The organism is Paludisphaera soli (genome assembly GCF_011064595.1).
Taxonomy (GTDB): domain Bacteria; phylum Planctomycetota; class Planctomycetia; order Isosphaerales; family Isosphaeraceae; genus Paludisphaera; species Paludisphaera soli.
Genome location: NZ_JAALJI010000013.1, coordinates 1 through 115343, shown reverse-complemented (window position 1 = coordinate 115343; position 115343 = coordinate 1). Strand labels below are relative to the sequence as shown.

The window sequence follows — 115343 nt, the reverse complement described above, 5'->3', positions numbered from 1 at the left end:
GCCGTCCTTCTCCACGCAGGTGCCGGTCACCTTCACCTTGACCGGCTTGTCCTTCTTGGCCGTGCAGAGGCCCAGGCCCGTGTGCGCGTCCTTGAAGTACTCGTTCTTCTCGAGATAGTAGGAGGTCTTCTTGCCGTCCTTCTCGACGAGGACGACGTTCTGGCACTCCTTGGTCTCACCGAGGGCGCACTTGCCGCAGAGGCCGTCGCCTTCGATGGTGATCTTCTTGCCGTCGTCGGCCAGGGCGGCGCCCAGGCCCATCGTCAGCATCCCGCAGACCGCCAGCATCAGAAGCTTGCGCATCGTTCTTCTCCGTCGTTGAAGTATCGACCGGACCAGCCGCGCAATGGACTTCGAGGAACGAACCCTCGATGGGGACCGAACGCGACTGCTCGACAAGTATTCAACCACCTTACGCGATCGGAAACAACCGCGATCCGTGGTTTCCGGCCGACGTCGGGGGGGGTTGCCGGGCGGTGGGCCGCCGTCTATCATGCGTGTCTCACTCGCGCGCCCCATGTCAGAGGCCCGCGAAGTCCGGACGCGCGCGGCGGCCTCTCCACAGTATCCCCGCGCGGCAATTTTCCAGGGAGTGCGAACGAGATGGCCGGCGAAATCCTCATGAACATCGGCGAAGCCCTCGTGGGCGAAGGCAACGAGATCGCCCACATCGACCTGCTGATCGGCAAGAAGGACGGCCCGGTCGGCGTCGCCTTCGCCAACGCGCTCGCGAACCAGTCGGCCGGTCACACCAACCTGCTGGCCGTGCTCACGCCGAACCTGATCGCCAAGCCGGCGACCGTCATGATCACCAAGGTGACGATCAAGGGCATGAAGCAGGCCGTGCAGATGTTCGGCCCGGCCCAGTCGGCCGTCGCCAAGGCCGTGGCCGACAGCGTCGCCGAGGGCGTGATCCCCGCCGCGGCGGCCGACGACCTGGTCATCGTCTGCGGTGTGTTCATCCACCCGGAGGCCGAGGACAACGCCAAGATCCTCAAGTTCAACTACGAGGCCACCAAGCTCGCCATCGCCTCCGCGATGAAGAACTCGCCCTCGATCTCCGAGATCACCGCCAAGAAGGACTCGGTCGAGCACCCCTTCGCCAAGTGACGAAACGAGACGCGACGCCGGCCGCGACAACCGCGCCGGCGTCGCCTCGTCCTCACTCCGTCCCCTCCTTCCGCCCACGCGCCGGGGCCGCCATGCCTGACGACAAAGCCTCGATCCTCATCCAGCTCGACGTCGACCCTCAGCCCAGCGTGTTCGACGCCGTGGTCGCCGTCGACGCCAAGGTGGACCACCTCTTCCGCCACGGCGACGCGACGCCCGAGAACGTCCAGGACCTCGTCTACGGGGCCCTCTTCACCCGAGGACCGGCCGACCTCCACCGCACCGCGCTCTTCGTCGGCGGCTCCGACGTGGCGAAGGCCGAGGCCGTGCTCGAGAAGATCAAGAAGACGTTCTTCGGCCCGTTCCGCGTCTCGGTCCTCTTCGACGCCAACGGCTCCAATACGACCGCCGCCGCCGCCGTGCTCGCCGCCGCCTCCAGCCTGGGCGGGTCGATCGAAGGCGCCCGCGCCGTGGTCCTCGCCGCGACCGGGCCGGTGGGCCAGCGGGTCGCCCGACTGCTCGGCCGACGTGGCGCTTCGGTGGCCGTCGGCTCGCGCGACGCGGGCCGGGCGGGCAAGCTCGCCGAACGCCTCGCCGAGAAGACGGGCGCCCCCTACGACGCCTTCAGCAACGCCGACGCCGACGACCTGGCCCGCACGCTCGAATCGGCCTCCGTGATCGTCAGCGCCGGGCCCGAAGGGGCCCAGCTCCTCGCCGCCCACCAGTGGCAGGGCCGGAGCGGGCTCCGCGTCGTGGTCGACCTCAACGCCGTGCCCCCCGCGGGCGTCGAGGGGGTCGAGCCGAACGACAAGGACAAGGACCGCGGCGGCGTCCGAGCCTGGGGCGCCCTCGGGGTTGGCGGCCTGAAGATGAAGATCCACAGGCGGGCGATCCAGGAACTCTTCCGGTCCAACGACAAGATCCTCGACGCCGAGGAAGTCCTGGAGCTGGGGCGCGACCTGGCCTGACGGCCGCGCCCCCCTCCTCGCGCGGTCAGGGCCGGGCCACGCCCGGCATCGCGCCCCTGGTCGCGGTCTGGATGCGACCGAGGTACATATCCGAGGCGATGTACAGGACGGTGCCGTCCTCGCCCCAGGCGCAGTTGCCGCAGGCCTCGCCCGTGGCGAGCGTCCCCAGGTGCTTGCCGTCCGGGGCGAAGACCAGCACGCCCCCCGGGCCGGTCGCGAAGACGTTCCCGGCCAAGTCGACCTTCAGGCCGTCAGGCAGGCCCTTGCGGCCCGGCACCGACGCCGTCACGTCCGCGAAGATCCTCCCCTTCCCGAGCGTGCCGTCCTCCTCAACATCGTAGGCCATCCAGACGGCATGCTTGGGGTCCGAGACGGCCACGTAGAGGGTCTTCTCATCGGGCGAGAACGCCAGGCCGTTGGGGAACGTCAGCTCCCGCGTCAGCAGCGTGAGGGTCCCGTCCGGCTTCAATCGATACACCCCGTTGAAGGCCAGTTCCTTGCCCTGGTCGCGACCCTCGCCGAGCAGGCCGTAGGGCGGGTCGGTGAAATAGAAGTCGCCGTTGGATTTGTACACGCCGTCGTTCGGGCTGTTCAGCCGCTTGCCCTCGTAACGGTCGGCAAGCGTGACGAACTTGCCGTCGGCCTCCAGCCGCGCGATGCGGCGGTCCCCGTGCTGGCACAGCACGAGCCGGCCCTGCTCGTCGAAGGTCAGCCCGTTCGACCCAGGCTCGCCGCCGCGAGCTGTCGCCCCGGTGTAGCCGCTGGGCTTGAGGGAGACGCTCGTCCCCCCCGCCTTGGTCCACTGGAAGACGACGTTCTCCGGCACGTCGGAGAACAGGAGCCGATCGCCCGCGAGGTCCCAGATGGTCCCCTCCGACCAGTTGAAGCCCTCGGCCACCCGCTCCACCCGGGCCTCGGGCGGGACGAGGCGGTCGAAGGCCGGATCGAGGCGTTCGATCGTCCCCAAGGTCGCCGGCTCGTCCGACCGTACGGCCGCCGGACCGCCCAGCGCGGCCGATCCGACCAGGATCGCGGCCCACGCCCGGAACATCCCGGCGAACGCGGTTTGATTGTTGCTCATATGTAAAATTCTCCCTGAAGTCGCGGCTGGCGCGTCGCGGATCGTCCCATCGAGACCGAGGGTATCCGATCCCAGGGGCCCTCGCAACGCGCCGGGGCCGGCCGCCGACGGCGGTCAGGCCTCCTGCGGGGGCCGTCGGAGGACGTACCGCCGCCGCAGCTTGCGTCGGTGGTAGAGCACCGCCACGAGCCAGTTCTCCAGGACGAGAAACGCGATCAGGCCGGCGACGATCCCGACGAGCTTGGCCTTGTTCCAGGGGTTCAGGCCCGGAGGCGCCGGGACTTCACGGTCTTCCCAGGGCTCGGCGAGATAGGGGAAGGTCGGCAGGAACGGCTTGTCGTTCGAGGTGGCTCGCGGCCAGCCGCCGACGTGGTGCGACAGCTCCAGCAAGAGGGTGTCGCCGTGTTGCGCCAGCAACGCCGCCACGTCGTCGGTCAGCAGCCGCCCGTTCGGGAAGCCGACCGGGAACCGCGTCGTGAAGACCATCACGTCGGGGACCTGATCCCAGCGGCGATAAGCGAACATTGATTGGAAGTTGAATCGCAGCGCCAGATCCCTCAGCAGGCCGGGGTGCTCGTGTTCCTCGTGGACGGCCTCGGCGTGCTCACGCGGAGGCAGCGTGTTCAGGAACTCGAATCGCGGGTTCTGGGTGCGGAGCGACCGGCCGACGTGATCGATCTGCCGCGAGCCCAGGTGGGAGGTCCCCCAGATCAACCAGTCCCTCGTCCCTTCCTGAAAGGCGGAGACCGGGATGCTCATCACCATGGCGACGACGTTGGTCTGGAAGAACGCGGGGAAGATGAACGGGTCGTCGCGGACCCCGGCCCAGGCGGTGATCCGTTCCGGATCGACTCGCAGGTCCTTGAGGTCCTCGACGATGCGGACGTCCTCGGCCCCGGACCTCGCGAGGCCCCTCGCCACGACGAGTTCGCGGAGCGAGGCGTCGTTCTTCAGCTTGAACTCGATCAGCACGTCGTCCTCGATGGTGCTCGGCACGGGGATCCTCCCGCCGTAGCGCACGCGCGACTCGGCGCCGGTCGGCCGCTTCACCTTCGCCTGCGGGTTCGTATCCGAGAACATGTAACCCTCGCCCGCGGGGGCCGGGGCGGACGCGTCGCCGGGCGTGTCGTCGAAGTCGACGGTCGTGTGCGTGTCCATGTGCACGCGATAGGAGTAAGGCTCCAATCGGAGCGTGCCCGACTCGGTCAACGCCCGCCGGACGCACAGGACGACGATCAGGTTCTTGATCTTCGAGCGTTCGTCCTCGCTCAGCGGCCGTCGCGGCTTGACATCGGGACTCGCCAGGGAAACGCCGTCGGTTCGTTCGAACGGGAAGGCCGGCGAGCCGTCGGCCAGCACGGGGAAGACGAAAAGGTCGGTGATCCCTCCTTCGAGCCGCTCCTTGTTGAACGGGTCGATCGGGTCGGCGTGATCGGAGGCCGTCGCGGTCGGAGCGAGGCCGACCGTCCCGGCGAGCGCGAGTGCGAGCGCGAGGATGGGCCGTCGTCCGGATGGGCGTCGAGTCGCGTCGGGGATCATGGCTACCTCGGGGACGACAGGGTGCCGTGGGAATGCGGTGAGCGGGGGGGTCATGGGTCCACCCTCCAGAACCAATCGGGATCGGCGAACAGCCCGGAGACGGCGTGATCGCCGAGTCTCCGATAGCTCTCCCATTGGGCCTCGTCGAAGAACTGGTCGCTGGTGCTCTCGTGCGGGAAGTCGCCGTGGAGCGAGCGATACTGCAGGACGTCCACGCTCTCGTCCCCGGTGATCGAGGCTTTCACGTAGAGCAACAGCGAGGTCGCGGGGGCGTCCATCCCGTGGCGCACCCGGTAGAGCGCCGCGTGCTTGCGCGAGGGCGATCCGGCGGCGGGCCGCAGTTCGTCGAGCGTCCCGAGCCGGCCTCGGACCTCCGGCGTGATCTCGTTCCGAGCGGCAAGCTCGTCGAGTTCGGCGGCAGTGAACGGCTCGACATGGGCGTCGAAGTCGATGCGGACCTTGCGGATCAGGTCGCCCAGGCCTTCCATCGTGAAATCGGGGTCGGCGCTCGCGTCGCAGACGATGATGCGGGGGACGCGGCGGCGGATCAGCTCGTACCCGCCCAGGTTCTCGAAGAAGCCGCCGTCGGAGACGTGCCAGTACTTCCCCCACGGTCCCGGGTAGAGCGCCAGCCACTCCGAGAGCAACAGCGTGTGGGTCAGGAAGGTCCGAGGCGCGATGTAGGAGAACCGTCGCAGGGCGCTCATGTCGGGGAAGCCCAGTCGGTCCGCCAGGGAGATGCCGCTGTCCCACCAGCGGCCCGTGCGGATGTTCGCCAGGCCGAACAGGAGCGCCGTGCCCAGCTTCGTCGACTGCCCGCGCCCCGGCCCCAGCGCCGCGCCGGATAGGGCCACCCACTCCCGAAGCGAGAGCATCTCCACCCTCCCCGTCGGCCGGCCCAGGACGTCGAGCGCCGGGTGGTCCGAGCCGGGGGGGACTCCCAGGGGGACCAGCCGCACCCTCGCCTCGCGGTCGGACGGCGTGCCCGCGTCGTCGCCCCAGGCGGCGTGCCAGCGCGTCCCCACGGTCATCCCCACCGGGCTCACGGCCAGGCTCTCCCCCTTGCGGTCGCGATTGCCCCGGAGGGAGGAGAAGTCGATCGTCTGGTTGACCGTGAGGTTGATGAGGTGGATCGGCCCCCCCATCTCGTGGGGCCGATAGTCCTTCAGCGTGCCTACGTCGTCGCCGGGGATCACCTCGGTGACGTCGGCCGACCCGGGCCTCCGCCGTTCGGGGTTCGAGGCCCCGAGATAGGCCCTCGCCAGCCTCGCCGCGTACATCTCGGAGAACGACGAGCGGTTCACGAACGTGAGGGCCGACGGATGCGCGAGCGCCAGCGAGTACAGGATCGCGCAGGCCGTGGCGATCATCCCCCTCAAGGGGGCGGCTCCGCCGTCATACGCCGCGTGGGCCGCGAACGAGTAGAGGATCAGCGGGACGGCGAAGAGGACGACGGCCAGCAGCCCCGCACCGACCTGGGCGCGGAGGTCGCGGGCCGACGAGGATTCGGAGCCCGTCCCGGCGTCCCCCTTGTGCACGAAGGCCCCGGCGAGGGCCCGGCCCACCGGGATCAGGCCGGCGATCGTCACGAAGAAGCTCGCGAAGGCCCCGACGTACAGGTCGTTCCTGGCCACGTACTGCTGGAGCGCGAACCCGATCGAGTCCACGACCGCCAGCAGGAGGGCGCCGGCCGTGAGCACCAGGGCGAAGCCCAGGTCGTAGGTCAGGATGTTCTTCGTGCGCAGCCTCTGCGTTCGCGTGTCGCCCGCCCCCACGGCCGCCTCGCGGATCCGCCCCCGTCGCCAGGCCATCTCGACGTGGAAGAACGACAGCAGCACCGAGACCGCCGCCAGCAGCGCCTCGATTCGCAGTCCGTAGTAGAGGCCGAGCACCACGAGCCCCGAGGCCACGAAGATCAGGATCGCCAGCATCAGCCCGTGGAATCGCTCCTGACGATGCTGGCAGACCAGCCAGAAGCCGATCCCCAGCGGGATCACCAGGAACAGCAAGAGGCCCTCGGCCACCAGGAGCCAGGGGCTGTAGAAGGGGCCGAGTAGGCCGTGGATCAGGTCGCCGACGGGCGTGCCGCCCCCCCCCGCCATGATCAGGTTGAGCAGCGCGAGGCTGGGCACGAAGAGCGCGTATCGCAACAACTCCATGATCCCGAAGACAGCGAAGAACATCACCCCCACGACCAGATGGACGCTGAGCAGGTTCCGGAAGTAGTTGGCGGCGTTGACGCGGCCGTCGCCCGACCCGCCGGGCGCCAGGTAATTGCTCTGCCGCCGCAGCCAGGCGATCGCGTGCGAGCCCGGGTCGATCAGCTCGCCCTCGACGTGGCTGGGGCCGGGCGGGAACGAACGTCCTCCGACCCCCAGGACCGGGGCCTCGCGGAGCCGATCGAAGCAGCGCCCGAGGAACGAGCCGATGTAGCCGCCGCCGGAGACGGTCGAGAGGAAGTCCACCCGACGCAGCCGCTTCGCCCGCGCCAGCGCCTGGAGCACGCCCAGATTGAACGTCGCGCTGCGGACCCCGCCGCCGGAGAGGGCCAGGCCGGTCACGTCGTCGGGCCAGGCGGAGACCCCGCCGTCGATCGGGTCGAGCGGCATGTCGGCCTTGCCGCCGTCGTCATTCACCCGGTCGCGCCTCGTCCGCAGGGCGGCGGCTTCCCGATCGCGAAGCTCCGAGGGATATTCCGGCGAGTCGGCGACCCCTTGCTGGGCGTCCTCGATCAGGACGTCGGCGGCCTTCTCGCTCGCCATGTAGATGTTCGTGACCAGGAAGTAGCCGGGGATCTGGGGGAAGATCGAGGCGTCGACCACGCGAAGCCCGTCGACGCCCCGGACGCCGAACCGCGAGTCGAGCACCGCGGAGGGGTCGCCGTCGGGGCCCATCCGGCAGGTCCCGCAGGCGTGGTGGCCCCACGCCTCGCGCAGGATCCATTCCTTGATCCGCGCGTCATCATCGGTCGGCACCGCGGCCGCTCCGGGGTGGCTCTCGCGCTTGACGTGAAGGCCCGCGAACTGCGAGATCCCCCGCACGAACCGGACGCCGTGGACGAGGGCGTCCAGGTCGGGGTCGCTCAGCGCCCGGCCCGGGCGATCGGCTTCGTTGAAGTAGTGGAAGTTGATCTCGGGCGTGTCGCGGGGGTCGGTCGAGCGGAGGCAGACCGTGCCCCCGTTGTTCCTCGTCTTCCCCTTGAGGATCACCCACGAGAACATGTCGTGAATGTGGCCGACGTTCGAGTAGCCGACCTCGTATCCCTTGAACGGCAAGGGGGCGCCGAAGATGAACAGGTCGGGCTGCGTCAAGTTGGGCGACGACCGCTTGAAGAGGCCCATCACGGCGCCGTTGGACGCGTACAGGCCGGTACCCTCCTTCCGCCATTCCTGGAGGTTCGGATCGGCCGACGGATCGGCCGGGTCGGGCTTCACGGCCGCGCCGGCGAGGAGCCGAAAGTCGGCGTTCATCTGGCTGATGAGCGAGACCTCGTACCGGTCCTGGAGATTCCGGCCCACGCCGGGGAGGTGGACCCGATCGGGCTGCTCGTTGGCGTCGCGGATCAGCTGGCCGTGCTCGTCGCGGAGGGCGCAGAGCGTCTCGTCGCCGGCCGCCCGGGCGACTTCCGCGAGCCGAACCGACTCGCCGATCCCCGAGAGCATCAGAAGCTGGGGCGTGTTGAACGAGCCGCCGCACAGGATGACCTCGCCCGTCGCTTTGACGAACGCCCGTTCCAGGACGCCATCCTCGCCGCTCGGCGTGACGTGGGCCCAGTAGAGCTTCGCCCCCCGGCGGAACTCCACGCCCACGGCTCGCCGCAAGGCCGAGCGATCAAAGAGCACGCGGGTCGCCAGGCAGTCGGTCCAGATGTGGAGCCTGTCTGGGTGGGCCTGGCGGACCTCCAGGAGCAGCTCGCGGGGGCCCGACCTTCGGCCGCGCCGGACGTTGGGCACCGAGTCGTCCTCTTCGATCGAGGTCCCCTCCCCGCAGACGGCCAGCGGGATGAGGACCACGCCCTCCGGGCTCTTGGCCTGCGTGATCGCGTGGTTGGGGTCCAGGGCCTCCGACGCCCGGCCCAGGAGGATCGTCCGGGCCAGGGTCCAGGCTCGGTCGAGCCCCGCGGCCTTGGCCTGCTTGAGCGCCGCCTTGATCATCCCGATGAGCTGACGATCGCCGAGGCCGAGCTTCAGGTCGAGGACGCTGGTGCGCAGCCAGCCGTGGAAGCCGTGCCGGCCCCCGGTATGGTCTACTTCCTTTCCGAACAGCCATCGGACGCCGTCTCGGATCCGGCCGAAAGCCCCTGTCGGGATCGGCGTGGGCTTGGGGAGATACTCGTTGCGCTCCAGCTTCTGGAAGTAGGTCCGCATGGCGGTCGAGCGCCACGAGTCGTCGTCCAGGTAGACCGCCATCTCGTCCCAGTCCGAGTCCGGGCCGGCGATGGTGATCATGGCGTTGTGGACGGTGCACCCCCCCAGCGCCGCGGCCCTCGGGTAGAAGATGCCGGCGTGGGTCGCGTCCTCGCCCTTCGTCGCGTCCGGTTCGTGCCACTTCGGGTCCGGGCCGGCGGGGGGATCGTCGTAATGCTTCACGAAGAACCGCCAGCTCAGCTCCGGGTCCTCGGTCGACGCCGCGTGCAGGCCGGGGACGAGGCTGACCTCGGGCGAACTCCCGGGATCGCCGTGCCCTCCCGCCTCCAGCACGAGGACGCGGTAGCCCGCCAGGGCCAGCCGGGCCGCCAGGGGCCCGCCCCCGGCCCCGGAACCGACGAGGATGTAGTCGAAGCCCTCGTGCCGCGGGACGTTCGTCTCGGCCGTCGTCATGTGTCGCCTCGGTGTTCGCGCCTCTCGGGCCGGGACGCCGCTCGGTCGCGGCGGCCGCTCAGAACGTCTTCAGCAGCTCGATCAGGGCGTCCTTGTCGTCGTCGGACATCGTCTTGAACCAGGGGAAGTCGTGCCCCCGGTCCATCACGAAATCGGGGCACTTGCTCACTTCGAGCAAGGCGGGGGCGACCTCTCGCCGCAGTTCCTCCTGGGCCGCCTCACCCTCCAAGCCCCTGGCTTCGAGGTCGCCGAGCGCCTTGCCGACCTCCGCCAGCGTCTTCGCCAGCTTCTTGGGCTCGGCCTCGGGGTTGATGTTCGCCAGCAGGCTGACCGGCGTGCCCGCCGGGATCGGGCCGATACGGACCTCGCCCACCCGCCCCAGCAGGAACGACGAGACGATCGCCAGCGCGAACGCCAGGATCATCGGGACGTAGCCCAGCAGGACCCGGCCCCTCAGCGTCTTCACCTTCAGGAGCGCGACCAGCGCGATCAGGGCCAGCCCGGCCGGGATCAGCAACGCCTTCCAGCTCCGCAGCCAGGGGTGACGGTCGAGAGTTTTCATCAAGACGTCCAGATTCGTCACCGCGAGATACGGGACGTGCCTTGCGGGCACGGACAGATACGACTCGACCGGCGTCCGCCAGATGAGCCCCCGGTCCTTCTTCAATCGCTGGGGCGTCGCCTCGTTGTAGCTGGAGCTTTCCAGCCGCCTCTCGGGCCAGAGCAGCTTGCGGATCGCGTCGTCGAACGCCAGCAGCCGGCCGTCGACGGAGGGGTCGTTGTTGAACAGGCCCAGGCTGTTGTTGTGCAGGAGGGGCGCCCCGGCCCAGATCGAGATCAGGGTCGGCACCCGGTAGAAGCCCGGCCCGCCGCCCCCGTCCGGGGCGCCCGCCGGCGCCTGGTGGCGGGGGGTGTAGAAATCCAGCTCCCCGGCCGTCCCCTTATAGGGGTTGAAGTACGAGATCGCCCCGACCGAGGGGAGCGCCCGGTAGTCTTCCGAGCTGAAGTCCTGCCACATCCGCCCGGTCATGGCGTTGGTCGCCATCGCCCGCGCCGAGTTGGTGCCGACGTAGTCGACGGGGATCCGGTAATCGGTGGAGAGGAAGTTGTCGAGCCAGAACGACGGCTTCTCCACGACCTTCTCCGCCCACTCCCGATACTTTGGATCGGCCAGCCAGCGGCCGGGATCGTGGTCCCAGAACTCGCCGCGCTCGGCGAACTCCGCCATCTCGGCGTGCCGCTCCTCGGGCTGGATGCTCGAATGGCAGACGATGCAATTCCGCGCGAAGACCTTCCGGCCCCGGCCCAGCTTGCTCGGGTCGATGTGCTTGGCTCGCGCCTCGGCGACGAGCTTCGAGAGGTCGAGCTTGTCCCGCTCGGCCTTGGCGCCGAGGGCCGCCTCGTCGATCGGCGCGGCGCGGTTTCGGTCGCGGTCGCCGAGCACGTCGAGGAGTCGCATCGGCGGGGTGATGCGCAGGAAGTAGTCGCGCATCGGCGCGACCCGCGCCTGGGTGGCGAGCCAGTAGACCGAATGGGCCTCGCAATCGTCGATCCGGAACGGCTCCTGCGGCTGGAAGCCCACGATCAGGCGGTTGATCCTGATCCACTGCTCCCAGTACGAGCCGATATTCAGATAGACCCGCGCCAGCGCGCCGTAGCCGCCGATCGAGTCGGAGCCGTCCAGCAGGATGCGCGGGACGCGTCGCGGGTCGTCGTTCGACTTCTCCAGCTCGGGCAGGTCGCGCTCCCGGTTCGGGTCCGCGGGCGTGGGATGCTTCAGGTAATCCGCGACGGCGTTGTAGGTCTCCGACTTGCCGATCTCCGAGTCGGCCCAAAGCGAGGGGAACGAGGCGGAGGTCGGCGCGAGCTGCTCCTTCGGGTTCCGCAGCGAGAGAGCGACGCGCTGCTTGAGCCCGAAGATCGAGTTCATCGTGTTCGTGTTGTTGATGCTGTCGGTCGGGAGCAGCGAGGTGTCGATCGTCCCCGGCGGTTGGCTGTCCAGCAGGTGGTAGACGAAGCTCTCCGGGGTCAGCAGGTTGCCGAACACGCCGCGGATCCGCAGGTATTGCGCTCCGGTGTTGCCCGACAGGTTCGCCCAGCTCGGGTCGGCGATGTCCTTCGGCGGGTTCAGGGGGCTGAACGAGGTGTGGCAGAAGGCGCAGCTCATCCCCACGCGGAACGGGCGGACCAGCTCCGGATTGCTGTAATAGTCCGGGTCGTTATAGAACTTCTCGGGGTCCCAGTAGGCTCGGGCCTTCGCGTCGAAGTTGGGGTTCGGGAAGAGTCGCAGGCCGATGACGCCGCTGGAGAGGCCGTAGATCTCCGGCGGGAGTTCCTTGTAGCCGTCGCCGTAGCCCTCGGCCTTGTCCTCCTCGTAGGCTTTCGCCGCGTAGCCCGGTTTTGGGTATCCTCCCGGACGGTCGGTCGCGAAAGCCCGCTTCAGGAAAGCCTCCCGCGCCGCGCGCCGGCGGGGGTCCGAGGGGACGCTGAGCCGGACGCCGAAATCGGTCGCCTGGGGCGTGCCCGGGTCGGTCATCTCGGGCTCATTGATGAGTCCCGCGTCGCGAAAGAGGGTCGAGCGGTTGCGGCCGTCCAGGATCTTCAGCAGGTCGCTGCCGCCGAAGCTGTTGTTCGCCAGCCAGTCCCAGAAGCCCTCGTTGCCGGCGCACCAGGCCATCCAGGTATTCCGGCCGATCGCCTCCGAGGTGGTCAGTTCGAGAGTTCCAACCTTGCGTTCCGGGCGCCGCTCGATCCCCGCACAGGACTCTCCCTCGGGCTTCTTCCCCGACTCCGGATCGAGGTCCAGGAGCTGATCGGGCCACTCCTTGGCCCCCTCGGCGGGACGGCCGACCACGTCCATGTCGGGGAAGTAGTCGACCTTCGGCGGGGCGTAGTCTCGGGCCGCCTCCTCGGGCGTCCGCCCCGCGAGCCGGGCCCGCACCATCGCCTCGTCGTCCGGCGGGACGCCGCCGGACGACGAACACCCCAGGCCGATCGCCGTCCCCGCGAGAAGGAACCAGGCGATGCCGTGACGTCGAATCCTCAGGCGTCCCGGCCCACCCTCGATCGGGATCGGCGCCCCGGCCGTCGCCGCGACCGCCGTCGGCTTGCTTTCGAGCATCATGGCGAGGATTCCCAGGGGTGATCGTCGAAGATGAGGCGCGAGAAGACTCCCCCGGCGCGGCGCGTACCGCGATCGAGCACCTCGACCCGGCCATCCTTTTGCGTGGTCAGGCCGGAAGGACCGGGACAGGTTCGATGACGCGATTGGGACGGCGAACCGGGACTGACGAGGGCCCGACGAAGCGGACTAATACCAACCAAACAAGTCGAAGTGAGCCGATTTCCGACCATACTATACGGCCGAAGCGGCAGCTTGCTTTCAGGAATTTTCAATAAAGCGCGAGATTCCCAATCCCCCGGGTGAGGCCCGCGCGCGAGATCGCCCGTCCGACGCCGAGGCGCCGGACGGGCGATGGGATCGCATCGAAAATCGTCGCAGAAGCCGGCGCCGGGTCAGGCCACGGCCTTGGTTTCCTCATCGGCGTCGTAGAGGAGGAGGTTCGCGCGATGGAACTCCTCGTGCGTCACCTCGAACGGGGAGCCGGCGATGGCCCACATCCCCTCGATGACCTCTTCGATCGACCCTTCGGGCTCGTCCCAGGTGGCGACCATCGTCTCCTCGCCCCGAACCAGGACTTCGAGCCCCTGGTCCAGGAGATAGGTCTCGATCTCGCCGCGATGGGCGGGGTCGACGGCGAAGGTCCAGCGGATCATCTCGATGGTCAGCGTTTCGTCGGCGGAGCTCATGGTTCGTCCTCCCTCCGTGGAATTCGATTGCCAGGCGTCCCCCTTCCCATCGGCCCCGGAGACCGCCCGGCTTGAAACCCGGGGCGTCCTCCGACGATGATCGGGGGACGTCGATACGACGAGGCGACCCCGCGCGGTCGCGCAATTTGTCAGGAGTAGCCAGGTCATGACGATCGTCCAGAAGATGCGGAGCCAGCTCGCCCCGGCCATGAAGGCCCGCGACGCGGCCAAGACGGCCTTCTTGCGATACTGGATCGCCCAGCTCACGCTGGGCACGGGGGCCGAGATGGCCGACGCCGAGGCCGTGAAGAAGATGCGGAGCGTCCTCAAGGAAGCGAAGTCCGGCGTCACCACCTTCACGGCCGAGGAGCTGGAACTCCTCCGCGAATGGGTCCCCGCCAGCCTCACGCCCGAGCGGATCCTGGAACTCCTCGCGCCGGCGGCCGATCCGATCCGCGCCGCGGCCAAGGAAGGCCAGGCCCTGGGCGTCGCCATGAAGGCCCTCGCCGGGCAGGCCGTGGAGACCGAGGACGTGAAGGCCGCCGTCGCCGCCCTGAGGAGCCAGCCTTGACCCCTCGGAAACGAATTGTTTAACCTGGGTTCAGCGACCGATATCCGAAAATCCAGCGGCCCGCTGACCCCCGGGGCGAAAAGCATGATGGTTCGCTCCCTCGCCTGGCTCCCCGCCCTCGTCCTCGCGATCGCCTCGACTCGCCCGGACGCGAGGGCCGAGGAGCCTCCCGCGCCCGCCGACCCCGCCAAGGCCGAGCTGTTCACGACCCGAATCGAGCCCCTGCTCACCGCCCGCTGCCTCAAGTGCCACGGCGGCGAGAAGACGCGCGGGGGCCTTCGCGTGGACGACCGGGCGGCCCTCTTGAAGGGGGGAGACCTGGGGCCGGCCGTCGACCTGGACGAGCCGGGCGAGAGCCTGCTCCTCAAGGCGGTACGCTACGAGGAAGGGCTGGAGATGCCCCCCTCGGGACGCATCCCGGAGGACGAGGTCAAGGCGATCACCGATTGGCTCGCGGCCGGCGCCCCCTGGAAAGACGGCGACTCCTCGAAGCCGGCCCCGGCCGGGCCCGAGGAGTCGACCGCGCCGGCGGCCGGTTCGTGGCCCTACCGCGAGGTCGCACGCCCCGCCGTGCCGGCCGTCCGCGACCCGTCCTGGGCCCGCAACCCGGTCGACACCTTCCTGCTCGCCGGGATGGAGGCCGACGACCTCGCACCGGCGCCGGAAGCCGATCGCCGGACCCTGATCCGGCGCGCGACCTACGACCTTACCGGCCTGCCGCCGACCCCCGCGGACGTCGAGGAGTTCGAGGCCGACCCCGCGCCCGACGCCTTCGAGCGGCTGGTCGACCGCCTGCTCGCCTCGCCCCAGTACGGGGAGGCCTGGGGCCGCCACTGGCTCGACCTCGTCCGCTACGCCGAGACCAACGGCTACGAGCGCGACGCCGCCAAGCCCTTTATCTGGCGCTATCGCGACTACGTCGTGGACGCCTTCAACGCCGACAAGCCGTTCGACCGCTTCCTGACCGAACAGCTCGCGGGCGACGAGGTCGCCCCCGACTCGGTCGAGGCGCAGGTGGCCACCGGCTTCTACCGACTGGGCGTCTGGGACGACGAGCCGGCCGACAAGCCGCTCGCCCGCTACGACATGCTCGACGGCATCGTCTCCACCGTCGGCCAGGTCTTCCTGGGCATGACGATCAACTGCGCCCGCTGCCACGACCACAAGAAGGACCCCATCCCCCAGACCGACTACTATCGGCTGATGGCCTTCTTCATCGACATGGGGGGCCAGACCGGCCTGCAAACCCGCAAGGTCGGCCCGGACCGCGTCGAGGTCATGGCGGCCGCCGAGCGGGGCCGCGCCGAGCCGCACGTCCTGCTGCGGGGCAACCCGAATCTTGAGGGCCCCAAGGTCGAGCCGGGCGTGCCCGCGGTGCTGGATCCCGGCCAGGCGACCTTCGGCCCCGGGGTGGGGAAGCGTCGAGCCCTGGCGGAGTGGCTGGCCGACCGCCGCAACCCGATGACGGCCCGGGTCTTCGCCAACCGACTCTGGCAGTACCACTTCGGCCGCGGCCTGGTCCCCTCGCCCAACGACTTCGGCACCCTGGGCGAGCCGGCGACCCACCCCGAGCTGCTCGACTGGCTGGCCGTCGAGCTGATGGACGGCGGCTGGAAGGTCAAGCGGATGCACCGTCTCCTCATGCTGTCCTCCGCCTATCGCATGTCCTCGCGGCCGTCCGAGCAGGCGCTCGCCCGCGACCCGGCGAACCGGAAATTCCAACGGTTCCCGATGCGACGGCTCACGGCCGAGGAGGTCCGCGACGCCATCCTGAACGTCGCCGGCGTCCTCAACCCGAAGGCCAAAGGGCCCTGGGTCTGCCCGCCGATCCCGGACGAGGTGCTCGCCGGCCAGTCGGTCCCGGGCCAGGGCTGGAGCGTCTCGTCGCCCGAAGATGCGGCGCGACGCAGCCTCTACGTCCACGTCAAGCGGTCGCTGGCCGTCCCGATCCTGGCGACCCACGACGCCGCCGACACCGACACGAGCTGCCCGGTCCGCTACACGACGACGGTCCCCACCCAGGCGCTCGGGATGCTCAACGGGGCCTTCGCCAACGAGCTCGCCGAGAAGCTCGCCGACCGCCTGGCGGCCGGCCGCGAGGGGGACGACGCCGCCCAGGTCCGCGAGGCCGTCCGGCTGACGACCGGCAGGGAGCCGACCGCCGACGAGTCCGCCCGCGACGTGGCCTTCCTCCGCTCCCTACGCGAGGAGGCCGGGCTCTCGGAGCGCGCGGCCCTCGTCCAGTACGCCCTGCTCGCGATCAACGCCAACGCTTTCCTTTATCTGGACTGACCGAGGGAGAGGATCCCATGCACCCCGACGCCGACCCTCGCACCCCCGGCACGCCCCACGGCCAGTTCTGCGGCCGCACGCGCCGGGAGTTTTTGTGGGAGGCCGGCGGCGGCTTCACCGCGGCGGCCCTCGCCGGGCTCCTCTCGCAGGACGGATTCCTCGCCAAACAGGCCCGCGCGGCCGACGGCCTCACCCCGTTCGTCAACCCGCTCGCGCCCAAGACGCCGCCGAAGCCTGGCAAGGCCAAGAGCGTCATCTTCCTGTTCATGTACGGCGGCCCGAGCCACGTCGACACATTCGACCACAAGCCCCGGCTCTACCCGCTGGACGGCAAGACGATCGAGGTCAAGACGTTCGGCCGCGGCGGCAAGCGCAACGAGGGCCGCGTCGTCGGCCCCAAGTGGGCGTTCCGCCCCTACGGCGAGTGCGGCAAGATGGTCTCCGACCTGTTCCCGCACCTCGGGACGTGCGTCGACGACATGGCGTTCGTCCACTCGATGTACGCCGAGTCGCCGATCCACGGCTCGGCCATGCTGATGATGAACTCGGGCCGGATCCTCAGCGGCAACCCCTGCCTAGGCTCCTGGGTGACCTACGGCCTGGGGAGCGAGAACCAGAACCTGCCGGGCTTCGTCGTGATGCTCGACAAGACCGGCGGGCCGATCAGCGGCCCCAAGAACTGGTCGAGCGGCTACATGCCGGCCGTCTACCAGGGGACCGTCATCCGCGCCGACGGCGTGCCGATCCACGACTTGGCCGCCCCCGCCGGCACCGACCGCGCCCTCCAGCGCCGGCTGCTGGACCGCCTCCGCGAGAAGAACGAGGACCACCGCGCCCCCCGCGCCGACAACTCCGAACTGGCCGCGCGGATCGCCAGCTACGAGCTGGCCTTCCAGATGCAGCAGCACGCCCCCGAGGCCGTCGACTACGGCCAGGAGAGCGAGGAGACCCAGGCCCTCTACGGCATCGACCGGCCCGAGACCGCCGACTTCGGCCGCAAGTGCCTGCTCGCCCGCCGCCTGGTCGAGCGCGGGGTGCGGTTCATCCAGGTCTACTCCGGCGGGGCCCACAACGACGACAACTGGGACGCCCACGGCGACATCGTCTCCAACCACACGAAGCACGCCGGGCGGACCGACAGGCCCATCGCCGGCCTGATCCAGGACCTCAAGCGACGCGGCCTGCTCGACGAGACCCTGATCGTCTGGGGCGGCGAGTTCGGCCGCCAGCCGACCGCCGAGTTCGCCGAGGGGACCGGCCGCGACCACAACTCCTACGGCTTCACCGTCTGGATGGCCGGCGGCGGCGTCAAGGGGGGCGTGAGCGTCGGAACGACCGACGAGCTGGGCGCCGCCGCGGTCGACGACCGCTTCCACGTCAAGAACCTCCACGCCACGATCCTCGACCGCCTCGGCTTCGACCCCAACGCCCTCGCCTACTTCTACGGCGGGCTCGACCAGAAGCTCGTCGGCGTCGAGGGTGCCGAGCCGATTCATCAGCTGATCTGAACCCGTTGGGATCGCGATGCGGTCTCGCCAGGAGCCTTCGCCATGCGGTCGCGATCGTCGCAGGTCGTCCTGATGGCCCTCGTCGCGAGCCTCGCACCATCCCGGGACGACGCCCGCGCGGAGCCGCCGGTCACGCGCAAGGCCGCCTGCGTCTGGGCGGTCGAGGCGCCGAAGCTCGACGGCCGGCTCGACGACGCCTGCTGGAAACGGGCGCGGCCGATCACCGATTTCGCCGCCCTCTGGCTCGGCGAGTCGCGCCCCGGCACACGAGCCATGCTCGCCTGGGACGACCGCTACCTCTACTACGCGGCCGAGATGGACGACGCCGAGCTGCGGGCGTTCGGCCGCGAGCGGAACGACCACCTCTGGGAGGGAGACGTCTTCGAGATGTTCTTCAAGCCCGGCGAGGACCGGCCCGAGTACTACGAGTTCCAGGTCAACCCGCTGGCGACGGTCTTCGAAGTCGCCTTCCCGAAGCGTGGTCCGCTGGGCCGCGCCTTCCGCGACGAGCCCCCGCTCGGCCACGAGGCGGCGGTCGCCCTGCGCGGCACGCTCGACCGGCCCGGCGACGCCGACGAGGGCTGGACGGTCGAAGGCCGCATCCCCTGGTCGGCGTTCGCCGCCACCGGCGGCAAGCCGAAGCCCGGAGACGCCTGGCGCTTCGCCCTCTGCCGGTACGACCACGGCCCGGAGGGGACGAAGCCCGCCCTCATGAGTTCGGCTCCGCTCACGAAGGCCAGCTTCCACCGCTACGAGGACTACGGCGTCCTGACCTTCGAAGGCCGGCCGGAAGCCGCACGCTGATCGCCTGCACCCTCGCGGTCACTCCACGCGACGCCGGGGAAGGAGCGGCCGCTCCAGGACCGGCCCTAACGCGCAAGGTGATCTCGATTCGATCGCCCCTCGCTCGACGCGTCCTCTCGGCCCTGCTCCAATCGCGAGACATCCCCCGGTCGACGGACGCCGCTCCGATCAAGCAAGCGTCGGATCCTCACAAGCGAGGGCTGAATCGATGCCCCGGTTTCGCAGGGCGTCCGTAAGAAAGCGATTTCGACTTCCAGGCGGTAGCCCGATTCCAACACCCGAACTTCGTCGCGATGTACGATGTCGGCACGACCGGGGACTGGGGCTATGTCGTCCTGGAATTCCTGGATGGAGGGACGCTCAACGAGCAGTGGGCGACGGCCCCGCCGACTCCGCGTGAGGCTGCGGCCCTGATGAAAGTCGTCGCCGTCGCGATCAGCGAGCTTCACTCTCGTCACGCGCTCCACCACGACCTGAAGCTCGATCACATCCTGCTGGATTCCGAAGGGATCCCGCGGATCGCTATGCCACAGCCGGCGAGTTGGCCGACGACCTGGATCGGTTCCTGAAGGGGGAGCGAGTCCTAATCCGCCCCATCGGCCGGTGGGGCCGATCCGTCCGATGGTTCCGGCGGTTGCAAGGCGTCTCGCCGGGGATCCCGCGACGGGGCTGATCGGCCCCGGGCCGGCTCGATCGCAGAGCGGGGAGCGGTCGGTACGAGGGGGCCAGGGCCGAGAAGCCTCCGACCGCCCCGACGCCGGCTCTCCGGCCGCCGCGGCGCATCGTGGTCGCGCGGCGGCCGATCGCGGGCGGAGGGCGCGTCACTCCTCGCTTCGTTCGCGGCGGACGATGACGCTGCGGCCCTTGATGCGGCTGCCGCGGAGCGCGTCGATGACGGAGTCGGCCAGCTCGGAGGGGACCTCGACGAGCGAGAAGCGGTCGGCGATGTCGATGTCGCCCACCTGGCGGCCGGTCAAGCCGGCCTCGCCCGTGATGGCGCCGACGAGATCCTGCGGCCGCACCCCCGCGGCGCGGCCGGCGCCGACGAAAAGGCGGGTCATGTTCGCGCCACGGCTGCTGTCGCCGTCCGGACGACGGCGGTCGCCGCGCGGGTCGCGGCCGTCTCGAGAATTCCGAACGGGCCCCCGCCCTCCCGCGCCGCGGGCGTCGCGGAACGGCCGATCGCGCTGCATCTCGACGTCGGGGATGTCCTCCTCCTCCTGCTGGGAGTCGGCCCCGATCGACAGGTGCAGGAGCTTGGCGGCGGCCATCGCCACGTCCATCATGTCGAATTCGCCGGCCAGCGATTCGACGATCACGCGGTAACGCTCGAGCTCGCCGCCGACCACGGCCTCGCGGATCGACGCACGCGTCAGCTCGAGTCGGCGGGCCCGGAGGTCGGCCACCGTCGGGATCTTCTCGATGGTGATCTTCTGGCCCGTCGCGTGCTCGATCATCCGGAGTTGTCGGTGCTCGCGGGGCTCGGCCAGGGTGATCGCCACGCCCTCACGCCCGGCGCGGCCGACGCGGCCGATCCGGTGGACGTACGACTCGGCCTCGACCGGCACGTCGAAGTTGATGACGTGCGAAAGCTGCTGGATGTCCAGGCCGCGGGCGGCGACGTCGGTGGCGATCAGCAGCTCGGCCGTCTCGCTCCGGAACTTCTTCATGACCCGATTGCGCTGCTCCTGGGTCATGCCGCCGTGCAGCCCCTCGACGCGGCAGCCGCGGGCGCTCAGCGTCTCCACCAGGTCGTCGACCTCGTTGCGGCGGCGGCAGAAGACGATCGCCGAGGTCGGATTCTCGATGTCGAGCACCCGGCCGAGGGTCGCCAGCTTGTGGCCCCGGGGGACGATGTACGCGGTCTGCTTGACCAGGGGGACCGTGCCGGCGGCCGACGGCTCGGCCTGGATCTGGATCTTCTGAGGATCGGTCAGGTGCTTCTTGGCGATCGACGCGATCCGGGGGGGGAGCGTCGCCGAGAAGAGCACCGTCTGCCGCTCCTTGGGCGTGTCCGACAGGATCGACTCGATGTCCTCGGCGAAACCCATGTCCAGCATCTCGTCGGCCTCGTCGAGCACGACGATGCGGACGCCGTCCAGGCGGAGGGTCTTCCGCTTGATGAGGTCGAGCGCGCGGCCGGGCGTGGCGATGACGATGTCGGTCCCGCGCTCCAGCGCGCGGATCTGGGGCCCGTAGGCCTGTCCGCCGTACACCGGCAGTACCGAGGCACCCAGCGGCCTTCCATATTTGTGGACGGCCTCGGCGACCTGCATCGCAAGCTCGCGAGTCGGCACCAGCACCAGCGCGAACGGCCGGGCGTGCTTCTTGTCCGCCTCGGACAGCCGATGCAGCATCGGGAGGGCGAAGGCCGCCGTCTTGCCCGTACCGGTCGCCGCCTGTCCGACCAGATCCTTCCCCGTGAGCAACACGGGGATCGCCGCACGCTGAATCGGGGACGGCTCCTCATAGCCGAGCACCGTCAGGGCGTCCACTAGTCGCGGATCCAGCCCCAAGGTGGTGAACCCTGGCTCGACCGCCTTCTTCGACGCCTTCTCCAACTTCTCCGGTTTTTCTACCTTTTCAGCCTTCTCAGCCTTCTCAGCCATCCGCGGAACCTCACCCTTTCCCTCGCCCGCCCGCCGCCTTCGAAACAAGCCAATAGGGTAACAAATTCTCAATCCCTCGTCCATAACGAACGTGGGTGCGCCGATGCGGGGGCTGCTTCCGATCCTGGACGTCCGGCGGAAAGTCGCTCTTGGCGACGGTCCGCCGGGGAAGCCGTCGACGGCGACCAGAGCGGGTAGGACGTCGACTTGGCGGGCGAGGCCGTCTCGATGGAGCAGAATGGGCCCAGGGCCGCCTCGTCCTCGACCAGGCGTCGATCAGGGTGCCGGTATGCCTCGGCATCGCGTCGCCGATCGTCAAGCCGTCGTCGCCACGGTCGATCACCGCCCGGAAGTCGCGACTCGACGTCGCCTCTCCCGGCGACGGCCGGCCCATCAGGTCAGTATAGGTTCCGCGACCGCGGCCAGCCGCGATCAGAGAAGGCTCCAGCACGGTCTGAGAGGCTGTCAACGCCTACTGACGTCCCAGCCTATCGAACGGGAGGGTCTTCACGACTGCTGATACCCCGTCGCCGTCACGCCGCAACGCCCGCAGGCGAAGAGGTAGTAGATCCCCTCGCCGAATTCCTGGCAGTCTTCGTTGGAGATCTGTCCGACGAAGGGCATCGTTTGGTGACAGTCCGGACACTCGGGATACTCGGCGTCCTGGATCCAGGTCGGATGCCCCCCGAGTTGCGAGAAACTCACGCCGGGCACCAGCCAGTCGGCCGACTCGACCGGATCGCGAGGTCGCGGTCCTGGCGCGAGGCCGTGCCGAGGCAGCGTCTCCCATTCCTCGTCCGGTTCGGGCAGGTCGTCCGGCCTCTCGTTCGATCCATGCCACGCGAACGACCCCTTCATGTCGACCTTTGTGAACACCGTGCCGTAACACGAGCAGACCTCGCAAGCGGCGATCCGCAGACGGCCCTGGAATGGCGTGACGTGGACCATCGGGTAGGTTTCGAGGTCGATATCGAGGAGGGTGGTCAGGGGTCGCCCGCACCACCCGCACGCGCCCTCGTGACCCTCCAGGAACCGGACGCCCGTCACTTCGCCGGGGACTTCGTGCGGCGGCACGAGCGGGCGACATGTCGGCGTCGTCAAGTCACGACGATGCCCCTCCCGATCCAATTCCCAGCCCGCCTGATGAGCATATCGCTCGGGAGGGAGGTCGAGTTCCTTCGCCCACGCTGGGGGCTGTTCCCGCCAGGAGCGGAGCGCAGCCTCGAAGTCCTCACCGCCGACCCACGCTAGGGCGCAGAGAACGTGGTTCATGGGCTCGCCGGGCAGCCGATCGAGCAATCGCCTGGCGATGTCCGGACCCGCTCGGTGGTAGATCACGGGCGGATAGAACAGGCCACGGTGGATCAACGCCTCGTGATGCCCGGTGAGCGAGCCGGGGCGCAGGCAGCCGAGGCAGCGGAGAATCATGTCGGACTCGGCCATCGCCGTGGGTTCCGTGCCTTCGACAGCAAGGCGGGCGAGGGCCGCCGCCTCTTCCGGCTCAAGGGACCGGTAGAGGTGGGCGACCCTCTCCCCCTGCCGGACGAGGTTCTCCCTGGACCCGAACGACCTGGTCGCGTGGTAGACGAGGATGTCGGCGACCCGTCCGTTCATAACGATTCCCAACGTCCTTGGCAGAGGCCTCTTCCTTGGCTCATCCCTCCCACTCTTGCATGGAATCTACTCCGTGGCCGCGGTTGGCCGGCGGGCCGACGGACGCGGTCGTGGCGTGAACCAATCCCGCCCCCGGCGGGCGCCGGCGCCGGCCGGGGGAAGCGGGTCGGTCGGGCGTCAGACGTCGCAGAGGGTCACGGCCTGCTTCAGCCCTTCGAGCGGGTCGCGGGTGGGGATGAACTCGTGGCCGACGTAGCCGTCGTAGCCGATGTCCAGCAGCGCGTGCATCAGGGGCGGGAAGTAGATCTCCTGCTTCTCGTCCAGCTCGGCGCGGCCCGGGTTGCCGGCCGTGTGGATGTGGCCGACCAGCTCCTTCAGCTCGTGGAGGCGGCGGATGAGGTCGCCGTCCATGATCTGGACGTGGTAGAAGTCGAACAGGAGCTTCAGGTTGGGCGAGCCGACCCGCTTGATGATGTCGACGCAGTAGTCGGTGTGGTCCCCCTGGTAGCCGGGGTGGCCCTTCATGGGGTGGTCGGCGGCCCGCGTGTTGAGCATCTCCAGGCAGATCGTCACGCCCTTCTGCTCGGCGTAGCCGACCACCTTCTTGAAGCCCTCGACGCAGTTGTCGGCCCCCTGCTCGGGCGTGAGCCCTTCGGAGTAGCCGGTGAAGCCGATGACCCGCTTGAAGCCGTACTCGGCGCAGGCGTCGATCGCGGTCTTCGTGGCGGCGATGACCTTGTCCCAGTCCTTGGGATTGTTGAACCCGCGGAGGAACGGCGGGTCCGGGCTCATGTCGATCTGGGCGATGGCGTTGTCGAGGCCGGCGGCCTTGAGCTTGGGGTACATCGCCGGCGGCGCCAGCTCGACGCTGGTGCAGCCCAGGTCCTTGGCGACCTGGATGAACGCGTCGTAATCCTTCCAGTAGGGCTCGTAGCACCAGTGGACGAGCGACTGCTTGATCCGGCCGTTCTTGATGAGGGGCATGGTCCTCGCCTTCGCAATTCGGGTCGCGCCCCCGAGGCCCGCGGCGACCGCGCCGGCGGCCTTCAGGAGGTCGCGACGACTGGTCCCGTCCGGTCTCGCGTCGCGGGGGCTGGGTTCTCGATTCATGGCGGGAGGGTCCTTCCGCGTATCGGCCCGCGGCGGTGAATCCGACGCGGTCGGCCGATCCCCGACACCATACGGCAGCGCCGATCGCAATGCGAGGCGCGACCCCCGCGGACCGGCCGGAACCCCCCGCCGGGGCCTTGCCCGGCCCCCGGGCCTGACTTAGAGTAGCCCCCGTCCCTCCACCTTCCCGAACGGCCTGGGTCGGGCCGAACTCATGAGGTTGAATCGATGCGAGGCGTCTGGAGCTTCCTGATCGCGGGGGCGTCGTTGATCGCCGCCGCGCCCCCCACGTCGCGGGCCGCCGAGCCGGAGCCCGTCGGCGTGATCTTCGACACCGACATCTGCGGCGACGTCGACGACGTCCTCGCCCTGGGGATGATCCACTCCCTGGAGTCGCGCGGGGCGTGCAAGCTGCTCGCCGTCACTGTCAGCGTCGACAACCCCAAGGCCGCCCTCTTCGTCGACCTGGTCAACACCTTCTACGGCCGGGGCCGGGTCCCCGTCGGCGTCGTCGGCGAGGGAGGCGGCGCGAAGGAGGACGGCAAGTACCTGCCGATGGTCGATCAGAAGGACGACGGCAAGCCCCGCTATCCCCACGACCTGGTCGACGCCCCGCCCGCGACCGCCGTGATCCGCAAGGCCCTCGCCGCCCGGCCCGACCAGTCGGTCGTCATAGCGCAGGTGGGCTTCTCCACCAACCTCGCCCGGCTGCTCGACACCCCCGGCGACGAGTTCTCGCCGCTGACCGGCGTCGAGCTGGTCCGGGCCAAGGTCAAGTTCCTGTCGCTCATGGCCGGCTCGTTCCAGCCCATCGACGGCAACGCCCACTACATCGAATACAACGTGGTGAAGGACATCCCGAGCTGCGCGAAGCTGGCCGAGAAGTGGCCGACCGAGATGATCTGGAGCGGCTTCGAGATCGGCATCGCCGTCCCCTACCCCGCCACGAGCATCGAGCGCGATTACGGATACGTCGAGCATCACCCTCTGGCCGAGGCCTACATCCTGTACAACCCGCCGCCGCACAACCGACCCACCTGGGACCTGACCAGCGTCCTCTACGCCGTCCAGCCCGACCGGGGCTACTTCGACGTCTCCGGCCCGGTTGCGGTGACGATCGAGAAGGACGGCCACTCGAAGTTCGTCGAGGATCCGAATGGCCGCAGCCGCTACCTGATCCTCCGCGACGACTCGCAGAAGGCCCGCGTCGTCGAGGCGCTCGTCCAGCTCTCCAGTCAGCCCCCCGACCATCGCGAAGGAGCCCGGCCTTGAGGACCTCCCGAACCTCCTCGCTCCCGATCCTCGGGCTGGCCGCGGCCTTCCTCGTCGCCCTCGGCGGCTGCGGCCAGCCCGCCGACGCTCCCGGCGGCCCCGCCGGCTCGACCGCGCCGGCGTCGCCCGGCAAGCCGCGCATCGCGCTCATCATGAAGTCGCTGGCGAACGAGTTCTTCGCGGTCATGGCCGAGGGCGCGAAGGCCTATCAGAAGGAGCACGCCGACCAGTTCGACCTGATCGTCAACGGCATCAAGGACGAGCGCGACATCCAACGCCAGGTGTCGCTGGTGGAGGAGATGGTCGGCCAGAACGTCGCCGCCATCGTCATCGCCCCGGCGGACTCCAAGGCCCTCGTCTCGGCCTGCCGTCACGCGCAGGAGGCCGGGATCGTCGTCGTCAACATCGACAACAAGCTGGACGACGCCGTGCTCGCGGAACAGGGGATCAAGGTCCCGTTCGTGGGGCCGAACAACCGCGCCGGGGCGAAGCTCGCCGGGGACTACCTGGCCGCGAAGCTCAAGCCCGGCGACCCCGTGGCGATCGTCGAGGGGCTCAAGACGGCGTTCAACGGCCAGCAGCGACTGCTGGGCTTCCAGGACTCCGCGAAGGCCGCCGACCTCAAGATCGTCGACTCGCAGAGCGCCCAGTGGGAGATCGCGCAGGCGAACCGCGTGGCCTCGGCCATGCTCAGCGAGCATCCCGAGATCAAGGCCCTGATGTGCTGCAACGACAGCATGGCCCTGGGCGCCCTCGCGGCGGTCAAGGCGGCCGGCCGCTCGGGGCAGGTGGAGATCATCGGCTACGACGGCATCGCCGCCGTGCGCACCGCCATCGACGAGGGCGCGATCCTCGCCACGATCGACCAGCACGCCGACCAGCTCGCCGTCTTCGGTCTCCAGTGCGCGCTCGACGTCATCGCCAAGAAGGAGACCCCGGCCGACCGCACGACCCCCGTGGACCTCGTGGTCAAGAAGTAACGTGACGCAACCCGACGCGAACGCCCCGCTGCTCGCCGTCCGCGGGCTCTGCAAGAGCTACGCCGCGCCCGTGCTCCGCGCCGTGGACCTCGACCTCTTCCCGGGGGAGGTCCACGCGCTCATGGGGGCGAACGGGGCCGGCAAGAGCACCCTTGCGCGGATCCTCGCCGGACTCGGCCCGCCCGACTCGGGCGAAATGACCCTGCAAGCCGCCACCTACCGGCCCGCCGCCAAGCACCAGGCCGAGGCCGCCGGCGTGCAGATCGTCCAGCAGGAGCTGACGCTGCTCCCGACGCTGACCGTGGCCGAGAACCTGTTCCTCGACCGCTTACCGACCCGGTTCGGCGTCGTCCGCTTCGGCGCCCTCCGCCGCGACGCGGCCCGGGCCCTGTCGCGGGTGGGCCTGGACGGTCTCGACCCGGAGACGCCGACCTCGCGGCTGGGCGTCGGCGAGCAGCAGCTCGTCGAGATCGCCCGCAGCCTCGAACGCCCCTGCCGGGTCCTGATCCTCGACGAGCCGACCGCCGCTCTGACCGCCCCTCAGGTCGACCGCCTGTTCGCCAACATCGCCCGGCTGAAGCAGCAAGGCGCGGCGATCGTTTATATCAGCCACCGCCTCGACGAGGTCCGCCGGATCGCCGACCGCATCAGCGTGCTCCGCGACGGAAAGCTCGTCGCCACCCGGCCGGCGGCCGAACTCGACCTGAACGAGGCCGTCCGCTTGATGGTCGGCTCGAACCCCTCGCGCGAGGAACTTCGCCACGCGCGAGCGACGGGCGAAGTCGTCCTGCGCGTCCGAAGCCTCTCGCGCGGCGACCGCGTGCGCGACGTGAGCTTCGACGTGCACGCCGGCGAGGTGCTCGGGATCTCGGGCCTCGTCGGATCGGGCCGGACCGAGCTGCTGCGGGCGATCTTCGGGGCCGACCCCGCCGACTCGGGGACCGTGTCCGTCGCCGGTGCGACGCCGACCCGGTTCCGGCAGCCTCGGCAGGCGGTCGCGGCGGGGCTGGGGCTCGTCCCGGAGGACCGCAAGACCGAGGGTCTCTTGCTGCCGAGGTCGATCCGCATGAACCTGACGCTCGGCCGGCGGAAGGCCTATCGCGGCCCCCTAGGGTTCCTCAAGGCGCGTCGGGAGCGCGAGGACGCGGCCTCCACGGCCCGGAGGGTCCAGCTCGCTTGCCATTCGCTGGAGCAGCCGGCGGAGCAGCTCAGCGGCGGGAATCAGCAGAAGGTCGTCGTCGGCCGATGGCTCCTGCGCGAGCCCCGCGTCATGATGTTCGACGAGCCGACGCGCGGGGTCGACGTGGCGGCCAAATTCGAGATCTACCGCCTGATCGACGAGACCGCCGCCCGGGGCGCGGGGGTCGTCGTCGTGTCGAGCGAGGTCGAGGAGCTGCTCCTGATCTGCGACCGGATCGCGGTGATCTCGGCCGGGCGGCTCGTCGCGACCTTCGCGCGGGGCGAGTGGACCGAGGAGAAGCTGCTCGCCGCGGCGTTCCAGGGCTACACGAATCGAGCGGGGGCGGAAGTCTGACATGAGCGACGCGGCGACCCGGACCGAGACCGATTCCGAGAAATGGGCCGAGCCCTCGGGCCTGGCCCGATGGCGGGGCGTGGGCGACGTGGTCGGCATGCTGGTCGTCCTGGCGGCGCTCGTCGTGCTGTTCGGGACGAGGAGCAACCACTTCTGGTCGGCCCAGACGGTCAAGACGATCGTGAATCAGTTCGCCGACCTGACCGTGCTGGCCGTCGGCATGACGCTCGTCCTGGTGATCGGCGGCATCGACCTCTCGGTCGGCTCGGTGATGGCCCTGTGCGGGGCCGTGCTCGGGATCGCGATCGTGGACTGGGAGGTCTCGTTCCCGATCGCGCTGGCGGCCTGCCTGGCGGCGGGGGCGGCCTGCGGCCTGGTCAACGGATTCATCTCCGTGCACTGGTCGATCCCGTCGTTCATCGTCACGCTCGGCATGCTCGAATCGGCCCGGGGCGCGACGTACCTGCTGACGAGGTCCGAGACCAAGTACGTCGGCCCGCGGATCGAGTGGCTGGCCCGTCCGCTGCCGGGCCTCGGCGCGTCCACGAGCTTCTTGATCGCGCTCGCCCTTGTGGCCGCCGGCCACGTCCTGCTGACGCGGACGGTGCTGGGCCGATACATGGTGGCGATCGGCACGAACGAGGAGGCGGTGCGGCTGTCGGGCGTGGACCCGAAGCCGACGAAGCTCCTGACGTTCGTCCTCTCCGGCCTGTGCGCGGCGATCGCGGCGGTGTTCCAGGTCGCGAGGGTCTCCTCCGCCGACCCCAACGGCGGCGTGGGGATGGAGCTGGGGGCGATCGCCGCGGTGGTCATCGGCGGGACGAGCCTGATGGGCGGGCGCGGGTCGGTGCTGCGGAGCTTCCTCGGCGTGCTCATCATCGCCGTGCTGCAGACGGGCCTGGATCACGTCGGCGCGAGCGAGCCGTCGAAGCGGCTGATCAGCGGCGCGGTCATCGTGCTGGCGGTCGTGGCCGACGTCCATCGCCGCAGCTGGGGGGCCTCGGTAGGGCGAGCGGCGGCCCGCCTCAGGCCGAAGGCTCGGCCCCTGGGCTGACGGCCGAGCCTCCCGCGTCCCCGGCGCCGATCCGCGGACGGTCCCAGTTCGTCGTCGCGAAGACGACCAGCGCGGCGACCAGGAAAGCCGAGCCCACGGCGCACGCACCGGGCCAGCCGAACCGCGGCCAGGCCGCAGCCCCGGTCGCCGAGCCGAGCGCCCCGCCGAGGAAGAACGACACCATGTAAACGGTGTTCAGCCGGCTCCGGGCCTCCGGAGCCAGGCCGTAGATTCGCGTCTGGTTCGAGATGTGGTTGCACTGAGCGCCGACGTCCAGCAGCAGGACTCCGACCACCAGGCCCGGTAGGCTCGACCCGAACGCCGCCAGCACGACGAACGACGCGAGCATCGTCGTCAGGCCGAGTCCGATCGACCATCTCGGCCCCCGACGGTCGGCGAACGTCCCCACCAGCGGCGCGGCCATTGCCCCGGCGGCGCCGACCAGGCCGAACAAGCCCACCACGTCGCTGCCGTAGCCGAACGGAGGTCCGGCCAGGTGGAACGCCAGGACCGTCCAGAAGACGCTGAACGACGCGAACGCCAGGCCCCCGAACAGGGCCGAGGTCCGCAGCTCCGGCAGGTCGCGCACCAGGCCGCCCAGCGACCTCAGGAGCGCGGCGTAGCTCGTCCCGACGAGCGTCGGCGTCGACTTCGGCAGCTCCTTCGCCATGAGGAACATCAGGCCGACCATGAGACCGGCCGCCAGCCAGAAGACGGCCCGCCAGCCCAGGTGGGAGCCGAGGAATCCACTGGCCGTCCTCGCCAGCAGGATGCCGATCAGGAGCCCGCTCATGACCGTGCCCACGACCCTCCCGCGCTCGTGGGGCTCGGCGATCGCCGCCGCGAACGGGACGATGATCTGGGGCGTCACCGTGGCCGCCCCCATCGCCAGGCTCGCGACCGCCAGCCAGCCGAACGTCGGCGACGACGCCACGGCCGCCAGCGTCAGCGCGGTCGCCCCGAGCAGGATCACGATCAGCCGGCGACGCTCCAGCAGGTCGCCCAGCGGGGCGAGGAGCATCATCCCGAGCGCGTACCCGACCTGGGTGGCCGTGGCGACGACCCCCATGCGCGAGGCGGAGGCCGAGAAGTCGTCGGCCATGCGTTCGAGCAGGGGTTGGCTATAGTAGAGGTTGGCGACCGACAGCCCGCTGCCGATCGCCATGACCCAGACGGTCCGGCGTGCGATCAATGGTCCCGGGACGAATCCCGCCGTGGAGGGAAGCGGGCGGGAGACGCCGGGGTCGACGCCGCTCGGGCCGCGAGGCTCTCCCCCCGATTGTAAGGCCCCTGTCAACCAATCCTCCTGGAGTCGACTCGATGCCCTTCGAGAAAGCGGCGTTCAAGCTCTTCGGCCTCCTCGCGTGCCTGATGCCCGTCACTTCCGCGGCCCAGGAGGCCGCCGAATCAGCCCGCCCCTCCACGGCGATTCGGTTTCTCGACCTGGCCGACCAGCCCGACCGCCGGGTGATCGTCGACCGCGAGCCGGGCCATTATCTGGGCCATCCGACGACCGTCCTCCTCGAAGACGGAAAGACGATGTTGATCGTCTACCCCAAAGGCCACGGCAAGGGGGCCGTGCTGATGAAGCGCAGCGAGGACGGCGGCCTGACCTGGTCCGACCGGCTTCCGACCCCGGAAAACTGGACGACCTCGGAGGAAACCCCCACGATCCACCGCGTGGTCGACGCCCAGGGCAAGAAGCGTCTCATCATGTTTTCCGGGTTGACCCCGATCCGCATGGCGGTCAGCGAGGACGACGGCGCGACCTGGTCCCCGCTGGCGAAGATCGGCGACTACGGCGGCGTGGTCGCCATGGCCAGCGTCGAGCGGCTGAAGGACGGCACCTACATGGCCCTCTTTCACGGCGACGGCAAGAACGCCCGGGACGATCGGCCCAACCCCAACGTCTTCCGCGTCTTCAAGACCCTCTCGAAGGACGGCGGCCTGACGTGGGGCGACCCGATCGTCATCGCCGAGGATCCCAGGCTCCACCTCTGCGAACCCGGCCTGATCCGCTCGCCCGACGGCAAGCAGATCGCCGTCCTGCTCCGCGAGAACTCCCGCAAGAAAAACTCACACGTGATCACCTCGGAGGACGAGGGCGAGACGTGGACGAAGCCGCGCGAGCTTCCCCTCGCGCTCACCGGCGACCGCCACGTCGGCAAGTACGCGCCCGACGGCCGCCTCTTCCTCTCGTTCCGCGACACCGCCAGGGACAGCCCCACCCAGGGCGACTGGGTCGCCTGGGTCGGCACCTACGACGACGTGGTCGCCGGCCGCGATGGTCAGTACAAGGTCCGGCTGATGGACAACCACCACAAGTGGGACTGCGCCTATCCGGGCGTGGAAGTGCTGCCGGACGGGACGATCGTCGCGACCACCTACGGCCACTGGACCGAGCGCGAAAGGCCCTACATCGTCTCCGTCCGCCTCAAGCTCGCCGAGTTGGACTCCATGGCGAAGTCCAACCCCTGAGCCTGGACGGCTCGCCTCAAGGCCGCGCCGGCTCGGGCTCGGGCGCGGTCTTGAGCACGGCGTCGAGCGTCCGACGGATCCAGGCCTCGTCCTTGGGGAAGTCGGCGTACGATTTCAGGTCGGCGAACCGGGGGTCGTCGCGACTCACGCCGGCCCCCTGCAGGACGGCGAAGTCCTGGAGCGACTCCGCGAACACCTCCCATCGGATCGAGTCGAGCGGGCCGTCCTTACCCGGATAGATCATGAACGGATCGCCATAGGGGATCCCCGGCCACGAGCCGTTCGAGGAGTCGTGGAACGGGTCGCCGATCTTCTCCTGCTCCATCAGGTGCCAGTAGTTGAAGCCCCAGTGCAGGAACCCCTTCGCGCCCAGGCGGTGGAAGAGCATCCCCGACATGCGGATCTTGGCGAGCGGCGTGTCGAGGAAGCGGTTCAGCCAGGGCCCCGTCGGGGCGCAGCAGTAGTAGACCCAGTGGGGGATGCCGGCGTCGATGTAGGCCTGGGCCGCGTTCACCATCGGTATCGGGATGTCGGTCAGCCCTTGTCGGCCGTATTCGATGTTGCTGAGGGCGTCCATCACCTTCATCCAGGGCGCCTTCTCGCGGAGGATCTGACGGGCCCGCTTGTAGTTCGCCAGGTGAGTCCCCTCGCCGGGCTCGTCGGAAAGGTGGAAGTACGAGTCGTCCAGCAGGTCCTCGGCCGTGAGGAAGGCGTGGAACTCGGGCAGGAACTGGTCGAGGAAGCCGAGGAAGGTGTCGGAGAATCCGCTGATCTCCGGCGGCCAGAGCATGCGAAAGCCGTCGCCGTCCTTCGCATAGACCCGCACCGGGTTCTCGGCGCCCCAGTAGATCCACAGGTGCGACCATTCGAATTTCTTGAAGCCGATCTCGCGGCACAGGGCCACGAACCTCCGCGTCCGCTCCCAGTCGAAGCGGTACTTGCCGGGCTCGGGCTCGTCCACGTCCAGGAGCTGGCAGGGCCGCTCGAACGGCTCCCGACGCGCGACGAGCAGCGGGACGGAGACGACGTCCGAGCCGTGATCGAGCATGTTCGCGAGCTGGGCCCGAGTCAGCTCCCACCAGCGTTCGTCGAACCGGCCGGTCTGGTAGTAGTCCCAGGTGGCCTCGCCGCGCCACCAGTGGATCACCGGGAAGTCGCGGCGGGGCGGGACGACCAGTTCGGCCACGTCGACGTCGACCGGCATCGCCGCGACGTCCGACTCCTTCCCGCCCCACGGGAGGATCCGCGCGGTCAGCGTGCGGCGGCCCGGCTTCGCGTCGGCGGGCACCCTGAGCGAGACCCAGAACGAGCGTGTCTCGAACGGTCCCAGCGCGACGCCCGTCACGGGCAGGAGCGGGTCCGGGACCAGGCCCGGGCCGTGCTCGACCCCTTCCAGCTCCGAGGCGTCGGTGTTCGCGGTGAAGTGGGGCATCGGCACCAGGCCGACGAGTCGGACGCGGGGCGCGAGGCCGTCGGCGCCGGCCACCGAGCAATCGAACCCGATGTAGGCCGCGCTCTCGTTTCGGACGCAGACCTGGAACGAGGCCCTCGCGTTCCGGGGGACGGCCAGGCGATGCGCCGAGGCTCCCGGCGGCGTCGCGGGATAGACCCGCTTGAGCGACGATTCCACCCAGTAGGCCACCGGCGCGGCGGACTCGCCGACGCCCCTGCGGATCGGCCCGGCGGCCTCCTCCGCGGCGAGCGCCGGCGCGAGCAGGATCGCGAACGACAGGCCCCACGCGAGTCGCATCATGGTCGGCTCTCCGGGCGAGGCCCGTCTTCGAGGCATGTCGTCGACGTCAGCCGATGAGGCTCCGCATCCGGGCCGCGTAGCGCGGGATGGCGGTGATCGGGTCTTCCTTCGCCTCGTACTCGATCACGACGTAGCCGGAATAGAGGGCCCCGACGAGGATGTCGACGATCTTGCGGAAGTCGGCCTCCTCGGTCTTGCCGCCGGCCCGGTGGATCTCGGTCTTCACCTGGACGTTGACCGCGTAGGGGGCCAGCTGGGCGATGTCGGCGTAGGGGTCCTCGCCCTTGAAGTTGGCGGTGTCCAGGTTCACGCCGAAGTTCGGGTGGTCGATGGCGTGGACGAACTTGAGGAGCTGCTCGGGCCGGGCGGTGATGCCGCCGTGGTTCTCCAGCGCCAGCACGATCCCCTTCGCCTCGGCGTAGGCGAGCGCCTCGGTCATGCACGCGACGACCCAGCCGAAGGCGGCCTCCTCGGTCGAGTCCTTGGGGACGTTGCCGGCGAAGACGCGGATCACCGGGGCGCCGATCATCGCGGCGCGGTCGATCCACTTCCTCGTGAGCGCGAGCTGCTCGTCGCGCTTCTCGCCCGAGGGGACGCAGAAGTTGTTGCCGATGGCGGTGCCCGAGACGTCCAGGCCTTCCATGAAGGCGTGCCGCTTGAAGCGGGCGAAGTAGGCGTCGTCGGCGTCGGCCGGGAAGTAGTACGAGGTCGGCTCGACGGCGTCGAAGCCGAGATGCGCGGCCAGGTCGACGAATCCGAACATGTCCATCGTCGGGGGCTTGGCCGTGAGCATCTGCCGATACGAGTACGCGGCGATGCTCAGCTTCAGGCGGCTCGGCCGCTTGTGCGGGATCGGCGGGATGGCCAGGGCCGCCGTGGGGGCCAGAGCGGCCGGGGCGACGGCCGCGGCGAGGAGGGAACGGCGCAGGAATCCGCGTCGATGGTCGTGCATGGCGGGGGTCTCCTGGGGGGACGACCGAGGTGGCGGGATGTGGCGGGCGCGGAATTCCCCACGCCCGCCGGCCTCATGCCACCGAATGTAACGGCCCCCGCGGCGCGACGCCACGCCCCAGCGGCCCTCGCCGCGCCCTCAGCGACCGGGCGAGTCGTCCAGGTCGGACAGCAGCTCGTTGACCTCCCGGTTGAGGAAGCGGACGTCTTCCACCTCCACCTCGTTCGGAGGAGCTTCGCCGGGCAGGGCGTGATAATCCACGTCCACCCAGTCCTCGCCCATGGCGTCCTCGGGGCGGGGCTTGCGCTCGCCGGGCTCGGTCTGCTTGCGCGAGCGCATGTAGAGCTTGATCGGCACGTCGCGGAACGGCAGCTTCTCGCGGAAGATGTTCAGCAGGTAGCGGAGGTAGGTCGCGTCGAACAGCCGGGGACTGTTGACGAACAGGACGACGGTCGGCGGAGCCTCGCCCACCTGGGTCGCGTAGTAGATCCGCGGCGAGCGGTTCTCCTTCATCGAGGGCGGGTGCGCGGCGACGGCCTCGCGGAGCACGCGGTTGAGCGTCCCGGTGCTGATCCGCCGGTTCGCCTGCTTGAACAACGCCTGGGAGAGGTTCAGCAGCGACTTCACGTTCTTCCCGGTCTTGGCGGTGATGAACGCCATCGGCATGTAGCTCATGTTCCGGAACGAGTGCTGGACGGCCTGCGCGAACCGGGTCATGCCCGCCTTGCCCTCGGCCTGGGCCTCGTCGTCGGCGAGCATCAGGTCCCACTTGTTGATCACGAAGATGCAGGGCTTGTATTCCTTGGCGATGTAGTCGGCCAGCTGCTTGTCCAGCCGGCTGATGCCCTGCGTCGCGTCGAGGAACAGGTAGACCACGTCGGCCCGGCGGATCGACCGCTCGGCGCGGTGGACCGAATAGAAGTCCAGGTCGTCGCGGATCTTGGCCTTGCGCTTCACGCCGGCCGTGTCGATCGCCGTGAACGGCAGTCCGTCCAGCTCGAACGCGACGTCGACCGAGTCCCGCGTCGTCCCCGGGCGCTCCGAGACGATCATCCGCTCGGCCTGGGCCAGCGTGTTGATGAACGTGGACTTGCCGGTGTTCGGCCGCCCCACCACGGCGATCTTCATCGCGGCCTCGGCCGGCCGCTTGGTCTCTTCCCAGGGGAGGAGCTTCTCGATCAGCTTGAGGAGCTGCTTCTTGTTGCGGTTCTGATGCGTCGAGACGGCGATCGGCTTGCCCCGTCCCAGCTTGTAGAACTCGCCGCCGCGGTCGTCGAACATCGGGTCGTCGGCCTTGTTCATCACCAGGATGACCGGCGTCTTCAGGTACCGCAGACGCTGGCCGACCTCCTCGTCGAGCGGCATCAGCTCCTCGCGGATGTCGACGACGAACAGGATCAGGTCGGCCTCGTTCATGGCCGTGTCGATCTGGCGCTCGATGTCCTGGCTCAGGTCGTCGCGGTCGACGATCCCGACGCCCCCCGTGTCCATCAGCTCGAAGAATCGGGGGTCCTCGTCGTCCTCGCCGAGCTGCACGAGGGTGCCGACCCGGTCGCGGGTCACGCCCGCGACGTCGTCGACGATCGCGATCCGGCGACCGGCCAGCCAATTGAAAAGCGACGATTTGCCGACGTTGGGCCGACCCACGATGACGACTTTGGGCAGAGCCATGAAACGATCTCCCCGCGAGGACGAAACGGATGCGGCCGTAGTGCGTGGTTGCGGGGAGGCTGACGAAGGAAGACCGGAGGCTCTTGGAAGATCGACCCCGGATGCGCGCACCGTCCGATTCACCCGATTCTGCCGCGACACGAACCTGTATTGTGCAACCCGCTATTATACGATGGAAGGCGCGTCCGCCGCAAATCCTTGCGGACTTGACGGAGGGTGCCCTCCCCCTCCAGGTCGCCCGAGGCCGCCCCGTGATCCTTGCCAGGAGGTCATGTGCAACGCATTTCCATCCGCACCGTCATGGCCTTCGTGCTGATCGCTTCGATCGTGATGGCGGCGGTCAGCGTCGGCTCCCCGCCCTGGGCGGGAGCGATGCTCTCGACCAGCTTCTTCACGCTGACCTGCTCCCTCCTGGGTGTCGTGTTCGGGAGGCACGATCGGAGGACGTACTGCACCGGCTTCGCCGCCCTGGGATGGTCATACATGGCTCTGATGTACGGTCCCGGCATCGACGTGAAGGTCGGGAGGTTCCTGCTCGCACCGCAGCTCGCCCGCATCCTCTACGACGCGATCCACGCCGAGGCCCCGGCCCCGAACGCGACCCCCGCCGGGGGCGGGGGATTTCAGAGCGTCCCGGTCGGGCCCGTGGCCGCCGCGACCACCGCCGGTGGGGGGGGCTTCGGACCCGTCGGGCCGGTCCGGCCGGCCCGCGCGGACATGGGCCGCATCGCGATCGCCGTCGAGGCCTTGTTCTGGGCGTTCCTCGGGGGCTGGGCCGCCCTCGCATTCGCCTCGGGGAAAGACGGCTGTTCCGGAGGCGGTCGGGCTGCAGACCGCAAAGACGACGCGTCGCCGGCCACCGGGTCGGGCCTGGCATCTGCCGAGCGTGTAGGGTTGTAGACAGCCGTCGCGGCCGGCCGAGTCGGCACTCGTCCACCTCTCGGGCCCCCGCCCGCGAACGCCCCGACCGGTGCTCGACTGACGGTATCCCGGGGAGAGATCCGGTGGAACGCCTCACGGTCCTCGACGTCGTCGCGCTGGTGATGGGCTCGGCGGTGGCGTCGATCCACATCCGGCCCATCGGACGCGAGGGATTCTCGGCGCCCGGCCTGATCCTGGCGAGCCTCGCCTTCGCCTGGCTGGCCGCGACGGCTTCCGGGCCTTTCCTGTATCTCGCGCGCCGATTCACTGGACCTACCGAGCGATCGGGGATCGGCGAGCGGCTCTGGGGGCTGCTGGGAGTCCCCTGGCTCCTGAGCGCGGCGATCCGCTCGGCGGGCTCGTCGCGGACGGGCGGCGCGGGGGATCTGGACTCGGCCGTGCTGGCGATTGGGCTCGCCGCGGCCTCGACGATCGCCATGCTGACGGTCTGGATGAAATGGGTGACGGCCAATCCCGAGGCGGCGCGGGAGGTCGCCTCGGGCCCCTGGCCGAATCGCGTGGGGCTGGCGCTGGCGATCGCCTGGCCGTTGCAGGCCGGGCTGGCGCTGATGGTCCTGAGCTGATGTGTCCCGCCGGTCAGCCGGCGGCGAGTACGTCCAGGTCGAGGTCGGGCAGGAACGAGGGGCCCCGGCGCATCCGGGCGAGCCGGCCCCGGTCCAGGCGGCCGGCCATGAGCGAGCCGGCCAGTTCGTGGAACCGGGCGAGGTGATGCGAGGCTCGCCGCAGGCCGGTTTCGGGGTCGATCCCGCCGGCGACCGGGTAAGACCAGTCGACCTGCTGGGCGCGGAGCAGCCGGCGGGCCATCTCGGCGACGGCCTCGCGCTCGCTCTCGTCCAGGGCACGGCGTTTCTCGACCGCGAACGTCAGCAGGTCGGACGCGGCGCGACAGCGGTCGAACAGGTCGGATCCTCCGGGACGGGCCGCGAGCACCCCGCCGACGCTCACGCCGGGACGCCCGAGCGTCCCAATCGGATTGCGGGCGAGATATCGGTCGAGCGACGAGGCCCGCCCCGACTCGCCCGAAGCCAGGCCGTCCAGCACGCTTCCCAGCCAGGCGTCGGCCCCGCCCGAAGGCCAGGCGCGGGCCAGCTCGTGGGCCGAGAACGAGGCGACCGACACGGGCTCGTCCGGGACTTCGCCCCCGGGGGGCGCTTCGCTCGCCCGAACGGACCACCGCCCGAGGAAGTGCTCCGCGTGGTCGTCCGCGGCGATCGGGGCCTGCTTCGGGTCGGCGTATCGACGATCGCGTCCATACCCCATGGCGAGGTCCACCGCCTCCGCCGCCGGCGGGGGGGGGACGGCGAAGGCGGCCACGCCGGCGGGCGTGACCATCGGAGCCAGGGTGCGGGCCGGCGGCAGGACCGTGCCGCGCAGGAAGACGTCGGCGGCGACTCCGAAGAACCGCAGGCCGTTGGCGGCCATCGTCGTCTCCAGGCCCGGCGCGTAACCCAGGAACGGCAGCCATACGCCGCTCGGCCGGACTTCGAAGCGATGCGCATGGTCCATCGCCGCCAGGCCGACCTGGGCGCGTGCGAGGATCGGCTCGGCCGCGACGCTGGGGAGCCAGGTGTGGGTGGCGGTCGTCGGGATCACGTCGATGGCCCCCGAGGCGTTCCAGCGGCGGAGCAGCCTCAGGGGGTCGCCGTCGCCCGCCGTGGCGAAGAATCGCAGGAGTCCGCGATCGGCCTCGCCGGCCTGGACCTTACGCTCCAGCTCGCGCCGCTGGAGGGCGCGCGCCCGGGGGTCGGCGGCCAGGGCGGTCCAGCTCGGGCTCACCGCCAGCGTGATCGACGCCTCGCCGGGCCGCTCGGCGAAGGCGTCGAGCGCCCTCAGCAACGGCCAGTCGACGGCGATCCCCGACGCCGCCCAGTCCGGGCCCGCGACCTCGCCGGGGCCGGGGAGCGGGTGGTGGAGTTCCAGGACCAGGGCCAGACACGGCATGGCGACTCTTCCGTTGCTCGGGCGGTAGACGGGAACGGGCGGACGGTCAGACGCCCGGGCGACGCGGCATCACGCGGAGCCGACGCGGCGGCGACTCCGGCGCCGACCCCTCGCGCGGCAGGTGGCAGATCCGGGAATGGGTGATCGGGTGGAAATACCCCCAGCGCGAACGCACGCCCAGGCAGGCGGCCAAGGACCGGCCGTCGAAAGGTAGGGCGATCGTCCGATGGTTCTCGCCGGGGCCGAGGTCCACGTCCGACGTGCTGTGGGCGTTCAGGCCGTCGAACGCGACGTCGGTCACGTCGAACAGCCGGATCGTGAGGACCGCCCGCACCGACTCGGGCCCCAGCCACTCCAACGCCCCTCGCCAGTCGTCGGGCCGGAGCGTCCACGAGGCCAGCGCCTCCCGGCTGGACACCGGGATCAACGAGAGCCGCGACCGCATCTCCGGGAACGGGACCGACGGGCCGGTCGCGGCGGGCCCCGACTCGGCCCGATCCGCCTTCGCCCCGACGCCCCGCCTGCGGTCCAGGATTCGCCGATAGACCTCCAGCCAGCGGGCGGCGACGGCGTCCGGGTCGAGCCGCCGGGCGACCAGGGCCGATCCCACCCGTACGTCCGCCTCGCGGCGCTCGCGGTCGAACACGGCGTCGAGCAGGTCGCGGGCCAGGGCCTCGGGGTCGCCCCCCTGGACGCGGACGACGGGGGCGCCGACCAGCCAGGCCGCGTGAGCGAATGGGTCGTCCACCAGGTCGTCCGAGGCGACGCCGACGACCGCCGCCTGGGACGCGGCGGCGTTCCATCGGCCGCTCGACGGCACGCACGTCTCGCCCCAACGCGCCGAGAGGAGGCCCTCGGCCTTCAACCGGCGACGCAGCCGCAGGCAGCGCGGATCGGTCCCGAACACGGCCGCGACCAGCCCCGGGGCCTTCTCGCGCGCCTGCGCCACCCCCCCGAGGATGGCTCGGGTCGAGAAGCGGTCGCCGGCGTGGAAGGTCAGGACGATGCACGGGCCCTCGGCCGGCCCATCGCGCGGGCCGTGCCGGTCGGTCCAGAAGGTGAGGCCGGCGGGGGTCGGGATGGTGAGGATCGGCGAATCGTCCTCGATCGGCAGCCAGGCGCGGAGCCGCTCGGCCCCCCAGGGATGGTCGCAAATCCAGGCGTCGGGACCGACGCGAGGGCCGAACCCAGGATCGCCCTCCACGTCTTCCTCGGCGGCCCGTTCCGAGGCGATCACGACGGCGCGAGGCTCGCCGCGCGCGGCAAGCTCACCGGCCGCGGGTCGGGTCTTCCAGTCCAGCGCGTGGACGACGTCAAAGCCGAATCCCAGGCCGGAGTTGCTGGCCGCCCGCACCGCCCCCACGCCGAACGCGGTCGCCTCCTCGTTCGGGCCGCCGCCGATCTCGTGAGGGCAGCGGACTTCGAGCCATCCCGCATGGGCCTCGCGCTCCGGCTCGTCGGCGAACCAGCGCGTGAGGGCCACGACGTCGGCCCCCAGCCGGCCGATCGCGTCGATCGCCTCGCGCTCCAGGTCCCACCCCAGCAGGGCGATCCTCATCGACGGCCGTCCCCCCTCATGTTGCTTCTCCCCACCGGCGCGGCGTCGCGAGAGGCCTGCCCGCGCCCTTTGAGGAATCTATCACAACCGCGAAGTTGGCGAGGATGCCGCCGTCGCGCAAACCCGAACATCCACGCCGATCGAGCGGGTCGAAAGGATTCCAACGGCGACTCCGCGAATATTCGCGACGCACCTCCCCATTCGCGATTTCGGTCGCAAGGTCACCCTGGGGCGTTCCGCGCCGGCGGGCGCGTCCGCACCGGCTCTTTCTCAATGCGTGGCGGCGGGGAAACCGAGGGGACACGAGGCGTCCCGGCGCTTCGGACGTGAAGAAGGGCTCGAAGCGCGCCGAACGAAGCCAATTCCGAGCCAGGATTTCCAAACCTAAAATCAGTCCAGGATATCCCTTACGTCAAATGGGTTCGTTTCGGGGTCGCTGCAAACGAAGCCAACTCCGGACGTCCACGAAGAAGGCCCGGACGTCGGGCGATGGGGCCGACGTCCGGGCCGGGGGTTTCGAGCGGGGCTCGACGCAGATCAGCTCCGGGAGTCGTCGTCCCTGGCGGCCTCGTCGGGGGGGGTCCAGTCGGCGGCGAGCCCGGCCTGGCGGCGGAGTCGGTTCATCCAGACCTCGTCCTGGCGGATGGAGGCCTCGTCGCCGGCGAGCATGTTGAACCGCATCTCCTCGCCGTTGGGGGCGTACAGCTGGGTGAAGGCGACCGGCTCGCGGCGGTCGAGGGCGATGACGTAGTAGTGGGCCTTCGGCTCGTCGGCGGCGACGGCGGTCTCGCCGGCCTTGACGCCGAAGTAGGCGTCGCGGAACGAGTCGCCGGCGTACTCGATTTCGGGGATCGGGGTCTCGGCCTGCGGGACGTAATCGAACGGGCCGGCGCCGAGGCCGCCGACCTGCATGCGGGTGATCGGCGGGACCGCCAGGACGTTGTAGCCCTCGATCTGGTCTTCCTCGATCTTGCCCTGCTTCTCGGACTTGATCCTGGCGGCCAGCTCCTGGGCGGCCTTCTCGGCGAGGGGCCGGGCCTTCTCCAGCTTCCAGGCGCGGACGACCTCGGGCTTCACCTCGTCGAGCGTCGGGGTGCGGGGGGCCTCGTCCTTGACCTTGCGGGCGAGGTAGCGGGTCCCCAGGATGTCGGTCAGCTCGACGGGCTCATAGAGGCCGACCTTGGGGTCGAAGAACTCGTCGACGAACCGGCGTCCGCCGCTGAGGCGGGTGGTGCCGACCTGGGCGTTGGAGATCAGGCCGTAGCGGGCGGCCTTGTCGCGGGCGAGGAGGGGGGTGATTTCGTAGGTCAGGCCGTCCTTCTCGGCCAGGGCCTTGAGGTCCACGGGCTCCGGGGCCTGGACCTTGGCGGCGGGCGAGGCGGCCTGGTCGTCGAGCATCGTCAGGTACTTGTCCGCGAAGGGGATCAACTCCTCGTCGCGGATGCGGTTGAAGACGTCGTTGATCGCCTCCTGGGCCTTCTCGTCGGCGAGCCGGCTGGCGAGGAGGTCGCGGACCTCGTCGAACGGCTGGATGACGGCCGGGGTCAGGTCGGCGGCGTCGGCGAACAGGTCGTCGGGAAGTTCCGAGGGGACCTTGAACTCGGCCTTGTGATTCTCGTAGAACGATCGCAGCTCGGCGTCGGCCAGCGAATCGCGGAGGCTCCGGGCCTTGGAGCCGCCGTCGATCGAGACGAACTCGACCTGGACCTGGCGGGGGACCTTGAAGCCGGGGTCCGGCGAGGCCGGGTCGGGGAGGACGTCCTTGAACTTGTCGTACAGGGCCTGCACCTCGGCCGCGGAGGGCTCGCCGACCTGGCCGGCGAAGTTCTCGACGGGGATCTCGACGATCTTGTCGGCCACCCGCTCGTTCTGGCCGCGATAGGCCTGGTAGACGTCGAAGGGGGTGATCGGGGCGCGTCCGAGGAGGGACCGGACCTTGGCGATCCGGACCTGGTTGGCGAGGTCGGCGAGCAGGTCTTCCTGGCTGATCTCGCTGCTGAACCGGCTGTAGAGCATCTCGAACATCTCGCGGTTCAGCCGGCCGCCGGTGCGGGCCTTGAGCCACTCGCGGCCGGTGATCGGGTCGGCGGGCATCCCCAGGCGATCCGCCTCCTTCTCCAGGATCAGGGCGTCGATCAGGTCGCGTTCCTTGAGGCCGCCGAAGAAGCCGTCGCGGCTATAGGGATTCAGGGCGGCCATGAACAGGTTGGCGCGGTTGCGCTGGCGGGCCATCTCGTTGAGGTCGCTGCGGCGGACCGTCTTGCCGAAAAGCTTGGCCACCTCGACGTCGGGGCCGGCGTAGTTCGTCCCGAACAGGCGGGGGAGGCTGTCCGCGAGGACGAAGGAGAACATCGCCAGGATGGCGAGCATGGCCAGCATCTTGCGCTGGTGGCGACGGAAGACCTCGAAAGGCATGGGGATCCTCGGTGCTTGGCTGAGAGGCTTCGGAGGGGCCTCCTCGGCGCCCCCCCCCTTGACAGACCCCGTTACCCTAGCTATGCCGCTAAGTGTGAAGGATGCGGAGTCGTGATCGACGGCCCAGGAACCTCACATCGTAGCATGTCTGCCGCCCGGAGCAACCTCAAAGGACCCCCGGGCGGGAATCCGGCGGAACCGGTCGGATCGACGGATCTCGTTCCAAGCAAAGATCATAGGATATCAACGTGCCGCCAAAGTCCTCCCCCAAGCCCACTCCCGACGACGGCGACTCCCCGGACGCGAAGGCGGCCGAGCCCGCCGCCTCGCCCCCCTGGTCGGACCCGGCCGAGGGGGCCGAGCCGGCCGCGCCCGGGGCCGCCAAGGCTTCGAAAGCGGGTGTGAAGAAGGCCGCCAAGGCGAAGGCGCCCAAGGCCCCCAAGGCGGACGCGGCGAAGGCCCCCAAGGCCGCGGCGAAGGCGAAGGCCACCAAGGCCCCCAAGGCGACGGCGGCCAAGGGCTCCAAGGCCAAGTCGGCGGCGGCGAGCTATGGCGAGCCCGGCACCGGCCCCTCGCTGGTCATCGTCGAGAGCCCCAAGAAGGCCAAGTCGATCAACAAGTTCCTGGGCTCCAAGTACATCGTCAAGGCGAGCATGGGCCACGTCCGCGACCTCCCGAAGCGGAAGCTCGGGCTGGACGTGGCCAACGGCTACGCCCCCTCGTACGAGGTGGTGCCGACCAAGAAGGACACCATCGGCGACCTCCGCAAGGACGCCGCCCGCGCCGACGTCGTCTACCTGGCGACCGACCCCGACCGCGAGGGGGAGGCCATCGCCTGGCACCTCCAGCACGCCCTGGAGCTGCCCGACGACCGCGTCCGCCGCGTCACCTTCCACGAGATCACCGAGCGGGCCGTGCGGGACGCCTTCACCAAGGTCGGCCCGATCAACATGGACATGGTGAACGCCCAGCAGGCCCGGCGGTTCCTCGACCGGTTCGTGGGCTACCAGCTCAGCCCCCTGCTCTGGAAGAAGGTCGCCCGCAACCTGAGCGCCGGGCGCGTCCAGTCGGTCGCCACACGGCTGATCGTCGACCGCGAGCGGGAGATCCGGGCGTTCGTCCAGGAGGAGTTCTGGCGGATCACGGCCGTCGTCTCCCCCGTCGGCTCGACCGAGGAGGGCGAGCGGTTCGAGGCCGCGCTGGCCGAGTACGAGGGCAAGAAGTTCGAGGCCGCGACCGAGGCCGACGCCCACAAGGTCCGCGACGCCCTGGCCTCCGAGCCCTACGTCGTCTCGAAGGTCGAGGAGGCCGAGAAGCTCGACCGGGCCGACCCGCCGTTCAAGACGAGCACGCTCCAGCAGCAGGCCGCGATCCGCCTGCGGTACTCGGGCAAGAAGACGATGAAGCTCGCCCAGGAGCTGTACGAGGGCATCGACGTCGACGGCTCGGGCCCGACCGGCCTCATCACCTACATGCGTACCGACAGCCTGCGGGTGTCGGACGAGGCCCTGACCAGCGTCCGCGACCTGATCAAGGACCGCTACGGCGACCGCTACCTCCCGGCCAAGCCCAACCGTTACGCCGCCGGCAAGAACGCCCAGGAGGCCCACGAGGCCGTCCGCCCGACCGACCTGGCGCTCAGCCCGGAGCGGGTCCGCGACCGCCTCAATCACGACCAGCACCGCCTCTACCAGCTGATCTACAACCGGTTCGTCGCCAGCCAGATGACGCCGGCCGTCTTCACCGTGACCGACGTCGGCATCACGGCGGGGCCCGGCCTCTTCAAGGCCCAGGGGAAGATCCTGCGGTTCGACGGCCATCGCAAGGTCTGGGCCGCCGCCGGCAAGCAAGAGGACGCCTTGCTGCCGCCGATCGTCGTCGGCCAGCCCCTGGACCTCCAGGGCCTGAACGCCACCCAGCACTTCACCCAGCCCCCCCCGCGCTACAGCGAGGCCACGCTGATCAAGGCCCTGGAGAAGGAGAACATCGGCCGGCCGTCCACCTACGCCCCGATCATCCAGACGATCCAGGACCGCAAGTACGTCGACCACAAGGACCGGCGGTTTTCCGCGACCGAGCTGGGGATGGTCGTGACCGACGTCCTGGTCAAGCACTTCCCCAAGATCCTGGACCTCAAGTTCACAGGCCGGATGGAAGACGAGCTGGACGACATCGCCACGGCCAAGGAGGACATGGTCAAGGTCCTGGACGAGTTCTACCACCCATTCCAGGAGGCCCTGAAGGCCGCCGAGACGGGGATGGAACGCGTCCAGATCATGACCGACGAGGTCTGCCACGTCTGCGGCGCGCCGATGGTCATGAAGTTCGGCCGCACGGGCGAGTTCCTGGGCTGCTCCAAGTACCCGGACTGCAAGGCCACCCGGCCGATCGGCGGCGCCCCCCGGGCCGAGGCCGTCGAGAGCGGCCACGCCTGCCCCAAGTGCTCCAAGCCGCTGATGATCCGCGAGAGCAAGAAGGGGGAGAAGTTCCTCTCCTGCTCGGGCTACCCCCAGTGCAAGGAATCGTTCGACATCGACGAGCAGGGGAACCCCGTCCCCAAGCTGTCCGAGACCGAGCACAAGTGCGAGAAGTGCGGCAGCCCCATGGCCCTGCGGAACGGCCGTCGGGGCCCCTTCCTGGGCTGCACCGGCTACCCCAAGTGCCGCAACATCGTGGCGGTCGACGCCGAGGGGAAGCCCCTGCCGACCCTCAAGATCGACCTCAAGTGCGAGAAGTGCGGCAAGCCGTTCGCGGTCCGCCAGGGCAAGCGGGGGGCCTTCCTGGGCTGCACCGGCTACCCCAAGTGCCGCAACGCGGTGCCGGTCCCGGACGAGCTGAAGGACGAGGTCGCCAAGATGGCCCCGCCGCCGGCCGCCGCCAAGGGGCCCGACTTCAAGTCGCTGGAGCTCGACGAGGTCTGCGACGACTGCGGCGGCCCGATGACCCCCCGCAAGGGCCGCCGGGGCTACTTCCTGGGCTGCGCCAAGTACCCCAAGTGCAAGGGGACCAAGGAGCCGAGCGCCGAGACCCTTGAGAAGATCAACGCCCTGGTCGTCCAGTCCGAATCGGCCACGGCCGCCGCCGCGGCGGAAGCCGAGGACGCCGCGACCGAGGACGCCGTGACCGCGGACGTCGAGGCCGACGACTGACCCGTCCCCGACCGACCTACGCCCCCGGGTTCTCCGCCGGGGGCGCAGGTCCGGGGCCCGGCCGGGCCACCGCCGTCGCGTAGGCGGTGGCGTAGGTCCGGCAGTGGGCCATCGTGACCAGCACGTCCCCCACGTTCTTCCGCCGCGCCGCGTCCTTGGCGGCGCCTGCGACCATGACCCGATGGGGCCCCCGCGGGCCCCCTCGGATCTCCACGTCGGTCCAGGCGACCCCCTCGGCCGGGCCGGTCCCCAGGGCCTTGAAAACGGCCTCCTTGGCCGCCCACAGGGCCGCGAAATGCTCGATCGACCGCCGCCGGGCCTGGCAGGAGCGGATCTCGCGGTCGGTGTAGATCCGACGCAGGAAAAGCTCTCCGTGCCGCTCGATCATGCCGCCGATGCGCGGGCACTCGACGATGTCCGTACCGATCCCGAGGATCTCCATCCGCCTTCCCCTCCTCCGCCTCGCTGCGTCGACCCTCCCAGCTTAACGGAGGCCCTCGCGGGCCGGTAGGATGCCGCCGGTTGCGACGACCGCCGGCCCCCGGCCGCCCCGAAATCGAATCGCCCGCGGGGGCCGTCGCCGCTATACTTCCAAAGGTACGGACTCACCCGGACCCGGATGGATGCTCACGTCGAAGCAAGGAACGCGATGGACCTGCTCGCCGACCTCACGCCCCCTCAGCGCGAAGCCGTGATCCACGTCAACGGCCCCCTCCTCGTCCTGGCGGGCGCGGGCTCCGGGAAGACCCGGGTTATCACCCGGCGGGTCGCCCACCTGCTCCACAAGGGCGTGGCGCCACACAACATCCTCGCCCTGACCTTCACCAACAAGGCCGCCGGCGAGATGCGGGAGCGTATCGAGGCCCTCATCCCCGGCGCCAAGGTCTGGGTGGGCACGTTCCATGGCTTCTGCGCCCGGCTGTTGCGGGCCCACGGCTCGCTCGTCGGCCTGGACTCTTCATTCACCATCTACGACCAGGCCGACCGCCTGCGGGCCGTCCGCGACGTGCTCGACGCGATGGGGGTGGACGAGCCGCCGATCACCCCGGAGAAGATCGAAGGGGCCATCAGCCGGGCCAAGAACGACCTGGCCACCCCCAAGTCGCTCGCCCACCGCGCCCGCGACGACCGCGACCGCCTGGTCGCCAAGGTCTACGCCGGCTACGAGGAGAAGCTCCGCGCGGCCTCGGCCGTCGACTTCGACGACCTGCTCGTCCACGTCGTCAAGATCCTCAAGGAGCACAGGGACGTCCGGGCCGACCTCGACGCCCGCTACCGCTACGTCCTGGTCGACGAGTACCAGGATACCAACATGGCCCAGTACGCCATCGTCCGGGCCCTGTCGGTCGACCACCCAAACCTCTGCGTCACCGGCGACCCCGACCAGTCCATCTACGGCTGGCGCGGGGCGAACCTCTCGAACATCCTCGAATTCGAGAAGGACTACGACGGCGTCAAGGTGGTCAAGCTGGAGCACAACTACCGCAGCACCAAGACGATCCTCGCGGTGGCCGACCACCTGATCCAGTACAACGTCAACCGCAAGCCGAAGGACCTCATCACCGAGAACCCCAGCGGCGAGCCGGTCCAGGTCACCGTCTACGCCCGCGAGACCGAGGAGGCCGAAGGGGTCGCCGGCCGGATCGCGAGCCTCGTCCGAGAGGGGGCCTACAACTACTCGGACGTGGCCGTCTTCTGCCGGATCACGGCCCTCACCCGGACCTTCGAGCAGGCCTTCCGCTCGGCCCGGATCCCCTACCAGATCGTCGGCGGGGTGTCGTTCTACGAGCGTCAGGAGGTGAAGGACGTCGTCTCGTTCCTCAACCTCATCAACAACCCCAAGGACGACCTGGCGCTCAGCCGGGTTGTCAACGTCCCCCCCCGGGGGCTGGGGAAGACCTCGTTCGACCACCTGATCGCCTTCTCCCGCGAGCACGGCCTCCCCCTGCTCGAAGCGGCCCGACGCGCCCGCGAGGTCCCCGGCCTCAAGGAGAAGGCGATCCGGTCGTTCCTCGACTTCGTGACCCTATTCGACGAGCTGGCCGGCCTGCGCGACCACCCGGCCGAGACCGTGATCCTCCAGACGATGGAGAAGACCGGCTACCGCCAGCACCTGAAGGACGAGTCGCGCGGCGAGGGGGAGGACCGGCTGGCGAACCTGGAAGAGCTGATCACCGCCGCCCGCGAGTTCGACCACGAGCACCCCGGCGCGACGATCCAGGACTTCCTGGCCGAGATCACCCTGGCCTCGCCGGTCGACCGCTGGGACCAGCAGACCGGCGCCGTCACCCTGATGACCCTGCACGCCGCAAAGGGGCTGGAGTTCCCGGTCGTCTTCATCATCGGCCTGGAGGAAGGGCTCCTGCCGCACAGCCGGGCCTTCGAGAACCCCAACGAGCTGGAGGAGGAACGCCGGCTCTTCTTCGTCGGGATCACCCGGGCGCGCAAAGAGTTGTACATCAGCCGATGCCGCATCCGCACCTTCCGGGGCCAGCAGCAGGCCACCGCGCAATCGCGGTTCCTCATGGAGCTGCCCGAGGACTTCCTGTCCTACGACGATCGCTCGGGCGTATCCGCCGGCGACTCGCGATGGGCGCAGGGCTCCTGGGACCGCCGGCCCGCGTCGCCTCCTCGTCGGCCGCCGTCGTCGTCGCCGTCGCAGCCCACGCGGACGCCCACGCCGAGCCCGTCGGGCTTCCGGCTGACGACCGCCGCGCAGCTCGGCGGCGGGGGCGCCGCAGGGCCGATGGCCCCCCCGGGGGATCTCGACGCCTTCCGACCGGGGGCCTCCGTCCTGCACCCGCAGTACGGTTTGGGGCGGGTGGTCGCCATCGAGGGGGCGGGGCCGAACCGCAAGGGGCGGATCGCCTTCACCCTGGCGGGTGAGCGCACCTTCGTCCTGGCGAAATCGCCGCTGAAGGTCGTCGGCAAGACCGGGGCGGGGCCGCGATGAGCCCCCGCCCGCAGAACTGGGAACGCAAGCCATGACCGCCCCCGCAACCCCGACCACCTGGACCCCGCCCCGACTCGGCGTGAACATCGACCACGTCGCCACCCTGCGCCAGGCGCGCCGGGGCGTCGAGCCCGACCCGGTCTGGGCCGCCGCGGCCGCCGAGTTGGGGGGGGCCGACGGGATCACCGTGCACCTCCGCGAGGACCGCCGGCACATCCAGGACCGCGACCTCCGGATCCTCCGCGAGACGGTGCAGGTCGGCCTGAACCTGGAACTCGCGGTCGAGCCGACCATGCTGACGATCGCCCTGCAAGTGCGCCCCGACCAGGTGACGCTCGTCCCCGAGCGCCGGGAGGAGGTCACGACCGAGGGGGGCCTCGCCGTCTCCCCCCGCCGCGAGAAGGTGGGCGAGGCGGTCGCGCGACTCCGCGAAGCCGGCATCCGGGTCGCCACTTTCCTGGATCCGGACCCGTCGGAAATCGACGCCTCCGTCGAGATCGGCGTCGACGCCATCGAGCTTCACACCGGCCGGTACGCGGACGCTCCCGAAGGTCAGGAGAGGGACCGCGAGTTGGAGATCCTACGGGCCGCCTCGGCGCGGATCGCCTCGGCCGGGATCGGGCTGCATGCGGGACACGGGTTGAATTATCGCAACGTCATGGGGATCGCCGGGATAGCCGGGATGGCCGAGCTGAACATCGGCCACGCGATCGTCTGCCGGGCCGTCTTCGTCGGCCTGGAGAAGGCCGTGCGCGAGATGAGAGGCCGGATCGAAGCCGCCCGCTAGGCGGCCCGGCCCGGGCTCCGGCCGCGGCGACTGTTTCATTTCGTTAAGAGAGGCGGCCAGCCCCCTTCCCTAACGCGGTGTCCGTCCCTAAGATGCTTATCGCTGGCATGCGTCGGTGCATACTTACTCATGGTGTCATGATCCTTCAATAAGCCGTCGTCTTTCTTCATGTGTTCGGGTTTGAATCGACGGCTTCCGAGGTTGGGTGCTTGTTCAATGGCGACTAAGGGACGGATGTTCGCCGGCTGTACGGTGGCCCTGGCGACCCCATTTCGGGACGGCGAGGTCGACGAGACGGCCCTGCGGGACTGGGTGGAGTGGCAGATCCAGCAGGGCACGCCCATCCTGAGCCCGGTCGGCACGACCGGCGAAGCCCCCACCCTCTCGCACCTGGAGCACGAGCGGGTCATCGCGATCGTGGTCGAGACCGCCGCGGGGCGGGCCAAGGTCGTGCCGGGCACCGGATCGAACTCCACCGCCGAGGCGATCCGCCTGACCAAGTTCGCCGCCCGCGCCGGCGCCGACGCGGCCTTGATGGTCGCCCCGTATTACAACCGCCCAAGCCAGGAGGGCATGTACCGGCACTTCGCGGCCGTGGCGGAGGCGGTGGAACTGCCGATCGTCCTGTACAACATCCCCGGCCGGACCGGTCGGAACATGGAGCCCGAGACGATCGAGCGGCTGGCCGCGATCGACACGATCGTGGCGATCAAGGAGGCCGCCGGCTCGCTGGATCAGGTCAGCGACATCCTCGCCCGGACCAATCTCACGGTCCTCTCGGGCGACGACAGCCTGACGCTCCCCATGATGGCCGTCGGTGCCGAGGGGGTCGTTTCCGTGGCCGCCAACCTCGTCCCGCGCGACGTCCGGGGCCTGGTCGACGACTTCAACGCCGGCGACGCCCGAGCCGCCCGGGAACGCCACGCCCGGCTCTTCCCGCTCTGCCGCGACCTGCTGGGCCTGGCGCCGAACCCGGTGCCGCTCAAGGCCGCCCTGGCGCTGCTCGGCCGCGGCAACGGCGAGATCCGCCTGCCGCTCTGCCCGCTCGACGCCGCCGAGACCGCCAGGCTGTCGCGGGCCCTCGCCCGCTACGGCCTTCTCGATGCTTGACGCCTCATCTTCTTGGACTCCGACCGACTTTCGCCTGCACTCGTCCTGGAAATGGATTATCATTAAGCCGTAAGCGATCCGACTGCCGTTGCCTCGACCGTCCGTCGCCTCGTCCCACTCCTCGCAGTTCCGGGCCTCGACCTCTCTCGAAGGCCCGACCCGACCAAATTCATCACAACCCGGAAATTTCACCCTCGGCCTTCCCCCCGGTCACCGGCGCGGTCAGGCATGGGGGGTCGGTTTCCACGTCGTCCGCTCCGAATTCTTTCATTGATCACTCCGATTCCGACGTACTGAGAGGGATCGGACCCATCGAAAGCTCCTTGCAAGGGAATACGCCATGGCGAAGAAAGCGGCCTCCAACGGCAACGGGAACGGCAACGGGCACGACAAGGTGGAGGTGCTGGCGCCGGAGGTGTCCGACCAGTCGATCCGCGAGTTGGCCCAGGTCTTCAAGCTCCTGAGCGACGAGACCCGACTGCGGATCCTATTCTACCTTGCGCTTTCGGAAGACGGCGAGCTGCACGTCACCGAGCTGTGCAACCGCCTGGGCCAGAGCCAGCCGGCGGTCAGCCACCACCTGGCGCTGCTGCGGGTCTCGAGCCTGATCGAGTCGCGACGCGAGGGGAAGCACAACTTCTACAGCGTGCGGACCGAGCACTTCGGCGACCTGCTGCTGAGCCTGTTCGCGGCCGCCGGCGAGACGCCCAAGAACAAGAAGTACCGCTTCCACGACTTCGTCCTGAATTACACGGGGGCCTGACGGCCCCTACCCCGCGCCGACCGCCTCGATCGTGAGGCGGGGACCGGCCCGCGGGGAAGATGGACGGCCCTCTCCCCCGCCCCGGCCTCGCCGCGATTCGCCCCGGCCGCGCGACGGTTCGCCTTGACCCCTTCCGACCTTCGGGGCAGAATGCCGCCGTCGGCTTGCCGGTCCCGCGATCGAGGTCCAGGAGGCGTCTCCCGGCCGTCGGTCGCCCTCGGGCGGACGCTCGAACCTCGCCCGGATGCGCGAGGGACGACCCGCCGTTCGACGGACTCCCCGGTCGAGCGCGAGTTGGGCGACGGCCCGCGACCACCACCAGCGGTGTAAAAAGGAGTTTGACCGATGGTTCTCTCATCTCGTTTGATCGTGGCGGTGGGCCTGGGCGTCGTCGGGGCCGGCCTCCTGGTCGCGCCGATCCAGGGCCAGCAGGACGGGGCCGTGCGGAAGACGAACGGCGGCGCCTCGCAGTTCAAGGAAGGGACCGCGCCGGTCATCGGCACCATCGACCTGGACGGCGTCTTCAAGAACTACGAGAAGGTGAAGTACGCCAACGAGGAGTTCCAGGGCGCGCTGAAGGATCGGCAAGGCCAGCTGATGAAGCTCCAGCAGGAGATGGTCCAGGAGGCCGAGCTGCTCCAGCGCTTCACCCCGGGCCAGGAAGACTTCAAGAAGCAGGAGAACAAGCTGACCGAGATGAAGGCGAAGCTCGAGGCCGGCCGCGAGCAGGCCGAGCGCGAGTTCCAGTCTCGGGAAGCCGAGGCGATGGCGAGCCTGTACAACGAGGTGACCGAGGTCGCCAAGAAGATCGCCAAGGCCCGGAAGATGACCTACGTGATGAAGGTGACGAACCAGACCCCGAGCGGGGCGAACCCCAACTCGGTCATGGCCGCCATGTCGAACCCGATGATCTACTTCGACCCGGCCAACGACATCACCCAGGACGTGGTCTACAACCTGAACGCGGTGTACAAGGCCGCCGGCGGCCCGACCGCCAAGGCCGCGACGCCCCCCGCCGGGGCCCCGGGCGCCCCCGCCGGCGCGGCCGCCCCGGCCTCCGCCGCCGCCCCCAAGGCGAGCCTCCGCTGATCTGATCCTCGGTCGCCGGGGCGGGCCGATCGGCCCGCACCCGACGCCGCCGTCCGCAATCCCCGGCGCGTCGCCGTCGCCCCGCGCCGGGGAGCCGTCTCGATCACGGATCGATCGGGACTTCGAAGGGAAGCCGGCCGCGAGGCAGACTCCGCGCCGGGCGAAAGGACCAGGGAAGGTATGCAGATCTCCAAGCGTCCCCAACGCACCCTCGCCCGCGAGGCGGCCCTGCAAGGGGTCGGCTTCTTCCACGGCGCGGACGTCAAACTGCGGTTCCTCCCGGCCGAGCCCGACTCGGGCGTGCGGTTCGTCCGCACGGACCTCCCCGGCCGCCCCGGGGTCGCCGCCCACATCAGCCAGGTCGTCCCCTCCCAGCGACGCACGGCCGTCCAGGACGGCGCCGCCAAGGTCGAGATGATCGAGCACGTCATGGCCGCGCTGGCCGGCATGCAGGTCGACAACTGCACCATCGAGATCGACGCCCCGGAGCTGCCGGGCCTCGACGGTTCGAGCAAGGGCTACGTCGCGATGATCGACGAGGCCGGCGTGGTCGAGCAGGACCGGCCCCGGCAGGCCCTCTCGCTGGAGCGGTCGTTCGTCGTCCGCGAGGGGGACGCCGTGCTCGCGGCGCATCCCAACTCGGCCGAGGGCCTGACCCTCTCGTACCACCTCGACTACGGCCAGGCGTCGCCGATCGGCAACCAGAGCGTGCTGGTCGCCCTCTCGCCCGAGTCCTTCCGCCGCGACGTCTCCCCCTGCCGGACGTTCCTGCTGGAGCAGGAGGCCAAGGCGCTCCGCGCCGCGGGGATCGGTCTGCGGGCCACCGAGGCCGACGTCTTGATGTTCGGCCCCGCCGGGGTCGTGGGCAACGAGCTGCGGTTCGCCGACGAGTGCGCCCGCCACAAGGTCCTCGACATGGTGGGCGACCTCGCGCTCCTGGGCATGGACCTGCACGGCTTCGTCGTCGCCCATCGCTCGGGGCACCACACCAACGCCCTGCTCGTGCGCAAGCTGATCCAGTCGATCGAGAAGGACCGCGAGAAGGAGGTCCGCCCGCGGGCCGCCGCCCTCCCCGTCCGGGACGACGGCACGATCGACATCCTCGGCATCCTCGAGATCCTCCCTCACCGCTACCCGATGCTCCTGCTCGACCGCGTGCTGGAGCTGGAGCCCGGCCGCCGGGTCGTGGGGATCAAGAATGTCAGCTCCAACGAGCCCTTCTTTCAAGGTCATTGGCCGGGCCGACCGATCATGCCCGGTGTGCTCATCCTGGAGGCGATGGCCCAGGCCGCCGGCGTCCTGATCGCTTCGACCGTGAACCGACTCGGCCGGGCCGCGGTGATCGCCTCGGTCGACGGCGTGAAGCTGCGACGCCAGGTGACCCCCGGCGACCAGCTCCGCCTCGAGGTGGAGGCGGTGAAGATCAAGACGGCCTACGCCAGCGTCCGGGGCGTCGCCAAGGTCGGCGACGCCACCGCCGCCGAGGCGAGGATCCGCTTCGTGCTGATCGACGCCCCGCCGACCGCCTGAGCCCGCGGGGCGGCCTCGGGACGCCCTCGCTTCGGAACAGCCAAGTTTCCCCCAAATCCCGCTGACCGGCTGTAGGAACCATTCTCATGGCCACCATGATCGCTGACACCGCGTGCATCGACCCCCGCGCCGAGATCGCGGACGGGGTGGAGATCGGCCCGTACTGCGTGATCGGCCCCGACGCCCGGATCGGCCAAGGCACCCGCCTCATCGCGCACGTCTGCATCCTGGGGCACACGACGGTCGGCGAGAACAACGTCGTCCACCCCAACACGGTGCTCGGCGGCGACCCCCAGGATTTCACCTACAAGGGCGAGCCCACCCGCCTCGAGATCGGCGACGACAACACCTTCCGCGAGGGGGTCACGATCCACCGCGGGAGCTGCAAGGAAGAGGGCGTCACCCGGATCGGCTCGCACAACTACTTCATGGCCAACGTCCACGTCGGCCACGACTGCATCCTGGGCGACCGGATCCTGATCGCCAACAACACGATGCTCGCCGGCCACATCCACATGGAATCGCACGCCACGGTCTCCGCCGGCTGCGGCCTGCACCAGTTCGTCACGGTCGGCCGGTACAGCTACATCGGCGCCCTGACGCGGGCCTACCACGACGTGCCGCCGTACATGCTCGTCGAGGGCAACCCCTCGAAGGTCCGCTGCATCAACATCGTCGGCCTGAAGCGGCATGGGATCCTCCCCGAGGCCATCACCGCGCTGCACGAGGCCCATCGCCTGATCTACCGCGCCCGGATGATCGCCAAGCAGGCGCATGAGGTCCTGGAGGCTCACGGCCAGGTCTGCCCCGAGGTCCGCAACCTGCTCGACTTCATCGAGAACCAGCAGCAGGGCCGCCACGGCCGAGGCCGCGACCGCGCCCGGCTCGCCGCCTCGGCCTGAGCGCCGGGCGGGAGGATCGAACGATGAGACACGGAGAGTCCGACCGATGAAACCGCTGCGAGTCGCCGTCGTCGGCGTCGGCCACCTGGGCCGCCATCACGCCCGGATCCTGGGATCGCTGCCGGGCGTCGAGCTCGTCGCCGTCGCCGATTCGCGGCCCGACCAGGCCCGCGCCATCGCCGAGGGCCTGAAGACCCTCGCGGTGGACGACTACCGCGAGCTGCTCGGCCGGGTCGACGCCGTCTCGATCGCCGTGCCGACCTTCCTCCACCGCGAGGTCGCCGGCTTCTTCCTGGAGAACGGCGTCTCGGCGATGGTCGAGAAGCCGCTCGCCGGATCGACCGCCGAGGCCGAGGAGCTGGTCGCCATCGCCCGGTCCACCGGCGCGACGCTCCAGGTCGGCCACATCGAACGCTTCAACCCGGCGTTCTCGACGCTCCAGGGCTCGCCGATCCGGCCCAAGTTCCTGAGCGCCGAGCGGCTCGCGATGTACACTTTCCGCTCGACCGACGTCGGCGTCGTCTTCGACCTGATGATCCACGACATCGACCTGGTCCTGAGCCTGGTCGATTCGCCCGTGCGGTCGGTCTCGGCCGTGGGCGTGAGCCTGTTCGGCGACCACGAGGACGTGGCCGACGCGCGGATCGAGTTCGAGAACGGGACGGTCGCCAACCTGTCGGCCAGCCGGGCGAGCTACGCGACCTCGCGCAAGATGCGGATCTGGGGGGCCGAGGGCTACGCCTCGCTCGACTTCGCCGCCAAGCAGGCGACCGTCGTCCGGCCGTCGGACGACTTCCTCGCCGGGGGCGTCGACCTCGAAGGGGTCGACCTCGCGCAGCCGGCCGCGATCAAGGAGCACCTCTTCGGGAAGGTCCTCCGCGTCGACCGGGTCGAGCCGCCCGGCTGCGACCAGCTCACCCTGGAGCTGCAGGAGTTCGTCGACTCGGTCCGCCAGGGGAGCCGCCCCCGAGTCACGGGAGAGGATGCGCTCGCCGCCGTGCGGCTCGCCGACCAGATCGTGCGCAGCCTAGAGGCCCACCGCTGGGAGGGAGACCCGACCCCGCCGGCTTCCCCGGCCCACGCCGCCCAATCGGCCTCGGTCCTCCGCGGCCCTCACGCCTGGCGCGGGAGCCGCGTCGAGCGGCATTCCCGGACGTCGGGCTGACCCCGCGGTCGCCCCGGGTGGGCCGGCGTCGTATCGTGTCGTGAGCCGGGCCGGCTGGAGGCCCCGCGACGCGAGGGGCCAGCGATGAAGACGATCCTCCTGAGATGGGAACTCGGCGGCGGCCTGGGCCACGCGGCCCGTCTGCTGGAGATCGCCGACGCCCTGGCCGAACGCGGCCACTCGCCGATCCTCGCCCTCAAGGACCTGCGAACCTCGGCCCCCCTGCTCCGGGATCGTCGCCACCGCGTCGTGCAGGCGCCGCTCTGGCTCGCCCCGCCCCCGCCCGGATTCCAGGCGTCTCGATTCACCGACGTCCTGGGGATCGCCGGTTACGCCGAGCCTCACGGCCTGGGCCTGCTCGTCCACGCCTGGCGGACGATCGTCGAGCAAACCCGCGCCGACGCGGTCGTCTGCGACTTCGCCCCGACGCTGCACCTGGCCGCGTCCGGCGAGGTCCCTTGCGTGACGATCGGGATCGGCTTCGCGGTCCCCCCCGCCGAGGGGGACGATTTCCCGACCATCAACCCGCAAGCCGCTCCCACATTCGACCCCGCCCCGATCCTGGCGAACATCCGCGAGGCCCTGGCCCGCCGAGGACGCCCCGCGCCGGCGACGCTCCCGGAAGCCCTGGGGAGCGGCGATCGCTTCGTCCACACCCTGCCCGAGATCGACGCCTATCGCGGATTCCGGCGCGACGAGATGGTCGAGCCCTTGCATCGACCCACTCCGCCCGCGAGCGGGCCGATCCGGCACTTCTTCCCCTATCTGTCCGGGGACTTCCCGAGGGCCTGCGACCTGCTTTCGCACCTGGCCGCGAGCGGATTCGCCGGCGAAGCGTACCTCCGCAACGCGACCGCCCCCCAGGTCGCCTTGCGTGGCGCGGGGGTTGCGGTCCGCGAGACCCCGCCGCCGATCGGGCGCGCGGCGTCGGAGGCGGCCGTCGTGATCCACCACGGCGGCCTCAACACGACCGAATCGGCGCTCTGCCTCGGGAGGGCGAAGATCCTCCTGCCCATCCACCTAGAGCAGGGCCTGACGGCACGTGCCGTGGCGGAGCTGGGGTCGGGCCGCGCGCTGGTCGGCCGCCAGCCGCTGTCGGCGATCTCCGACGCCGTCGCCGTGCTGTCGCGGCCCGGCGGCCCCCGCGATCGGGCCTCGGCGTTCGCGGCCGAAGTCCGGGCCCGAGCCTACGCGGGATGCCTCTCGGGCATCCTGTCCTGCTGCGAGGCTTGATCCCGCCGCACGGGGCTCGGGTGAAGGGATTCACGGATCATTCTCCGATCCCCGACGTTCTCATCCCGGCCCGCGCGCCTTAATGGTTTAGGCGGTGATGCGATCGTCGGCCCGACGGCCGTACCGCGACGCCATGCCGACGATCGACGTCCAATCTCGACCTGAGCCGAGCCCCGCCCAATTCCGGGGTTCGACCTCTCGCAGCCGGAGCCGCCCCACCATGCGTCTCAAGCGTCGCCCCCGGAACACCGCAAGCCCTCGCGCCTCGGCCCCGAGCGTCGCCGCATGCCGCTCCTAGAGTCGCCGGAGGATCGGGCGGTCCCCGCGGTCTTCGTCGTCGTCGACCCGGGCGACGCGGGCGTGGGCACGCTCCGCCAGGCCATGCTGGACGCCGCCGCGAACGCCGAGCGCGACCTGATCACGTTCAACGGCGACCTCGCGGGATTCACGATATCCCTGTTGACGAACAGCGAGACGACCGACTTCGGCCCCACGGCGCTGACGATCGGCGCCGACGAGGTGACGATCGACGCGGGCGGCCCCCCGGCCTCACCATCAGCGGGAACCAGGAGCGGCGGATCTTCGGCGTCGGTAGCGGAGGCGGCCTGTCGCTGATGAACGTCACGGTCGCCGACGGGCTCGCCCGGGGGGGCGCTGGCGGCGCGGGGGCGAGCAGCACCGACTCGTCCGGCGGCGGCGGTGCCGTGGGCGGCGCGGGGGGCGCCGGCGGGGCGAAGAATGGCACGAACCCGGGCGGCGGTGGCGGCGTGGCCGGCCCGAGCGGGGACGGCGGGGTCGGCGACGACATCTTCTCGGGCGCCGGCGGCCTGAACGCCGGCGGGACATTCGCTTACGGCGGCGGCAGCGCCATGTCGACCCCGGAAGCGGTCACCGACGGCGGCGGCGGCGGAGCCTATAACTTCGAAGGCGGAGACGGCACCGGGCTCTCGGACGCCTACCTGGGCGGCGGCGGCGGCGGAGCCATGTCCACCACGGGCGGCCAGGGGGGCTTCGGCGGCGGTGGCGGCGGCGGCGGCTTCAGGATCAGCGGGACGGGCGGAGCCGGCGGCTTCGGCGGCGGCGGCGGCGCGGGCGCCACGGGAGGGCAACGCGGCTTCGGCGCCAGCTCCGGCGGAAATTCCATCGGCGGGACCTACCAGGGGGGCGGCGGGGCCGGCTTCGGCGGCGCCAACTTCAACCATCAGGGCACGGTCAACATCCTGAACTCGACGTTCACCAACAACTCCGTGACGGGCGGGTCGGGGGACACCGACGGCCAGGGGCTTGGTGGCGCCGTGTTCAACTACAACGGCGAACTCACGATCGACCTCGCCACGTTCTACCAGAACATCGCCGAGTACGGCGGCGCCGTCTACAACCTCGGGGACGACAACGTCTCCTCGGTCGTCGTCAACAATTCGATCCTCTATGGGTCGACCGCCGACATCATGAGCAACTCGATCAATTCCGGTGGCTTCACCGCCACCGAGGTCGGCAATTTGATCGGCGACGCGGTCAACTTCTCCGGGACGATCGTCTCCAACGCCGACCCCAAGCTCGGCGCCCTGGCCGACAACGGCGGACCGACCCGGACATTCCTGCCGGCGAGCGACAGCCCGGCCCTGGAGGCGGGCGACCTCGCGGCCGTCCCCGTCTCGGTCACGACCGACCAGCGCGGGGAGCCCCGGACGAACAACAGCATGGTCGACATCGGCGCGGTGCAGGCGACGCAGACCAGTGCGCCGGAGATCACCAGCGGGTCGGCCGCCTCGTTCGCGGTCGGGAGCGACGGCACTTTCATCATCGAGACGACAGGCTCGCCCACGGCCGCGATCTCGTACACCGAGATGCTCCCGACCGGCCTGACGTTCATAGACAACGGCGACGGCACGGCGACCATCACGGGCACCCCGGCCGCGGGACAGGCCGCGGTCTACAACCTTACCATCACCGCCGCGAACGGCATCTCGCCGGACGATTCGCAGGCCGTGACGCTCACCGTCTACACGGCCATCTCGCTTTCGACGTCCTTCACGCCCGGGGCCGTGGACAGCGCCTACTCCTTCCAGACGACCGCCACGGGCGGCTCGGGATCCGGCTACACCTACTCGGCGACCGGCCTGCCCGCCGGGCTTTCGATGAATGCGAGCGGCCTCGTCACCGGCACTCCGACGAGCGATATGGGGTCGCCGTTCACGGTCGACGTCACCGTCACCGACGGCGACGGGAACGTCCGGGTCGTTTCGAGCACGCTCGCGATCAACCCGGCGATCTCGGCTACCCCGGCGTCCCTCGCCCAGCCGGCCGTGGGGAGCGCGTACACGGCGACCCTGACCGGCTTCGGGGGCTTGGGCACGGGATACACGTTCAGCGCAACCGGCCTGCCGACGGGCCTCGCCATCAGCGCGGGGGGCGTGATCACGGGCACTCCGACCGGCAACGCGGGCTCGCCCTATACCGTGCTGGTGACGGTCACCGACTCGAACGGCGCCACCGGCGAGGTCTCCTACTCGCTGACCGTCAACCCCGCCCTCGACATCACCCACGGCACGATCGACGTCCCGACCGTGGGCAGCCCCTACAGCCTCCAACTCAGCCCCACGGGCGGCTCCGGCCAGGGCTACACGTTCAGTTCGGCCACGCTGCCGCCGGGCCTGAGCATCAGCTCGAGCGGCCTCATGACGGGCACGCCGACCACGACGACGGGCTCGCCGTTCACGGTCCTGGTCACCTTGACCGACGACCAGGGCGCCAGCACCGTCGACACCTATACTATCCCGGTGAATCCGGCGATCTCCATCAGCCCGCTGACGCTGCCGAACACGGCGGTCGGTAACCTGTACGCCCCTCAGCTCACGGCGTCAGGGGGCTCGGGACAGGGCTACGCCTTCTCCGCCACCGGCCTGCCGAACGGCCTGATGATGGGCGGCGGGGGCCAGATCATGGGCTACGTCAACGACGACCCGGGCGTGTATACGTTCACCGTGACCGTGGTGGACGACCAGAACGCAGAGCACACCCAGGAGTATGAGATCACCGTCTATTCGACGGTGGCCGTCACCCCTGCATCGCTGCCGACGCTCACCGCGATGAACGCGTTCGAGCAGCAGTTCACGGCCACGGGGGGCTCGGGCCAGGGCTACGTCTTCAGCGTCTCGCCCGACGCCAGCGCCCTGCCGCCGGGCCTGTCGCTCTCTCCCGAGGGCCTCCTGATCGGCACGCCGACGACGGCCTCACTGCCGATCATGACGGTGAACAACGATTTCCTGGTGGAACTCACGGCCTCGGGCGGCTCGGGCAGCGGCTACGTTTACAGCGCGACAGGGCTGCCCGCCGGCCTGACGCTCTGCCCGACGGGTGAGCTGACCGGCACCCCGACCAGTTCCTCAGGCTCGCCATATTCGGTGATCGTCACCGCCGTCGGCGACAACGGCGGAGTGGGGACCGCGACCTACAGCCTGGTGGTCAACCCCGCCCTGGCGATCAGCCCGGCGACCCTGCCGACGTTCGTCGTCGGCACCTACTACAGCCAGCAGCTCGTCGCCACCGGGGGCTCGGGCCAGGGATACGTCTACAGCCTCGAAGGCGGCCTTCCGCCGGGCCTGACGCTCAGCGAGAGCGGGCTCATCTCGGGGATCCCCACGAGCACCGAGGGCATGCCCTTCGGCGGGATCATCAGCGTCCTGGACAACAATCTGGCGTCGACCCGGAACGTCTATGAGTTCACGGTCCGGGGGGCGGCCGTCACGACCACGATCGCGTCCTCGGCCATTCCCAGCTCGCCGGGGCAATCGATCGTCTTCACGGCGAGCGTCGCCGCCACGACGGCGGGCCTCGCTATGCCGAGCGGCTCGGTCTCGTTCATGACCGGGACCATCCTGCTGGGCGTCGTCCCCCTGGTCGACGGCGTGGCGACGTTCTCGATGTCCGGGCTGGAGCCCGGCCCGCATCCGATCTTCGCCGTCTACAACGGCGATTCGGTCCATGCGGCCGCTCGGTCTTCCAGCGTCGTGCAGTCGGTGCTGGTCACCTCGGCGACGACCTTCGCGGCATCGCCCGAGACGGCCGAATACGGCCGGCCCGTCGTCTTCACCATGACCGTGGCCTCCTATGCGGGCCTCTTCCCGACCGGGCTCGTCGGCTTCTAAGCCGGCGACGAGCTGATCGGCACGGCCACGCTCGACGCCCAGGGCGTGGCGACGGCTTCCTTCTCCAGCCTCGCGACCGGTCAAATCCATTACATGGCGATCTACGCGGGCGACGCCTATTTCCGGTCCGTCGCCTCTTCCCCGATCACGGTGGAGATCACCCGCAACGACACGGCCGCCGGGGCGATCGTCTCGTCCGAGCCGCAGGTCTACTACGGCGAGAGCGTGACCCTCACCGCCGCTTCGGCGGGGGCGCCGATGACCGGGAACGTCGCCTTCTACGACGGCGACGTCTACCTCGGCTCAGCACCGATGACGCCCTCGTCGCTGGCGGGCCTCGCGGCCCAGGATGTGCCGACGATGCGTGGCCAGGCGGTGCTCCCCAACGCCCGGCTCTCGGTGGGCGGGCACGTCATCCGCGCCGTCTACGCCGGCGACGCCAACTACGCCCCCGTTACCTCGCTGGTGCCGGTCTCGGTCCTGGTCGACCCGGCCGGGACCAGCACGACCTTCACGGCGGCGACCCAGGCCGACGGGACGACCGTGCTGACGGCCGCGATCGTCCCGACCACGCCGGGAGACCCGCCGCTCGATGGGACCGTCTCGTTCTACAACGGCACCACCCTCCTCGGGACCGTGCCGGTCGTGAACGGCTCGGCCAGCCTCAATGTCGGGGCGCTGCCCCTGGGCGTCAGCACCCTGCGGGCCGTCTACACCTCGGCGAGCGGCGACTCCTCGGCCAGCGTGTCCGAGGTTGTCCTCGACGCCGCCGGGCCGCGGGTCGTCGGCCTCAGCCGCTACGGCTTCCATTTCTCGCCCACGACGATCGCCCTGACGTTCAACAGCGCCCTCGACGCGGCCTCCGCCCAGGATCCCGCCAACTAACGGATCACCCGGGGCGGCGGGCGGCTGATCCCGGTCTCGCGGGCGGTCTACGACCCGGCGACCTTCACTGTCACGCTCTACCCCTCGCAGCGGCTGAACATCCACTGGACGTACAGCCTGGTGCTCAACGGCCGGCTGCCGCAGGGGGTGGCCGGGGCCTCGGGCGTCGGGCTGGACGGCTCGGGCCGGAACGAGCCGGGGACCGACTTCGTCGCCAGCATCACCTGGCGGTCGCTGTCGACCCGGGGGGGCTCCCCAGCGGTGACCTTTCTCGACGGCACGCCCCAGGAGACCTCCGCGAGCTTCAACAGCCACGTCAACTCCGTCGTCCGCCGAACGGCGGGACGGCTCGGCCGCGTCGCCCCCCTCGCCCGGCTCGCGCCGATGGCCCGGATGGTCCTGTGACCTTTCGGCGTGCGATCCCGCTGATCCGGGAAGTCGACGTCGGCTGAGCCCCGACCCTCGCGATCCGCGACCGCCCGCACCCGCGGCGGTCGCGGATCGCCGATTTTCATTCCCCCCGACCCGAGCCGAACCCGGTGCGCTTGCCAGGCGGGCCCGATTTGGTTTAGACTGCTCGGGTCGAGGCCTGCGCCCGGAGTCCGGCCGTTTCGTCCGGCCGACCCGCGCGGGATGCGTTGCGACCGCCGCACCGGCGGTCTTTCTCCTTTATCTCTTTCCGCGCGAAGACGTTGCAGGATCCGCCCGATGGCCAAGAAAGACGCCGACAAGGGAAATGTGAAGGTCAAGAAGCCCAAGCAGGGGCCCCCCGCGGACGCGGTGAAGCCGAAGAAGCCCAAGAAGGAAGCCGCGCCGGCCGAGGCCCCGGTCGTTGAGGAGAAGAAGCCGGAAGCCCCCCGGCCCCCCGCCGATCCCCGCCTCAAGTACGTCAAGAAGTTCCACGGCCGGTTCCTCCCCCGCGGCCCGCTCCGGGATCGCCACACGGCCCTCTTCGCCCGCTGGAACAGCGGCGAGGACCACGGCGGCGTGACCGTCGAGGAGCTGAAGTCGCTCTACGAGGACTGGCGCGCCACCCTCGTGAAGCCCGCCAAGAAGGTCACCGCCTGAACCGACCTCGCGTCGGTCCGGCTCGAACTCGATCGGGACGCGCGGCATCCGCCGACGCGTCCCGATTTCGTTTCCCCCACGCCTCGTTACTCGGGGCGATCGGCGACGGCGAAGCGACGGACCGCCGAAGCGACGGCCTGGGCCACGCTCCGGGCCGCGTCGCCGGGGGCGCAGGCCACGGCGGCCATCGCCTGCTCATAAGCCTCGGCGGCGCGGGCGTCGTCCTGTTCGAGCACGGCCAGGCCATATCGGGCCTCGAACAGCGAAGGGTCGGCGGCGATCGCCCGGAGATACAGCTCGCGGGCCTCGTCGAACCGGCCTTCCACCAGGTCGCAGGCGGCCAACCGGGCGTCGCGGACGGCCGGCTTCGGGACGTTCGGGGCCTGCCGCAGGTATTCGCGGGCCCGCCCCGGCTCGCCCAGATGCAGGAGGATCGTCGAGAGCCGCTCGACGGCGTCCCAGCCCCCCTTCCCCGGCGGATAGGCGCTCTCCAGCAACGCCGCCGCCGTCTCCACGCGGCCCAACTCCAGTTCATGTTCGACGAGCCGGTCCAGCTCGTCGATGTTCTTCCACGAGGTGGGGATCGGCTCGGCCAGGCGCTGAAGGATCGGCCCCCGCATGGCCGCGGCCTCGTTCTGGAGCCCCGTCTGCTGCGGGTTGATCGGGCTCAGCAGCAGCACGCGGTCCAGGACCTTGAGGAGGGGCTCCAGCATCCCCCGATTCTCGTACGACTTCTGGAGCACCGCGAGGCTGAGGAAGTCGCGAGGGGCGATCGACGAGGCCCGGCGTAGCGCGTAGGTGGCCCGCGCCGGCGACAGGTCGAATACGGGGTCGAACGGGACGCGGCAGCGGGCCGCGGGCGCGGTCGGATCGCGCAGCAGTTCGGCGTAGCCGAGCGACTTCCACCCCTCCAGCGAGTCGGGCTCGGCCCTCACGACCCGGCGGGCGTAGTCGAGGGCCAGCCAGAGGATGGGCCGGGTCAGGTCGCCCCGCGCCCCGGCGCTGAGGAAGTTCGCATAGTTGCGCAGGCCCTTCGACGCGGCGATCAGGGCCGCCTCGCCGCGGGGCTCGAACTCGGCCGACGGCCGGAAGTGCCGGGCCGCGAAGTCGACCTCGTGGGCCGCCACGGCCTCGCGGTAGGACTCGTGGACGAACACCGCCGAGATGTCGTCGAACCGGACGCATCGCCAGCGCCCGCTCCTGAGCAGAGCGGCGCCGACCTCGGTGTTGTACTCGTGGTCGACCAGGATCGACGGCCGCCCCTCGGCGTCTAGCTCGCGCTGCCAGCGGGGGTTGTCCTTCGCGATCCAATCCTTGATGTCGAGATAGCGGCGGTAAAGCTCCGGGCCGGTGACCTCGAGGCGTGGATCGGTGAAGACGGTCTTCCCCGGGCCTCCCGGCCGCTCCGGGCTGTGGTAGTAGATGAACAGCGAGGCGTGGCCGTTGTGGAAGCTGAGGAAGCGGTCGGGCATCTCGGGCCCGCCCGCGAACTTCGCCGACTCGTGGGGGAACCAGAGCGGCTCCTCACCCCAGCCGATCACGCGACCCTCGCCGGCCCAGGTGTATAAGAACCCGCTCCCCACGGCGAAAGTCAGGAAGATGAGGGCCACGAGAGCGACGACCCGGGGCCGCACGGCGTCCGAAGGCGCGTCCGCCATCCCGGCGGCCTGGCGACGGGCGTGGCGGGCGGCGACCCACTCGGCGAAGTTCCAGGCGGTCACGGTCCCCACCACGGCCGCGAACTGGTGGCTGTTCCGCGTCGCCTGCAAGCTCAGGATCGAGAAGGCGGCGAACAGAAGCAGCCGGAGCAGGCTGATCCGCCAGCCGGGCCGATCAGCCTCGTCCGGCGCCGAGGTCGCGGGCTTCGCCTTCCGGGTCGTCTTCTTCGTCGACGCCGCTTCTGGGTCCTTCGCACGCTTCCGCTTGCGGCCGTCCGGCTCGGGCGGGGGGGCGGGCTCGCTTGCGGCCCGCTCGCCCCGGAGCCGCGAGGCCCCAGCGTCGAGGATCGGGATCAGGAAGCTGAGGGCGCCGAGCGCGATGGTCGCGAAGTGGATCTGCAGCGGCACGTTGCCGAATCCGCTCTCCTGGATGAACTGCGGGATCGGCTTCAGCTCGGCGATCGTCCGCGAGAAGTCCGGGCTCCGCATCGTGCCGGCCAGTTCCAGCGGGTAGATCGCCCCGTGGAGGCCGTAGGGATTCAGCAGGCAGGCCAGCCCGGTCGCGGCCGAGGCCGGCACGACCGTCGACCACCATCGCCGCCGATCCACGGAAAGGGCCCCCCGCCGGAGCGCCGCGTCGATCAGGGCGAAGCCGAGGATGATCGGCCCCAGGATGAACAGGCCGTGAGAGTTCACCCAGGCCACCTGCACGATCGGCAGGGCCCAGGCGAGCCAGGGCCGACGGTCCCAGCGGCAGAGGACCGCCAGGAAGATCGACAGGTAGAGGAGCGTCAACGTCTCGGGGCGGATGTACATGCGGCCCGAGAGCACGAGCAGGGCGGGGATCCACGCGAGGATCATCGCCCAGACCGGCCATTCGCGACGCCTCGCCGTGATCAGGAACAGGAGCGCCGCGCAGGTGACCAGACATTTCGCCAGGGTCAGCGCCGGGACGCCCCCCTGTTCGTAGACCCAACTGATGGCGACCTGGAAGATCCAGTGCAGGTCGATCCAGGGCGATCCCGCGCGCGTGAAGGTGTAGAAGTCCACACGCGGGATCTGGCCTGACTGGCGGATGAGGTTGCCCGTCCGAAGGTGCCAGTAGAAGTCCGTGTCCTTGAGGCGGAAGACGCCCAGCAGGAAACCGAGCGTCAGGAAGAATCCGATGAGCACCGCGTCGAACAACCGCAGGCCCCAGGCGGCCCCGGAGGGAGACCGATCGTCCCGTGACTTCTCCGACCTGGACGACCTCGGAGCGGGGGGAGACAGGCGACCCTCGGACATCAACCGACTCCCCACCCCGGACGACCTCGATGACCCCGGGCGCGACCGCGGACCGGTCCCTGAGTCTACCACCGGGCCGAGCCGAGGGTCGAGGCTTCCGCCGCGCGGGGGGCCCTCAGTTCTGGTCGATCCAATTGACGCCGCTCGTCCACCAGGGCGGGGTACGGCTGCCCCGAGGAGCGTAGTAGTTGCTGCGACGGGTCGGGTAGACGAAAGGTGACAGGATCGGCTGGTTGGGCGTCGACGAGGAGACGCCGGGGACCGCCCGGGTCACGCCGTCATAGCCGCGGTTGTATGTCACGATCGGGGCCGACACCGACCGGAACGGGGAGACCGGTCCGTTCAGCGCCATCGAGGTGTCGCCGAAGGTGCCGAGCGGCGAGTAGCCGCCCCCGATCGGATTCGCCCCCCCCACCATGAGATAGGGGGTCGGCTCGAAGGTCCCCAGGGATGGGGGTTCGCAGACCGCGTCCAGGCCCTGGGCCCGGGCCGCGCCCGAGGAGGCCGCGGCGATCAGGACGACCGCCCCCGCAAGGTGAAAGATCCTGATGGGGCGATCCGCGTGGCGCGCGAGGAGGTTCATGGTGCGATCTCGGGTTGGATTCGCCGCGACGGCGTTCGGAGGTCCGCCCCTTCGTCAGTTCGGAGGGGCGACTTGAGGAAATCTACCCTAAGAATCGTCCCGAGAAAGCTATTCTGCCGGATCCGACGATGTCAGACCTGCTTGACGTGCGGGTTGCGCGGCTTGGCCACGAGCCCGTGCAGTTCGTCGAGGATCCGCGCCACGCTCGCCCCGACCCCGGAATGGAGCAGGTCGTGGAGTTTGGACATCAGTTCGCCCTCGCGGAGCAGGGCGCTCTCGTGGGCGGAGAGGGCGGGCCGGGGGGGATCGACCTGGGGCCGGACGGCCTCACGGAAGTCGTCCGACACCCCGCGGACGGCCGGGTTCGCGACGCCAGGCAGGGCCAAGGGGCCCCCCTCGGCGGGGAACCAGCGATCCCCGCTCCTCGATCGAGCGACCGCCTGAGGCCGCTCGCCGACGCCCCGCGTGGGGATCGTCGAAGGATCCTCATCCTCGCCGAGCAGGACGTTCATCGAGACGTCTAGGGCCACGGCGATCCGGCGGAGCGTCCCGGCCCGGGGCAACCCGGTCTTGCCGCTCTCGATCTGATAGAGCGCCGTGCGCGAGATCTCCGCGCGGCTGGCCAACTCGTCCGGTCCCCACCCCTTGGCGTATCGAAAATCCCGGACGCGCTGAGCAAGTGTCATCATGGAAGTTCCCGCCGCTAGATTTCCAGCATCCTAACCGATCGGATGAACGGGCGAACGGACCGAATGAGCGGGCGATCCGACGCGGAGGTCGGAATCGTGCGGTCGACTTAAAGTTAGCGCGACTGAAGACGGACTTGTACGGAACGTGGCGTTGGCTGTCAAGAAAGCTTAAACGAAACGCCATATTAAATCCGCCAAAGAATCGACTTCGGAGCGCCTATCGAAGCCGAGTCCGACGGAAAGCCGCAGCCGGCCACTTCCGCCGCTCAGGGACATCTGATTTTAGGCCGTTTGCTCGCGAGCCCCTCTCGCAAAGAGGCTCGGCCTAGGGCCTGCGTCGGCATCAACTCACACACCTCAATACGCTCGCGAGCGAAAAAGGTGCGATCGTACCGATCTCTCCATCGTCATTGTAGGACTTCGTCTAGGTGAATGAGAACCACCGAAATCCTATCGTGTCCCAATTTGCGGTCAAATTCGACGGCCACTCCCCTTCAAGACTCCCGATCCAGCTCCTTGAGAATGGCGACGAGCAACTGCGGGTCGCGTTTCTCCATCAGATGGGCGATCCGGGATTCGGGGAACTCGACCTTCCGAAGCGCCTCCTCGACGCGTTTCCAGAGCCGCTCCTTCGACTTCCCCTCGGCGAGATAGAGGTCCGAGGCCAGTTCCGAGAGCCGCTGGTAAGTGATGGCGTCGAAATTCCGGTAATAGCGGTCGATGATCTTCTTCTGATACGGCGAGAAATCGGCCATGGCGTTCGCCCTCGATGGAAGTCTCATTGCGTCCGCGTCCATCGTATCGCCGGGATGGCGGGGCCGGCCAGGCCGGGCGGGGGGTGTCGCGTCCCCCCCGGCCCGGCCTTCAGGCGGTCAATGGGCGCCGCTCAGCACGAGGTCGTGGTCCTCGACCGGGGCGTCGACCTGATCCAGGTAATCCGCCATGCTGCGATTGAGCCGGCTCGGCAGCTTGGAACCGCTCTGGGCCGTGGGGATCGAGACGACCTGGCGGGGCAGGTCGACGGGCCCCTGCACGGCCGAGGGCGAATAGTTCACGATCACCGAAGCGGCCGCCGCCGTGGCCGGGCCGAGGTTCACCCGAGCCGGGGCGACGCTGGCCGCAAGGCCCGAGGTCGGGGCCCCGCCGAGGATGCTGGGATCGAGGATCGCATCCGGGTTGCTCGCGGCCAGGCGACGGAGCGAATTGTACTGCGATTGGCCGGTGCGGTTCATGAGGAACTTGAGCCGGCCCGAGGCCTGCGCCGAGTTCGGGACGTTCACGACCACGTTCGAGGAGATCACCTCCTGGCCGTCGAACGTCTTGGCCCGGAAGGTCAGGGTCTGCAGGCCGGGCTCCGCGTCGATGTCGCTCGCCCGGAAGGCGAACATTTGGGACGGGAACGGGCTCCTGGGGAACTGGTAGGGCTTCGTGGCGACCGGGCTGGCTCCGTTCAGCTCGACCGTGGCCGGATCGATCGTGGACGGGTCGAAGCCGGACGTCCCCTGGACGTACACCCGCACCAGGTCGCCGTGCGCGTTGTCGATGATCCGGTGTTCGTGGGGGTTGATCAGGATCGGCGGCGAGATCGGCGGGCAGACCTCCGGCACGGGGGTCGCGGCGCTCAGGAGCACGGGCTGGGCCGGGAAGAAGGCCTCGCTGATCGGCCCGTCCTGCGCGGAGCCGGCGAAGGCGCCCACGTTGAAGACCGCCGTGGGGGCGATGGGGGACCCCGTCACCTGTTGATAGAGCGTGTCGAAGTTGACGATCGACAGCTCCATGTTGGGGTGGTTGGGGTCGTTCTGGGTGTAGATGTTGCCCTGGAACTGGGGCAGCGGGGTCACGAACGTGGGGGCCACGTTGGGGCCCGCCTGGCTGGCGGTGGCGACCTGGAAGACCTTCGCGGCCCCGCCCGCCGGGACGTTCTGCGAGAACCCGGCGACGATCTGGCCGGTGCCCGTCCCCAGGAAGTCGAGGTACACCCCCATGAACTCGGTCCCGCCGAAATCGGCCGGATCCTGGACGCCCAGGCCTAAAGCCGAAACTGCGGGGTTGACGGTTCCTGAGTTTCCGTTATTGTCGGCGTCGCTGGCGATCACGGGGCGACCGAGAGGGTCGTTCGGATTGGCCGGCTGCTCGATGCCCAGGAACAGCGTCCCGTTGTTCTCGGGGGAGTAGCTGACCCGGAGGCTGTTGATGTCGAACCCCGAGACTCCGACCAGGTTGGCCAACGCCGGGTCGCCGATGACCGGATGCTGGACGTTGGCGTTGTCGGGTAGGATTACAACACCTGGAGTTTGCGTGGCGGGAAAATCGGTTGCGACGTTTCCCGTGAAGGTGACGCTCAACATTTGCCGATGATCAAGCTGTTCCATGGCGATGCCGGCGGTGCGGACCGCCCTGATGCCGCCGCGACCTCGGCGCCACGAACGTACAGCTTGCAGCAGTCTAGCGAATAGCGACATCGCGCCATCGTCCTTTCTAGCGAGATCCCGGTCCCCCGACGAGGGAGACGGTGGTGAGCCGATCGCGAGCGAGCCGGGCCGAGACCCGATCATTCCCGACGGCTGGAAACAGCGTATCGATCCGTCAACTTGACCATCTGGCTGAGTCGTGGTTTGCTCGCCAGGCCCTGGTCTCAACAACGCCTGGCTTAGATCGTCCCGGCTGACGCAGGAACGCGTCACGCCTCCCCCGGCTTCCGCGGGACGAAACGACCATACGTAGAAGGAGTCTCGTCATGGTTTACCGTCGCTTTGGACTGTGGAGCCTTGCACTCGGCGTGCTGATAGGACCCACCTCGTCCGCCTTGCTCGCCGCCCCGATCAACCTGACCGGTTTCGTGGAGAAAGACTTCGCCGAGAGCAAGGGCAGCCCTGCCACCGGCCGGATCCACGTCGAACAGGTCACCTCGTCCCCCACGACGATCGGCCAGTCGAACTGGATCACCCAGAACGGCTGGACGTCCGGCTGGAACGTCAAGGACATCCGCTTCAGCTACAGCGGGGGCACCGACGCCCTGGCCGTCGGCTTCAACACCTGGGCCAACAAGAGCGGGCAGTACGCGCCGTTCGGCCAGGCCAACGGCGACCCCTCGGGGACGCCCACGCCCTATGATCCGGCCAAGCTGGGCGCCAACACCCCGACCAGCGACAAGTCGTTTGCCCTGTTGATCGCCCGCGAAAACCCGACCGACAGGAGCATCCCTGGGCAGGTCGTCGCCATCGCCGGTGTGCCGGCCGACAAGTCGCTCAACGGCCTGGGGATCAACGGCTACACCGTCGCCAACGTCGATCTGAACCGCGCCTCGGGTGGGCTGGCCTACATGTTCGGGACGCCCCTGAACAACAACAAGCACCTGGGGAACCTGGCCTTCGACCCCAACCCCTCCCAGCCCCAGCTCGAGTTCACCATCGCCAACTTCAAGGAGTTGGTGGGCGGCGACATGTCGACCAAGGGTTTCTGGGTCTCGGCGTACGCCGGCTCCGGCCTCGACGGCGTCGCCGGCGAGACCTACATGGACTGGCGCTACATCGGTCCGCTGGGCGAGCAGGTGCCCGAGCCGGCCACGGTCCTCGCCTGGACCCTGGTCATCGGCGGCATGACCTGGCGCGCACGGTCCCGCCGCAAGAACGCCGCCTGAAGTAATGTCGCGGTAAGAAAGCATGAAACGCATCCCTGCGCAAAGCGGCGGCCGATCCAACGGTCGCCGCTTTTTTCATCGGCCCCCCTCCCGATCAGGCTTCCTCCCTTTCGCGATTCCCGCCCGCCCCGACGTGCTTCGGTTGCTATGGTTCCTTCACCTTGCCGAGGCATCCGATCTTGCCAGGCCCACCCGACCCCAAGGGTCCGCCTGCGCGACTCCGTGGCGACTGCCTCTAGAATGCAACAAGGCGTCCGGCTCGCGAGGAGCGGGACGCCCGTGGGACGTGGATCGGGAGTCGATGGTTTCGGGCGTCAATCGCTGACGAATCGGCCGGTCGAAGTCCACGGGGCGGAAGGTACGGGCCCCTCAGCGCGGTGCGAGGACCGCGCGGACCACGGTGATCTGCTCGCGGAAGCGATCGCCGGAGAGCAGTTCGAGGGCCCCTTGCAGGGCGAGCTGCTTGGTGTGCCAGGTGCGAACCTCGCCGGTGACCAGCACGCGGCCCGCATCTTCCCGGACCGTGAGGTTTCGGATCCGCCCATGCGTCGAGCGGCGGACCTGATCGGCCACCTGATCCGCCAGAGTCGTCGCACACACGGCGTCAGGCGTATCCATGGTGCCTGATTCCTCCTAAGTAAGCAATCTTGCTGACATGATTGCTTCAGCCGCTGTATCGAGCCAGCGGACTTGCCGCTCTCATCAAGGATGCCACTTTCAGGTCCGAACTCAAGAAGAATCCGGCGATTCCGGAGAGCGATTCTCCGGCTCGTTCGACGGTTGCGCCAAGCGAGAAGCTCAGGAGGGAACGATCAAAGAACTCGGCTCACCCTCAATGCAGCATCTTATAGCAGAACAATGCCGCTTCAATCGCGTCGCGGCAGTGCGAGACGGACGAGGAGCAGTTCGAGCACGACGCGGGGGTTGAGCTGACTCCCTCCCTTCACGTCGAGGTCGGCCTGGAGCAGCCAGGAAGGGAGCCGATCGACGCGACCGGGGCCGAGGTGGCTGTGCTGCCTCGTGGTCTGCTGGACGGCGAACGGTCGGATGCCTGCGGCCTCGCAGGCCTCGTTCACGCTGAGCCTTGCCGCACGGAGTCGCCCGGCGTGGTGGACTCGCATCAACGAGGATGTCATCTGGGCCAGCAGCTTGACGGGGTGCTCCCCCTTGGCGATCAGGTCGTCCAGGAGCCGGGCCGCGAGATCGCCCTTGCCCTCGGTCGCGGCGTTGACCACGTCCCAGACCTCCTCGATCCGGCCGGCCTCGACGAACTTCGCCACGTCCTCGCGGCGGATCTCACCGACGTGGGCCGTGGCGACCGCCAATTTCTCGACCTCGGCGGCGAGGATGCCGAGTTCCGGGCCGACGAGTTCGAGCAGCAGCTTGGCGGCCTCGCCCCCGAGCTTGGACTGGGCCTTCGTCGCGCAGGAGGGGAGCCAGCGGAGCAGGTCCGACTCGCTCGGGCTCGAACAGTCGATCGCCAGCCCGGCCTTGACCGCCGACTTCGCCAACCTCGTATTGCTCGGCCAGGAGCGGACAGCCAGGATCAGGCTCCCGGATGCGCTCGGACCCTCGACGTAGGTCTCCAACTCCTTCCGATAGGCCGAGACGAAGGGATCGGCCTCCTCCACCAGGACGACCCGCCGCTTCGAGAAGAACGGCAGCGTGCGCAGCTCGTCCACCACGTCCGCGAGCTTCGCCGACGCCCCCTCGAACCGCGCGACGCTCAGGTCGGCGTCGTCGCCGGGGATCTCGGCCCGGATCGCCCGCCGGACCGCCTCTCGGCGCAAATAGGGATCGTCGCCGAAGACCACGTAAAGCGGCGTGGGCTCCCGTTTCGACCCGTCCTTCAGCCAGTCCAGGCCACGCATCGACTCGCCCCCGCGTCCCTCTCGAATTCGCCTCGACTGCATCCTGACAGATTCCACGACGACTGACGAGGTCGGTCGCGGGCGGGTCCCCCTCCCTGATTTTCGACTTGACCCCGAGGTGCCTCCGGATAGAATCGATGAAACACTCGTTTGAATCGACCGATTGAATCTTCCGTTTGAAGGCATGAAGTCGGATGGAGAATCAGGACACGACGAAGGCGCGGCTGATCGAGGCGGCCGGGCGCGAGTTCGCGGAGAAGGGCTACGACCAGGCCCGGATCCGGTCGATCTGCGACCGGGCCGGTGCGAACCTGGCGGCCGTGAACTACCACTTCGGCGATAAAGAGCGGCTGTACCGCGAAGTGTTGTTGGAGGCTTATCGCGGAGGGGGCCCGGAGGTGACACCCACCCTCGGCGACGTGCCGCCGGCGGAGAAGCTCCGCGGCTTCATCCGCTTCTTCTTCCATCACATCGTCGCCCTGAAGGAAGAACACGCCTGGCAGACCCGGATGATGGCGAGGGAGATCTCCGACCCTTCGGCCGCGCTCGACGAGGTGGTCCAGGGCTGGATTCGCCCCCGGTTCGAGATGCTCAAGTCGATCATGCGGGAGATCCGCCCCGAGGCGGACGACCGCCGCCTGAACGCCCTCTGCTTCAGCGTGGTGGGCCAGTGCCTGATGTACCGGCTCACCGGCGCGGTGACGAAGCGCCTGATCGGTCCGGAGAGCAAGGGCCTGCTGGACGACGACTACCTCGCCGACCACGTCGCGACGTTCACGCTGGCGGCCCTGGGGCTCGGCCCCCCGGCGGGGCGGGACGAGGCGACGAACTCCTGAAAGGGTCGATCATGTCCTGGATCGCGATCAAGATGCTGGTGGGCGACCGGGCCAAGTTCCTGGGCATCGTCATCGGCCTGACGTTCGCGGCGGCCCTGATCACCCAGCAGGGCTCGATCTTCTGCGGCCTCATGCTCCGCACCTGCGCGTTGATCTCGGACGTGACCGGCGCCGACCTCTGGGTGATGGACCCGGGCGTGCGGTTCGTCGACGACGTGAAGCCGATGCTGGAGAGCAACCTCGACCGCGTCCGCGGGGTGAACGGGGTGAAGTGGGCCGTGCCCCTCTACAAGGGGAACGGCCGGGCCAAGCTCACCTTCGACCCGGGCGACATCAAGGCCGCCACCTACCCGCCCGACGTCCTGCGACGCGAGCGGGAAGGACCGCCGCGCTCGCCCTCGCCTTCGAACGTGTTCACGAAAGGCCTCGACCTGTTCGCGCCGGCCTCCGGCGACTTCTCGACGCCCCCGCCGCGCTGGTACGACCCGGCCGAGGTCAACGTGGTCGAGTCGGTGATCCTGCTGGGCGTCGACGACTCGTCTATGGTCGGGGCGCCCCCCGGCGGCCCGGTGATCGGCCCCGGCGAGCGGGGCCGGATGTGGGTCGGCACGCTGGAGGACCTCCGAAGGCCCGAGTCGATCGTGATCGACCGCGTCGGGCTCCGCAAGCTCTTCCCCGGCTGCCACCTGGAGGAGCCGTTCGCCGACCCTCCCGAGTCCGACGAGGCGTACGTCGCTCGACTTCGAGCGTTTTTAAGGTCGGCCCCCGAGATCGAGATGAACGACCGTCGCGCCGTGATCGTGGGGGTCTGCGAGGCGACGCGGAGCTTCCAGTCCAGCCCGGTCGTCTACACGCTCTACAGCCGGGCCAAGCGGTTCATGCCGATGGAGCGGAAGATGCTCACGTTCATCCTCGCCCAGACGGCCGACGACGAGGGCGGGAAGAAGCTCCCCCCCGAGATCGTCGCCGAGCGGATCCGCCGCGCGACCGGGCTGGGGGCCTGGACCAGCGAGAACTTCACCTACCGCACGATCAAGTATTACCTGATCTATACGGGCATCCCGATCAACTTCGGCATCACGGTGTTCCTGGGCTTCCTGGTGGGCACCGCGATCGCCGGCCAGACCTTCTACAATTTCACGATCGAGAACATCAAGCAGTTCGGCTCGCTGAAGGCGATGGGCGCGTCGAACGGGCGGATCGTCGCCATGATCCTGCTGCAGGCGGCCGTCGTGGGGGCGATCGGCTACGGCATCGGCGTGGGACTCTCCACCCTCTTCGGCTTCAAGACGCTGGACCGCTGGGGCAACCCGACCGAGCTGGCGTATTTCACCCCCTGGCAGCTCCTGCCGATCACGGCGGCGGCCATCGTCTTCATCTGCGTTCTGGCGAGCCTGGTGAGCGTCCAGCGGGTCGTCCGCCTGGAGCCGGCCGTCGTCTTCCGGAGCTGACTCCATGCCCGCCGACGCCCCCCCCAAGGCCGATTCGTCGCCCGCCGGCCCCAGCGTGGCCGTGCGGGTGCGCGGGCTGACCAAGCATTTCGGCCGCGGCGACCAGCTCGTCAAGGCCCTCGACGGGGTCGACCTGGACCTGTACTCGGGCCAGATGTCGCTGATCGTCGGCCCCTCGGGCTGCGGCAAGACCACGCTCCTCTCGGTGATCGCCGGCATCCTCGACGCCGACGAGGGGGAGGTGGCGGTCTTCGACGAGGCCATCACGAAGATGGGCGACCGGGCCAAGACCCGATTCCGCGCCCGCCGGATCGGCTTCGTCTTCCAGCAGTACAACCTCCTCCCCGCCCTGACGGCCGCCGAAAACGCGTCGATCCCGCTGGTGATCGCCGGCTGGAAGAAAGGCCCGGCGGTCGCCAAGGCCTCCGAGGTCCTCGCCTCGATCGGCATGGCGAAGAAGGTGGGGAGCCTCCCCTCGCAGCTCTCGGGCGGCCAGATGCAGCGGGTGGCGATCGCCCGGGCGCTGGTCCACGACCCCCAACTCCTGGTCTGCGACGAGCCGACCGCGGCCCTCGACCACGAGACGGGACTCACCGTCATGGAACTGCTGCGCGAGTCGGCCGTCCGGAGCGACCGCGCCGTGGTGGTCGTCACCCACGACAACCGCGTCTTCCACTTCGGCGACCGGATCGCTCACATGGACGACGGCCGCGTCGACAAGGTCGAGGACCGCGCCCCCGACAGATCGGCCGCGTGAAACCCCCGTCGCCTATTCATAAGGTTCACCGATTATGTTCATGCGAATCGTCCTGCCGATCGTCGCCCTGCTGGGGATCGCCCTGGCGATCCGCAGCGTCCTGCCGTACGACGTCGGCCTGGAATCGGGGCGGCCGGTCCTGAAGAGCAAGGCCCCGCCTCCCGCGAAACCCGTCCTGCCGCCCCCGGAGCGCCCCTCGCGGTTCGCCGAGAGCGTGCACGGCATGGGCCTGGTCGAGGCCCAGCGCGAGAACATCCCGATCGGCACGCCGGTGCCGGGCGTCGTGATGGAGGTCCACGTCGACGGCCGGCCCGGCTACGACCCGCCGCACAAGTGGGTCGGCGACCGGGTCAAGAAGGGCGAGCCGCTCTTCCGCATCGACGGCCGCGAGCTGGAGGCCGAGCTGACGTCCCGCGAGGCCGCCCTGGCTTCCGCCGAGGCCCAGCTCCACCGCCTGGAGAACATGCCGAGGCTCGAAGACCTGCCGCCCGCCCAGGCCGCGCTGGAGGAGGCCGAGGCCCGCCTGCTCGACGCCGAGGCGGCCTTCACCCGCAGCGCCCAGCTCTATCAGCGGAGCATGCTGGCGGCCAGCGAGTACGACCGCGACCGCTACACCCGGGCCGCCGCCAAGGCGGCCGTCGACCGGGCCAAGGCCGACCTGGAGAAGCTCCAGGCGGGGGCCTGGAAGGAAGACGTGGCGGTCCAACGCGCGGCCGTGCTCCAGGCCCGCAGCCTCGTGGACAACGCCAGGATCCTGCTCGACCGCCTGATCGTCCGCGCGCCGGTCGACGGCGTCGTGCTGCAGGTCAACGTCCGACCCGGCCAGATCGCCACCCAGGCCTGGAACCAGCCGATGGTCGTGATCGGCGAGGTCGACCGGCTGCACGTCCGCGTCGACATCGACGAGAACGACCTGCCGAGGTTCCGCGAAGGCGTCCCCGCCTCCGCCACGCTCAAGGGCCGCACCGAGCCCGAGTTCCCGCTCACCTTCGTCCGCATCGAGCCCTACGTCATCCCCAAGCGGAGCCTCACCGGCGACAACGCCGAACGCGTGGACACCCGGGTGCTCCAGGTCCTCTACGCCCTCCCCGACGTCCCGCCGACGAAGGTCTACGTCGGCCAGCAGATGGACGTGTTCCTGGACCTGGGCGAAGCTCCCGATCGCCCCTGAGTTCAATCCTCGGCCTTAGGGAGGCGAGCCGGGACGACGCGGAATTCGACCGTCGCGGTGGCCGAGGTCCTGGCGTTCTCGTCCCGCAGGATCACGTCGTACTCGTACTCGCCCGGGGGGAGGCCCTTGAGGGAGAACGTATTCTGCAGATACACCTCGCGCGGGGGTCGGTCGGCGACGGCCTCGTAATCGAGAAGCTTCGCCTTGCGGAGCAACACCTTCTTCTTCCCCTTCGCCCGGACCTGGCCGTCCTGCGTGAATCGGGCGGCGAAGCGGTCCCCCTTCGGGGCGACCTCATAGCCGCGAGGCCGGTAGTACACCAGGAGCTTCTCGTCGCTCGTCTGCGACGCGTTGGGGAGTTTCTCGTAATCCTCGAAGCCTCCGATCGTGCGACACACGACAGGCTTGTCGATGGTCAGGGCCGACTCGGCGGGCTTGTCCTTCGGCGGTTCCTCGGCCCGCGCCGAGGACGCGAGGACGATCCCGGCGACGAGGTATCGGGCGAGCGTCGCTTTCATGCGTCGATGTCCCCGCGACCGGGGGCGGGCGGCGCGGGCCGCCCGCCCCCGCGGTCGATCACCAGATGCGGACGCGCTCGACCTCGGGGAGCCAGAGCTTGTCCCCTTCCTTGACGCCGAAGGCCTCGTAGAACTCGGGGAGGTTCCGGAGCACGCCATTGCAGCGGAACTCGGACGGCGAATGCGGGTCGACGGCCAGCCGCCGCGACAGCTCGGCGTCGCGGATCTTGCCGCGCCAGGCCTGCGCCCAGCCGAGGAAGAACCGCTGGTCGCCCGTCAGGCCGTCGATCACCGGCGCCTCCTTGCCCCCCAACGATCGCTTGTAAGCCTTGTAGGCGATCGTGAGGCCGCCGAGGTCGCCGATGTTCTCGCCGATCGTGAGCGCGCCGTTCACTTTCTGGCCGGGGAGCTGGAGCGGTTCGAAGCCGTCGTACTGCTCGATCAGCTTCTTGGCGCGGGCCTCGAACTCCTTGCGGTCGGCGTCGGTCCACCAGTTGACGAGGTTGCCGTCGCCGTCGGACTTCGACCCCTGGTCGTCGAAGCCGTGGCCGATCTCGTGACCGATCACCGCGCCGATGGCCCCGTAATTCACCGCGTCGTCGGCCTGGAGGTCGAAGAACGGCGGCTGGAGGATGGCGGCGGGGAAGACGATCTCGTTGAGCGTCGAGTTGTAGTAGGCGTTGACCGTGTGCGGGGTCATCCCCCACTCGTCCCGGTCGATCGGCCCGCCGAGCTTGGCGAACTCGCGGTCGTTCTCGAAGGCGTCGGCGCGGCGCACGTTCCCCAGCAGGTCGTCGGCCTTGATCTCCAGCTTGGAGTAGTCGCGCCACTTGTCCGGGTAGCCGATCTTGGGCGTGAACTTGGCGAGCTTGTCCAGGGCCTTCGCCCGGGTCTCGGGGCTCATCCAGTCCAGGTCGGAGATGTTCGCGCGGTAGGCGGCGGTCAGGTTGTCCACCAGCACCTTCATGCGGGTCTTGGCGTCGGGCGGGAAGTGCCGCTCGACGTAGAGCTTGCCGACCGCCTCGCCCATCGCGCCCGAGACCAAAGCCACGCCGCGCTTCCAACGGGGGCGAAGCTCCGGCGTCCCCGAGAGGGTGCGGCCGAAGAACGCGAAGTCCTCGTCGACGAACGGCTTGCTCAGGTACTCCGCCGCGTCGTGGATCAGCCGCCAGCGGACCCAGGTCTTCCAGTCGTCGAGCGGGACCTCGTCGACGAGCTTGGACGCGGCCTCGAAGAAGTCGGGCTGGGCGACCACGACCTCGTCGATCTTGGGCGCGCCAAGATTCTCCAGCCAGGTCTTCCAGTCGATCGCGGGGGCGAGCTTCTCGACCTCGGCGAGGGTCTTCTTGTTGTAGGTGAGCGTGCGGTCCCGGCGCTTGACGCGGTCCCAGTGGTGCTTGGCGACGGCCGTCTCCAGCTCCAGGACGCGGGCGGCCTTCGCCTTGGCGTCCTCGATCCCGGCGAGCGTCAGCATCTTCTCGACGTGGGCGACGAACTGGTCGCGGATCTCCTTGTACTTCTCCTCGCGATAGTACGACTCGTCCGGGAGGCTGATCCCCCCCTGCCCCATGTAGACGACGTACTGGTCCGACTTCTTCGCGTCCACGCCGACCCCCGCGCCGAAGAGGCCGCCGGCCGCACCCTGACGCTGGAGCGAGCCCAGCAGCGCGACGAGGGCCTTCTTGTCGGCCAGGGCGTCGACCCTGGCGAGGTCGTCGGCCAGGGGCTTCAGGCCCAGCTCGTCGACGCGGGCCTCGTCCAGGAAGCTCTTGTACAGGTCGCCGACCTTGCGGGCCTCGGAGCCCTCGGGCGCGTCGGACTTCCCGGCTTCTTCGATGATGGCGCGGATGGCCGCGTCGCTCTCGTCGATGAGCTGGTCGAAGGTCCCCCAGCGCGACTTGTCGGCGGGGATCTCGGTCTTCTGCATCCAGCCGCCGTTCACATAGCGGAAGAAGTCGTCCTGGGGCCGGACCGACTTGTCGAAGCCGGATGGGTCGACGCCCGATCGTGTCGAGGCTGGCGCGGGGGCCGGGTCGTCGCCTCGGGCCGCGGGGGCGGCGACGAGCGCGAGGGCCAGCGCGTAACGGAATGCTGACGGTTGGATCACGCCGATGTTCCTTCCCTGATGGGCCGAGGTGATGAATGACAGGCGCCCGCGCCCCGAGAGAGGTCAGGCCCGGGACGCCGCCGGAGCCTCCAGGTTCGAAGATCCCCGGGGGGAAATCAAGGCGTCTCGCGGCGAATGAATCCCTTGCGCCCGGCACCCGAGGCGAGCTCCCCGGGGAACGACATCGCGCTGCCGAGAGGTGGCCGAGGCTTTCTCGATCGCGCCGTCAGGCGTTGCGCCTCCAGGCTTCCCTGACGCCTTCGTATTCGAACTCGGCCTGACTTATGGCCTCGTCGACCGTGCGATGCCATGTGTCTGTGACGCAGTGCCAGGCGGCGTCGCACCCAAGCAGATAGCAGCCCGCTTCCTCCCCGTATTGGCAGATCGCGAGCCCGGCCGCCGGTCCCTGGGCGACGCCCGCCACCTCCTGGCGGCAGTTGCCGGTGTGCCGGCACCGTTGGTCGATCAACGCGAACAGCACGACCTTCGCTCCATCGATGGATTCAGGAGCGTCGTTCACGAGGGACCTCCGCGAACGATCCACTTTCCTGGGTGCCAGGGCCTTTGCCGCAGCAAGAGCTGCATCGGAACGATGTCCTTCCTCGCCGATGCGACCCGGGAGAGGCGGTAGCTGGTCGATTCGGAGATCGGACCGAACCGCGACCGAACCGGCGAAGCGAGGATTGTCCCGTCGTGACTCCGACGGCCCTCCAGCTGGCCCCACCTCCGGCCCTGCGGGCGACCTTCCCAAGCGAGGGGGGAAGGGGCTGGCAACGAAGAGGATCGCTGCATCATCTGTCAAAGTCGTCGACGGGATCTTCTCCGCTCTCCTCGAACTGGGACCATTCTCATCCTGGGGGATGCCGCGCGACGTTCGATCGCGAGCTTCATCCCCCCCTGGTCATGCGATCCACCCTGCAGCTCCCGTGCCCGCGGAACATCCATGAAGCGCGCCGAACGAACCCAATCATCTGACCCAAAAATGACCGATAACCCCATGACACCAATATCTTTACGTCGATCGGGTTCGTTTTCGGCCCGCGCGAACGAACCCAATCTCGGCGACGGGCGATTCTTGGGTGTCGGGGAGGGGCGGATCCCTCCCCTGTTGAGAATTCCGGGATCGAGACGCGGGTCACTTCTTGGGGTCGAGGTTCTGCTTCAGCTCCTCGGGGGAGACCTCGGAGGCCACGCCTTCGGCGGGGACGTCGAGGCCGGCGGTCCAGAGGATGGCGTTGAGGTTGAGCCTGCGGAAGTCCGGGTCGCCCCAGTTGGCGTGCGCATGGCCGCCGGTGAAGCCGTAGCCCCGGCCGCCGTCGGGCCGCTCGACGACCCAGGCGAGGACCTCGGGACGGCCCTTGGCCTCCTGGATGTGCTTGTAGGGGCCGGGGGGCGAGCTGTGCGAGGTGTCGCGGGTCGCGTCGTCGGGCTTGGCGACGAGGATCGGGGTGATCCCCTTCATCTCAGGGCGAAAGCGGATGTTATAGTACCACTCGTCCTTCACGGCGAAAGGCTTCACGCCCCGGGTGATCGGGTGGTCGGGGAGGCTTTCGATGGCGGCGGTCCAGTGGGGGTTGGTCGAGAAGTAGGTCTCGTAGTAGCCGCCGATCCAGTCCTGGAACTTCGCGCCCGGCTCGCCCTTGGGGACCTCGACGCCGTAGTGCATGAAGCCCAGGCCGACGCCCTTGTCGGCGAGCTTCTGGAGCTTCTCCGCGTGGTCGCCCTGGATGGCCGGATGGCCGGAGCCGCCGTCCATGTAGAAGATGAGGGCCTTCGCGCCGTCGAAGACGGACTCGTCCTCGGGCCAGCCGCCGGCGACGACGACGGGCTGGACGCCCGGGACCTGGGCGAGGCACTTGGCGAGCAGCTTGCAGCCGGCGTTGAACTCATGGTCGCCGGGCCCGTGGCTGGGCCGGCCGGCGATCAGGACGATCTTGGCCGGGTCGGCGGCCGAGGCCGGGGTGGAGGCGGCGAGCGTCGCCGCGAGCAGGCCGGCCGCGAGGCCGACGAGTCGATTCCGCGTCATGGTGCGTCCTCTGCTGGGGTGGGTCGTCGGGGTGGGAGGGCCGGCCGGATGCGGCGAGGGGGCGGGACGCCGGGAGGAAGTCCTCGCGGCCTCCCGCCCCCCTCGGCGGTCGGGTCGTCGATCGGGCCGGGGCGGCGGGAGCCGCCCGGCGTGGTTCAGATCAGCTCGGTCGTGCCGGGGCGGGGGAACGGGGGCTCGGCGAGGCTCCCCTTCAGGTCGAGCGACTGGGGGAAGGTGTCGAGCTTGGACTCGAGGGCCTGCTCCCAGGTCACGGCCTTGCCGGTGTAGGCCGACATCCGACCCATGATCGCCGTCAGCGTGCTCTCGGCGACCTGCTTCAGCTCGTTGAGCGGCTGGCCGGCGACGATGCTCTCCAGCAGGTGGGTGTGCTCGTGGACGTAGGCGTTGCCGTCCTGCACGCGAACCCGCTCCTTCTTCTCGCCGGTGAACCGGTAGCCGTTGCTGTGGAACCGGCCCTTGCTGCCGACGATCGTCTCGGAGACGTTGTTCTCGCAGTCGGGTATCTGGCGGCACATCGACATGACGTGCACCTCGTTCGGGTACTCGTAGTCGACGGCGAAGTGGTCGTAGCTCTGGCCCAGCTCGGGGCCGGCCTCCATCTGGCGGCCCCCCATGCCGACGGCGCGGACGGGGTGGGCGCCGATGGCCCAGTTGGCCACGTCCAGGTTGTGGACGTGCTGCTCGACGATGTGGTCGCCGCAGAGCCAGAGGTAGTGGTACCAGTTGCGGAGCTGGTACTCGACGTCGGTCCAGGACTCCTGGCGCTTGCGGGCCCAGATCGCGCCCTGGTTCCAGTAGACCTGGCCCCCCGTCACCTCGCCGATGGCGCCCTCGTGGATCCGCTTCAGGCTTTCCAGGTAGCCGGGCTGGTGCCGGCGCTGGGTGCCGACGACGACGGCCAGCTTCTTGGCCTTGGCCTCCTCGGCGGCGGCCATGACCTTGCGGATGCCGGTGCCGTCGACCGCGACGGGCTTCTCGGCGAAGAGGTGCTTGCCGGCCTTGACGACGGCCTCGATGTGCTGGGGGCGGAAGCCCGGGGGCGTGGCCAGGATGACCAGGTCGCAGCACTCGATGACCTGCTTGTAGGCGTCGAGGCCGGTGAAGCAGCGGTCGTCGGCGACGTCGTACTTGTCCTTCGAGGCCGGGCTGTTCTTGACGCTCTCGCGGCAGTTCTTGAGGTTGTCCTCGAAGACGTCGCCGAGGGCGTGGATCTTGATGTTGTAGGTGGTGCCGGCGGCCTCGCAGATGTTGTCCGCCGCGCCGGTGCCGCGGCCGCCGCAGCCGACGACGCCGACCTTGATGACGTCGTTGCCGCGGGCGTGGGCGTTGGCGTTGCTCAGGAAGCCGAGGCCGGCGGCGGCCGCGGAGGAGGTCTTCAGGAACGTGCGACGACTGGGATCGGTCATGACTCGGCGACTCCCGGGAAAGGGGAAGGCGGGACGCTCCCGGCCTCACGCGGCCGGGGGGCACGTCGCCGCCCCGGACAGGGGACGTTTCCGTGCGAGGCTCACTGCGGATCCGATCGGGGCCGCAAGGCGGGGCTCAGCGCGTCCCCTTCCCCTTGACCACGAGGGACTTCATGCCTTTGAGGGACTCTTGCTCGGCCAGCGGGCGGACGATCCGGAAGCCGACGAACGTCGCGTCGGTGTGCCACCAGATGCTCTGCGGCCGCTGCGGGTCCTGGACGCTCCATTCAAGGTCCGAGCCCCGACGCGCGGCGCTGCGAAGCTTGTCCGCGTCGTCGTCCCACGAGCCGCCGCGGACCACGTACGAATACTCCTTGGCGGTGGGGGCGTTGAACGGCCCCGGGGTCGGCTTGTCGCCGGCGAACTGCTTGTAGAAGTCGGGCTCGTAGTGGTCCAGGCACCACTCGGCCACGTTGCCGTGGATGTCGAACAGGCCCCAGGGGTTGGGCTTCTTCTTGCCGATCGGCATGGGCTTCTCGGCGTTCTCGACGTACCAGGCGTATTCCTCGAGCTTCTCCGGGTCGTCGCCGAAGAAGTACGGCGTCTTCGTGCCGGCTCGGCAGGCGTACTCCCACTCGGCCTCGGTCGGCAGGCGGTAGAGCTGGCCGGTCTTCTCGGAGAGCCAACGGCAGTATTCCATGGCCGAGTGGTGGGTGATGCAGATGGCCGGCTGGTTGCGGTGGCCGTATCCGAAGGTCATGTCGGCGTAGGGGGGCGTGGGCCGGGTCACGGCGTCGGCCTTCATCTCGGTCTCGGCCTGGTTCTTCAGGTCGACGCCGTCGCGGGCCTTCTTCTTGAGGTCGAGCGAGAAGCAGAAGAGGTCGTACTCGTCCCAGGTGACCTCGTGGGTCCCCATCCAGAACGGGGCGATCGAGACGGGGTGCTGCGGCCCTTCGTCCTCGCCGCGGTCGGCCTCGTCCTCGGGGCTGCCCATCACGAACTGGCCGCCGGGGATCGGGACCAGGTCGAACTTCACCTCGGTCCCGGGGATCTCCTGCGTGTAGGGCTTCATCTCCGCTTCGGTCTTCGGGGCGGGCGCCTGGGCCGCGGCCGGTCGCGCCGAACATCCCAGGGCGAGGGCCAGGGCCAGGGCGACGGCGCGGGTCGGGGCATGCGTCGAGCGGCTCACTTTTGATATGCTCCAGCAGGTCGAGTTCCGACCGAGACGCGCGCTCGGACGGCGAATGAGGATCGTCAGGGGAGGTACCGTGGCTCCATCACCCATGAGCGTTCGCCTGAGCGCTTGGTTCTTGGTGTCGACACTCGTCGGTTCGGTTTCGGCGGGCGAGCTCGCGCGTTTCGAATTCGTCGAGACGCACATGGGAAGCTCGTTCAAGATACTCTTATACTCCACCGGCGAAACCGAAGCCAGACGCGCCTCCCGGGCCGCCTTCGATCGGATCGCCGCGCTCGACGCGGTCCTCAGCGACTACGACCCCGAGAGCGAGCTTTCCCGGCTCTCGGCCGCCGCCGGGGGCCCCCCGGTCGCGGTGGGGCCCGACCTGTTCGACGTCCTGGAGAAATCCAGATATTGGTACGACAAGACCGGAGGATGGCTCGATCCGACCATCGCCCCGGTCGGCCGGCTCTGGCGGCGCGCCCGCCGCGATCGCAAGCTCCCCGACGCCGAGAAGCTCGAGGAGGCGCTGGCGCTCGTCGGCATGGACAAGCTCGTCCTGGACCCGAAGGCGCGGACCGTCCGGTTGACGAGGCCCGGCATGAAGCTGGACGTCGGCGGCACGGCGAAGGGCTACGCCGCGCAGGCGGCGATCGACGTCCTCCGCGCGCGGGGCGTCGACCGGGCGCTCGTCGCCGGCGCGGGGGACATCGTGGTCTCGGGCCCGCCGCCGGACGCCGAAGGGTGGACGATCGGCGTGGCGACCCTCGAACCGTCGAAGACCGAGCCCGAGATCTACCTCTCGCTCAAGGACGCGGCCGTCTCGACCTCGGGCGACGCGGAGCGGTTCGTCGCCATCGACGGCCGCCGCTATTCCCACATCATCAACCCCAGGACCGGCCGGGCGATCGAGGATCGGGCGAGCGTCACCGTCGTGGCACCGGACGGCGAGGCCGCCGACGTCCTGGAGACCGCGGCCTACATGCTCGGCCCCGAGAAGGGGCTGGAGCTGATCGACTCCATCCCCGGCGCCGCCGGCGTCTTCACCCGCGAGACGCCCGAGGGGATCAGGCGTTACGAGTCGTCCCGGTTCAAGGACGTGCCCCGGGCCCTACCTCGCCCTGCGCCCTGAGGAGATCGCGGATCTCGGCCAGGAGGGCCTCCTCCCGGCTCGGCGCCGGCGGCCTGGCCTCTTCATCCTTGCGAGTCTTCGTCAGCCAGCCCAGGAACTTGACGACGAAGAAGAAGAGGGCCGCGGCCACGATCAGGAAGTTGACGACCTCAGCGAGGAATTGGCCGTAGGGGACCTGCTGGCCGCGAAGGGTCCAGGCCCAGTCCTGATATCTCTGCTGGGACGGCAGGACGACGCTGAGCAGGGGCATGATGAGGCTCTTCACCAGCGAGTCCACGATCTTGCCGAAGGCCCCGCCGATGATCACGCCGACCGCCAGGTCGATTACGTTCCCCTTGAAGGCGAACTTCTTGAACTCGTCGATCAACGACCAGGCCTTCTGCGTCGGGTCGAGGCCCGAGATAGCCATGTCATGTCCTCCGGAGCCGGGGTGAAGAATCCGCCGGACTCCGGGAGCACACGACGTGCCGGCCCTTCGGGCCGTGCGACGGCGGTGGTCAGCCGCGCTTGCCGACGGGCACGTAGTCGGTCACCGTGGGGCCGGTGTAGATCTGGCGAGGGCGGGCGATGCGAGCCTTGGGCTCGTCGTGCTGTTCCTTCCACTGGGCGATCCAGCCGGGCATGCGGCCGATGGCGAAGATCACCGTGAACATGTTGGTGGGGATGCCGATCGCCCGCATGATGATGCCGCTGTAGAAGTCGACGTTCGGGTAGAGCTTGCGCTCGACGAAGTACGGGTCTTCGAGGGCCATCTCTTCGAGCTGGCGGGCGACGTCGAGCAGCGGGTCCTTGACGCCGAGCTGGCCGAGGACCTTGTCGGCCGCCTGCTTGAGGATTTTGGCGCGGGGGTCGAAGTTCTTGTAGACCCGGTGGCCGAAGCCCATCAGCCGGAAGTCGTCGTTGGGGTCCTTGGCCATCTTGATGGCCTCGGCGGCGCTGATGCCCCCCTTGTGGATCTTCTCGAGCATCTCCAGGACGGCCATGTTGGCCCCGCCGTGGAGCGGCCCCCACAGGGCGCCGACGGCCGCGGCGCACGAGGCGTAGATGTTCGCCTGGCTGGAGCCGACGATCCGGACTGTCGAGGTGCTGCAGTTCTGCTCGTGGTCGGCGTGCAGCAGCAGGATGAGGTTGAACGCCTCCACCACCTCGGGCGCGGCGATGTGCTGCTCGTAGGGCATCGAGAACATCATGTGCAGGAAGTTCGCGACGTACGGCAGCTTGAAGTCGGGGTAGACGAAGGGGAGGCCCATCGCCCGCCTGTAGGAGTAGGCGGCGATGGTGCGTACCTTGCTGATGAGCTGGGAGGCGTCCTCGAGGAACCGCTCCTCGGGGCTCTCGTCTTCCGCGCCCTTGCGGGGGAAGCAGGCGATCGTGTTGACCATCGCCGAGAGGATCGCCATCGGCGGCGCGTCGACCAGGAAGCCTTCGAAGTGGTGCTTGAAGGCCTCGTGGAGCGGGGCGTTGCGGATCAGCCGCTCGCGGAAGTCGTCGAGTTCGGCCTGCCGGGGGAGCCGGCCGAAGATCAAGAGCCAGGCGACTTCGACGAACGTCGATTCCTTGGCGAGCTGCTCGATGGGAATGCCGCGGTAGCGGAGCACCCCCTTCTCGCCGTCGATGAAGGTGATCGCGCTGGTGCAGGCGCCGGTGTTGCCATACCCGGGGTCGAGGGTGATCAGGCCGGTCTCGGACCGGAGCTTCGCAATATCCAGCCCCAGCTCGCCCTCGGAACCTTCCACGACCGGAAGCTGAATCGACCGGTCATTGAACGTCAAGGTCGCAGTCCGCGCCATCGCCTCACACTCCACGCAGTCAAGCCTGCAGGGCTTCCCGCCAAGAAGACCAGGTCGGAATCATTCGCCGAATGTTCCATTCTACACCGGCTTTTCGCCTTGGGAATGATCCGCCGCCGTCGGAAACCCTTACCGATCCGCGAGCTTCGGATCGATCGCAAAGGGCGGGCGGTTCGAAGCTTAGCGAGGAATTCGCCGGACCTCGATCGCCCTTTACATTTGAAGTGCGGTCGGGCAGAATGGCGGTTTGCTCGCGGCGCACGCGGTTTTCAAACGGGGTCGAGGTGCCGAGCCGTGTATGAAGAGGCGATCCAAAAAGCCGACGTCCTGATCGCGGCCCTGGGATACATGCGGAAATTCCACGGGCGGTTCACGGTCATCAAGGTCGGCGGCTCGGTCATGGAGGATCCGGATTCCCTGCGGGCGCTCCTGGTCGACGTGGTGTTCATGCAGACGGTGGGGATGCGGCCCGTGGTGGTCCACGGCGGCGGCAAGGCCATCACCGTGGCGATGGAGAAGGCCGGCCTCACCCCGCGCTGGGTCAAGGGCCGCCGCTACACCGACGACGCGACGCTCGAGATCGTCGCCCGGGTGCTCGCCGAGGAGATCAACGCCGACATCGTGCGGCACATCAACAAGTTCGGCGGCCGGGCGTCGGGCCTGCACCACAAGACCCACCAGTGCCTCTACGGCCGCCGCCTGGCGATGCCCGGCGACGACGGCGAGGCGGCCGACCTGGGCCGGGTCGGCGAGGTCGTCGAGGTCGACGCCACCCCCATCGAGAACCTCTGCCTGGCCGGCGTGGTCCCCGTGCTCCCCTCGCTGGCCGAGGACGACGACGACGAGGCGATGCTCCTGAACGTCAACGCCGATACGGCCGCCGCCGCCGTCGCCCAGGCCCTCCACGCCGACAAGCTCGTCTTCCTGACCGACACCCCCGGCATCCTCCGCGACCGCGACGAACCCTCCAGCCTCATCCGCGGTCTGAACCCGGACGAGTGCCGCGAGCTGATCCGTGAGGGGGTGATCGACAAGGGGATGATCCCCAAGGTCGAGGCCTGCCTGACCAGCCTGGAGGCGGGCGTCCGCAAGACGCACATCATCGACGGCCGGCTCCGGCACTCCCTGCTGCTCGAGATCTTCACCGAGAGCGGCGTGGGGACCGAGATCGCCCGCGACGAGCACACCGACCGGGCCTCGCCCCCGGGCCGCCGCCCCGTCCTGGTCCGCTGAACGGACCCGGCCCCGTCCCCGAATCGACCCCCTCGACGTCCTGACGCCGCACGAAGCTGGCGGGACGCGTCCCCGATCGGTCGCGCCCCTCCCGGAGCCCCCGCCCTTGGCACACGCACACTCCACGCACCCGACCTCGCAGGAGACCATCGCCGAGTTCGACCGCTACGTCGTGCCGAACTATCGACGCTACCCGGTCTCGCTCGTCCGCGGCGAGAACTCCTGGATCTGGGACGCGGAAGGCCGTCGCTATCTGGACTTCTTCCCCGGCTGGGGTTGCAACCTCCTCGGCCACTGCCCGCCCAGGGTGGTCGAGGCCGTGCGCGATCAGGTCGGCCGGCTGATCCACGTTCCGAATACGTGGTACATGGAGGCCCAGGGGGAGTTCGCCCGCGCGCTCTCCGGGCGCAGCTTCGGCGGCCAGTGCTTCTTCTGCAACAGCGGGGCCGAGGCCAACGAGGCGGCCATCAAGCTGGCCCGCGCCTACGGCCACTCCCGAGGCAAGTCCAAGATCCTGACGATGGAGGGGGGCTTCCACGGCCGGACCTTCGCCGCGCTGACCGCCACCGCCCAGCCCAAGTACCACGAAGGACTGGGGCCGATGTTGCCGGGCTTCGTCTACACCAAGTACGACGACCTAGAGGCGGTCGCCGCCGCGATCGACGACGAGACCGCGGCCGTGATGCTGGAGCCGATCCAGGGCGAGGGGGGCGTCCGGATCCCCTCGGCCGGCTTCCTGCCGGGCCTCCGCAAGCTCTGCGACCGCCACGGGGCGTTGCTGATCCTCGACGAGGTCCAGACCGGCATGGGCCGGACGGGGACCTGGTTCGCCTACCAGCATTCGGACGTCGTGCCGGACGTGCTCACCTGCGCCAAGGCCCTGGCGGGGGGGATCGCGGCCGGGGTGATGATCGCCAAGCCCGAGGTGGCGGCGGTCCTCAAGCCCGGCATGCACGCCTCGACCTTCGGAGGCAACCCGATCGCCTGCCGAGCCGGGCTGGCGACCGTCGAGACGATCGACGACGAGGGGCTTCTGGAGCGCGGCCTGGCGATCGGCGAACGATTCCGGGGCCAGTTCCAGGCGCTCCAGGGCGAGCTGCCGGAGAAGATCCGGGAGATCCGGATCCAGGGCGTGATGATCGGCCTGGACCTCACGTTCGACGCCTCAGACGTGGTGGCCCGCTGCCTCGATCGCCGGCTCCTGATCAACGCGACCCACGGCCACGTCGTCCGGCTGCTGCCGGCCCTGACCATCAGCGACGAACAGATCGACCAGGGTTGCGCGATCCTGGCCGACGTCTTGCGGGAGGCAGTGATCTGAAAAGCTCCAAGAATCGCCGCGGGGCCAAGGTCGCGGCCGCGCCCGCCCCCCAGGGGGTCGCGGCCGCCCGACCGTCCCAGGTCGACGGCCGTCCCGGACCTCGACACTTCCTCGACCTCCGGGGGATCGACGCCGACCGCGCCCGCACCCTGCTCGACCGCGCCGTCGCCTTGAAGGAAGGGCCGCCCGAGCCGGGCCGCACCCCCCCCCTGCTCGGCAAGACGCTCGGGCTGGTCTTCGAGAAGCCGTCGCTTCGCACCCGCGTCAGCTTCGAGGCCGCGTTCACGCGGCTGGGAGGAAGCTCGATCTTCCTCCGGGGCAAGGACGTGGGCATGGGCGTGCGCGAGAGCGTCGCCGACTTCGCCCGGGTCATCAGCCAGTACGTCGACGCCCTGGCGGTGCGGACCTTCGCCCACTCCATGCTCGAGGAGCTGGCCGAGTACGCCACGGTGCCGGTCGTCAACGCCCTCTCCGACGACGCTCACCCCTGCCAGGCCATGGCCGACATGCTCACGCTGTTCGAGCTGAAGGGCCGCCTGGAGGGCCTCAAGCTCGGCTTCGTGGGGGACGGCAACAACGTCGCCATGTCGCTCGCCGAGGCGTCCGCCCTGCTGGGCGTCGAGTTCGTCCTGGCCTGCCCCGAGGGGTACGAGTACCCCGAAGCCTTCACCGCCGCCTTCGCGTCGCGGTTTCCCGGATCCTGCCTGCGGGTCTCCAACGACCCACGCGACGCCGCCGAGGGGTCCGACGCCGTCTACACCGACGTCTGGGCCAGCATGGGCCAGGAGCACGAGGCCGACCAGCGCCGGGAGATCTTCTCGCCGTTCCAGGTCGACGAAGAGCTGATGTCGCTGGCGAAGCCTGACGCCGTGTTCCTCCACTGCCTCCCCGCCCACCGCGGCGAGGAGGTGGCCTCCGGGGTGCTCGACGGCCCCCGCAGCCGGGTCTTCCAGCAGGCCGCCAACCGCATGTACTTCCAGATGGCCCTGCTGGAATGGCTGGTGGGCGACCGCTCGGCCGCCGACCGGCTCCGGGGCTGAGGAGCATCGCCATGACTCGCCGCGACGGACGACAGGACCACGAGATCCGCCCCGTGCGGATCACCCCCGGCTTCGCCGCCAACTGCGCCGGGAGCGTCCTCTACGCCTGCGGAGGGACGACCGTCCTCGTCACCGCGCAGCTCGCCGACTCGGTCCCCCCCTTCCTCGAAGGCAAGGGGGTGGGCTGGCTCACGGCCGAGTACGCCATGCTCCCCGGCAGCACGCCGACGAGGATCTCGCGGCGCACCGACGGCCGGGCGACCGAGATCCAGCGCCTGATCGGCCGCAGCCTGCGGGCGATCGTCGACCGCCAGGCCCTCGGCCCCTGGACGATCCACGTCGACTGCGACGTGGTCAACGCCGACGGCGGCACCCGGACGGCCGCCATCACCGGCGCCTACCTCGCCGTGGCGTTGGGTCTCCGCAACCGCTTCGGCCCGGAGCAAGCCGCGGCGGTGCTGAAGGAGTCGATCGCGGCCGTCAGCGTCGGGATCGTCGCCGGCCGGCCGATGGTCGACCTCGACTACTCCGAGGACTCCAAGGCCGAGGTCGACTGCAACGTCGTCCGCCTCGGCTCCGGCGGCCTGGTGGAAGTCCAGGGGACCGGCGAGGGGGGCGTCTACTCTCGCAAGCAGCTCGACCAGCTCCTCGACATGGCCGAGGCCGGCATCGACCAGCTCGCCCTGGCCCAGAAGGCGGCGCTCGGCGACGCCTGATCCGCCGACCGACGGAAAATCCCCAGGCGTGCCGACCTTCGACGACCTCGGCATCCCTTCATGCTCTTCGCGGAAGGCTCAAGGCGCCCTGATGGAATCGAGGAGCTGATGATGAGCGGAGTCCGTCGAGCGATCGTGATCGGGCTTTCCATGCTGGGCGTCGGCGTCTCGGCGACTCGGGACTTCGAGGACGGGGAGCCGCCGCCGTCCTGGAAGGCCGGGACGGCCACGGTCGTGATCACGCCCGAGCGGCCCCTGACCCTGCTCGGCTACACCGACCGCAAGGGGCCGTTCGAAGGGGTCGCCGACGACCTGTCGGCCCGCGCGCTGGCCCTGGAGGACGCCCAGGGCCGCCGCGCCGTGCTCGTCGCGGCCGACCTGGTCGCGTTCCAGTCCGCCATCGTTACCGACGCCGTGACGCGCCGGATCGCCGAGCGGACGGGCCTGGGCCGCGAACGGCTGATCTTCAACGCCTCGCACACCCACACCGGGCCGGTCGTCAGCCTGGATCCGAACCTGAAGCTCAACGTCGCCCACCCGGACATGACCCCCGAGCAGGCCGAGGCGACGATCGCCTACACCCGCCGGCTGCAGGATCAGCTCGTCGACCTGGTGGAGCGCGCCCTCGCCTCACTCCGACCGGCGAAGCTCTCCTGGGCGGCCGGACGCACGAAGGTCCCCACCAGCCGCCGGCTCCCGAAGTCGGGAGGGGTCGTCATGGTGCCCAACCCGGCCGCGTCGGTGGACGACGCGGTCCCCGTCCTGCGGGTCGACTCGCCGGAAGGGAAGCCCCTGGCCGTGGCCTTCGGCTGCTCCTGCCATGCCGTGGCCGCCGGCACCCGGAACGTCATCAGCGCCGACTACCCCGGCTACGCGCGACGCGTCGTCGAGGAGCGGCACCCTGGCGCGACGGCCCTGTTCCTGGCCGGTTGCGGCGGCGACGCCAATCCGGAGCCTCGCGGCACGATCGAGGCGGCCCGGAGTCACGGCGAGGCGCTGGGCGGCGAGGTCTGCCGGGTGCTCGACGGGCCGCTCGCCCCCGTCGTCGGACCGCTCCAGGTCGCCTACGCGCAGATCGATCTGCCCCTGCAACACCTGTCTCGCGAGCAGATCGAGGGCTATCGGGATCGCCCGAACTTCCAGGCGTGGCAGGCCCGCCACATGCTCGCGGTGCTGGACGCCGGCGAGCGGCTGCCTACCCGCTACACGGCGCCCGTGGCGGTCTGGCGGCTCGGCGAGAGCCTGACGCTGGCGGCGCTGCCGGGCGAGCCGGTCGCCGAATACGCGACGCTGTTGCGACAGGCCCTCGGACCGGACGGGCTCTGGATCTCCGGCTACAACAACGACTGCTTCGGCTATCTGCCGACGGCGAAGGTTGTCGCCGAGGGGGGCCACGAGGCGATCGGCGTGACCCTCTGGGCGTGGAGTCGGAACCTGGGAGCCATGGTCGGCTTCTTCGAGCCTCGCGTCCAGGACGTCGTCGTCGAAGCCGTCCGTCGGCTGGCGGACGAAACGCGGGCCGGGGTGAAGTAGCGAAGCGCCGCGGGAGGCCCCCGTCCTCGCTGCATGCGGTTCGGCATACGACCGACGGCCCGGGCGATGAGGCGGGCGACGGGCGGAAAGCCTGCCCGCCCGGGGAGGCGCCCGGCGGGGCGGACCGGCTGGGATTTCCCCTTCGATCGATCTGGGCGGTTTTGCGACCTTCTGCTAAAGTCCCGCGCGTGTTCCGCCGGTGGGCGGCTCGATCCGACGATCGGCCCCCGCCCCGCGCGGCGACCTTCGGAACCAGTTCGGAATAACGCCGGGCGCCGGCCCCCCTCGGGCTTCGACGCGTGCCGGCCGTCGATGATCCGACAAGGAAGGGGATCGTCCATGAAGAAGCCTCTTGCCACGATGGCACTCCTGGGAGCCCTGGCGGGCGGGCCCGCCTGGGCGCAGTCCCTCCCGGTCCGGGGCGGCTCGAACGCCCCCGCGGCGGACGAAGGCCCGGCGCCGGCGGCCTTCGAGCCGACCCCCGTCGACCAGCTCCACGCGCCGACGATGGACCTGCCCGACGACCCGATCGAGCCCTACCTCCTCACGAAGGAGAACGGCCCGTTCATGGTCCTCGCCAAGACCTTCCAGGGCCCCGACTCGCAGCGTCTGGCGCTGGCGCTCGTGAAGGAGCTGCGGAGCGAGTACAACCTGCCGGCCTACATCCTGCGCAACAAGGATAGGCCGGGGGGGAGCAACATCCGCGGAATCCCCCCGCAGGCCGACCCGCAGGTCGTCCAGGCCAACGTGAACGTGCCGGAGAAGATCCGGACGCTCGACCAGGCCGCCGTGCTCGTGGGCGACGAGAAGACCGAGAAGGCCGCCTCCGCCCTGCTCCACAAGGTCAAGAAGATCAACCCCAGCTGCCTGGAGAACGTCTCCTCGATCTTCCACTGGCGGAAGGGGCTCAGCAACGCCATCCGGACGACGAACCCCTACGTCGCCGCCCAGGACCTCTACCAGGTCAAGAAGGACCGGCTGATCCTCCAGATGAACTCGGGCGAACAGAGCATCGCCCACTGCCCGGGCCGCTACAGCCTTCAGATCGCCGAGTTCTCCGGCCGCTCGACCTTCGACGAAAAGGACTCGAACTTCCAGGGGAGCCTGGCGCTGCTCAAGAGTCCCCTCCGCACAGCCGCGAGCGACGCCGAGAAGATCGCCAACGTCATGCGCAAGGACAAGGACGTGGCGCAGCTCGGCCAGCCCGTCTTCGTCTACCACGACCGGACCTCCAGCAAGGTCTTCGTCGGCTCGTTCGAGTCGCCCGACGATCCCCGCGCCGGCGCCATGCGCGACGCCCTGTTGAAGCTCGCCGTGCCCCTCATGGACGGCAAGTCCCGGTCCAAGACCCTCGACACGATGATCGCGCCCGCCTCGATGCTGACCGACCTGGCGCCGATCAAGCAGAACTTCGTGAAGTGAGGTGAAATGAGCCCCGGGCGGTCGCGCCCCTTCACGGCGTCCGAAACGCCGGAGACAATGAGTCGTCGCCCCTCGCCCCGGGGGGCGGCGACTTCGCGCTTCGAAGCCGGCTCGCGGCCCCCCGGCCCGGCCTCCCGAACCCGGAACGACGATCGACACCATGAGCGTCCCCTCGCCGCCGATCCATCTCGTCCTCGGCTCCCGCAACGTCAAGAAATGCCGCGAGATGGCCGAGCTGATCACGCCGCCGTGGGAGCGTCGGCCCTGGATGGACCTCCTCCGGATCGAGTCGATCGCGGCCTATCCGGACGTCCCCGAAGTGGTCGAGGACGCCGACACGTTCGCCGGCAACGCCCGCAAGAAGGCTTCCGAGACGGCGCTCGCGCTGGGGGCTTGGGTCCTCGCCGACGATTCCGGCCTGGCGGTCGACGCGCTCGACGGCGCTCCGGGGGTCTACTCGGCGCGGTACGCGGGCGAGCCCTGCGACGACGACGCCAACTGCCGAAAGCTGCTGGAGGCCCTGGCCGCCGTTTCCGACGACCGCCGGGGCGCCGCCTTCCGCTGCGTCCTGGCCGTCTCCGACCCCGAGGGCCGCATCCGGCTCGAAGCCGAGGGGGCGGTCCGAGGCCGGATCATCCGCGAGCTTCGCGGGCCGGGGGGCTTCGGATACGACCCGATGTTCCTGATCCCGGAGTATCACCGGACGTTCGGCGAGCTGTCCTCGCTGGTGAAGCACCAGTTGAGCCACCGCTCGCGGGCCTTCGCCCACCTCCGGCCGGGCTTGGAGAAGCTCGTCCTGGAGGTTGCCGAGGGCTGAACCGAACGGCAACGCGAAAACGCCCCCCGACGGTTTCCCGTCGGGGGGCGTTCGCCGATTCAGGGAGCGCCGAAAGGCTGACCTGAAACGGGGGGCTGGCTTGTCGCGAGCGGTCCGACCGCTCGCGGGATCGGGCTCAACGGAACAGGTGCCGGGCCTTCTTGGCGAAGAACGGGTGCTTGGCGTCGCACGCGTCGCACGCCGGGAGGGTGGTCATCGGCAGGCTCGTGGCCTGCGGCGAGGCGATCACGCTCTGGGACGAAGGGACGACCTGGGCCGACGGCAGGACGGCCGGCTCGCAGACGACCTGGACGGGCACCCGGACGCAGACCTCGACCGGGACCTGCTTGCAGACGGTGCGGGGCACGCAGACGGTCTTGGTCTCGGCCACCTGGCGCTGGACGGTCACCGGGCAGTTCACGACCTTGGTGTCGACCACCTGGCGGCAGGTCGTGTAGGGGACCTGGCGGGTGCAGGCGACCTGCTGCATCTCGCAGACGGTCACCGGCACGCACTTGGTCCGCTGCTCGGTGATGGTCTCGCAGATGGTCTGCGGGACCTGCTTCACGCGCTGCTCGACCACGGTGCGGCAGGTGGTCACGGGGACCTGGCAGGAGCGGGTCTCGGCGACCATCCGGCAGGTCGTCACGGGCACCTGCTTGGAGCAGGTCTCGGTGACGATGCGGCAGGTCGTGATCGGGACGCGCTTCACGCAGGTCTGGGGGACCATCCGCGTGATCGTGCAAGGCACCTGCTTGGCGCGGGTCTCGCGGACCGTGCGGGTGTAGGTGTACGGCACCTGCCGGGTCTGCTTCTCGGCGACGTACGTCGTGACCTGATAGGGGTCCTGACGGTACTCGGTCTTGGCGCACATCTTGGTGACGCTGACCGGGACGCAGCGGGTGCGGGTCTGGGGGACCATCGAGCAGACCGTGTAGGGGACGGTCTTCGTGCAGGTCTCCTGGACCGTCTTGCAGACCGTGACCGGCACCTGCTTGACGACCTCTTGGGGGACGTACTCGCAGACCGTGTACGGGACCTGCTTCGACTGCACTTCCTGCACGGTGCGGCAGACCGTGACCGGCACCTGCTTGACGACCTCTTCCGAGACCATCTGGCAGGTGACGACCGGGACATGCTCGGTCACCACGGTGGGGACCGTCCGGCAGACCGTCACGGGGACCTGCTTGCGGACCGCCTGCGACTCATAGACGGTGCACTCGACGTTGTCGACGACCGTCTGGGGGCACATGACCGTCTTCTGGCACCACGTCCCCGGCGTCTCGACGAGGCAGCCGTTGACGCAGACCGTCTTGCCCGGGACGTAGTACGACTGGACGACCGGCACGCAGACCGTCTTGGAGACCTGCTTGACCACCGTCTTGGGGACGCAGACCGTCTCGCAGACGTCCTTCATGACCGTCTCGGTGACGGTGTTGCAGACCGTCTTTGAGACCGTCTTCATGGACGTCGTCTGGACGGGCCGGCAGACTGTGTAGCGGCATTCCTTCATGACCGTCTCGCGGACCGGGCGGGAGACCGTGTAGGTGCAGGTCTTGTATTCCGTCCGCTGGACGGGGACCTGGACCGTGTACCGGCACTCCTTCATGATCGTCTCGCGGACCGGACGGGACACCGTGTAGGCCACCTGCTTGTAGGCGGTCTGCTTGACGGGGACCATCTCGGTGTACGGCTGGGACTGCATCACCGTCGACTGCACCGGCACCTGGACGGTGTACGGCACGGTGCGGTAGCAGGTCTTCTGGACCGGCCGCTGGACCGTGTAGCAGACGGTCTTGTAGGCCGTCTCCTGGACCGGGGTGCAGATCACCTCGTTCACGGTCTTGAAGATGGTCTCCTGGACCGGGCGGCAGACGGTGTAGGTCACGTCCTTGAACGACGTCTCGCGCACCTGGCGGTTGACGTTGTAGTACGTGGTCTTCATCGTGGTCTCCCGCACGGGACGCTGGACGGTGTAGGTCCGCGTCTCGTAGTGGGTTTCCTTCACCGGCCGGCTGACCGTGTAGGCGACGTCCTTCCAGATGGTCCGGGTGACCGGCTTCTGGACGGTGTAATTCACCGTCTGGTTGACCGTCCGGTAGACCGGGCGGTTGACCGTGTAAGACTCGTCGCGGACGTGGTTCTCGACGACGTTGCGGACCGACTGGATGGTCCGCGGCTGCATCACCGTCTCGGTCACGGTCCGGACGCAGGGGATTTGCTGCGTCTCATAGACGGTCTCCTGCACGTTCTGCAGGACCGTCTGACGCTGGAGCTGGTACTCGACGTGCCCGCCGCATTCCTGGGGCACGGGACAGTGCCTCAACGAGGCCCCGCCAGCGTAACTAGCCTGTGCCGGGTGCGTGGCGGCCCCGAGTCCCAATCCTAGGACCGTCAGGGCGAGCCACGGTAGTTTTCTCAACATCGGACGCTCCACGGTACACTCCCGACTGACTTCGGCGCTCATACGACCGTCGGATCCGAGGCTCCGCCTCAGAGACCCTGGGCCGCCAACCACCCTTACTGTTCGTCTCGCCCCAGCCCCCCCCTTCAGGGTCTTTATCTAAATAACCCAATAGCCCTCTCTACCCAGGATGCATACTCCTTACATCCGTTACGCCAGTAACCTAATCGCCCCGAAGTCCGCGAAGGTTTTCGCAGACACCACAACCGGCAACCTCGAATCAGCCGGGACGTCCGAACCAATCGTCCGGCTTTCGCGTCGACTCAGGAGTCTTGAGGACGGCTGTTCATCCCCCCGGTTCGGCGGTATTTTCGAGGGGCGCGGGGCGAGGTCGCCCCGTCGTCAACCGCCGGTTTCGAGGTCCAGGTCCATGAGCGAAGCGTCGCCGATCCTCGTCCCCAAAGGCTTCCGCGCGTCCGCGGTGAAGGCCGGCATCAAGCCCTCCGGCGGGCTCGACCTGGCGATGCTCGTCGCCGACGTCCCCTGCTCCGCCGCCGGCACCTTCACGACCAACCGCGTCTGCGCGGCCCCGGTCCGATGGTGCCGCCCCCTGATCCCGTCCGACTCGATGCGGGCTGTGGTCGTCAACGCGGGCAACGCCAACGCGGCGACGGGGGCCCAGGGCGAGGCGAACGTCCGGCGCACGGCCGAGGTCGCGGCCGGGCTCGTCGGCTGCGAGCCGAACCAGGTCCTGATCGCCTCGACCGGCGTGATCGGCCACCAGTTGCCGATGGACCGGCTCGAAGCCGGCCTGAACGCGGCCGCCCCCGGCCTCTCGACCGACCCGGAGAGCTTTCGGACCGCCGCGCAGGCGATCCTCACGACCGACACCCGCACCAAGACGATCGCGCGCACGGTCGACGGTGCCTCGCTGTTCGGCATGGCGAAGGGGGCGGCGATGATCGGCCCCCGGATGGCGACGATGCTCGCCTTCCTGACCACCGACGCCCGGATCGCTCCGGCGGACCTCCAGGCGATGTTGTCCGAGGCCGTCGAGGAGAGCTTCAACTGCCTCTCTGTCGAGGGCCACACCAGCACGAACGACACGGTGCTGCTGCTGGCCTCGGGCCTGGCCTCGGACGAGCCCCTACGCGGCGACTCCCTGAAGGCGTTCGGCCGGGAGCTGCACGACGCCTGCCAGACGCTCGCCCAGGAGATGGCGGCCGACGGCGAAGGCTCGACCCACTTCATCACGATCGACGTCGAGGGCTGCACCGACCGCGAGGAGGCGCGGACCCTCGCGCGGGCCGTGGCCGACAGCCCGCTCGTGAAGACCGCCATCCACGGGGCCGACCCGAACTGGGGCCGGATCGTCTCGGCCGCGGGTTACGCCGGAGTGCCGTTCGAGGAGACCCAGCTTTCGCTCTGGATCAACGGCGTCTGCGTCTACGAGCAAGGGACGCCTACGAACTTCGACGCCGCCACCCTCTCGACCGACCTCCGCGCCAACCGCGCCGTCCACCTGCGGCTGCTCTTCGCCCGGGGCCCGGCCTCCATCCGCTTCTGGACCTGCGACCTCACCGCCGAGTACGTCCACCTCAACGCGGATTACACGACCTGAGCGGGCACCCCTTTCGGGACCGGTATGGCGCGGGCCGCCTCCTCAGTCGATCTCGGAGCCGCCAAAAGCTTTCGTCGTGGTGGCCGGCGGCCGGGTGGCGAGCATGGTCAGGGAGACGAGCCCGGACCCGACCAGGATCGCGCCGGCGACGAAGCCCGAGGCCCCGGCGATGACGTCCGCCGGGCCTCGGAGGCTCAGGGCCAGCAGGCTCACGAGCATGCCGAGCCCACCGGCGATGATCGCGAGGGCGGCGAGGGCCAGGCAGACCGGACGTAGGAACGGCGTCGAATCCATGGGCCGCCTCACTTCGCCTCGGGCTTCGGCTCGGGGACGGTCGCGGGCTGGGGAGGCTTCCGCTTCACGCGGGGCTGGCCGTAGGGCATCGTCGGGGCCTTGTCGGCGGGTTCGACGATCTTGTGCTCGCGGTCGAGTTCGGGCTTGTCGATCTCGGTGACGATGCCGGAGGGCCAGACGATCGTCAGCTTCTCGATGGGCTCGGCTCCGACCCCGATGAGCAGCCTCGGGTCGTTCGAGGATTCCATGCTGACGCCCCCCTTGAGCTGGCGGTAGATCGTCCGCCGGGGGGTCTTCACGATCGCCAGCGAGCCGATCGCGTCGCGGTTGCTCTTCGTCCCCTGCAGCGCCAGGCGGACCCAGTGGTTCTCGGTCGGGGTGTCGTTGCGGAGGATCGCGGCGGGACGGTCCTTCTCGTTGACGACGATGTCGATATCGCCGTCGTCGTCCAGGTCCCCGAAGGCCGCCCCCCGGCCGACGTGCGCCTGCTCGAAGTATGGGCCCACGTCCTTGGTGGAGAGGCGGAACCGCTTGCCGGCCATATTCCGGAAGAGGAGCGGCGGCTCCTCGTAGTCGATCGGCTGGCCGAGCAGGCGGCGGTTGTCGTCGACGTGGCCGTTGCTGATGAAGAGGTCGGGCCAGCCGTCCTTGTCGAAGTCAGCCAGGGCCGTCCCCCACTTCACGAACGGCATCGTGTCGGACGCCAGGCCGAAGAAGGCGGTGTTGTCGAAGAACCCGCGGTTGCCGAAGTTCTGGTAGAGCGTCGCGTACTCCTGGGCGAAGTTGGTGACGAGCAGTTCCGGCAGGCCGTCGCCGTCGACGTCTTCGGCGTCCACGCCCATTCCCGACTGGGCCGAGCCGTTGTAGTCGAACGCGGCGCCGGACAGCTCGGTGGCGTCGTCGAAGGTGCCGTCGCCCCGGTTGAAGAAGAGGAAGTTGGGGGTCATGTCGTTGGCCACGTAGATGTCGATCAGGCCGTCGTCGTTCAGGTCGGCGGCGACCACGCCGAAGCCGTGGCCGTCGGTCCTGGGGTTGGGCTTCCGCGACCCGTCCGTGGCGTCGACTGGCTTCGCCTCGCCAGCCTGGGGCTGGCCCTCGGCCTTCGGTTTCTGCGCCGCGTCGGACTCCACGGTGATGACCTGGTCGTAGACGTCGGTAAAGGTCATGTCGCCGTTGTTGCGGTAGAGCATGTGCTTGACGCCCACGATCGTCCGAGGCGAGGCGTAGAGCCAGACCTTCTTCTCGAGGTCGCCGACGAGCTGGTGATCCTCGGGATAGTTCCAGCGGCCGTAGTTGGCGACGTAGATGTCCAGGTCGCCGTCGTTGTCATAGTCGAGGGTCGCCCCGCCGGAGGACCACGAGGGCCGATCCACGCCGGCAGCCGCACTGACGTCCTCGAACGTGCCGTCGCCCTGGTTTCGATAGAGCCTGTTCGACCCGTAGTTGCACAGGAAGACGTCGGGGTCGCCGTCGTTGTCCAGGTCGCCGACGACGATGCCGTGGCAGAACCCCCGGAAACCGAGGCCGGAGCGTTCGGTCGCGTCCTCGAAGTGGCCTCCTCCCAGGTTCCTGAACAGGCGGTTGGGACCCTTCTCGGCGGTCCCCAGCGGAAGCAGGGTCTGGGTGGCGAAATAGAGGTCCAGTAGGCCATCGCCGTCGAAATCGAAGATCGCCACGCCCGAGCCGTTGGCCGTCGGGAAGTGCTTCTCCTCGACCATGCCGGAGAAATGGACGAAGTCGACCCCCCACTCCTTCGCGACCTCGGCGAAGCGGAAGGGGCTCGACTCGGTCTGCTTGGAGAGCTTCGTCGAGGACGAGACCAGCGTCACCCGGTCGCCCGCGATCGACGAGACCTCGCGGGCCGGCTTCTTCGCCGCCTGCGCGGCGGGAGCCTTGACGTTCGGGGCGAGCGGCCCTTTCGCCGCTTCACCACGGCCCTCGCCGGCCCCGCCCCCACAGCCCGCAGTCGCGAAGGCGATGGCGAGCACGGCCGCCCCGCCGAGAGCATATGGCCGACCCTGACGATTGGTGCATCCCATGACGGAACCTCGCATCGCCCGCGGGACTTCGGCGGGGATGAATCTCGATGATGACGAAGCGCTCGGAGGACGCTCCCCCCGGTCGTCGAACCCGTCCCTCGCACGGAGACTGGTCTCGTGGGCCGGAGCGACCCGGTCATGGATCGTAACACGCGAGGTCCGTGCGACGCGACCACATCCCCCGATCGGAAGCGGCCTGGCAAACCCGCCGCCGGTTTTCGTCGCGCCGGAACGTGGTTCGCATTCTCCCCCGGCTCCGGAATCGGCATCGACCGCGCATCCCCCCGTCGCGGCGGGGATCAAGCCGGCCTGCTTACTCATCCGCTACATTCTGTGTATCTTAAATTAACCCTGTATCACCGGCGTCCGTGCATCCGTTGAAACGATCAGGTTGGGTCCGCCAAGGCGGACGGCGACCGGGAAACCGTCAACCGAGTGTCGCGGCCGAGCGATAAAGCGTCTGATAGGCTTCTCGCCGGAGGACGCAACACCACCCTGGGAGCGAAGTAATGCAACGAGTCGTGTCGAGAGCGATCCTGGCGGCCTCCGCCGTCGCCCTGGGCCTGTTCGGGCCGCCGCACGCGACGGCCGCACCGGCGCCCTCCACCTACGCCAACGTCGAGAAGGCGATCCGGGACGTCAACGAGGCCTGGGCCCGTACCGACGTCCCCAGCGATCCCAACGCCCCCGGCTGGGGGGCTTTCTTCCAGGCCATGCTGGGCCAGCTCAAGGCCTACACCGACGCCCAGAGCCCCGAAGACCGCCTGGCGCCCCTGGGGCAGCTCTATCAGATGTCGGCCGCCCTGGCGCCGGTCCCCTGGCAGCCCGCCCAGGTCATCCGCGAGGAGCTCCGGGCCTGGCTCCGCCCCCGCGTGCAACTCGCCTGGGCCGAACGCCGGCTCAATGACCGCCTCCGCGGCCTGCCGCCGACCGACGACGCCGCCGTGCAGGCCAACCGCCGGCGCTGGGCCGAGTTCGTCGGCCAGGATCTGGGACAGGCGCTCTCGAAGTACCACGCGGCCTCGACCGTCACCCAGCGTCAGGAGGGCCTGAAGGAGATCCATAAGGCCCTCGGCGAGCTGAGCCAGCGGAACGCCACCCAGCCGTGGCAGCCCTCGGCCGACCTCCAGGCTGCGGTGAACGGCCTGTTCAACCAGCCGAACCTGGACATCACGGCCGACCTGTCGATCGTCCAGCCCCTCTTCGACGCCCCGCTGATCACGACCGGCCCGGTCTACCGCAAGGGCTACTGGTCCCAGGTCACGGCCGGCCCCAAGACGGGCTTCGGGCTGCTCCCCAGCGACGACGGCATCCTGTTCTACAACAAGCAGATGCTTCAGAGCACGACGCCCATCCACGACTTCCAGCAGCAGGTCGCCTCCGACGACCAGGGCCGTCGCGCCGCTAAGATGTATCAGTTCTCCGCGACCTCCCTCGACTGGGCCGAGCAGACGATCTACGCCCTGATCAGCACCTCCGGCCTGTCGCTCACCCCGGTCGCCTCGCACAACGTCAACGCCCAGATCTGCTCGACGCCGCAGCCCGGCGGCGGGCTGATGCGGGCCGTCGCCGGCCTGGTCGGCTACAACCAGGACCGGATCAACAACGAGGTCTACCAGAACGCCGTCAAGGAGTTCCAGCAGCGGATCCCCCAGGAGGCCCAGGAAGAGGCGCTGGAGCGGATCGCCGGCGAGACCGCCCAGCGCAACGCCCAGATCCAGCAGTTCCTGATCGGCAACAACCTCCTGGCCATCCAGGAGTTCCTGGTCTCGGGACTGTCCATGCGGTCGCGGCCCGAGGCGGTCTACGTCGGCGGGCTCTTCCAGTCCCGCACCGGCGCGGCCCAGCGCGGGGCCGACGCCCCGCAGCCCGCCCGCCTGGCCGTCCCCGACGCCGGCCTCACCGCCGACCTCCATGTCGGATCGGTCCTGACCAGCGCGGCCGACGCCCTGTTCCTCCGCCCGGACGTGCAGGCGGTCGAGAACCTCATGATCGTCACCCATGACGTCCCCCCCGGCACCCCGCCGGCTCAGGCGGTCACGGTGACCCGGAACGTCAACTTCCCGACGTATCTCAAGGCAGTCGAAGAGGCCCAGAAGGCGAACAATCCCAAGGTCCAGGCCCTGCGGATCCGCCGACCCTCTCAGCCGCCCGAGTTCGCCGCCGACGCTCGCGGGTTCCTCGTCGCCATCGTCAAGGACCTCGAACTGGACGTCCCGGCCCCCGACCCGTCGTCCCAGGCGGGGAGGGCCGTCGGGGCCGGGGCCAAGGTCCTGCGCATCAAGCTGCCCCAGGCCGAGATCGCGCTTTCCTACAAGGTCGAGCCCCGCTCCGCCTCGTCCTACCACCTCGGAGCCAAGATCGAGGACATCACCGTGCCGCCGACCGCCCAGGTCGTGACGATCCGCGACAGCGAGGATCAGGCCCAGCCCCTGAACCGGTTCAGCGGGGCCCTGGTCATCACCGCCCTGCTCGGCCGGATCCGCACCCAGCCGATCGACGCCAACCTCGACAACGTCCGCATCCCGGGGCTGGCCATCCAGTCGGTCTCGTCGGTCGACCCCTCGGGCTGGGTCCGCGTCAACCTCGTGCGGACCAACGAGCCGATGCCCGCGCCGCCGGTCGCCATGCAGGCGAACGATCCTCAGTCGCAGGCGGTCGTCGCGGCGACCGAGACCGAAAACGGTTCGATCCCGATCCAGGTCCAGGTTCCCCAGCAAGCGGCCGTCGTGACCTACGAGCAGTGATCACGGCCTGAGATCCACTCGGACTCGCCATGGGCCGAGGCGCTCCGGAAACTTCTGGGGTGCCTCGGCCTTTCTTCGTTCCGGGCACTTCGTCCCGAGGCTCAGTAGACGACGGTTTCCACCGCGAGGGCCTCGGGCGTGATCTCGCGGATGATCGCCGAAGCCCGGTCGACGTCGGCGCGGGAGACGTCCAGGTGGGTGCAGGCCCGGAGCGTCTGCTCGCCCAGGGCGGCCACCAGGACGCCGTGGGACCGCAGGTGCGCCGCGATCTCCGCCGCCGTCCCCAGGTCGGGGTCGACGGCCACCCAGACCAGGTTGGTCTCGACGGGCCCCGATTCGAGCGTCAGGCCCTCCACGTCCTCGAAAGCCTCGGCCAAAAGCCGGGCGTGGGCGTGGTCCTCGGCCAGCCGGTCGACGTGGCGGTCGAGCGCGAAGAGCGCCCCCGCCGCGAGAATCCCCGCCTGGCGCATCCCGCCGCCCAGGAGCTTGCGGAGCTTCCGCGCCTCCCGCATCGCCTCGGCCGAGCCGGCCAGGGCCGAGCCCACGGGCGCGCCGAGCCCCTTCGAGAAGCAGATCGCCACAGTGTCGAACCAGCGAGCCCACTCGGCGGCCGGGACGCCCGAGGCGACCACGGCGTTCATCAGCCGGGCACCGTCGAGGTGCATCGCCAACTTCTCCTCCCGGGCCCATTTCGCGATCGCCCGCACGCCCTCGATCGGGTGAACCTGGCCGCCGCCCCGGTTGTGGGTGTTCTCCAGCGCGACGAGCCGGGTGCGGACCATGTGCGGGTCGTCGGGCCGAACCGCGTCCGCGATCTCGGCGAGGCCCAGGAGGCCGAACTCGCCGGGGAACGTCCGCGCGGTGACGCCCCAGTGCCGGGCGATCCCGCCGGCCTCCCACAGGTAGACGTGGGACGTGGACGAGCAGATCAGTTCGTCGCCGGGCCGGGTGTGGACTCCGATCGCGACCTGGTTGGCCATCGTGCCCGAGGGTGTGAAGACCGCCGCCTCCTTCCCCAGCAACTCGGCGGTCCGGGCCTCCAGGGCCAGGACGGTCGGGTCCTCGCCGTACACGTCGTCGCCGACCTCGGCCTCGGCCATGGCTCGCCGCATGGCGAGGGTCGGCCGGGTCACGGTGTCGGACCTGAGGTCGATCGGCGGTCGGGTCATCGTCCTGCATCTCCGCTGCGTCGGCTTCTGGGATCTCGGCGCCCGAAATTGTCCGGCCCGGCGGCCGGGGTGGTCAACCCGGAAGCCTCGGCGGTCGACGAACGGGCCTCTCGACCGTATGGTTACTTGGCCGCCTTCCGCCCCACCTTGACACCCCCGAGGAACCGCCCGGATGGGCTACCGCTCGCTCGCCGAATGCGTCCAGGATCTCCGCAACACCGGGCAGCTCATCGTCGTCGACGAGGAGGTCGACCCGCACCTGGAAGTGGCCGCGATCCAGCGCCGGGTGTACCAGGCGGGGGGGCCGGCGATCCTGTTCAGCAGGGTCAAGGGGACGCCGTTCCCCATGGTCGGCAACCTGTTCGGGACCATCGAGCGGGCCCGGTTCCTGTTCCGCGACACCCTCGAATCGGTCCGCCGCCTCGTCGAGCTGAAGGTCGACCCCTCGGTCGCGATGAAGCGCCCCTGGCGGTATCGCGGGCTTCCCCTGACAGCCCTCCGGCTCCTCCCCCGCAAGGTCCGCCGGGGCCCGATCCTGGCCCACCAGACGACCCTGTCCCAGCTCCCCGCCTTGCAGTCCTGGCCGGACGACGGCGGGCCGTTCGTGACCCTGCCGCTGGTCTACAGCGAGGACCCCGACCGGCCCGGCCTGGCGAAGTCGAACCTGGGGATGTACCGGGTCCAGATCGCCGGCAACTCCTACGAGCGGGACCGGGAGGTCGGCCTGCACTACCAGATCCACCGGGGGATCGGCGTCCATCACGCGGCGGCGATCCGGCGGGGCGAGCCCCTGCGGGTCAACGTCGTGGTCGGCGGCCCCCCCGCGCTGACGGTCGCCGCCGTGATGCCCCTTCCGGAAGGGCTCCCGGAACTGGCCTTCGCCGGGGCGCTCGGCGGTCGTCGCGTAACGATGGTCGCCCCCGAAGGACGCCTGGCGATGCCCGCCGAGGCCGATTTCGTCATCTCGGGCGTCGTCGACCCGGACGCCCGAAAGCCGGAGGGGCCCTTCGGCGACCACCTCGGCTACTACAGCCTCGCCCACGACTTCCCTTTCCTCCGGGTCGATCGGGTCTACCATCGCGAGGGGGCGATCTGGCCCTTCACCTCGGTCGGCCGGCCCCCGCAGGAGGACACCTCGTTCGGCGAGCTGATCCACGACCTGACCGGCCCTTTGATCCCGACCGTGATCCCCGGCCTGCACGCGGTCCACGCCGTCGACGCGGCCGGCGTCCACCCGCTCTTGCTGGCGATCGCGAGCGAGCGATACGTCCCCTACGCCGAGGTCCGCCGGCCCCAGGAGATCCTCACGGTCGCCAACGCCGTTCTGGGCCAGGGCCAGCTCTCGCTGGCCAAGTACCTGCTGATCGTCGCCCGCGAGGACGACCCGGGGCTGGACATCCACGACATCGGCGCGTTCCTCGGCCACCTCCTCGAACGGATCGACTGGCGGACCGACCTCCACTTCCAGACCCAGACCACCATGGACACCCTGGACTATTCCGGCCACGGCCTGAACCAGGGGTCGAAGGTCGTCATGGCCGCCGCCGGCCCCAAGCGTCGGGAGCTTCCCCGCGAGCTTCCCCCGGGGCTTGGCCTGCCCGAAGGGTTCCGCGACCTCCGCCTGGTGCGTCCCGGGATCCTGGCCGTCGCCGGCCCGAAGTTCGACCCGGACGCGACGCGGATCGAGGCGTTCGCCGACTCGTTCGGCCCCGACGACCCGATCCGGGCCTTCCCGCTGATCGTGGTCGTGGACGACGCCGAGTTCACCGCCCGGACCCTCAACAACTTCCTCTGGGTCGTGTTCACCCGCTCCAACCCGGCCGCCGACGTCCACGGCCTCGGGGCCTTCACCCGCGACAAGCACTGGGGATGCACCGGCCCCCTGGTCATCGACGCCCGGATCAAGCCCCATCACGCCCCCCCCCTGATCGACGATCCCGAGACCGAACGCCGCGTCGATCGCCTCGCCGCCCCCGGCAGGCCGCTGTTCGGCGTCTATTGAGCCGCCGATCGGCGGGATTGGCTTCGATTTGGGTTCGTTCGTCTCATGGCGAGCAGGCATGGTTGGACGTATTCCGTGACGCGCCAGGACTTTGCAACGCCCAGAGGCTCGGTTGAAATTGGCTTCGTTCGCGCGCTTTTCGCGACTCCCACTCCTCACAGACGCGGGGGGGTGCCGGCGCACGGAATTGGGTCCGTTCGCCCGCCAGCAAAACGAAGCCATCGGATGTAACATGTTTCCCCCGATCGCCTAACGCGAACGCCGCGTCTCCAGAATTGGCTTCGTTCGGCGCGAACTCGACATCTCGTAGTCGCATCGAACATGAGATGGAACCTCCCCGACGTGAGCCTCCAGACCGAGTCCCCCCCCCGCTGTGACGGCCGAACGGGAACGCCCCACCTTCATCATGGGACGCATCGACGAGATGGAGACGCGGGGTCGCGCGGGCAGGGCCGAAGTCTGACACAGGCCATCGGACGGGCCGCCCCGTCGGCGTGGGCCATTTGACGACGAGGGGTCGAGGCGATAAACTGAGTCTCCCCTTAAGCAAGGGGCGATGCGCGGGCGGTGCGCGAAGTCCACGCCGGGCCTTTGTGGTTGCGACCTCGATCCGAGGTCGACGTGCGACCCTGGGCGTTCAAGCTTCGCGCAGGTCACTGCCTTCCTTGGATTTGTGGTAAACCTTCGTTCCGTTCGACCCTCGCAAGGCCGCCCTGGGCGCGACGCTCCGGGGATCGCGGCTGGATCGAAATCGTCGTCAAGAGAGGTGGAATTCGTGTCCCTGGTCGTCAAAGATCTGATCGACGCCGGCGTGCACTTCGGCCATCGGGCCAGCCGCTGGAACCCGAAGATGAAGCCGTACATCTACGGCAAGCGCAACCTGATCCACATCATCGACTTGAAGGAGACGGTGCGCGGGCTGCTTCGCGCCACCAAGTACTTCAACAAGATCGCCTCGCAGAACGGGCTGATCCTGTTCGTGGGGACGAAGCGGCAGGCCTCCGAGACGCTCGTCGAGGAATGCACCCGCAGCGGCATGCCCTACGTCACCGAGCGCTGGCTGGGCGGCACGCTGACCAACTTCCGGACGATCCGCAGCCGGCTGGAGCGTCTCGAGGAGCTGGAGACGATCCTCGACGGCGAGCAGGCCGCGAGCTACTCCAAGAAGATGATCTCGACGCTCACCCGCGAGCGCAAGAAGATCGAGCGCAACCTGAGCGGCATCCGCAACATGACGCGGCTGCCCGAGGCCCTGCTGGTGGTCGACCCGCGCCGCGAGCACATCGCGGTCGCCGAGGCCCGCAAGCTGGGCGTCAAGGTCGTGGCGCTTTTGGACACGGACTGCGACCCCGACATGGTCGACCTGCCGGTCCCGGCCAACGACGACAGCATGCGTTCGATCGAGCTGCTGATCAAGCGGCTGACCGACGCGATCATCGAGGGCAAGGCCACGGCCCCCGACCTGCCGCCGCCGTCGGCCGAGGACGAGCGCGACGCCCGCAGCGGCCCCCGCGACCGTCGCGATCGCGACCGGGGCGGACGCGGCGGCGACCGTCGCGGCCCCGGCGGCCCGCGCGACGGCCTCCGCATGGGCGGCGGCCCCCGTCCCCCGGCCGGACCCGGCCAGGCTCCCGTCCCCGCCCCCACGCCGGCCCCGGCCCCCGTGGCCGAAGCCGCCCCCGTGGCCGAGTCGGCCCCCGCCGCCGAGCCGACCGTCGAGTCGACCCCGGCCCCCGTCGAGTCGGCCCCCGAGGCCGCTCCGGCCCCGGCCGAGCCGCAGGCCGACGCCCCGGCTCCCGAGCAGGCCCCCGAGGGCGCCTGACCCTCGCCCCGCGAGGGCCCGCCCCGCGACCATCGCCCGGCCGCCGTCCCCCGACGGCGGCCGGGCCCGCGCCGTCGTGAAAAATCCCCCCCCGCTCGGCGGGCCGACCCCCGACGGGCCGGCCGGCCGTCGCGACCGGGTTCGATCGGACGCGCGACCCCCACCGCCCCCATCCGCCGAAGACACGAAGACGACCGAACGACGAAAGAGGAGAGTCCCCGATGGCCGCGATCACGGCTCAGGCTGTCAACGAGTTCCGCAAGAAGACCGGGCTGGGCCTGATGGAGTGCAAGAAGCTCCTGACCGAGGCCGACGGCGACCTGGCCAAGGCCGAGACCCTGGCCAAGGAGCGCGGGCTCAAGCAGGCCGAGCTTCGCGCCGGACGCGCCGCCACCGCCGGCCGCGTCGAGGCTTACATCCACCACGACTCCAAGTCCGGCGTCCTGGTGGAGCTGAATTGCGAGACCGACTTCGTCGCCCGCAACGACGAGTTCAAGCAGCTCGCCAAGGACCTGGCCCTGCACGTCATGGCCGTCAACCCGAAGTATGTCCGTCGCGAGGACGTGCCCGAAGAGGCCGTGGCCGAGCAGAAGCGGATCTTCATGAGCCAGGTGGGCGACAAGCCCGAGGCCATCCAGGAGAAGATCGCCGTCGGCAAGCTCGACGCCTGGTACGCCGAGTCGGTCCTGATGGACCAGCCGTTCATCCGCGACGACTCGAAGAGCGTCAAGGACGTCATCATGGCCGTCAACGCCCGCGTCGGCGAGAACATCTCCGTCGCCCGCTTCGCCCGCTTCATCGTCGGCGAGGCCCACTGAGTCGACGCCCGAACGAAGCCGACCTGAGATCGACGCGCCGGACGCCCTCGGCCCCGGCGTCCGGCGCGTCCCCCCCGCCCTTCCCCCCGCACCGAGGCCGGACGGACCCGTCGCTCCGCACCGCAACGAAGGATAAGGACATGGACTCCCCCGTCTCGACCGAGAAGCCCGCCTTCCGCCGCATCCTCCTGAAGCTCTCGGGCGAGAGCTTCTGCCGCCCCGGCGAGGGGGGGATCAGCGTCGAGGAGGTCAGCCGGATCGCGCGCCAGGTCACGCGGGTCGCCTCGCTCGGCGTCGAGATCGCCGTGGTCGTCGGCGGCGGCAACATCCTCCGCGGCGCCCAGCTCAGCCGGGGGTCCGACGTCATCAAGGAGGCCACCGCCCACTACATGGGCATGACCGCCACCGTCATCAACGGCCTCGCCCTGCAGGACGCTTTGGAGAGCATGGGCTGCGAGACCCGCCTCCAGACCACCATCCGCATGGACGAGATCGCCGAGCCGTTCATCCGCCGCCGGGCGCTCTCCCACCTGAGCAAGGGCCGGGTCATCATCCTCGCCACCGGGACCGGCAGCCCGTTCGTCACGACGGACACCGCCGCCGCCCTCCGCGGCAAGGAGCTGGGGGTCGACGTCCTGCTCAAGGCCACCCGGGTCGACGGCGTCTACTCGGCCGACCCCGAGAAGAACCCCCACGCCCTGCTCTACGAGTCGCTCTCCTACGACCAGGTGCTCCGCGACGAGCTGAAGGTCATGGACATGACCGCCATCGGCATGTGCATGGAGAACCGCCTGCCGATCCTCGTGTTCAACTTCAAGAAGGAAGGGAACATCGAGCGCGCCGTCTGCGGCGAGCCGCTCGGCACCTGGGTCGGCCCCGGGCCCCGCCCCCGCGCCGGCGCCGCCTCGGCCTGAGGCCCGCGACTCGCCCCCGCGCCCGATCCCGACCGATCCCCGCCGCCTCGACCCGATCCAACCCAACGCGACCGACGCCGATCCTGGGAGCCGACCCGATGAGCATCGAAGAAATCGCCCTCGAAGCCGAAGATCGGATGGAGAAGAGCGTCACCCTGCTGACCGACCAGCTCCGCGGCATCCGCACCGGGCGGGCCAACGTCGGCCTCGTGGAATCGGTCCGGGTCGACTACTACGGCTCGTCCACGCCGCTCAAGCAGCTGGCGAACCTGAGCACGCCCGAGCCCCAGCAGATCCTCATCCGCCCGTTCGACCCCTCGGTCGTCGGTGACATCGTGAAGGCGATCCAGGCCAGCGACCTGGGCCTGACGCCCAACTCCGACGGCAAGGCCGTCCGCCTGAACATCCCGCCCCTCTCGGTCGAGAACCGCAAGAAGCTCGTCGGCCGCGTCAAGGACCTCGCCGAGGAGGCCCGCGTCTCCATCCGCAACATCCGCCGCGACGCCAACAAGCAGGCCGACCAGGAGCAGGCCGACAAGATCCTCACCGAGGACGACGTCACCACCTGCAAGGACGAGATCCAGGGCCTCACCAAGAAGTTCGAGGGCAAGGTCAACGACCTCGCCGACAAGAAGGCCGCCGAGATCCTCGAGTCCTGATCCGCCCCCACCAAGCCCCGGGGGACGATTTCGCGACGTCCCCCCGCCACCCCCTTGACCCCCGGCTCGCCGATCCCTATATTAGGGCTCCCGGGGCGATCAGCCCCAAGCCAGAATCCCGGGCGATTAGCTCAGTTGGCTAGAGCGCATGCTCGACACGCATGAGGTCACAGGTTCGAATCCTGTATCGCCCATTCCGCATTTCCTCCGCAAGCCGTGAATCGTACGGCCTTGCGGGGCGAGACTCCTCCGAACGACGGCCGAAGCCACGAGGCACGCCGTCTCAGGCCCCACGCAGGCGGCCGACTCTCCAGGTCGTTCGCCTTCCTCGTTTTACAGCCAATCGCCCGCCCCGACTACGGATCTCCGTACAGCGTCGATTTCCGTAGCGATTCCGTAGCGGGAAAGCGACACGGTCGGTTCGTCGGCCTGCCGTCCTCGATCCAACGTCGACGGGCGTCGTCCCATTCGTTCGTCGGGATGAACAATGTCTGCCCGTAGCCATTCACGCCGCTGGGTCGCACGCCGACTTGCGAATCTCCGACGCCGGTGCCTTCCGAAGTGCAGCAAGCGAGGTCGAACCCTTTGAGGTCGTACTTGAGGTAACACGCCGCGATCCACTCCCCCCGGCGGTTTCGCCCGGCCGCCTCTGAGCGGACTGCTTCTGAGCGGAACTGCTGGCTGCGAAGCTTTCCGACAGCGGAAAGCACGAGTCGGGCGGACGCAACGCTTAACGACCGCTACCCATGCCCCGCCGTGCGGCGTTGGACGAGGATCATGTCATCAGGTCCGTTCGCGGTCACGGCCTTCAGCAGAATCTCGAACCCCGCGAGCGCCCCCGCCTCGTGGATCGTCAGGCCGTCCTCGGCTGTTTTCGGCTTACGATCAGGCCCGTTCAGCAGTTCGAAGCCCGACCGGGACTCGGATTCCGGACCGGTCGGATCGTCGCGCACCTCGTCGAAGTCCCGCTGAAACTCTTCCCAGGGGATGGCTCGTGCCCGCCGACTCCCCTCGGTCATGACGTGGACGAACGGCTCGCCGCTCATGAACTCCCGGCCCATCTCGACGTGAAGGGTCGGCTTTCGGCGGTATCGCTTCTGGCTCATCGGTCTCGTTCCTCGATAGGGTCGTTCGGGTCTCTCATCAGCCTGGGCCGCTCGTCGTGCCACTCGGTCGTCTGGGCGAACTTCCGCAGGTGCCGCCGCAGCTCGGCGACGTCGGCTGCGGCCTCCCTCAGCGCGGCCAGGAGCGAGTCACGGCCGTTGGCGAACCCCACGAGCCGCGCCGCCTCGGCCGGGTCGACGCAGAACGCGACGTTGTCATCCTCGGAGTCTTTCACGTCGGCCAGCCCGCCGAGGGCGTTCGGCACGATGCGCAGCGGGAGTTTCATTGGGTCGCCGAAGCCACCTTCGGCTCAGGGAGTCGGGTCAGATCTTTCAGGTCGTCGGCGGGTCCAGAGTCATCCTTTGAAGCGTCGGCCGCGCACGTGTTCGCGAGGCGGTTGAGCTCGACCACTTCCTCGTGAGAAATTTTTAAGACACTCACCTTAGCTCGCATCTTAGGTTGTTTGTGGGACCAACCACTCACCTAGGATGAAATCGATGGTCACGATACTGGTCGCCCTCTATCTGTGCTCGGTCGCGCTCGTCCTGTCGGTGCTCAGCGTTTCGAGCCAGAGCGAGGAACGTTTGGGCGTCATGTTTGAAGTCGCGACCGAACTCCCCCGCCTCGCGAACCAAGACGCCGCCTGATCGCGACGCGGACGTCGATTCGAGAGCATCCTGGTTCCTCCACGTCCGGTCAGGCCTTAGATTTCCTCAAGAGGCGGGGAATGATCCCAGGGAATCAGGGGCGCATGACGGTCCAAATCAGGATCTTGGCCTCGCTCGGCTGGTGGGCGGCCGTGTACATCCTCCTGGGGCGTTGGAAGAAGCCTCGGTGATGCGCACGGCGTCGCGACGGATAATTTCGACAACTCGTGATGCCCCGAGTCACCAATCCTGCATGAGTGCGTATGCTTAATGAAACACGCCCGCGTCGGATGCGGGCGGAATGAAGACCTCTATGCAGAGGTTTGAAAATGGCCTGGCTCTTGATGACGAATATCGTCCTGTGGGCGATCTCGGCCCTCCTCCTGAATTGGATCAACCGATGCGGGCACGAGGAGAGCAGTGGCTCGGAGTGGGCCGACCGCCTTCGAGGTCGATACGTCCTGCCTTCCTCGTCTCCCTGGACGGCCGGACGGCCGAAGCCGACGGGCGCGATCCGCCGTGGGAGTATCATGGTCCGTACCCCTGCCTCCGTCGCGGCAATGGGTTAAAGTTCCCGACGATCGGTCGCTTCCCGCCGGCGGCGCACACACGCCCGCGAACCTCATCCGCCCGCCGAGCTTCTCTCGCTTTCCGAGAGCCGCGAGGCCTCGATGTTCCCCGACTTCGACGAGGGGGCCATTCGGGAGCTTACACGCCTCGACTTCGGCCTCGACCGGCGGGCCTCCTCGATCAGAGCGTTGTCTCGGTCGATCGAGGCAAGCGCCGCCGCCTGACGACGAACCGCGAGGCTCGCATTCCGGGATCGGTCCATCGCGTCAGACGCCGGCTGTTTCTTTCCCGGCGCCGGTGAGCCGCAGCGTCGGGGCCCTGACCGCGTCGGTGAGCTTCCGCTGCCAGGCCCCCTCGCGGCGGGACCAGTTCCAGCCTTCCGCCTTCAGCCGCGCCCGTAGGTCGGCCGGGGGGATCCCGTCGGACACGATCTGGACGCGGTCGACGAGCGGGTTCGCGAGGATCCGCAGGGCTTCGACCGCCCCCACCGTCTCGGGCTCGCCGGCCGGCGCGTTGGCCTGGACGGCGGCGACGATCCCGGCCAGCGCGGGGAAAGTCCAGAACTTGTGCCGCGGCGTGAACGCGGGCTTGGCCCTCTCCTCCTGCCAGGCCTGGACCAGCTCGACGGCACGCTCCACCAGGCGGACCTCCCCGGCCTTCGCGAGGCGTTCGACCTTGCCCGCGATCGAGTTCGCGAACGCCGAGCGGTCGTACCCACGTTCCGTACCGTCGTCGATCCCCGCGATCGTCGCCAGGGACCGGCGGACGTCCCGCTGCAGCCGGCCCCACTCCTCGGCGTCCACGGCCTCCACCGGCCGGGCGGCCAGCACCTTCCTGCGGACCGCCTCGGCGGCCTTCTTGCGGTAGTCGATCAGCTCGTTGAGCCTGTTGTGGGCCGCGTCCCCGCGCTTCCGCATACGCTCGACGGGGAAGTTCGACGGGCCGGCGATGAAAGACGAAACCACCCGCGAGTAGCTGGCGTGGAACGCGATCACCCGCTGGTAATAGCCGTCGCGGAATCGGTGCATCTCGCGGTCGAGGATCACGCGCTGCTCATCGGTCTGGGCGAGCAGCCAAAGCTCGGCGTACAGACCGATGACCGTCGCGGCGTAATCCTCGCGGTCCTGGTCGCCCCGTCGATCGGGGTCCATGCTGATACGGGGTCT

Annotated in this window: 88 protein-coding genes, 1 tRNA gene and 1 pseudogene (1 of these 90 running past the window's edge); 51 read left to right on the top strand and 39 right to left on the bottom strand. The window is 69.4% G+C overall.

Features of this window, described 5'->3' with window-relative positions; all coding sequences use genetic code 11:
- Nucleotides 1–303: the 5' portion of a DUF6370 family protein gene (locus tag G6O68_RS17360; RefSeq protein ID WP_165249890.1), read on the bottom strand. It extends 45 nt beyond the left edge of the window; only the first 303 of its 348 coding nucleotides appear in the window; the start codon lies at nt 301–303; its stop codon lies beyond the left edge, outside the window.
- Nucleotides 304–615: 312 nt separating this feature from the next.
- Here G6O68_RS17360 and fae point away from each other — a divergent pair, with 312 nt between their 5' ends.
- Nucleotides 616–1110, top strand: a complete 495-nt coding sequence (gene fae / locus G6O68_RS17355; protein ID WP_165249967.1) for a formaldehyde-activating enzyme — start codon at nt 616–618, stop codon at nt 1108–1110.
- Between the two features lie 92 nt (nt 1111–1202).
- The gene (locus G6O68_RS17350) at nt 1203–2078 is read left to right on the top strand and encodes an NAD(P)-dependent methylenetetrahydromethanopterin dehydrogenase (RefSeq protein WP_165249889.1); all 876 of its coding nucleotides are present in this window, start codon (nt 1203–1205) and stop codon (nt 2076–2078) included.
- Between the two features lie 25 nt (nt 2079–2103).
- On the opposite strand, the gene G6O68_RS17345 is transcribed toward G6O68_RS17350, so the two are convergent.
- The 5 genes from G6O68_RS17345 to G6O68_RS17325 form a co-directional block, all read right to left on the bottom strand.
- Nucleotides 2104–3159: an SMP-30/gluconolactonase/LRE family protein gene (locus G6O68_RS17345; protein ID WP_206108120.1), complete on the bottom strand. Its 1056-nt coding sequence runs from the start codon at nt 3157–3159 to the stop codon at nt 2104–2106.
- Nucleotides 3160–3273: 114 nt separating this feature from the next.
- The gene (locus G6O68_RS17340) at nt 3274–4698 is read right to left on the bottom strand and encodes a DUF4331 family protein (protein ID WP_165249888.1); all 1425 of its coding nucleotides are present in this window, start codon (nt 4696–4698) and stop codon (nt 3274–3276) included.
- 50 nt (nt 4699–4748) lie between these two features.
- Entirely contained in the window at nt 4749–9518 is a 4770-nt protein-coding gene (locus tag G6O68_RS32410; RefSeq protein WP_206108119.1) for a GMC oxidoreductase, read from the bottom strand.
- A 58-nt stretch (nt 9519–9576) separates the two neighbouring features.
- Entirely contained in the window at nt 9577–12642 is a 3066-nt protein-coding gene (locus G6O68_RS17330; RefSeq protein WP_165249887.1) for a hypothetical protein, read from the bottom strand.
- A gap of 392 nt (nt 12643–13034) precedes the next feature.
- Nucleotides 13035–13328, bottom strand: a complete 294-nt coding sequence (locus G6O68_RS17325; protein ID WP_165249886.1) for a hypothetical protein — start codon at nt 13326–13328, stop codon at nt 13035–13037.
- Between the two features lie 166 nt (nt 13329–13494).
- Here G6O68_RS17325 and G6O68_RS17320 point away from each other — a divergent pair, with 166 nt between their 5' ends.
- From G6O68_RS17320 to G6O68_RS17300, 5 genes and pseudogenes are all read left to right on the top strand, one after another.
- A complete protein-coding gene (locus G6O68_RS17320; protein WP_165249885.1) occupies nt 13495–13899 on the top strand; it encodes a GatB/YqeY domain-containing protein in 405 nt (134 codons plus the stop codon).
- Between the two features lie 84 nt (nt 13900–13983).
- Entirely contained in the window at nt 13984–16191 is a 2208-nt protein-coding gene (locus tag G6O68_RS17315) for a PSD1 and planctomycete cytochrome C domain-containing protein (RefSeq protein WP_165249884.1), read from the top strand.
- Between the two features lie 17 nt (nt 16192–16208).
- Nucleotides 16209–17699 carry a DUF1501 domain-containing protein gene (locus G6O68_RS17310; protein WP_165249883.1) on the top strand — a complete coding sequence of 497 codons (1491 nt, stop codon included), beginning with the start codon at nt 16209–16211 and terminating at the stop codon, nt 17697–17699.
- 42 nt (nt 17700–17741) lie between these two features.
- Entirely contained in the window at nt 17742–18503 is a 762-nt protein-coding gene (locus tag G6O68_RS17305) for a carbohydrate-binding family 9-like protein (protein WP_165249882.1), read from the top strand.
- A gap of 266 nt (nt 18504–18769) precedes the next feature.
- Nucleotides 18770–19072 (top strand): annotated as a pseudogene (locus G6O68_RS17300) (protein kinase domain-containing protein); the annotation flags it as partial.
- 252 nt (nt 19073–19324) lie between these two features.
- On the opposite strand, the gene G6O68_RS17295 reads toward G6O68_RS17300, so the two are convergent.
- The 3 genes from G6O68_RS17295 to G6O68_RS17285 all read right to left on the bottom strand — a co-directional run bounded on the left by G6O68_RS17295 (nt 19325) and on the right by G6O68_RS17285 (nt 23836).
- A complete protein-coding gene (locus tag G6O68_RS17295; protein ID WP_165249880.1) occupies nt 19325–21112 on the bottom strand; it encodes a DEAD/DEAH box helicase in 1788 nt (595 codons plus the stop codon).
- A gap of 507 nt (nt 21113–21619) precedes the next feature.
- On the bottom strand, nt 21620–22726 hold the full coding sequence (locus G6O68_RS17290) for a hypothetical protein (RefSeq protein ID WP_165249879.1): 1107 nt from the start codon (nt 22724–22726) through the stop codon (nt 21620–21622).
- A 177-nt stretch (nt 22727–22903) separates the two neighbouring features.
- Nucleotides 22904–23836, bottom strand: a complete 933-nt coding sequence (locus G6O68_RS17285; protein WP_165249878.1) for a TIM barrel protein — start codon at nt 23834–23836, stop codon at nt 22904–22906.
- A gap of 228 nt (nt 23837–24064) precedes the next feature.
- Between G6O68_RS17285 and G6O68_RS17280 the strand changes: the two genes are divergently transcribed.
- Genes G6O68_RS17280 through G6O68_RS17265 form a run of 4 tightly spaced genes read left to right on the top strand, consistent with a single transcriptional unit; the run spans nt 24065 to nt 28676 of the window.
- Nucleotides 24065–25108, top strand: a complete 1044-nt coding sequence (locus G6O68_RS17280; RefSeq protein ID WP_165249877.1) for a nucleoside hydrolase — start codon at nt 24065–24067, stop codon at nt 25106–25108.
- Nucleotides 25105–26088 carry a sugar ABC transporter substrate-binding protein gene (locus G6O68_RS17275; protein WP_165249876.1) on the top strand — a complete coding sequence of 328 codons (984 nt, stop codon included), beginning with the start codon at nt 25105–25107 and terminating at the stop codon, nt 26086–26088. Before G6O68_RS17280 ends, G6O68_RS17275 begins: the two co-directional genes overlap by 4 nt.
- A gap of 1 nt (nt 26089) precedes the next feature.
- Nucleotides 26090–27622: a sugar ABC transporter ATP-binding protein gene (locus G6O68_RS17270; RefSeq protein ID WP_165249875.1), complete on the top strand. Its 1533-nt coding sequence runs from the start codon at nt 26090–26092 to the stop codon at nt 27620–27622.
- Between the two features lies 1 nt (nt 27623).
- Nucleotides 27624–28676, top strand: coding sequence for an ABC transporter permease (locus tag G6O68_RS17265; RefSeq protein WP_165249874.1), 1053 nt, complete (start codon nt 27624–27626; stop codon nt 28674–28676).
- On the opposite strand, the gene G6O68_RS17260 is transcribed toward G6O68_RS17265, so the two are convergent.
- Complete coding sequence (locus G6O68_RS17260) at nt 28648–29841, bottom strand: MFS transporter (protein ID WP_165249873.1); 1194 nt, start codon at nt 29839–29841, stop codon at nt 28648–28650. The two genes, G6O68_RS17265 and G6O68_RS17260, sit on opposite strands and share 29 nt — an antisense overlap.
- A 155-nt stretch (nt 29842–29996) precedes the next feature.
- On the opposite strand from G6O68_RS17260, the gene G6O68_RS17255 reads away from it, so the two are divergent.
- Nucleotides 29997–31154, top strand: coding sequence for a sialidase family protein (locus G6O68_RS17255; RefSeq protein WP_165249872.1), 1158 nt, complete (start codon nt 29997–29999; stop codon nt 31152–31154).
- Nucleotides 31155–31170: 16 nt separating this feature from the next.
- Here G6O68_RS17255 and G6O68_RS17250 read toward each other — a convergent pair whose 3' ends face one another.
- The 3 genes from G6O68_RS17250 to der all read right to left on the bottom strand — a co-directional run bounded on the left by G6O68_RS17250 (nt 31171) and on the right by der (nt 35530).
- Nucleotides 31171–32907, bottom strand: a complete 1737-nt coding sequence (locus tag G6O68_RS17250; RefSeq protein WP_165249871.1) for a DUF4091 domain-containing protein — start codon at nt 32905–32907, stop codon at nt 31171–31173.
- 46 nt (nt 32908–32953) lie between these two features.
- The gene (locus G6O68_RS17245; RefSeq protein WP_165249870.1) at nt 32954–33859 is read right to left on the bottom strand and encodes a sugar phosphate isomerase/epimerase family protein; all 906 of its coding nucleotides are present in this window, start codon (nt 33857–33859) and stop codon (nt 32954–32956) included.
- Between the two features lie 138 nt (nt 33860–33997).
- The gene (gene der / locus G6O68_RS17240) at nt 33998–35530 is read right to left on the bottom strand and encodes a ribosome biogenesis GTPase Der (protein WP_165249869.1); all 1533 of its coding nucleotides are present in this window, start codon (nt 35528–35530) and stop codon (nt 33998–34000) included.
- Nucleotides 35531–35803: 273 nt separating this feature from the next.
- Here der and G6O68_RS17235 point away from each other — a divergent pair, with 273 nt between their 5' ends.
- Together G6O68_RS17235 and G6O68_RS17230 are read left to right on the top strand one after the other, a co-directional pair.
- Nucleotides 35804–36430, top strand: coding sequence for a hypothetical protein (locus G6O68_RS17235; RefSeq protein WP_165249868.1), 627 nt, complete (start codon nt 35804–35806; stop codon nt 36428–36430).
- Between the two features lie 104 nt (nt 36431–36534).
- Nucleotides 36535–37035, top strand: coding sequence for a hypothetical protein (locus G6O68_RS17230; RefSeq protein WP_165249867.1), 501 nt, complete (start codon nt 36535–36537; stop codon nt 37033–37035).
- Between the two features lie 13 nt (nt 37036–37048).
- On the opposite strand, the gene G6O68_RS17225 is transcribed toward G6O68_RS17230, so the two are convergent.
- The 3 genes from G6O68_RS17225 to G6O68_RS17215 form a co-directional block, all read right to left on the bottom strand.
- Nucleotides 37049–38413 carry a 1,4-alpha-glucan branching protein domain-containing protein gene (locus G6O68_RS17225; RefSeq protein WP_165249866.1) on the bottom strand — a complete coding sequence of 455 codons (1365 nt, stop codon included), beginning with the start codon at nt 38411–38413 and terminating at the stop codon, nt 37049–37051.
- Nucleotides 38414–38459: 46 nt separating this feature from the next.
- Nucleotides 38460–39971, bottom strand: coding sequence for a DUF4912 domain-containing protein (locus tag G6O68_RS17220; protein WP_165249865.1), 1512 nt, complete (start codon nt 39969–39971; stop codon nt 38460–38462).
- 537 nt (nt 39972–40508) lie between these two features.
- Complete coding sequence (locus tag G6O68_RS17215) at nt 40509–42386, bottom strand: hypothetical protein (RefSeq protein ID WP_165249864.1); 1878 nt, start codon at nt 42384–42386, stop codon at nt 40509–40511.
- 248 nt (nt 42387–42634) lie between these two features.
- Here G6O68_RS17215 and topA point away from each other — a divergent pair, with 248 nt between their 5' ends.
- Nucleotides 42635–45535 (top strand): type I DNA topoisomerase, encoded by a 2901-nt coding sequence (topA, locus tag G6O68_RS17210; RefSeq protein ID WP_240911367.1) that lies wholly within the window; start codon nt 42635–42637, stop codon nt 45533–45535.
- Between the two features lie 16 nt (nt 45536–45551).
- On the opposite strand, the gene acpS is transcribed toward topA, so the two are convergent.
- Nucleotides 45552–45977 carry a holo-ACP synthase gene (acpS, locus tag G6O68_RS17205; protein WP_165249863.1) on the bottom strand — a complete coding sequence of 142 codons (426 nt, stop codon included), beginning with the start codon at nt 45975–45977 and terminating at the stop codon, nt 45552–45554.
- A gap of 207 nt (nt 45978–46184) precedes the next feature.
- On the opposite strand from acpS, the gene G6O68_RS17200 reads away from it, so the two are divergent.
- The 14 genes from G6O68_RS17200 to G6O68_RS17135 all read left to right on the top strand — a co-directional run bounded on the left by G6O68_RS17200 (nt 46185) and on the right by G6O68_RS17135 (nt 63168).
- Complete coding sequence (locus tag G6O68_RS17200; RefSeq protein WP_165249862.1) at nt 46185–48488, top strand: ATP-dependent helicase; 2304 nt, start codon at nt 46185–46187, stop codon at nt 48486–48488.
- Between the two features lie 31 nt (nt 48489–48519).
- Nucleotides 48520–49275 carry a pyridoxine 5'-phosphate synthase gene (locus G6O68_RS17195; RefSeq protein WP_165249861.1) on the top strand — a complete coding sequence of 252 codons (756 nt, stop codon included), beginning with the start codon at nt 48520–48522 and terminating at the stop codon, nt 49273–49275.
- A gap of 216 nt (nt 49276–49491) precedes the next feature.
- The gene (dapA, locus tag G6O68_RS17190; protein ID WP_240911366.1) at nt 49492–50385 is read left to right on the top strand and encodes a 4-hydroxy-tetrahydrodipicolinate synthase; all 894 of its coding nucleotides are present in this window, start codon (nt 49492–49494) and stop codon (nt 50383–50385) included.
- Between the two features lie 340 nt (nt 50386–50725).
- The gene (locus tag G6O68_RS17185; protein WP_165249860.1) at nt 50726–51148 is read left to right on the top strand and encodes an ArsR/SmtB family transcription factor; all 423 of its coding nucleotides are present in this window, start codon (nt 50726–50728) and stop codon (nt 51146–51148) included.
- A gap of 345 nt (nt 51149–51493) precedes the next feature.
- A complete protein-coding gene (locus G6O68_RS17180; protein ID WP_165249859.1) occupies nt 51494–52237 on the top strand; it encodes an OmpH family outer membrane protein in 744 nt (247 codons plus the stop codon).
- A 180-nt stretch (nt 52238–52417) separates the two neighbouring features.
- Nucleotides 52418–53767, top strand: coding sequence for a UDP-3-O-acyl-N-acetylglucosamine deacetylase (gene lpxC / locus G6O68_RS17175; RefSeq protein ID WP_165249858.1), 1350 nt, complete (start codon nt 52418–52420; stop codon nt 53765–53767).
- Between the two features lie 86 nt (nt 53768–53853).
- Complete coding sequence (lpxA, locus tag G6O68_RS17170) at nt 53854–54669, top strand: acyl-ACP--UDP-N-acetylglucosamine O-acyltransferase (RefSeq protein ID WP_165249857.1); 816 nt, start codon at nt 53854–53856, stop codon at nt 54667–54669.
- A 46-nt stretch (nt 54670–54715) separates the two neighbouring features.
- Complete coding sequence (locus G6O68_RS17165; RefSeq protein WP_165249856.1) at nt 54716–55834, top strand: Gfo/Idh/MocA family protein; 1119 nt, start codon at nt 54716–54718, stop codon at nt 55832–55834.
- Between the two features lie 84 nt (nt 55835–55918).
- Nucleotides 55919–57067, top strand: coding sequence for a glycosyltransferase family 1 protein (locus G6O68_RS17160; protein ID WP_165249855.1), 1149 nt, complete (start codon nt 55919–55921; stop codon nt 57065–57067).
- 285 nt (nt 57068–57352) lie between these two features.
- Entirely contained in the window at nt 57353–57682 is a 330-nt protein-coding gene (locus tag G6O68_RS17155) for a hypothetical protein (protein ID WP_165249854.1), read from the top strand.
- A complete protein-coding gene (locus G6O68_RS17150; protein WP_165249853.1) occupies nt 57682–61215 on the top strand; it encodes a putative Ig domain-containing protein in 3534 nt (1177 codons plus the stop codon). Before G6O68_RS17155 ends, G6O68_RS17150 begins: the two co-directional genes overlap by 1 nt.
- 45 nt (nt 61216–61260) lie before the next feature.
- Complete coding sequence (locus G6O68_RS17145; protein ID WP_165249852.1) at nt 61261–62100, top strand: Ig-like domain-containing protein; 840 nt, start codon at nt 61261–61263, stop codon at nt 62098–62100.
- A gap of 120 nt (nt 62101–62220) precedes the next feature.
- Nucleotides 62221–62505, top strand: a complete 285-nt coding sequence (locus tag G6O68_RS17140) for a hypothetical protein (RefSeq protein ID WP_165249851.1) — start codon at nt 62221–62223, stop codon at nt 62503–62505.
- Between the two features lie 303 nt (nt 62506–62808).
- Nucleotides 62809–63168 (top strand): hypothetical protein, encoded by a 360-nt coding sequence (locus G6O68_RS17135; protein ID WP_165249850.1) that lies wholly within the window; start codon nt 62809–62811, stop codon nt 63166–63168.
- A gap of 86 nt (nt 63169–63254) precedes the next feature.
- On the opposite strand, the gene G6O68_RS17130 is transcribed toward G6O68_RS17135, so the two are convergent.
- From G6O68_RS17130 to G6O68_RS17110, 5 genes are all read right to left on the bottom strand, one after another.
- A complete protein-coding gene (locus G6O68_RS17130; RefSeq protein ID WP_240911365.1) occupies nt 63255–66110 on the bottom strand; it encodes a tetratricopeptide repeat protein in 2856 nt (951 codons plus the stop codon).
- 115 nt (nt 66111–66225) lie between these two features.
- The gene (locus tag G6O68_RS17125; RefSeq protein WP_165249849.1) at nt 66226–66693 is read right to left on the bottom strand and encodes a hypothetical protein; all 468 of its coding nucleotides are present in this window, start codon (nt 66691–66693) and stop codon (nt 66226–66228) included.
- A 131-nt stretch (nt 66694–66824) separates the two neighbouring features.
- The gene (locus tag G6O68_RS17120; protein WP_240911364.1) at nt 66825–67382 is read right to left on the bottom strand and encodes a helix-turn-helix domain-containing protein; all 558 of its coding nucleotides are present in this window, start codon (nt 67380–67382) and stop codon (nt 66825–66827) included.
- A gap of 494 nt (nt 67383–67876) precedes the next feature.
- On the bottom strand, nt 67877–68137 hold the full coding sequence (locus tag G6O68_RS17115; protein ID WP_165249848.1) for a hypothetical protein: 261 nt from the start codon (nt 68135–68137) through the stop codon (nt 67877–67879).
- Between the two features lie 117 nt (nt 68138–68254).
- Nucleotides 68255–69730, bottom strand: a complete 1476-nt coding sequence (locus G6O68_RS17110; protein ID WP_165249847.1) for a hypothetical protein — start codon at nt 69728–69730, stop codon at nt 68255–68257.
- Nucleotides 69731–70119: 389 nt separating this feature from the next.
- Between G6O68_RS17110 and G6O68_RS17105 the strand changes: the two genes are divergently transcribed.
- Nucleotides 70120–71022, top strand: coding sequence for a hypothetical protein (locus tag G6O68_RS17105; RefSeq protein ID WP_165249846.1), 903 nt, complete (start codon nt 70120–70122; stop codon nt 71020–71022).
- A 369-nt stretch (nt 71023–71391) separates the two neighbouring features.
- On the opposite strand, the gene G6O68_RS17100 is transcribed toward G6O68_RS17105, so the two are convergent.
- Nucleotides 71392–71640, bottom strand: a complete 249-nt coding sequence (locus G6O68_RS17100) for a hypothetical protein (protein ID WP_165249845.1) — start codon at nt 71638–71640, stop codon at nt 71392–71394.
- Nucleotides 71641–71888: 248 nt separating this feature from the next.
- On the bottom strand, nt 71889–72893 hold the full coding sequence (holA, locus tag G6O68_RS17095; RefSeq protein ID WP_165249844.1) for a DNA polymerase III subunit delta: 1005 nt from the start codon (nt 72891–72893) through the stop codon (nt 71889–71891).
- Nucleotides 72894–73087: 194 nt separating this feature from the next.
- Here holA and G6O68_RS17090 point away from each other — a divergent pair, with 194 nt between their 5' ends.
- Genes G6O68_RS17090 through G6O68_RS17075 form a run of 4 tightly spaced genes read left to right on the top strand, consistent with a single transcriptional unit; the run spans nt 73088 to nt 77108 of the window.
- The gene (locus G6O68_RS17090; RefSeq protein WP_165249843.1) at nt 73088–73729 is read left to right on the top strand and encodes a CerR family C-terminal domain-containing protein; all 642 of its coding nucleotides are present in this window, start codon (nt 73088–73090) and stop codon (nt 73727–73729) included.
- An 11-nt stretch (nt 73730–73740) separates the two neighbouring features.
- A complete protein-coding gene (locus G6O68_RS17085) occupies nt 73741–75180 on the top strand; it encodes an ABC transporter permease (RefSeq protein WP_240911363.1) in 1440 nt (479 codons plus the stop codon).
- 4 nt (nt 75181–75184) lie between these two features.
- A complete protein-coding gene (locus tag G6O68_RS17080) occupies nt 75185–75937 on the top strand; it encodes an ABC transporter ATP-binding protein (protein WP_165249842.1) in 753 nt (250 codons plus the stop codon).
- Nucleotides 75938–75977: 40 nt separating this feature from the next.
- Nucleotides 75978–77108 (top strand): HlyD family secretion protein, encoded by a 1131-nt coding sequence (locus G6O68_RS17075; protein ID WP_206108118.1) that lies wholly within the window; start codon nt 75978–75980, stop codon nt 77106–77108.
- 2 nt (nt 77109–77110) lie between these two features.
- Here G6O68_RS17075 and G6O68_RS17070 read toward each other — a convergent pair whose 3' ends face one another.
- The 6 genes from G6O68_RS17070 to G6O68_RS17045 form a co-directional block, all read right to left on the bottom strand.
- Nucleotides 77111–77626 (bottom strand): hypothetical protein, encoded by a 516-nt coding sequence (locus G6O68_RS17070; RefSeq protein ID WP_165249840.1) that lies wholly within the window; start codon nt 77624–77626, stop codon nt 77111–77113.
- Nucleotides 77627–77684: 58 nt separating this feature from the next.
- Nucleotides 77685–79703, bottom strand: a complete 2019-nt coding sequence (locus tag G6O68_RS17065) for a M13 family metallopeptidase (RefSeq protein ID WP_165249960.1) — start codon at nt 79701–79703, stop codon at nt 77685–77687.
- Between the two features lie 256 nt (nt 79704–79959).
- Nucleotides 79960–80253 carry a hypothetical protein gene (locus tag G6O68_RS17060; protein ID WP_165249839.1) on the bottom strand — a complete coding sequence of 98 codons (294 nt, stop codon included), beginning with the start codon at nt 80251–80253 and terminating at the stop codon, nt 79960–79962.
- Between the two features lie 615 nt (nt 80254–80868).
- Entirely contained in the window at nt 80869–81759 is an 891-nt protein-coding gene (locus G6O68_RS17055) for a ThuA domain-containing protein (protein ID WP_165249838.1), read from the bottom strand.
- Nucleotides 81760–81914: 155 nt separating this feature from the next.
- Nucleotides 81915–83186 carry a Gfo/Idh/MocA family oxidoreductase gene (locus tag G6O68_RS17050; protein ID WP_165249837.1) on the bottom strand — a complete coding sequence of 424 codons (1272 nt, stop codon included), beginning with the start codon at nt 83184–83186 and terminating at the stop codon, nt 81915–81917.
- Nucleotides 83187–83322: 136 nt separating this feature from the next.
- Nucleotides 83323–84375 carry a formylglycine-generating enzyme family protein gene (locus G6O68_RS17045; RefSeq protein WP_240911361.1) on the bottom strand — a complete coding sequence of 351 codons (1053 nt, stop codon included), beginning with the start codon at nt 84373–84375 and terminating at the stop codon, nt 83323–83325.
- A gap of 190 nt (nt 84376–84565) precedes the next feature.
- Between G6O68_RS17045 and G6O68_RS17040 the strand changes: the two genes are divergently transcribed.
- Nucleotides 84566–85495, top strand: coding sequence for an FAD:protein FMN transferase (locus G6O68_RS17040; protein ID WP_240911359.1), 930 nt, complete (start codon nt 84566–84568; stop codon nt 85493–85495).
- On the opposite strand, the gene mscL is transcribed toward G6O68_RS17040, so the two are convergent.
- Nucleotides 85455–85904 carry a large conductance mechanosensitive channel protein MscL gene (mscL, locus tag G6O68_RS17035; protein ID WP_206108117.1) on the bottom strand — a complete coding sequence of 150 codons (450 nt, stop codon included), beginning with the start codon at nt 85902–85904 and terminating at the stop codon, nt 85455–85457. The two genes, G6O68_RS17040 and mscL, sit on opposite strands and share 41 nt — an antisense overlap.
- An 88-nt stretch (nt 85905–85992) precedes the next feature.
- On the bottom strand, nt 85993–87285 hold the full coding sequence (locus tag G6O68_RS17030) for a citrate synthase (protein WP_165249834.1): 1293 nt from the start codon (nt 87283–87285) through the stop codon (nt 85993–85995).
- Between the two features lie 348 nt (nt 87286–87633).
- On the opposite strand from G6O68_RS17030, the gene argB reads away from it, so the two are divergent.
- The 7 genes from argB to rdgB all read left to right on the top strand — a co-directional run bounded on the left by argB (nt 87634) and on the right by rdgB (nt 95367).
- A complete protein-coding gene (gene argB / locus G6O68_RS17025; protein ID WP_165249958.1) occupies nt 87634–88518 on the top strand; it encodes an acetylglutamate kinase in 885 nt (294 codons plus the stop codon).
- Between the two features lie 106 nt (nt 88519–88624).
- Nucleotides 88625–89839, top strand: a complete 1215-nt coding sequence (locus G6O68_RS17020; RefSeq protein ID WP_165249833.1) for an aspartate aminotransferase family protein — start codon at nt 88625–88627, stop codon at nt 89837–89839.
- The gene (gene argF, locus G6O68_RS17015) at nt 89797–90879 is read left to right on the top strand and encodes an ornithine carbamoyltransferase (protein ID WP_240911355.1); all 1083 of its coding nucleotides are present in this window, start codon (nt 89797–89799) and stop codon (nt 90877–90879) included. Before G6O68_RS17020 ends, argF begins: the two co-directional genes overlap by 43 nt.
- A gap of 11 nt (nt 90880–90890) precedes the next feature.
- Nucleotides 90891–91595: a ribonuclease PH gene (gene rph / locus G6O68_RS17010; RefSeq protein ID WP_165249832.1), complete on the top strand. Its 705-nt coding sequence runs from the start codon at nt 90891–90893 to the stop codon at nt 91593–91595.
- Between the two features lie 108 nt (nt 91596–91703).
- Nucleotides 91704–93128 carry a neutral/alkaline non-lysosomal ceramidase N-terminal domain-containing protein gene (locus tag G6O68_RS17005; protein WP_165249831.1) on the top strand — a complete coding sequence of 475 codons (1425 nt, stop codon included), beginning with the start codon at nt 91704–91706 and terminating at the stop codon, nt 93126–93128.
- Nucleotides 93129–93467: 339 nt separating this feature from the next.
- Nucleotides 93468–94550 carry a hypothetical protein gene (locus tag G6O68_RS17000; protein ID WP_165249830.1) on the top strand — a complete coding sequence of 361 codons (1083 nt, stop codon included), beginning with the start codon at nt 93468–93470 and terminating at the stop codon, nt 94548–94550.
- A 160-nt stretch (nt 94551–94710) separates the two neighbouring features.
- On the top strand, nt 94711–95367 hold the full coding sequence (gene rdgB / locus G6O68_RS16995) for an RdgB/HAM1 family non-canonical purine NTP pyrophosphatase (protein WP_165249829.1): 657 nt from the start codon (nt 94711–94713) through the stop codon (nt 95365–95367).
- Between the two features lie 136 nt (nt 95368–95503).
- On the opposite strand, the gene G6O68_RS16990 is transcribed toward rdgB, so the two are convergent.
- Nucleotides 95504–97678, bottom strand: a complete 2175-nt coding sequence (locus tag G6O68_RS16990; protein ID WP_240911353.1) for a hypothetical protein — start codon at nt 97676–97678, stop codon at nt 95504–95506.
- A 523-nt stretch (nt 97679–98201) separates the two neighbouring features.
- On the opposite strand from G6O68_RS16990, the gene argJ reads away from it, so the two are divergent.
- Nucleotides 98202–99392 (top strand): bifunctional glutamate N-acetyltransferase/amino-acid acetyltransferase ArgJ, encoded by a 1191-nt coding sequence (gene argJ / locus G6O68_RS16985; RefSeq protein WP_165249828.1) that lies wholly within the window; start codon nt 98202–98204, stop codon nt 99390–99392.
- 42 nt (nt 99393–99434) lie between these two features.
- Here argJ and G6O68_RS16980 read toward each other — a convergent pair whose 3' ends face one another.
- Nucleotides 99435–99686: a hypothetical protein gene (locus G6O68_RS16980; RefSeq protein ID WP_165249827.1), complete on the bottom strand. Its 252-nt coding sequence runs from the start codon at nt 99684–99686 to the stop codon at nt 99435–99437.
- Between the two features lie 8 nt (nt 99687–99694).
- The gene (locus G6O68_RS16975; protein ID WP_165249826.1) at nt 99695–101725 is read right to left on the bottom strand and encodes a CRTAC1 family protein; all 2031 of its coding nucleotides are present in this window, start codon (nt 101723–101725) and stop codon (nt 99695–99697) included.
- A 509-nt stretch (nt 101726–102234) separates the two neighbouring features.
- On the opposite strand from G6O68_RS16975, the gene G6O68_RS16970 reads away from it, so the two are divergent.
- Complete coding sequence (locus tag G6O68_RS16970; RefSeq protein WP_165249825.1) at nt 102235–104472, top strand: hypothetical protein; 2238 nt, start codon at nt 102235–102237, stop codon at nt 104470–104472.
- A 101-nt stretch (nt 104473–104573) separates the two neighbouring features.
- Here the strand turns inward: G6O68_RS16970 and ltaE are convergent, their stop codons facing one another.
- On the bottom strand, nt 104574–105641 hold the full coding sequence (gene ltaE / locus G6O68_RS16965) for a low-specificity L-threonine aldolase (RefSeq protein WP_165249824.1): 1068 nt from the start codon (nt 105639–105641) through the stop codon (nt 104574–104576).
- 172 nt (nt 105642–105813) lie between these two features.
- Between ltaE and G6O68_RS16960 the strand changes: the two genes are divergently transcribed.
- The 6 genes from G6O68_RS16960 to G6O68_RS16935 all read left to right on the top strand — a co-directional run bounded on the left by G6O68_RS16960 (nt 105814) and on the right by G6O68_RS16935 (nt 112050).
- Nucleotides 105814–107643 carry a UbiD family decarboxylase gene (locus G6O68_RS16960; protein ID WP_165249823.1) on the top strand — a complete coding sequence of 610 codons (1830 nt, stop codon included), beginning with the start codon at nt 105814–105816 and terminating at the stop codon, nt 107641–107643.
- A gap of 775 nt (nt 107644–108418) precedes the next feature.
- Nucleotides 108419–109465 carry a 30S ribosomal protein S2 gene (gene rpsB / locus G6O68_RS16955; protein WP_240911351.1) on the top strand — a complete coding sequence of 349 codons (1047 nt, stop codon included), beginning with the start codon at nt 108419–108421 and terminating at the stop codon, nt 109463–109465.
- 221 nt (nt 109466–109686) lie between these two features.
- Complete coding sequence (locus G6O68_RS16950; RefSeq protein WP_165249821.1) at nt 109687–110283, top strand: translation elongation factor Ts; 597 nt, start codon at nt 109687–109689, stop codon at nt 110281–110283.
- Between the two features lie 140 nt (nt 110284–110423).
- Entirely contained in the window at nt 110424–111197 is a 774-nt protein-coding gene (pyrH, locus tag G6O68_RS16945) for a UMP kinase (protein WP_165249820.1), read from the top strand.
- Nucleotides 111198–111295: 98 nt separating this feature from the next.
- A complete protein-coding gene (gene frr / locus G6O68_RS16940) occupies nt 111296–111856 on the top strand; it encodes a ribosome recycling factor (RefSeq protein WP_165249819.1) in 561 nt (186 codons plus the stop codon).
- A 120-nt stretch (nt 111857–111976) separates the two neighbouring features.
- Nucleotides 111977–112050 (top strand) — tRNA-Val (locus G6O68_RS16935).
- A 546-nt stretch (nt 112051–112596) separates the two neighbouring features.
- Here G6O68_RS16935 and G6O68_RS16930 read toward each other — a convergent pair.
- Together G6O68_RS16930 and G6O68_RS16925 are read right to left on the bottom strand one after the other, a co-directional pair.
- Nucleotides 112597–112962: a hypothetical protein gene (locus tag G6O68_RS16930; protein ID WP_165249818.1), complete on the bottom strand. Its 366-nt coding sequence runs from the start codon at nt 112960–112962 to the stop codon at nt 112597–112599.
- Complete coding sequence (locus G6O68_RS16925) at nt 112959–113246, bottom strand: hypothetical protein (protein WP_165249817.1); 288 nt, start codon at nt 113244–113246, stop codon at nt 112959–112961. Before G6O68_RS16925 ends, G6O68_RS16930 begins: the two co-directional genes overlap by 4 nt.
- A 211-nt stretch (nt 113247–113457) precedes the next feature.
- Between G6O68_RS16925 and G6O68_RS16920 the strand changes: the two genes are divergently transcribed.
- The gene (locus G6O68_RS16920; RefSeq protein WP_165249816.1) at nt 113458–113607 is read left to right on the top strand and encodes a hypothetical protein; all 150 of its coding nucleotides are present in this window, start codon (nt 113458–113460) and stop codon (nt 113605–113607) included.
- 836 nt (nt 113608–114443) lie between these two features.
- On the opposite strand, the gene G6O68_RS16915 is transcribed toward G6O68_RS16920, so the two are convergent.
- The coding region (locus tag G6O68_RS16915; RefSeq protein WP_206108116.1) for a hypothetical protein at nt 114444–115343 on the bottom strand (900 nt) is incomplete at its 5' end.

Excerpts from the sequence above, each read along its gene's own strand:
- G6O68_RS17005 (WP_165249831.1), top strand. The coding sequence starts at position 91,704 with ATGATGAGCGGAGTCCGTCGAGCGATCGTGATCGGGCTTTCCATGCTG.
- acpS (WP_165249863.1), bottom strand. The coding sequence starts at position 45,977 with ATGGAGATCCTCGGGATCGGTACGGACATCGTCGAGTGCCCGCGCATC.
- G6O68_RS17280 (WP_165249877.1), top strand. The coding sequence starts at position 24,065 with ATGCGAGGCGTCTGGAGCTTCCTGATCGCGGGGGCGTCGTTGATCGCC.
- G6O68_RS17345 (WP_206108120.1), bottom strand. The coding sequence starts at position 3,159 with ATGAGCAACAATCAAACCGCGTTCGCCGGGATGTTCCGGGCGTGGGCC.
- rph (WP_165249832.1), top strand. The coding sequence starts at position 90,891 with ATGACTCGCCGCGACGGACGACAGGACCACGAGATCCGCCCCGTGCGG.
- G6O68_RS17290 (WP_165249879.1), bottom strand. The coding sequence starts at position 22,726 with ATGAACGGACGGGTCGCCGACATCCTCGTCTACCACGCGACCAGGTCG.
- G6O68_RS17000 (WP_165249830.1), top strand. The coding sequence starts at position 93,468 with ATGAAGAAGCCTCTTGCCACGATGGCACTCCTGGGAGCCCTGGCGGGC.
- G6O68_RS17155 (WP_165249854.1), top strand. The coding sequence starts at position 57,353 with ATGCCGCTCCTAGAGTCGCCGGAGGATCGGGCGGTCCCCGCGGTCTTC.
- G6O68_RS17315 (WP_165249884.1), top strand. The coding sequence starts at position 13,984 with ATGATGGTTCGCTCCCTCGCCTGGCTCCCCGCCCTCGTCCTCGCGATC.
- G6O68_RS17040 (WP_240911359.1), top strand. The coding sequence starts at position 84,566 with ATGGGAAGCTCGTTCAAGATACTCTTATACTCCACCGGCGAAACCGAA.
- G6O68_RS17085 (WP_240911363.1), top strand. The coding sequence starts at position 73,741 with ATGTCCTGGATCGCGATCAAGATGCTGGTGGGCGACCGGGCCAAGTTC.
- argJ (WP_165249828.1), top strand. The coding sequence starts at position 98,202 with ATGAGCGAAGCGTCGCCGATCCTCGTCCCCAAAGGCTTCCGCGCGTCC.
- der (WP_165249869.1), bottom strand. The coding sequence starts at position 35,530 with ATGGCTCTGCCCAAAGTCGTCATCGTGGGTCGGCCCAACGTCGGCAAA.
- G6O68_RS17100 (WP_165249845.1), bottom strand. The coding sequence starts at position 71,640 with ATGGATACGCCTGACGCCGTGTGTGCGACGACTCTGGCGGATCAGGTG.
- G6O68_RS16925 (WP_165249817.1), bottom strand. The coding sequence starts at position 113,246 with ATGAAACTCCCGCTGCGCATCGTGCCGAACGCCCTCGGCGGGCTGGCC.
- G6O68_RS17250 (WP_165249871.1), bottom strand. The coding sequence starts at position 32,907 with ATGATGCGACTCGCGTGGGGCCTGTCGTTCGCGATCCTGCTCGCGCCG.
- G6O68_RS17150 (WP_165249853.1), top strand. The coding sequence starts at position 57,682 with ATGAACGTCACGGTCGCCGACGGGCTCGCCCGGGGGGGCGCTGGCGGC.
- G6O68_RS17320 (WP_165249885.1), top strand. The coding sequence starts at position 13,495 with ATGACGATCGTCCAGAAGATGCGGAGCCAGCTCGCCCCGGCCATGAAG.
- G6O68_RS17080 (WP_165249842.1), top strand. The coding sequence starts at position 75,185 with ATGCCCGCCGACGCCCCCCCCAAGGCCGATTCGTCGCCCGCCGGCCCC.
- lpxA (WP_165249857.1), top strand. The coding sequence starts at position 53,854 with ATGGCCACCATGATCGCTGACACCGCGTGCATCGACCCCCGCGCCGAG.
- G6O68_RS17115 (WP_165249848.1), bottom strand. The coding sequence starts at position 68,137 with ATGGCCGATTTCTCGCCGTATCAGAAGAAGATCATCGACCGCTATTAC.
- G6O68_RS17215 (WP_165249864.1), bottom strand. The coding sequence starts at position 42,386 with ATGCCTTTCGAGGTCTTCCGTCGCCACCAGCGCAAGATGCTGGCCATG.
- G6O68_RS17195 (WP_165249861.1), top strand. The coding sequence starts at position 48,520 with ATGACCGCCCCCGCAACCCCGACCACCTGGACCCCGCCCCGACTCGGC.
- G6O68_RS16970 (WP_165249825.1), top strand. The coding sequence starts at position 102,235 with ATGCAACGAGTCGTGTCGAGAGCGATCCTGGCGGCCTCCGCCGTCGCC.
- G6O68_RS16920 (WP_165249816.1), top strand. The coding sequence starts at position 113,458 with ATGGTCACGATACTGGTCGCCCTCTATCTGTGCTCGGTCGCGCTCGTC.
- G6O68_RS16960 (WP_165249823.1), top strand. The coding sequence starts at position 105,814 with ATGGGCTACCGCTCGCTCGCCGAATGCGTCCAGGATCTCCGCAACACC.
- G6O68_RS16950 (WP_165249821.1), top strand. The coding sequence starts at position 109,687 with ATGGCCGCGATCACGGCTCAGGCTGTCAACGAGTTCCGCAAGAAGACC.
- G6O68_RS17260 (WP_165249873.1), bottom strand. The coding sequence starts at position 29,841 with ATGGCGATCGGCAGCGGGCTGTCGGTCGCCAACCTCTACTATAGCCAA.
- G6O68_RS17125 (WP_165249849.1), bottom strand. The coding sequence starts at position 66,693 with ATGAACCTCCTCGCGCGCCACGCGGATCGCCCCATCAGGATCTTTCAC.
- G6O68_RS17310 (WP_165249883.1), top strand. The coding sequence starts at position 16,209 with ATGCACCCCGACGCCGACCCTCGCACCCCCGGCACGCCCCACGGCCAG.
- G6O68_RS17285 (WP_165249878.1), bottom strand. The coding sequence starts at position 23,836 with ATGAATCGAGAACCCAGCCCCCGCGACGCGAGACCGGACGGGACCAGT.
- G6O68_RS17220 (WP_165249865.1), bottom strand. The coding sequence starts at position 39,971 with ATGAGGATCGCCCTGCTGGGGTGGGACCTGGAGCGCGAGGCGATCGAC.
- G6O68_RS17120 (WP_240911364.1), bottom strand. The coding sequence starts at position 67,382 with ATGATGACACTTGCTCAGCGCGTCCGGGATTTTCGATACGCCAAGGGG.
- G6O68_RS17105 (WP_165249846.1), top strand. The coding sequence starts at position 70,120 with ATGGTTTACCGTCGCTTTGGACTGTGGAGCCTTGCACTCGGCGTGCTG.
- G6O68_RS17255 (WP_165249872.1), top strand. The coding sequence starts at position 29,997 with ATGCCCTTCGAGAAAGCGGCGTTCAAGCTCTTCGGCCTCCTCGCGTGC.
- G6O68_RS17185 (WP_165249860.1), top strand. The coding sequence starts at position 50,726 with ATGGCGAAGAAAGCGGCCTCCAACGGCAACGGGAACGGCAACGGGCAC.
- G6O68_RS17110 (WP_165249847.1), bottom strand. The coding sequence starts at position 69,730 with ATGTTGAGCGTCACCTTCACGGGAAACGTCGCAACCGATTTTCCCGCC.
- G6O68_RS17075 (WP_206108118.1), top strand. The coding sequence starts at position 75,978 with ATGCGAATCGTCCTGCCGATCGTCGCCCTGCTGGGGATCGCCCTGGCG.
- G6O68_RS17295 (WP_165249880.1), bottom strand. The coding sequence starts at position 21,112 with ATGGCTGAGAAGGCTGAGAAGGCTGAAAAGGTAGAAAAACCGGAGAAG.
- G6O68_RS17265 (WP_165249874.1), top strand. The coding sequence starts at position 27,624 with ATGAGCGACGCGGCGACCCGGACCGAGACCGATTCCGAGAAATGGGCC.
- G6O68_RS17180 (WP_165249859.1), top strand. The coding sequence starts at position 51,494 with ATGGTTCTCTCATCTCGTTTGATCGTGGCGGTGGGCCTGGGCGTCGTC.
- G6O68_RS16975 (WP_165249826.1), bottom strand. The coding sequence starts at position 101,725 with ATGGGATGCACCAATCGTCAGGGTCGGCCATATGCTCTCGGCGGGGCG.
- G6O68_RS17135 (WP_165249850.1), top strand. The coding sequence starts at position 62,809 with ATGGCCAAGAAAGACGCCGACAAGGGAAATGTGAAGGTCAAGAAGCCC.
- G6O68_RS17160 (WP_165249855.1), top strand. The coding sequence starts at position 55,919 with ATGAAGACGATCCTCCTGAGATGGGAACTCGGCGGCGGCCTGGGCCAC.
- G6O68_RS17055 (WP_165249838.1), bottom strand. The coding sequence starts at position 81,759 with ATGACGCGGAATCGACTCGTCGGCCTCGCGGCCGGCCTGCTCGCGGCG.
- frr (WP_165249819.1), top strand. The coding sequence starts at position 111,296 with ATGAGCATCGAAGAAATCGCCCTCGAAGCCGAAGATCGGATGGAGAAG.
- G6O68_RS17130 (WP_240911365.1), bottom strand. The coding sequence starts at position 66,110 with ATGTCCGAGGGTCGCCTGTCTCCCCCCGCTCCGAGGTCGTCCAGGTCG.
- G6O68_RS17350 (WP_165249889.1), top strand. The coding sequence starts at position 1,203 with ATGCCTGACGACAAAGCCTCGATCCTCATCCAGCTCGACGTCGACCCT.
- G6O68_RS17030 (WP_165249834.1), bottom strand. The coding sequence starts at position 87,285 with ATGGCGCGGACTGCGACCTTGACGTTCAATGACCGGTCGATTCAGCTT.
- ltaE (WP_165249824.1), bottom strand. The coding sequence starts at position 105,641 with ATGACCCGACCGCCGATCGACCTCAGGTCCGACACCGTGACCCGGCCG.
- G6O68_RS17050 (WP_165249837.1), bottom strand. The coding sequence starts at position 83,186 with ATGACCGATCCCAGTCGTCGCACGTTCCTGAAGACCTCCTCCGCGGCC.
- G6O68_RS17305 (WP_165249882.1), top strand. The coding sequence starts at position 17,742 with ATGCGGTCGCGATCGTCGCAGGTCGTCCTGATGGCCCTCGTCGCGAGC.
- G6O68_RS17245 (WP_165249870.1), bottom strand. The coding sequence starts at position 33,859 with ATGCACGACCATCGACGCGGATTCCTGCGCCGTTCCCTCCTCGCCGCG.
- lpxC (WP_165249858.1), top strand. The coding sequence starts at position 52,418 with ATGCAGATCTCCAAGCGTCCCCAACGCACCCTCGCCCGCGAGGCGGCC.
- mscL (WP_206108117.1), bottom strand. The coding sequence starts at position 85,904 with ATGGCTATCTCGGGCCTCGACCCGACGCAGAAGGCCTGGTCGTTGATC.
- dapA (WP_240911366.1), top strand. The coding sequence starts at position 49,492 with ATGGCGACTAAGGGACGGATGTTCGCCGGCTGTACGGTGGCCCTGGCG.
- G6O68_RS16930 (WP_165249818.1), bottom strand. The coding sequence starts at position 112,962 with ATGAGCCAGAAGCGATACCGCCGAAAGCCGACCCTTCACGTCGAGATG.
- pyrH (WP_165249820.1), top strand. The coding sequence starts at position 110,424 with ATGGACTCCCCCGTCTCGACCGAGAAGCCCGCCTTCCGCCGCATCCTC.
- G6O68_RS17325 (WP_165249886.1), bottom strand. The coding sequence starts at position 13,328 with ATGAGCTCCGCCGACGAAACGCTGACCATCGAGATGATCCGCTGGACC.
- G6O68_RS17090 (WP_165249843.1), top strand. The coding sequence starts at position 73,088 with ATGGAGAATCAGGACACGACGAAGGCGCGGCTGATCGAGGCGGCCGGG.
- G6O68_RS17330 (WP_165249887.1), bottom strand. The coding sequence starts at position 12,642 with ATGATGCTCGAAAGCAAGCCGACGGCGGTCGCGGCGACGGCCGGGGCG.
- G6O68_RS32410 (WP_206108119.1), bottom strand. The coding sequence starts at position 9,518 with ATGACGACGGCCGAGACGAACGTCCCGCGGCACGAGGGCTTCGACTAC.
- argB (WP_165249958.1), top strand. The coding sequence starts at position 87,634 with ATGCGGAAATTCCACGGGCGGTTCACGGTCATCAAGGTCGGCGGCTCG.
- G6O68_RS17165 (WP_165249856.1), top strand. The coding sequence starts at position 54,716 with ATGAAACCGCTGCGAGTCGCCGTCGTCGGCGTCGGCCACCTGGGCCGC.
- G6O68_RS16980 (WP_165249827.1), bottom strand. The coding sequence starts at position 99,686 with ATGGATTCGACGCCGTTCCTACGTCCGGTCTGCCTGGCCCTCGCCGCC.
- rdgB (WP_165249829.1), top strand. The coding sequence starts at position 94,711 with ATGAGCGTCCCCTCGCCGCCGATCCATCTCGTCCTCGGCTCCCGCAAC.
- G6O68_RS17070 (WP_165249840.1), bottom strand. The coding sequence starts at position 77,626 with ATGAAAGCGACGCTCGCCCGATACCTCGTCGCCGGGATCGTCCTCGCG.
- G6O68_RS17200 (WP_165249862.1), top strand. The coding sequence starts at position 46,185 with ATGGACCTGCTCGCCGACCTCACGCCCCCTCAGCGCGAAGCCGTGATC.
- holA (WP_165249844.1), bottom strand. The coding sequence starts at position 72,893 with ATGCGTGGCCTGGACTGGCTGAAGGACGGGTCGAAACGGGAGCCCACG.
- G6O68_RS17340 (WP_165249888.1), bottom strand. The coding sequence starts at position 4,698 with ATGATCCCCGACGCGACTCGACGCCCATCCGGACGACGGCCCATCCTC.
- G6O68_RS17225 (WP_165249866.1), bottom strand. The coding sequence starts at position 38,413 with ATGCCGTGTCTGGCCCTGGTCCTGGAACTCCACCACCCGCTCCCCGGC.